General features: G+C 72.9%; 106 protein-coding genes, 1 pseudogene and 1 riboswitch (2 of these 108 running past the window's edge). Of the genes and pseudogenes, 41 read left to right on the top strand and 66 right to left on the bottom strand.

Features of this window, described 5'->3' with window-relative positions:
- Nucleotides 1-329 carry the 5' portion of a SigE family RNA polymerase sigma factor gene (locus RY076_RS08450; protein WP_323097161.1) on the bottom strand. The gene continues 205 nt to the left of window position 1, outside the view, so 329 of the gene's 534 nt are visible here — the first part of the coding sequence; it begins with the start codon at nt 327-329; its stop codon lies beyond the left edge, outside the window.
- Between the two features lie 173 nt (nt 330-502).
- Between RY076_RS08450 and RY076_RS08445 the strand changes: the two genes are divergently transcribed.
- On the top strand, nt 503-634 hold the full coding sequence (locus RY076_RS08445; RefSeq protein WP_278247767.1) for a hypothetical protein: 132 nt from the start codon (nt 503-505) through the stop codon (nt 632-634).
- Between the two features lie 54 nt (nt 635-688).
- Here RY076_RS08445 and RY076_RS08440 read toward each other — a convergent pair whose 3' ends face one another.
- Complete coding sequence (locus tag RY076_RS08440) at nt 689-1,327, bottom strand: YdeI/OmpD-associated family protein (RefSeq protein WP_323097160.1); 639 nt, start codon at nt 1,325-1,327, stop codon at nt 689-691.
- Nucleotides 1,328-1,372: 45 nt separating this feature from the next.
- Between RY076_RS08440 and RY076_RS08435 the strand changes: the two genes are divergently transcribed.
- Nucleotides 1,373-2,098 (top strand): hypothetical protein, encoded by a 726-nt coding sequence (locus tag RY076_RS08435; RefSeq protein ID WP_323097159.1) that lies wholly within the window; start codon nt 1,373-1,375, stop codon nt 2,096-2,098.
- Nucleotides 2,099-2,113: 15 nt separating this feature from the next.
- Here RY076_RS08435 and dusB read toward each other — a convergent pair whose 3' ends face one another.
- The gene (dusB, locus tag RY076_RS08430; RefSeq protein WP_413785744.1) at nt 2,114-3,349 is read right to left on the bottom strand and encodes a tRNA dihydrouridine synthase DusB; all 1,236 of its coding nucleotides are present in this window, start codon (nt 3,347-3,349) and stop codon (nt 2,114-2,116) included.
- A 19-nt stretch (nt 3,350-3,368) separates the two neighbouring features.
- Nucleotides 3,369-4,112, bottom strand: coding sequence for an alpha/beta fold hydrolase (locus RY076_RS08425; RefSeq protein WP_323097158.1), 744 nt, complete (start codon nt 4,110-4,112; stop codon nt 3,369-3,371).
- A gap of 25 nt (nt 4,113-4,137) precedes the next feature.
- Between RY076_RS08425 and RY076_RS08420 the strand changes: the two genes are divergently transcribed.
- A complete protein-coding gene (locus RY076_RS08420) occupies nt 4,138-5,025 on the top strand; it encodes a sulfurtransferase (RefSeq protein WP_323097157.1) in 888 nt (295 codons plus the stop codon).
- Nucleotides 5,026-5,048: 23 nt separating this feature from the next.
- Here RY076_RS08420 and RY076_RS08415 read toward each other — a convergent pair whose 3' ends face one another.
- The 3 genes from RY076_RS08415 to RY076_RS08405 all read right to left on the bottom strand — a co-directional run bounded on the left by RY076_RS08415 (nt 5,049) and on the right by RY076_RS08405 (nt 8,772).
- Nucleotides 5,049-5,612: a HEAT repeat domain-containing protein gene (locus RY076_RS08415; protein WP_323097156.1), complete on the bottom strand. Its 564-nt coding sequence runs from the start codon at nt 5,610-5,612 to the stop codon at nt 5,049-5,051.
- Nucleotides 5,613-5,764: 152 nt separating this feature from the next.
- Nucleotides 5,765-6,964, bottom strand: coding sequence for a S1 family peptidase (locus RY076_RS08410; protein ID WP_323097155.1), 1,200 nt, complete (start codon nt 6,962-6,964; stop codon nt 5,765-5,767).
- A 413-nt stretch (nt 6,965-7,377) separates the two neighbouring features.
- Nucleotides 7,378-8,772, bottom strand: a complete 1,395-nt coding sequence (locus RY076_RS08405; protein WP_323097154.1) for a glycine--tRNA ligase — start codon at nt 8,770-8,772, stop codon at nt 7,378-7,380.
- 91 nt (nt 8,773-8,863) lie between these two features.
- Between RY076_RS08405 and RY076_RS08400 the strand changes: the two genes are divergently transcribed.
- The 6 genes from RY076_RS08400 to RY076_RS08375 all read left to right on the top strand — a co-directional run bounded on the left by RY076_RS08400 (nt 8,864) and on the right by RY076_RS08375 (nt 13,651).
- Nucleotides 8,864-9,151, top strand: a complete 288-nt coding sequence (locus RY076_RS08400) for a DUF6703 family protein (protein ID WP_323097153.1) — start codon at nt 8,864-8,866, stop codon at nt 9,149-9,151.
- Between the two features lie 46 nt (nt 9,152-9,197).
- Nucleotides 9,198-10,187: a metal ABC transporter substrate-binding protein gene (locus tag RY076_RS08395; RefSeq protein ID WP_323097152.1), complete on the top strand. Its 990-nt coding sequence runs from the start codon at nt 9,198-9,200 to the stop codon at nt 10,185-10,187.
- Nucleotides 10,184-11,050, top strand: a complete 867-nt coding sequence (locus RY076_RS08390) for a metal ABC transporter ATP-binding protein (RefSeq protein ID WP_323097151.1) — start codon at nt 10,184-10,186, stop codon at nt 11,048-11,050. The genes RY076_RS08395 and RY076_RS08390 overlap by 4 nt, the downstream gene beginning before the upstream one ends.
- Complete coding sequence (locus tag RY076_RS08385; protein ID WP_323097211.1) at nt 11,050-12,108, top strand: metal ABC transporter permease; 1,059 nt, start codon at nt 11,050-11,052, stop codon at nt 12,106-12,108. Before RY076_RS08390 ends, RY076_RS08385 begins: the two co-directional genes overlap by 1 nt.
- Complete coding sequence (locus RY076_RS08380) at nt 12,105-12,527, top strand: Fur family transcriptional regulator (RefSeq protein ID WP_323097150.1); 423 nt, start codon at nt 12,105-12,107, stop codon at nt 12,525-12,527. The genes RY076_RS08385 and RY076_RS08380 overlap by 4 nt, the downstream gene beginning before the upstream one ends.
- Nucleotides 12,528-12,697: 170 nt before the next feature.
- Complete coding sequence (locus RY076_RS08375; protein WP_323097149.1) at nt 12,698-13,651, top strand: hypothetical protein; 954 nt, start codon at nt 12,698-12,700, stop codon at nt 13,649-13,651.
- Nucleotides 13,652-13,676: 25 nt separating this feature from the next.
- Here RY076_RS08375 and RY076_RS08370 read toward each other — a convergent pair whose 3' ends face one another.
- Together RY076_RS08370 and recO are read right to left on the bottom strand one after the other, a co-directional pair.
- Nucleotides 13,677-14,468: an isoprenyl transferase gene (locus RY076_RS08370; protein ID WP_323097146.1), complete on the bottom strand. Its 792-nt coding sequence runs from the start codon at nt 14,466-14,468 to the stop codon at nt 13,677-13,679.
- 35 nt (nt 14,469-14,503) lie between these two features.
- Nucleotides 14,504-15,232 (bottom strand): DNA repair protein RecO, encoded by a 729-nt coding sequence (gene recO / locus RY076_RS08365; RefSeq protein WP_076260986.1) that lies wholly within the window; start codon nt 15,230-15,232, stop codon nt 14,504-14,506.
- A 156-nt stretch (nt 15,233-15,388) separates the two neighbouring features.
- On the opposite strand from recO, the gene RY076_RS08360 reads away from it, so the two are divergent.
- Nucleotides 15,389-16,039, top strand: a complete 651-nt coding sequence (locus tag RY076_RS08360) for an alpha-ketoglutarate-dependent dioxygenase AlkB (RefSeq protein ID WP_323097145.1) — start codon at nt 15,389-15,391, stop codon at nt 16,037-16,039.
- Between the two features lie 26 nt (nt 16,040-16,065).
- A complete protein-coding gene (locus RY076_RS08355) occupies nt 16,066-16,938 on the top strand; it encodes a maleylpyruvate isomerase family mycothiol-dependent enzyme (RefSeq protein ID WP_323097144.1) in 873 nt (290 codons plus the stop codon).
- A gap of 46 nt (nt 16,939-16,984) precedes the next feature.
- On the opposite strand, the gene RY076_RS08350 is transcribed toward RY076_RS08355, so the two are convergent.
- The 5 genes and pseudogenes from RY076_RS08350 to RY076_RS08330 all read right to left on the bottom strand — a co-directional run bounded on the left by RY076_RS08350 (nt 16,985) and on the right by RY076_RS08330 (nt 23,135).
- Nucleotides 16,985-18,574 (bottom strand): hypothetical protein, encoded by a 1,590-nt coding sequence (locus tag RY076_RS08350; RefSeq protein WP_323097143.1) that lies wholly within the window; start codon nt 18,572-18,574, stop codon nt 16,985-16,987.
- A gap of 48 nt (nt 18,575-18,622) precedes the next feature.
- Nucleotides 18,623-20,463, bottom strand: a pseudogene (gene leuA / locus RY076_RS08345) (2-isopropylmalate synthase).
- Nucleotides 20,464-20,677: 214 nt separating this feature from the next.
- The gene (locus tag RY076_RS08340; protein WP_323097142.1) at nt 20,678-21,484 is read right to left on the bottom strand and encodes a hypothetical protein; all 807 of its coding nucleotides are present in this window, start codon (nt 21,482-21,484) and stop codon (nt 20,678-20,680) included.
- 47 nt (nt 21,485-21,531) lie between these two features.
- A complete protein-coding gene (locus RY076_RS08335) occupies nt 21,532-22,992 on the bottom strand; it encodes a hypothetical protein (protein ID WP_323097141.1) in 1,461 nt (486 codons plus the stop codon).
- On the bottom strand, nt 22,989-23,135 hold the full coding sequence (locus tag RY076_RS08330) for a hypothetical protein (RefSeq protein WP_323097140.1): 147 nt from the start codon (nt 23,133-23,135) through the stop codon (nt 22,989-22,991). Before RY076_RS08330 ends, RY076_RS08335 begins: the two co-directional genes overlap by 4 nt.
- Before the next feature lie 229 nt (nt 23,136-23,364).
- Between RY076_RS08330 and RY076_RS08325 the strand changes: the two genes are divergently transcribed.
- Nucleotides 23,365-24,357 carry a ScyD/ScyE family protein gene (locus RY076_RS08325; RefSeq protein WP_323097139.1) on the top strand — a complete coding sequence of 331 codons (993 nt, stop codon included), beginning with the start codon at nt 23,365-23,367 and terminating at the stop codon, nt 24,355-24,357.
- A gap of 90 nt (nt 24,358-24,447) precedes the next feature.
- On the opposite strand, the gene era is transcribed toward RY076_RS08325, so the two are convergent.
- Genes era through RY076_RS08295 form a run of 6 tightly spaced genes read right to left on the bottom strand, consistent with a single transcriptional unit; the run spans nt 24,448 to nt 30,385 of the window.
- Entirely contained in the window at nt 24,448-25,368 is a 921-nt protein-coding gene (gene era, locus RY076_RS08320) for a GTPase Era (protein WP_323097210.1), read from the bottom strand.
- A gap of 28 nt (nt 25,369-25,396) precedes the next feature.
- Nucleotides 25,397-26,713 (bottom strand): hemolysin family protein, encoded by a 1,317-nt coding sequence (locus RY076_RS08315; protein WP_323097138.1) that lies wholly within the window; start codon nt 26,711-26,713, stop codon nt 25,397-25,399.
- Between the two features lie 7 nt (nt 26,714-26,720).
- Nucleotides 26,721-27,188 carry an rRNA maturation RNase YbeY gene (ybeY, locus tag RY076_RS08310; protein ID WP_323097137.1) on the bottom strand — a complete coding sequence of 156 codons (468 nt, stop codon included), beginning with the start codon at nt 27,186-27,188 and terminating at the stop codon, nt 26,721-26,723.
- Complete coding sequence (locus tag RY076_RS08305; protein WP_413785743.1) at nt 27,185-28,417, bottom strand: PhoH family protein; 1,233 nt, start codon at nt 28,415-28,417, stop codon at nt 27,185-27,187. The genes ybeY and RY076_RS08305 overlap by 4 nt, the downstream gene beginning before the upstream one ends.
- Nucleotides 28,418-28,430: 13 nt before the next feature.
- The gene (locus tag RY076_RS08300) at nt 28,431-30,029 is read right to left on the bottom strand and encodes a S10 family peptidase (protein WP_323097136.1); all 1,599 of its coding nucleotides are present in this window, start codon (nt 30,027-30,029) and stop codon (nt 28,431-28,433) included.
- Nucleotides 30,026-30,385, bottom strand: coding sequence for an HIT domain-containing protein (locus RY076_RS08295; RefSeq protein WP_323097135.1), 360 nt, complete (start codon nt 30,383-30,385; stop codon nt 30,026-30,028). Before RY076_RS08295 ends, RY076_RS08300 begins: the two co-directional genes overlap by 4 nt.
- 67 nt (nt 30,386-30,452) lie before the next feature.
- Between RY076_RS08295 and RY076_RS08290 the strand changes: the two genes are divergently transcribed.
- Nucleotides 30,453-31,112 carry a SigE family RNA polymerase sigma factor gene (locus RY076_RS08290; protein ID WP_323097134.1) on the top strand — a complete coding sequence of 220 codons (660 nt, stop codon included), beginning with the start codon at nt 30,453-30,455 and terminating at the stop codon, nt 31,110-31,112.
- Nucleotides 31,109-32,323 (top strand): Gmad2 immunoglobulin-like domain-containing protein, encoded by a 1,215-nt coding sequence (locus RY076_RS08285; RefSeq protein ID WP_323097133.1) that lies wholly within the window; start codon nt 31,109-31,111, stop codon nt 32,321-32,323. Before RY076_RS08290 ends, RY076_RS08285 begins: the two co-directional genes overlap by 4 nt.
- Before the next feature lie 130 nt (nt 32,324-32,453).
- Here the strand turns inward: RY076_RS08285 and RY076_RS08280 are convergent, their stop codons facing one another.
- The 3 genes from RY076_RS08280 to hrcA all read right to left on the bottom strand — a co-directional run bounded on the left by RY076_RS08280 (nt 32,454) and on the right by hrcA (nt 35,500).
- Nucleotides 32,454-33,197 carry a 16S rRNA (uracil(1498)-N(3))-methyltransferase gene (locus tag RY076_RS08280; RefSeq protein WP_323097132.1) on the bottom strand — a complete coding sequence of 248 codons (744 nt, stop codon included), beginning with the start codon at nt 33,195-33,197 and terminating at the stop codon, nt 32,454-32,456.
- A gap of 40 nt (nt 33,198-33,237) precedes the next feature.
- Entirely contained in the window at nt 33,238-34,368 is a 1,131-nt protein-coding gene (gene dnaJ, locus RY076_RS08275; RefSeq protein WP_323097130.1) for a molecular chaperone DnaJ, read from the bottom strand.
- An 88-nt stretch (nt 34,369-34,456) separates the two neighbouring features.
- Nucleotides 34,457-35,500 carry a heat-inducible transcriptional repressor HrcA gene (gene hrcA / locus RY076_RS08270; RefSeq protein ID WP_323097129.1) on the bottom strand — a complete coding sequence of 348 codons (1,044 nt, stop codon included), beginning with the start codon at nt 35,498-35,500 and terminating at the stop codon, nt 34,457-34,459.
- 204 nt (nt 35,501-35,704) lie between these two features.
- Between hrcA and RY076_RS08265 the strand changes: the two genes are divergently transcribed.
- Nucleotides 35,705-36,598, top strand: a complete 894-nt coding sequence (locus RY076_RS08265; RefSeq protein ID WP_323097128.1) for a DUF3097 domain-containing protein — start codon at nt 35,705-35,707, stop codon at nt 36,596-36,598.
- 6 nt (nt 36,599-36,604) lie between these two features.
- Here the strand turns inward: RY076_RS08265 and RY076_RS08260 are convergent, their stop codons facing one another.
- From RY076_RS08260 to hemW, 3 genes are all read right to left on the bottom strand, one after another.
- Nucleotides 36,605-38,266, bottom strand: a complete 1,662-nt coding sequence (locus RY076_RS08260; RefSeq protein ID WP_323097126.1) for a CHAP domain-containing protein — start codon at nt 38,264-38,266, stop codon at nt 36,605-36,607.
- A 140-nt stretch (nt 38,267-38,406) separates the two neighbouring features.
- Nucleotides 38,407-39,897, bottom strand: a complete 1,491-nt coding sequence (locus RY076_RS08255; protein ID WP_323097125.1) for an aldehyde dehydrogenase family protein — start codon at nt 39,895-39,897, stop codon at nt 38,407-38,409.
- 64 nt (nt 39,898-39,961) lie between these two features.
- Complete coding sequence (gene hemW / locus RY076_RS08250; protein WP_323097124.1) at nt 39,962-41,197, bottom strand: radical SAM family heme chaperone HemW; 1,236 nt, start codon at nt 41,195-41,197, stop codon at nt 39,962-39,964.
- A gap of 60 nt (nt 41,198-41,257) precedes the next feature.
- Between hemW and RY076_RS08245 the strand changes: the two genes are divergently transcribed.
- A complete protein-coding gene (locus RY076_RS08245; RefSeq protein ID WP_323097123.1) occupies nt 41,258-41,965 on the top strand; it encodes a peptidylprolyl isomerase in 708 nt (235 codons plus the stop codon).
- A gap of 27 nt (nt 41,966-41,992) precedes the next feature.
- Here RY076_RS08245 and RY076_RS08240 read toward each other — a convergent pair whose 3' ends face one another.
- A complete protein-coding gene (locus tag RY076_RS08240; RefSeq protein WP_323097122.1) occupies nt 41,993-44,023 on the bottom strand; it encodes a glycosyltransferase family 61 protein in 2,031 nt (676 codons plus the stop codon).
- A 44-nt stretch (nt 44,024-44,067) separates the two neighbouring features.
- Entirely contained in the window at nt 44,068-45,294 is a 1,227-nt protein-coding gene (locus RY076_RS08235; RefSeq protein ID WP_323097121.1) for an MFS transporter, read from the bottom strand.
- Nucleotides 45,295-45,434: 140 nt separating this feature from the next.
- Here RY076_RS08235 and RY076_RS08230 point away from each other — a divergent pair, with 140 nt between their 5' ends.
- Nucleotides 45,435-46,316 carry a tyrosine-protein phosphatase gene (locus tag RY076_RS08230; protein ID WP_323097120.1) on the top strand — a complete coding sequence of 294 codons (882 nt, stop codon included), beginning with the start codon at nt 45,435-45,437 and terminating at the stop codon, nt 46,314-46,316.
- A 22-nt stretch (nt 46,317-46,338) separates the two neighbouring features.
- On the opposite strand, the gene RY076_RS08225 is transcribed toward RY076_RS08230, so the two are convergent.
- The 3 genes from RY076_RS08225 to RY076_RS08215 all read right to left on the bottom strand — a co-directional run bounded on the left by RY076_RS08225 (nt 46,339) and on the right by RY076_RS08215 (nt 50,191).
- Nucleotides 46,339-46,797 (bottom strand): hotdog fold domain-containing protein, encoded by a 459-nt coding sequence (locus tag RY076_RS08225; RefSeq protein WP_323097119.1) that lies wholly within the window; start codon nt 46,795-46,797, stop codon nt 46,339-46,341.
- Between the two features lie 78 nt (nt 46,798-46,875).
- A complete protein-coding gene (gene lepA, locus RY076_RS08220) occupies nt 46,876-48,735 on the bottom strand; it encodes a translation elongation factor 4 (RefSeq protein WP_323097118.1) in 1,860 nt (619 codons plus the stop codon).
- Nucleotides 48,736-48,961: 226 nt separating this feature from the next.
- On the bottom strand, nt 48,962-50,191 hold the full coding sequence (locus tag RY076_RS08215) for an MFS transporter (protein ID WP_323097117.1): 1,230 nt from the start codon (nt 50,189-50,191) through the stop codon (nt 48,962-48,964).
- A 111-nt stretch (nt 50,192-50,302) separates the two neighbouring features.
- Here RY076_RS08215 and RY076_RS08210 point away from each other — a divergent pair, with 111 nt between their 5' ends.
- A complete protein-coding gene (locus RY076_RS08210; protein WP_323097116.1) occupies nt 50,303-50,842 on the top strand; it encodes a type II toxin-antitoxin system PemK/MazF family toxin in 540 nt (179 codons plus the stop codon).
- Between the two features lie 118 nt (nt 50,843-50,960).
- Here the strand turns inward: RY076_RS08210 and rpsT are convergent, their stop codons facing one another.
- Both rpsT and holA read right to left on the bottom strand, forming a co-directional pair.
- A complete protein-coding gene (gene rpsT / locus RY076_RS08205; RefSeq protein ID WP_323097115.1) occupies nt 50,961-51,221 on the bottom strand; it encodes a 30S ribosomal protein S20 in 261 nt (86 codons plus the stop codon).
- A gap of 231 nt (nt 51,222-51,452) precedes the next feature.
- Nucleotides 51,453-52,412: a DNA polymerase III subunit delta gene (gene holA, locus RY076_RS08200; RefSeq protein WP_323097114.1), complete on the bottom strand. Its 960-nt coding sequence runs from the start codon at nt 52,410-52,412 to the stop codon at nt 51,453-51,455.
- A gap of 60 nt (nt 52,413-52,472) precedes the next feature.
- Between holA and RY076_RS08195 the strand changes: the two genes are divergently transcribed.
- Nucleotides 52,473-53,456 (top strand): prohibitin family protein, encoded by a 984-nt coding sequence (locus RY076_RS08195; RefSeq protein WP_323097208.1) that lies wholly within the window; start codon nt 52,473-52,475, stop codon nt 53,454-53,456.
- 18 nt (nt 53,457-53,474) lie between these two features.
- Here the strand turns inward: RY076_RS08195 and RY076_RS08190 are convergent, their stop codons facing one another.
- Both RY076_RS08190 and RY076_RS08185 read right to left on the bottom strand, forming a co-directional pair.
- Complete coding sequence (locus RY076_RS08190) at nt 53,475-55,721, bottom strand: ATP-dependent DNA helicase (protein WP_323097113.1); 2,247 nt, start codon at nt 55,719-55,721, stop codon at nt 53,475-53,477.
- Nucleotides 55,722-55,792: 71 nt separating this feature from the next.
- Nucleotides 55,793-56,482, bottom strand: a complete 690-nt coding sequence (locus RY076_RS08185) for a TetR/AcrR family transcriptional regulator (protein WP_323097112.1) — start codon at nt 56,480-56,482, stop codon at nt 55,793-55,795.
- 82 nt (nt 56,483-56,564) lie between these two features.
- On the opposite strand from RY076_RS08185, the gene RY076_RS08180 reads away from it, so the two are divergent.
- Together RY076_RS08180 and RY076_RS08175 are read left to right on the top strand one after the other, a co-directional pair.
- A complete protein-coding gene (locus RY076_RS08180; protein ID WP_323097111.1) occupies nt 56,565-57,188 on the top strand; it encodes a TIGR03086 family metal-binding protein in 624 nt (207 codons plus the stop codon).
- Nucleotides 57,189-57,293: 105 nt separating this feature from the next.
- Nucleotides 57,294-58,997, top strand: a complete 1,704-nt coding sequence (locus tag RY076_RS08175; protein WP_323097110.1) for a formate--tetrahydrofolate ligase — start codon at nt 57,294-57,296, stop codon at nt 58,995-58,997.
- A gap of 36 nt (nt 58,998-59,033) precedes the next feature.
- Here RY076_RS08175 and RY076_RS08170 read toward each other — a convergent pair whose 3' ends face one another.
- Entirely contained in the window at nt 59,034-60,149 is a 1,116-nt protein-coding gene (locus tag RY076_RS08170) for a GNAT family N-acetyltransferase (RefSeq protein WP_323097109.1), read from the bottom strand.
- The gene (locus RY076_RS08165; protein WP_323097108.1) at nt 60,146-60,307 is read right to left on the bottom strand and encodes a hypothetical protein; all 162 of its coding nucleotides are present in this window, start codon (nt 60,305-60,307) and stop codon (nt 60,146-60,148) included. Before RY076_RS08165 ends, RY076_RS08170 begins: the two co-directional genes overlap by 4 nt.
- A 194-nt stretch (nt 60,308-60,501) precedes the next feature.
- Here RY076_RS08165 and RY076_RS08160 point away from each other — a divergent pair, with 194 nt between their 5' ends.
- Both RY076_RS08160 and RY076_RS08155 read left to right on the top strand, forming a co-directional pair.
- Nucleotides 60,502-62,226 carry an FG-GAP repeat domain-containing protein gene (locus tag RY076_RS08160; RefSeq protein WP_323097107.1) on the top strand — a complete coding sequence of 575 codons (1,725 nt, stop codon included), beginning with the start codon at nt 60,502-60,504 and terminating at the stop codon, nt 62,224-62,226.
- Nucleotides 62,226-63,923 carry an FG-GAP repeat domain-containing protein gene (locus tag RY076_RS08155; RefSeq protein ID WP_323097106.1) on the top strand — a complete coding sequence of 566 codons (1,698 nt, stop codon included), beginning with the start codon at nt 62,226-62,228 and terminating at the stop codon, nt 63,921-63,923. Before RY076_RS08160 ends, RY076_RS08155 begins: the two co-directional genes overlap by 1 nt.
- Before the next feature lie 93 nt (nt 63,924-64,016).
- On the opposite strand, the gene hflX is transcribed toward RY076_RS08155, so the two are convergent.
- A complete protein-coding gene (gene hflX / locus RY076_RS08150) occupies nt 64,017-65,501 on the bottom strand; it encodes a GTPase HflX (RefSeq protein ID WP_323097105.1) in 1,485 nt (494 codons plus the stop codon).
- Nucleotides 65,502-65,597: 96 nt separating this feature from the next.
- On the opposite strand from hflX, the gene RY076_RS08145 reads away from it, so the two are divergent.
- Together RY076_RS08145 and RY076_RS08140 are read left to right on the top strand one after the other, a co-directional pair.
- Nucleotides 65,598-66,395: a hypothetical protein gene (locus tag RY076_RS08145; protein WP_323097104.1), complete on the top strand. Its 798-nt coding sequence runs from the start codon at nt 65,598-65,600 to the stop codon at nt 66,393-66,395.
- 23 nt (nt 66,396-66,418) lie between these two features.
- On the top strand, nt 66,419-67,042 hold the full coding sequence (locus tag RY076_RS08140) for a class I SAM-dependent methyltransferase (protein ID WP_323097103.1): 624 nt from the start codon (nt 66,419-66,421) through the stop codon (nt 67,040-67,042).
- 167 nt (nt 67,043-67,209) lie between these two features.
- Here RY076_RS08140 and dapF read toward each other — a convergent pair whose 3' ends face one another.
- Genes dapF through miaB form a run of 4 tightly spaced genes read right to left on the bottom strand, consistent with a single transcriptional unit; the run spans nt 67,210 to nt 71,257 of the window.
- Entirely contained in the window at nt 67,210-68,061 is an 852-nt protein-coding gene (gene dapF, locus RY076_RS08135) for a diaminopimelate epimerase (protein ID WP_323097102.1), read from the bottom strand.
- A 1-nt stretch (nt 68,062) separates the two neighbouring features.
- The gene (gene miaA / locus RY076_RS08130; protein ID WP_323097101.1) at nt 68,063-69,058 is read right to left on the bottom strand and encodes a tRNA (adenosine(37)-N6)-dimethylallyltransferase MiaA; all 996 of its coding nucleotides are present in this window, start codon (nt 69,056-69,058) and stop codon (nt 68,063-68,065) included.
- The gene (gene def / locus RY076_RS08125; RefSeq protein ID WP_323097100.1) at nt 69,055-69,690 is read right to left on the bottom strand and encodes a peptide deformylase; all 636 of its coding nucleotides are present in this window, start codon (nt 69,688-69,690) and stop codon (nt 69,055-69,057) included. The genes miaA and def overlap by 4 nt, the downstream gene beginning before the upstream one ends.
- A 49-nt stretch (nt 69,691-69,739) precedes the next feature.
- Nucleotides 69,740-71,257, bottom strand: coding sequence for a tRNA (N6-isopentenyl adenosine(37)-C2)-methylthiotransferase MiaB (gene miaB / locus RY076_RS08120; RefSeq protein ID WP_323097099.1), 1,518 nt, complete (start codon nt 71,255-71,257; stop codon nt 69,740-69,742).
- 247 nt (nt 71,258-71,504) lie between these two features.
- On the opposite strand from miaB, the gene RY076_RS08115 reads away from it, so the two are divergent.
- Nucleotides 71,505-72,116, top strand: coding sequence for a YceI family protein (locus RY076_RS08115; protein WP_323097098.1), 612 nt, complete (start codon nt 71,505-71,507; stop codon nt 72,114-72,116).
- Between the two features lie 200 nt (nt 72,117-72,316).
- Here the strand turns inward: RY076_RS08115 and RY076_RS08110 are convergent, their stop codons facing one another.
- From RY076_RS08110 to RY076_RS08100, 3 genes are all read right to left on the bottom strand, one after another.
- Nucleotides 72,317-73,192, bottom strand: a complete 876-nt coding sequence (locus RY076_RS08110; protein ID WP_323097097.1) for a regulatory protein RecX — start codon at nt 73,190-73,192, stop codon at nt 72,317-72,319.
- A 2-nt stretch (nt 73,193-73,194) separates the two neighbouring features.
- Nucleotides 73,195-74,238, bottom strand: coding sequence for a recombinase RecA (gene recA, locus RY076_RS08105; protein WP_323097096.1), 1,044 nt, complete (start codon nt 74,236-74,238; stop codon nt 73,195-73,197).
- A gap of 270 nt (nt 74,239-74,508) precedes the next feature.
- The gene (locus tag RY076_RS08100; RefSeq protein WP_323097095.1) at nt 74,509-74,760 is read right to left on the bottom strand and encodes a DUF3046 domain-containing protein; all 252 of its coding nucleotides are present in this window, start codon (nt 74,758-74,760) and stop codon (nt 74,509-74,511) included.
- 154 nt (nt 74,761-74,914) lie between these two features.
- Between RY076_RS08100 and RY076_RS08095 the strand changes: the two genes are divergently transcribed.
- Nucleotides 74,915-76,519: a DUF3352 domain-containing protein gene (locus RY076_RS08095; RefSeq protein ID WP_323097094.1), complete on the top strand. Its 1,605-nt coding sequence runs from the start codon at nt 74,915-74,917 to the stop codon at nt 76,517-76,519.
- Nucleotides 76,520-76,606: 87 nt separating this feature from the next.
- Here RY076_RS08095 and RY076_RS08090 read toward each other — a convergent pair whose 3' ends face one another.
- From RY076_RS08090 to rimO, 6 genes are all read right to left on the bottom strand, one after another.
- Nucleotides 76,607-77,713 (bottom strand): mandelate racemase/muconate lactonizing enzyme family protein, encoded by a 1,107-nt coding sequence (locus RY076_RS08090; protein ID WP_323097093.1) that lies wholly within the window; start codon nt 77,711-77,713, stop codon nt 76,607-76,609.
- Entirely contained in the window at nt 77,710-78,612 is a 903-nt protein-coding gene (locus tag RY076_RS08085; protein WP_323097092.1) for a serine hydrolase, read from the bottom strand. The genes RY076_RS08090 and RY076_RS08085 overlap by 4 nt, the downstream gene beginning before the upstream one ends.
- Before the next feature lie 17 nt (nt 78,613-78,629).
- Nucleotides 78,630-78,932 carry a helix-turn-helix domain-containing protein gene (locus tag RY076_RS08080; RefSeq protein ID WP_076261062.1) on the bottom strand — a complete coding sequence of 101 codons (303 nt, stop codon included), beginning with the start codon at nt 78,930-78,932 and terminating at the stop codon, nt 78,630-78,632.
- Between the two features lie 85 nt (nt 78,933-79,017).
- Nucleotides 79,018-79,593 (bottom strand): CinA family protein, encoded by a 576-nt coding sequence (locus tag RY076_RS08075; RefSeq protein WP_323097091.1) that lies wholly within the window; start codon nt 79,591-79,593, stop codon nt 79,018-79,020.
- A 1-nt stretch (nt 79,594) separates the two neighbouring features.
- Nucleotides 79,595-80,395, bottom strand: coding sequence for a CDP-diacylglycerol--glycerol-3-phosphate 3-phosphatidyltransferase (gene pgsA, locus RY076_RS08070; protein ID WP_323097090.1), 801 nt, complete (start codon nt 80,393-80,395; stop codon nt 79,595-79,597).
- The gene (rimO, locus tag RY076_RS08065) at nt 80,392-81,882 is read right to left on the bottom strand and encodes a 30S ribosomal protein S12 methylthiotransferase RimO (RefSeq protein ID WP_323097089.1); all 1,491 of its coding nucleotides are present in this window, start codon (nt 81,880-81,882) and stop codon (nt 80,392-80,394) included. The genes pgsA and rimO overlap by 4 nt, the downstream gene beginning before the upstream one ends.
- A gap of 37 nt (nt 81,883-81,919) precedes the next feature.
- Between rimO and RY076_RS08060 the strand changes: the two genes are divergently transcribed.
- Nucleotides 81,920-83,209, top strand: coding sequence for a dipeptidase (locus tag RY076_RS08060; RefSeq protein ID WP_323097087.1), 1,290 nt, complete (start codon nt 81,920-81,922; stop codon nt 83,207-83,209).
- Nucleotides 83,210-83,218: 9 nt separating this feature from the next.
- Here RY076_RS08060 and RY076_RS08055 read toward each other — a convergent pair whose 3' ends face one another.
- Entirely contained in the window at nt 83,219-83,965 is a 747-nt protein-coding gene (locus RY076_RS08055) for an ion channel (protein WP_323097086.1), read from the bottom strand.
- Nucleotides 83,966-84,066: 101 nt separating this feature from the next.
- Here RY076_RS08055 and kdpF point away from each other — a divergent pair, with 101 nt between their 5' ends.
- The 6 genes from kdpF to RY076_RS08030 are packed head-to-tail and all read left to right on the top strand — an operon-like array spanning nt 84,067 to nt 92,137.
- Nucleotides 84,067-84,153: a K(+)-transporting ATPase subunit F gene (kdpF, locus tag RY076_RS23640; RefSeq protein WP_413785753.1), complete on the top strand. Its 87-nt coding sequence runs from the start codon at nt 84,067-84,069 to the stop codon at nt 84,151-84,153.
- Entirely contained in the window at nt 84,153-85,799 is a 1,647-nt protein-coding gene (gene kdpA, locus RY076_RS08050; protein WP_323097085.1) for a potassium-transporting ATPase subunit KdpA, read from the top strand. The genes kdpF and kdpA overlap by 1 nt, the downstream gene beginning before the upstream one ends.
- Nucleotides 85,796-87,958: a potassium-transporting ATPase subunit KdpB gene (gene kdpB, locus RY076_RS08045; protein ID WP_323097084.1), complete on the top strand. Its 2,163-nt coding sequence runs from the start codon at nt 85,796-85,798 to the stop codon at nt 87,956-87,958. The genes kdpA and kdpB overlap by 4 nt, the downstream gene beginning before the upstream one ends.
- 17 nt (nt 87,959-87,975) lie before the next feature.
- Nucleotides 87,976-88,545, top strand: a complete 570-nt coding sequence (gene kdpC / locus RY076_RS08040; protein ID WP_323097207.1) for a potassium-transporting ATPase subunit KdpC — start codon at nt 87,976-87,978, stop codon at nt 88,543-88,545.
- 17 nt (nt 88,546-88,562) lie between these two features.
- On the top strand, nt 88,563-91,463 hold the full coding sequence (locus RY076_RS08035) for a sensor histidine kinase KdpD (protein ID WP_323097083.1): 2,901 nt from the start codon (nt 88,563-88,565) through the stop codon (nt 91,461-91,463).
- Complete coding sequence (locus RY076_RS08030; protein WP_323097082.1) at nt 91,460-92,137, top strand: response regulator transcription factor; 678 nt, start codon at nt 91,460-91,462, stop codon at nt 92,135-92,137. The genes RY076_RS08035 and RY076_RS08030 overlap by 4 nt, the downstream gene beginning before the upstream one ends.
- A 28-nt stretch (nt 92,138-92,165) precedes the next feature.
- On the opposite strand, the gene RY076_RS08025 is transcribed toward RY076_RS08030, so the two are convergent.
- Nucleotides 92,166-95,078 (bottom strand): FtsK/SpoIIIE family DNA translocase, encoded by a 2,913-nt coding sequence (locus RY076_RS08025; protein ID WP_323097081.1) that lies wholly within the window; start codon nt 95,076-95,078, stop codon nt 92,166-92,168.
- 124 nt (nt 95,079-95,202) lie between these two features.
- On the opposite strand from RY076_RS08025, the gene RY076_RS08020 reads away from it, so the two are divergent.
- On the top strand, nt 95,203-96,630 hold the full coding sequence (locus tag RY076_RS08020) for an MFS transporter (protein WP_323097080.1): 1,428 nt from the start codon (nt 95,203-95,205) through the stop codon (nt 96,628-96,630).
- A 91-nt stretch (nt 96,631-96,721) separates the two neighbouring features.
- Nucleotides 96,722-96,843, top strand: a riboswitch (SAM riboswitch).
- A 38-nt stretch (nt 96,844-96,881) separates the two neighbouring features.
- Nucleotides 96,882-98,270 carry an aminotransferase class V-fold PLP-dependent enzyme gene (locus tag RY076_RS08015; protein ID WP_323097079.1) on the top strand — a complete coding sequence of 463 codons (1,389 nt, stop codon included), beginning with the start codon at nt 96,882-96,884 and terminating at the stop codon, nt 98,268-98,270.
- A 16-nt stretch (nt 98,271-98,286) separates the two neighbouring features.
- On the opposite strand, the gene RY076_RS08010 is transcribed toward RY076_RS08015, so the two are convergent.
- The 11 genes from RY076_RS08010 to paaA all read right to left on the bottom strand — a co-directional run bounded on the left by RY076_RS08010 (nt 98,287) and on the right by paaA (nt 108,799).
- Entirely contained in the window at nt 98,287-99,276 is a 990-nt protein-coding gene (locus RY076_RS08010) for an endonuclease/exonuclease/phosphatase family protein (RefSeq protein ID WP_323097078.1), read from the bottom strand.
- 7 nt (nt 99,277-99,283) lie between these two features.
- Nucleotides 99,284-100,969, bottom strand: coding sequence for a ribonuclease J (locus tag RY076_RS08005; protein ID WP_323097077.1), 1,686 nt, complete (start codon nt 100,967-100,969; stop codon nt 99,284-99,286).
- A gap of 65 nt (nt 100,970-101,034) precedes the next feature.
- Nucleotides 101,035-101,922 carry a 4-hydroxy-tetrahydrodipicolinate synthase gene (gene dapA / locus RY076_RS08000; RefSeq protein ID WP_323097076.1) on the bottom strand — a complete coding sequence of 296 codons (888 nt, stop codon included), beginning with the start codon at nt 101,920-101,922 and terminating at the stop codon, nt 101,035-101,037.
- A gap of 217 nt (nt 101,923-102,139) precedes the next feature.
- Entirely contained in the window at nt 102,140-102,619 is a 480-nt protein-coding gene (locus RY076_RS07995) for a dihydrofolate reductase (RefSeq protein ID WP_323097075.1), read from the bottom strand.
- Between the two features lie 32 nt (nt 102,620-102,651).
- Nucleotides 102,652-103,467 carry a thymidylate synthase gene (locus RY076_RS07990; RefSeq protein ID WP_323097074.1) on the bottom strand — a complete coding sequence of 272 codons (816 nt, stop codon included), beginning with the start codon at nt 103,465-103,467 and terminating at the stop codon, nt 102,652-102,654.
- Nucleotides 103,468-103,667: 200 nt separating this feature from the next.
- Entirely contained in the window at nt 103,668-104,768 is a 1,101-nt protein-coding gene (locus RY076_RS07985) for an NAD(P)-binding domain-containing protein (protein ID WP_323097206.1), read from the bottom strand.
- A gap of 92 nt (nt 104,769-104,860) precedes the next feature.
- Nucleotides 104,861-106,084, bottom strand: coding sequence for a 1,2-phenylacetyl-CoA epoxidase subunit PaaE (gene paaE, locus RY076_RS07980; protein WP_323097073.1), 1,224 nt, complete (start codon nt 106,082-106,084; stop codon nt 104,861-104,863).
- Nucleotides 106,085-106,618, bottom strand: a complete 534-nt coding sequence (gene paaD, locus RY076_RS07975; RefSeq protein ID WP_323097072.1) for a 1,2-phenylacetyl-CoA epoxidase subunit PaaD — start codon at nt 106,616-106,618, stop codon at nt 106,085-106,087.
- A 5-nt stretch (nt 106,619-106,623) separates the two neighbouring features.
- Nucleotides 106,624-107,427, bottom strand: a complete 804-nt coding sequence (paaC, locus tag RY076_RS07970; RefSeq protein ID WP_323097071.1) for a 1,2-phenylacetyl-CoA epoxidase subunit PaaC — start codon at nt 107,425-107,427, stop codon at nt 106,624-106,626.
- 5 nt (nt 107,428-107,432) lie between these two features.
- A complete protein-coding gene (gene paaB / locus RY076_RS07965) occupies nt 107,433-107,750 on the bottom strand; it encodes a 1,2-phenylacetyl-CoA epoxidase subunit PaaB (protein ID WP_323097070.1) in 318 nt (105 codons plus the stop codon).
- Nucleotides 107,747-108,799 (bottom strand): 1,2-phenylacetyl-CoA epoxidase subunit PaaA, encoded by a 1,053-nt coding sequence (gene paaA, locus RY076_RS07960; protein WP_323097069.1) that lies wholly within the window; start codon nt 108,797-108,799, stop codon nt 107,747-107,749. The genes paaB and paaA overlap by 4 nt, the downstream gene beginning before the upstream one ends.
- 80 nt (nt 108,800-108,879) lie before the next feature.
- Between paaA and RY076_RS07955 the strand changes: the two genes are divergently transcribed.
- From RY076_RS07955 to RY076_RS07940, 4 genes are read left to right on the top strand one after another with little or no spacing between them, the layout of a single operon-like run.
- Nucleotides 108,880-109,512 carry a GNAT family N-acetyltransferase gene (locus tag RY076_RS07955; RefSeq protein WP_323097068.1) on the top strand — a complete coding sequence of 211 codons (633 nt, stop codon included), beginning with the start codon at nt 108,880-108,882 and terminating at the stop codon, nt 109,510-109,512.
- The gene (locus RY076_RS07950; RefSeq protein ID WP_323097067.1) at nt 109,509-110,303 is read left to right on the top strand and encodes an AzlC family ABC transporter permease; all 795 of its coding nucleotides are present in this window, start codon (nt 109,509-109,511) and stop codon (nt 110,301-110,303) included. The genes RY076_RS07955 and RY076_RS07950 overlap by 4 nt, the downstream gene beginning before the upstream one ends.
- Nucleotides 110,300-110,614 (top strand): AzlD domain-containing protein, encoded by a 315-nt coding sequence (locus tag RY076_RS07945; protein WP_323097066.1) that lies wholly within the window; start codon nt 110,300-110,302, stop codon nt 110,612-110,614. Before RY076_RS07950 ends, RY076_RS07945 begins: the two co-directional genes overlap by 4 nt.
- 2 nt (nt 110,615-110,616) lie before the next feature.
- The gene (locus tag RY076_RS07940) at nt 110,617-110,973 is read left to right on the top strand and encodes an MmcQ/YjbR family DNA-binding protein (protein WP_323097065.1); all 357 of its coding nucleotides are present in this window, start codon (nt 110,617-110,619) and stop codon (nt 110,971-110,973) included.
- 269 nt (nt 110,974-111,242) lie between these two features.
- Here the strand turns inward: RY076_RS07940 and RY076_RS07935 are convergent, their stop codons facing one another.
- Complete coding sequence (locus RY076_RS07935; RefSeq protein ID WP_323097064.1) at nt 111,243-111,449, bottom strand: hypothetical protein; 207 nt, start codon at nt 111,447-111,449, stop codon at nt 111,243-111,245.
- A 169-nt stretch (nt 111,450-111,618) separates the two neighbouring features.
- The gene (dapB, locus tag RY076_RS07930) at nt 111,619-112,386 is read right to left on the bottom strand and encodes a 4-hydroxy-tetrahydrodipicolinate reductase (RefSeq protein WP_323097204.1); all 768 of its coding nucleotides are present in this window, start codon (nt 112,384-112,386) and stop codon (nt 111,619-111,621) included.
- Nucleotides 112,387-112,583: 197 nt separating this feature from the next.
- Between dapB and RY076_RS07925 the strand changes: the two genes are divergently transcribed.
- Nucleotides 112,584-113,193, top strand: the 5' portion of a protein-coding gene (locus RY076_RS07925) for an FG-GAP-like repeat-containing protein (protein ID WP_323097203.1). 1,049 nt of this gene lie beyond the right edge of the window; 610 of the gene's 1,659 nt are visible here — the first part of the coding sequence; its start codon is at nt 112,584-112,586; its stop codon lies off the right edge, out of view.

Below are 113,193 nucleotides of genomic sequence, written 5' to 3'. Positions count from 1 at the left end.
GCGTCGCGCTCCTCGGGAGCGGAGATGAAGCCCTCGTCGTCACGCCTCAGCGACCGGTCGGCGGCGGTGCGCTCCTCCGTGGCCCGGCGGCGGGTGAGCCGGCGCCATCGCGAGATGTGGTTCCGCGCCAGGGCTCGGCGCGTATAGGCGAGCGGCATCCCCACGAGCACGACCCGCTCCCACGAGAGGTACACGCGCTCGAGCGTGTCCTGGAGCAGCTCCTCGGCGTCGGAGCGACAGCCGGTGAGCAGGTGGGCGTAGCGCAGCAGGCCCGCCGAGTGGCCGGCGACGAAGGAGCTGAACTCCGCATCGACCTCCGAGTGGTGCATCGAGATCCTTCCCCTGTCCGATGACGGTGCATCGTGTCACCCGTAGCACGCCGCCGCGGTGAGGAAGGTTGCACGGGTTGCGGGTCGGAAACGCCGTGGCGTCGGGGCGACCGGCCGGAGCACACTGGCGAGGTGGGGCCGGTACACGGCCCCGGAGCGGGCAGGAGCTCGTCATGGCCGACAAGTCACCCCGATCGCACATGTCGCAGAAGGGCAAGTCGATCAAGGAGAAGCGCGCCGAGAAGCACGCGAAGGAGCAGAAGGCCGCTCACACGGAGATCATCCCGCCACGCGGCCGCCGCTGAGTCGGGCCGCCCGGCCGCGACGACGATCCGTGCCTGCGCCGGTGACGCTGCGCGTCAGCCGAGCTCGTCGCGGACGCGCCGCACCCAGACCGGTTCGGTGCCGTAGCGCTGGGTCTTGATGAGGCGGCCGTGGGCGCAGTCGTCGACGAGCTCGGCCATGCGCTTGTCGCGGGTGGCCTCCTGCTTGGCGGTGACGACCCAGTTCGTCGCGAGCTTGCGGTAGGAGGGGGTGGCGGCGTCCCAGAACCGAGAGGCCCGCGCGTCGGCGCGGAGCTGCGCCTCGTACGCGTCGGGCCACGTGCGCTCGCGGTTCTCGTACGCGTAGACGCCGGAGCGGTCCTCTCGACGCCTCTCGAACGCCGCGACGCCGGCCGGGTGCATGAGGCCCGCGGCGGTGAGCTCGGCGACGGCGGTGATGTTGATGGTGCTCCAGTTGCTGCCGGGCTTTCGCGGGGTCCACCGCTGGCGCACGGCGTCGGCGTCGATGCGCTGGGCCATCGAGTCGATCCAGCCGAAGCACAGCGCCACGCGGACCGCCTCGGCCCACTGGAGGCCACGCGGCTCGACGTGCTTCTTGTTGAGGCCCATCCACAGCTCGGTGGCCGAGGCGTGGTTGCTCTCGAGCCAGCCCCGGAAGTCGGCGGCGTCGTCGAAGAACGTCGCCGGCCGTTCGGCCGATCCACCCTGTCGCATGACCCGATCCTGCCAGCCGGCACCGACGCTGGGAGGATCGTGCGCGTGACTGCCGTGACCGACCGCATCGCCCTCGCCGCGCTCAACAACGCCCTGTGGTGCGACGCCGTGGCCCGCTCGCACGGCGTCGCCACGACGACGGACGCCGAGGCGTGGACGGCGGCGACGCGCACCCCGCCGTACTACCCGGACGCCGTGACCCTGTCCCCCACCGTCGGCGAGTACGACGTGCTCGCCCGCGTCGACGACTCGGACGGCTGCTCGGTCAAGGACTCGTGGGCCGCCCTCGACCTCTCGCTCGAGGACTTCGCCCGCATCGTCGTCGGCCAGTGGGTGTGGCTCGACCCGGTGACCCCGGTGACCGCACCCGACGGCCCGACCTGGCGACGCGTCGAGACCCCGGCGGGCATGGCGTCGTGGGTACGGGCGTGGGCCACCGACCCGGAGGCCGAGGCGATCCTGCGCCCGACACTGCTCGACGAGCCCGGCGTGCACGTCCTCGCGGCTCACGCCTCCACTGACCCGGACGCGCCGGTCGTGGCCGGCGCCGTCGTCAACGTCACCGGTGAGGGACCCGACGCCGTCGCCGGCCTCGGCAACGTCTTCGCCCGCACGGGCCACCCGACCGACGCCTGGGCTGCGGCCGCGGTGTCCGCACGTGAGCTCGTGGGCGCACTCCCCCTCGTCGGCTGGGAGGCCGGCCCGGGCCTCGACGCCGCGCTCGCCGCAGGGTGCGAGGTGCTCGGCCCGCTCAGCGTCTGGCTGAAGTGACCGGCGGCCCGGCGCTCAGCCGCCGCTGACCGACAGCTCGGCCTCGGCGATGGTGCGCTCGTGTTCCTCGGACAGGTCGCGCGAGTCGAGCCAGCCGTCCGGCAGGGCGACGCGGCGCGGCGAGCCGGCCCGGCCACGCTGACCCTCGGCTGCATCGCCCGGCCACGGGGCGTCCGGGTCGAGCGAGGCCAGCAGCGTGTCGAGGGCTGCGAGCGAGTCGACGAGGGCGAGGGAGTTGCGCACCGTCGAGCCGGCCGGGAAACCCTTGAGGTACCAGGCGATGTGCTTGCGGATGTCGCGGCAGGCCCGGTCCTCCTCGCCGTAGAAGTCGGTGAGGTACTCGGCGTGGGTGCGCAGCGTGCGCGCCACCTCGCCGAGCGTCGGCGTGACCCTGACGTCCGTCCCGGCGAAGGCGGCCGCGAGGTCGGTGAACAGCCACGGCCTGCCGAGGCAGCCACGCCCGACGACGACGCCGTCGCAGCCGGTCTCCTCGACCATCCGCAGCGCGTCCTCGGCCGACCAGATGTCGCCGTTGCCGAGCACCGGGACGGTCGTGACCGTCTCCTTGAGCGCCTTGATCGCCGCCCAGTCGGCGGTGCCCGAGTAGGCCTGCGAGGCGGTGCGGCCGTGCAGCGCGACGGCGGCGACGCCCTCCTGCTCGGCCGCGAGGCCGGCGTCGAGGAAGGTCGTGTGCTCGTCGTCGATGCCCTTGCGCATCTTGACCGTCACGGGGATGTCGCCTCGCGCGCCCTCCTCGACGACGGCGCCGACGATGCGGCGGAAGAGGTCCTTCTTCCACGGCAGCGCCGAGCCGCCGCCCTTGCGGGTCACCTTGGGCACGGGGCAGCCGAAGTTGAGGTCGATGTGGTCGGTGCGGTCCTCCTGCACGAGGATCCGGGCGGCGGCGCGCGCCGTGGCCGGGTCGACGCTGTAGAGCTGGATCGAGCGCGGGTGCTCCTCGGGGTCGTGCTCGATGAGGCGCATCGTCTCGACGTTGCGCTCGACGAGGGCGCGCGAGGTGATCATCTCGCTGACGTAGAGGCTCGTCGCACCGGACGCCCCACGCGCCGATGCCAGCGCCGTGCCCTCGTTGCCGTACTCGCGGCACAGGCGCCGGAACGCGCGGTTGGTGATGCCGGCCATCGGCGCGAGCACGACCGGCGACTCGATGACGTGGCGACCGATGCGCAGCGGCGGCAGCACCGGCGCGGGTCCGGTGGGTGCGGCGGGCGGGGTCATCAGGTCGGTCACGGGCACCGATTGTCCCGCATCAGCCGCCGTGGGCCGAATCGGTGACCTCCCGGGTGAAGCGCAGCACCGCCTCGGCGAACGCCTCGGGCTGGTCGAGGTTGGCCAGGTGCCCGGCGCCGGCGATCGTCTCGACGCGGACCGCGGGGACGTCGTGGCGGAAGCCGGGGACGCCGAGGCGGAACTGGTCCCATCGGCCGTTGAGCAGGAGCACCGGGCACGCGAGGGCGGCCAGCGACGCGGGTCGGCACGCCTGCATGACCTCGTGCCAGGCGGCCGTCGTGGGGCCGAACCAGTAGCCGCCGGCGATCACCGGGTCGATGCGCTCGGCCGGGTAGAGGCGGTGCAGCACGCGGTTGTTGACCCGCGTCATCCGTGCGGGGCCGAGCCGGTCGGTCAGCGCGCCGACGACCCGGTAGACGGCGGCCCCGGCGCCCTGCGGGCGGGCGCTCGCACCGGCGAGGACGAGCCCCGCCAGTGCCGCGCCGCGCCGCGCCGCGTACTCCATGGCGACGAAGCCGCCCAGCGAGTGCCCGACGAGCACCACGGGGCCCCGGCCGGCGCTCAGGCGCACCGCGTCGTCGACGACCTCGACGCACCGGTCGAGGGTGAACGCCTCGGCGGCGCGGGCCCCGTGCCCCGGCAGGTCGACGAGCCGGACGTCGACGTGCGGCTCGAGCAGCGGCAGCTGGGGCAGCCACTGCGCGCTCGACAGGCGCGAGCCGTGGACGAGCACCAGCTGCGGTCGGGGCGGGTCGGCGGGCACACCGCGAGGATGCCACGATGGCGCCGTGAGCCACCTCATCTCCGCCGCCGAGCTCGCCCACGAGATCGAGGACGTCGTCGTCCTCGACGTCAGGTGGGCGCTCACCGCCGGGCGCGCCGCGACCCAGGGGCCGGTCGGGCGTCCCGGCTACGACGCCGGCCACGTGCCCGGCGCGTTCTTCGTCGACCTCGACTCCGAGCTCGCGGCGCAGCCCGGTGAGGGCGGCCGGCACCCGCTGCCCGACGCCGCGACCCTCGAGCGGCTCGTCCGGCGCTCCGGGATCGAGCCGGGCACGCGCGTCGTCGTGTACGACGGCCGCGACTCGATGGCGGCCGCGCGCGCCTGGTGGGTGCTGCGCTGGGCCGGCGTGCAGGACGTCCGGGTCCTCGATGGCGGTTTCGCGGCGTGGACGGCGGCCGGCCTGCCGGTGAGCACGCAGGAGCCGGGCGACCGGCACGGCGAGGGCACCGTGCACCTCGGCAGCCTGCCGACGCTCGACGCCGACGGCGCCGCCAGACTCGCCCGCGAGGGTCTGCTCGTCGACGCCCGCGCCACCGAGCGCTACGCGGGCGAGGTCGAGCCGATCGACCCCGTCGCCGGCCACGTCCCGGGCGCGGTCACGTCTCCCACCGCCGCGCTGGTCGGCCCCGACGGCCGGTTCCGCGAAGACCTCGCCGACCACTGGGCCCGGGTCGTCGCCGCCGAGGCCCCGGCCGGCGGAACCGACTCCGGCGCCGACGCCACCCACGAAGGCCGCGCCGTCGGCGTCTACTGCGGCTCCGGCGTCACGGCCGCGCACCACGTGCTCGCCCTCGCCGAGATCGGCGTCGACGCCACGCTCTACCCCGGGTCGTGGAGCGAGTGGATCCGCGACGCGTCGCGCCCCGTGGCCACCTGCCGCGCCCCCGGCTGACCCCACGCCCGAGACGACGGCGGTCAGACGTTTCGGTCGAGGCGGACGCGCATCGCTCGCAGCGCGCGCTCGGCGGCGTCCCTGACCGACTCCTCGGCATCCGCCAGCGCCTCGTGGAGCGCGGGCGCGTGCTCTGACTCCCCCACCGCCCCGAGAACCCGCGCGGCGGCTGCCCGGACGCGCGTCGTGTCGTCGTCGGTGACGAGGCGGGCACACGCGTCGCCCGCCTCGCCGACGTCCCAGCGCGCGGCGACCTTGGCGCACATCTCGCGCACCCGCCACGCCGGATCGTCAAGTGCCGCAACGACATCGGCGATGGCGTCGTCGCTCCACACGTAGAGCATCGTGCGGGCCGCCCACACCCGCGCCCAGTAGTCGCGCTCGCCGACGAGCCGGTCCGGGGCACCCCACGTCCGTGACGCGCGGCCCCCGACCCAGCCGAGGTCCGGCGACCCCGGCTCCCCCCACGCACGGCGACCGGCGAGGAGGTCGGCGCACCACGCGACGAGCACGTCGTCGCCGAGCGCGTCGGCCGCGGCCCGGGCCCGGTCGGCCGGCGACGCGTCGAGGACCTCGTCGGGGGTCATGGGCGAAGTCTGCCGCTCGACGCCGACGGTGAGGGGCGATCGGCCCCGAGCACGGCAACGGCCCGCACCGCGCCGAGGCGATGCGGGCCGTTCCCTCGCTGCCGCCACCCGCCAGGGGGTACGGGCACGGCGCGGGTCGTGACCTCAGCGGGTCACGACGTCTTCAGGGTCAGGCCGTAGGCCGAGATGATCTCGTCGACCGGCTGGAAGTAGGCGATGTTCGGCTGGCCGACCTTCTCGCCGCAGACCGCGTTGGCGCCGTAGCCCGCGCCGCCGCTCGTCACGCCCTGGGCGGTCGTGCTGGCCATCCACGAGCCGCCGGAGTCGCCGCCCTCGGTGCAGGTGTTGCTCTTGGTCAGGCCGCTGACCGTGCTGTACGTGCCGTCGCCGTTGCTGTAGTTGACCGTGACGCTCTTGGCCTGGACCGACCCGCACGTCCAGCCCGTCGTGCGACCGGACTTGCAGATCGCGGTGCCGACCGGCGCGTTCGAGTAGCCGGTGACGCGTCGGGCGTTGACACCGTCGTAGAGGTCGACGGCACCGACGCCGGTCCAGCTCGAGGTGAGCGTCGAGTACGCGTAGTCGTTGCCCGGGAAGGAGTAGGCCTGCGTCGTGCCGAGCGTGACGCCGTTCTTGCGGAAGGTCTGGTAGCCCTCACCACAGTGGCCGGCCGTGATGAAGACGGGCGAGCCGGCGCGGGTGGCGTTGAACCCCAGCGAGCACACGTAGCCGGAGAACTCGATCTGCTGGCCGCCGTAGACGTTGGCCTGCGTCGTCGTCCGGGCGCTCGTGCCCTCCACGGTCACGCCGTGAAGGCCGGCGACGTCGTCACGGACGTCTGCGACGCGCGCTGCCGGCACGGTGACGACCACCGAGTTCGTCACCGGGTCGGTGTAGGAGGCGACGACGTCGGATCCGGCCCGCTGGCGGGCGGCGCGCTCGACGGCAGCGAGCGCGGCCGACGAGCGGTCGACGAGCCGAGGTGTCGCACCGGCCTGGCGGACCGACGCGGCCGACCGGGCGTCGACGACGTTGACGACGAGCCGGCCCGTGGCGGCGTCGATGTACGAGCCGGCGGCGCGCGCGCCGAGCGAACGCTCGAGGGCGGCCGAGGTGCGGGCCTGGCCGTCCTGCACGGCGACCCGGTCGCGGGCGGCGGCGAGGGTGATGCCCCGGTCCTTCGCCAGCCAGCGTGCCGACATCTCGGCGACGGACAGGCCGGAGTCGGTCGAGGCGGCCGGCGTCGGCGACGGCACGTCGGCCGCGAGCGTCGACGCGGCAGCGGGAAGGGCGGTCAGGGCGGTCGCGACCGCCGCGGTGGCGGCGAACGCGGAGAGACGGGTCCGGATCATGTGAGCTTCTCCTGTGTCGGTCTCCCGGCCGTGGTTACCGGCCGGCGTGGAGAAACCTAGGAAGCGGGCCTTCCGACCGGGCCAAGGAGCGTCCCCGTCTTGGTCGATGGTTCGGTCAAGAGGAGGTCTGGAAACCACTTTCATCGTCAGGACGGCCGTCCCAGGATGCGGCCTCCCTTGGAGCGAGGCAGGATTCGCGCGCCCGCGCGCGGAGGGCCCGTCGGGGGCTGCGGAGGGTCACCGGTGCGGCGGCGGCCACCCTGACCGGGACCGCCGCGCACCGTGACCACCCCCCGTCCGACGCGGCCCACCCGACCGGGTGCGGACCGCGCGGAGGCCCGTCCCGTCGCACGCCACCGCCGCCCGCGAGGGTCGCGGGCGGCGGTGGGGCGACGGGAGCTGTTTCGGCTGCCTCAGCAGCCGACGAGACGCTGGGCGAGCCAGCCCTCGACCTTGTCGAGCGCGACGCGCTCCTGCGCCATGGAGTCCCGCTCGCGGATCGTCACGGCGTGGTCCTCGAGCGTGTCGAAGTCGACCGTGATGCAGAACGGCGTGCCGATCTCGTCGTTGCGGCGGTAGCGCTTGCCGATCGCACCGGCGTCGTCGAAGTCGATGTTCCAGTGACGGCGCAGCGTGGCCGCGAGGTCGCGGGCCTTCGGCGAGAGATCGGCGTTGCGCGACAGCGGGAGCACCGCGGCCTTGACCGGCGCGAGACGCGGGTCGAGGCGCAGCACGACGCGCTTGTCGACCCCACCCTTGGTGTTGGGGGCCTCGTCCTCGGTGTAGGCGTCGACGAGGAAGGTCATGAGCGAGCGCGACAGGCCGGCCGCCGGCTCGATGACGTACGGCGTGTACCGCTCACCGGTCTGCTGGTCGAAGTAGACGAGGTCGGTGCCCGAGTGCTTGCTGTGCGTGCCGAGGTCGAAGTCGGTGCGGTTCGCGATGCCCTCGAGCTCGCCCCACTCCGAGCCGGCGAAGTTGAACCGGTACTCGATGTCGACGGTGCGCTTGGAGTAGTGCGACAGCTTGTCGGCCGGGTGCTCGAAGTGGCGCAGGTTGTCGGGGTTGATGCCGAGGTCGGTGTACCAGCGGGTGCGCTCGTCGAGCCAGTACTGCAGCCACTCCTCGTCCTCGCCCGGCTTGACGAAGAACTCCATCTCCATCTGCTCGAACTCGCGGGTGCGGAAGATGAAGTTGCCCGGCGTGATCTCGTTGCGGAAGCTCTTGCCCGTCTGGGCGATGCCGAACGGCGGCTTCTTGCGCGAGGCCTGCATGACGTTGAGGAAGTTGACGAAGATGCCCTGGGCGGTCTCGGGGCGCAGGTAGTGCAGGCCCGACTCGTCCTCGATGACACCGAGGTAGGTCTTGAGCATCATCTGGAAGTCGCGCGGCTCGGTCCAGCGACCCTTGGTGCCGCAGTCCGGGCACACGATCTCGCTCATCGGCACCGAGTCGGGGTCGGCGATGCCCTTCTTCTCCGCGTACGCCTCCTGCAGGTGGTCCTGGCGGCGGCGCTTGTGGCAGTTGAGGCACTCGACGAGCGGGTCGGTGAACGTGCCGACGTGACCCGAGGCCACCCACGTCTCGCGCGGCAGGATGATCGAGGAGTCGAGGCCGACGACGTCGTCGCGGCTCGTCACCATCGCCTTCCACCACTGGCGGCGGATGTTCTCCTTGAGCTCGACACCGAGGGGGCCGTAGTCCCACGCAGACCGGGTGCCTCCGTAGATCTCACCGCTGGGGAAGACGAAGCCCCTGCGCTTGCAGAGGCTGACGACGGTGTCCACGGTGGATGTCTGCTTGGCCATGCGGGACAGGTTATCGGGCGCACGCCACCCGTTTCTCCACCCGCCCTCCCGACGGTCGGGGGCACGCCTGCCGGTCCCCTAGGCTCGACGCGTGGCCCTGAGTTTCCGCTCCCGCGTCGAGCACGCGTCCTACCCGCTCCTCGAGCGCCTCGCGCGCGTACCGCGCGCCGTGTCGCTCGGCCTGCTCGCCGTCGTCCTCGTGGCCGGCGTGCTCGCGCCTCGGCCCTGGGGAGGCATCGCGTTCCTGCTCGTCGCCGTCGTGCTCGGATGGTTCCTCTTCCTGACGTGGGAGCGCCTGACCCTGCCGGAGCGGCTCATGCGCGGCGCCGTCCTGCTGCTGGCCGTCGCCGTCGCCGTCGTCCGCATCGTGCCCGCCTGACGGACGCAGTTTTGACAATGATTCTCACATTGAGAATCATTGTCATGTGATCCCGCGCCGACTCCGTCCAGCCCTGTCCGCACTGCCCGTCGTCGCCCTCGTGGGCCTGACCGCGGGCGCGTGCAGCACCGCGTCCCCGTCGGCAGGCGTCGTCACGTCCTTCTACCCCCTCCAGTTCGCGACCCAGCAGATCGTCGGGGGCGGCCAGCAGGTCGGAGTCCTCACCAAGCCGGGGGCCGAGCCGCACGACCTCGAGCTCGCCCCGCAGGACCTCGCGAGGATGACCAAGGCCCGCCTCGTCGTCTACGCCGACGGGTTCCAGCCCGCCGTCGACGACGCCATGGGCCAGGTCGACGCCTCCCACGTCCTCGACGTCGCGGGCGCCGCCCGCCTCACCCTGCCGGCGAGCGAGGACGGGCACGACCACGCCGGCGAGGGCTCCGACGCCTCGGCGGGCTCGGGAGACGCGTCGGCCGACGACGCCCACGCGTCGGGCGACGGCCACGACCACGGGGCCGACGACCCGCACTTCTGGCTCGACCCCGCGCGCTACGCCGACGTCGCCAAGGCCATCGGCGCCCGCCTGGCCCACGACGACCCCGCGAACGCCCCGACCTACGAGAAGAACACCGCCGCGTTCGTCGCCAAGCTGACGGCCCTCGACACCGAGTACCGCACCGGTCTCGCGTCGTGCCGCTCGCCGATCCTCGTCACGAGCCACGCCGCCTTCGGCTACCTCGCCCAGCGCTACGGCCTCGACCAGCACGGCATCGCCGGCATCTCCCCCGAGGCCGAGCCGAGCGCCGCCGGACTCAAGCAGGTCAGCGACCTCGTACGCTCCGAGGGCGTCACGACGATCTTCCAGGAGACCCTCGTCGAGCCGCAGCTGGCCGACACCGTCGCCCGCACGACGGGAGCCGCCGTCACCACGCTCGACCCCGTTGAGGGGATCACCGGGGCGTCGGCCGGCAAGGACTACTTTGAGGTCATGCGCAGCAACCTCACCGCCCTACGGAAGGGACTGGGGTGCCAGTGAGCGCCACCGACACACCGGCCACCACACCGGGCGCCCCCGCCGGCGGCTCCAACACGGCTGCGGGTGACGTCGTCATCGACGTCCGCGGTGCCGGCTTCGGCTACGGCGAGCGCACCGTCCTGCAGGGCGCCGACCTCACGGTGCGCCGGGGCGAGATCGTCGCCGTCGTCGGGCCGAACGGCTCGGGCAAGTCGACCCTCATGAAGGGCATCCTCGGCCTCAACGAGCGCACCGAGGGGGCCGTCACCCTCTTCGGCGTCCCCGCCGACGACTTCCACGACCGGGCCCGGCTCGGCTACGTGCCGCAGCGCCACACGCTGTCGGCGTCGGTGAGCGCGACCGCGGAGGAGATCGTCGAGACCGGCCGGCTGCCGCGCCTCGGCTGGTTCGGGCGCCTGCGCGCGACCGACCGGCAGGTCGTCGCCCGCTCGCTCGAGGTCGTCGGGCTCGGCGACCGCGCGGCCACCGAGGTCAGCACGCTCTCGGGCGGGCAGCAGCGCCGCGTCCTCATCGCCCGCGCCCTGGCCGGGCAGCCCGACGTGCTCGTCATGGACGAACCGACGGCCGGCGTCGACGCCGCGAGCCAGCACGTGCTCGCCGACGTCCTCGAGCGGCTCATCGAGCGCGGCGTCACCATGGTCGTCGTCACCCACGAGCTCGGCCCGCTGGAACGTCTGCTGACCCGCATCGTCGTCGTCGACGCCGGGCGGATCGTCTTCGACGGCACGCCCGACGCGTACGCCGCCTCCCGCGAGGCCGTTCACCACGAGCACGACAGCCACCACCACGACCTCGAGCTCGAGACGGGCCGGCCGGTCATCGGCCGAGGCCCCTTCGACTCCGCCAGAGGAGGCGACGCGTGATCAGCGACATCCTCACCGTCGACTTCATGCAGCGGGCGCTCGTCGCCGCGCTGCTCGTGGGCACGGTCGCCCCGATGGTCGGCATCTTCCTCGTGCAGCGCCGGCTCTCGCTCATCGGCGACGGCATGGGCCACGTCGCCCTCGCCGGCGTCGCGATCGGCCTCGTCAGCGGCACGGCCCCGGTGCTCACGGCGCTCGTCGCGGCCGTCATCGCCGCGGTCGTCATCGAGCTGCTGCGGGCCCGGGGGCGCACCAACGGCGACGTCGCCCTGGCCGTCATCTTCTACGGCGGCATCGCCGGCGGCGTCGTCATCATCAGCCGTTCGCCGGAGGGCACCCCGGCCAACCTCATGAAGTACCTGTTCGGCTCGATCCTCACGACGACGAACGGCGACATCTGGGTCTTCGCCGGGCTCGCCGTCGTCGTCGCCGTGACCACGTGGGTGCTGCGACCGCGCCTCTTCGCCGTCGCCAACGACGAGGAGTACGCCCGAGCCGTCGGCATCCCCGTGCTGCCGATCAACATCGTGCTCGCGGTCCTGACAGCAACGACGGTCGTCGTCGCGATGCGCGTCGTGGGCCTGCTGCTCATCAGCGCGCTGATGATCGTGCCGAACGCCGCCGCCCAGCTCGTCGCCCGCTCGTTCGGCAGCGGCGTCCGGTGGGCGGTCGGCTTCGGGCTCGTCGCGAGCGTCGGCGGCGTCGTCGTCTCCTACCCGCTCAACACCCCCTCCGGCGGCTCGATCGTGCTGCTCTCGGTCGCGATCTTCGTCGCCGTCGCTGCCGTCACCAGCCTGCAGTCCCGGGTGCGCGGCCGTCGGCACTCCGTCGCCGAGGTGCACCCCCACGAGCACGGGGTCGAGTGCGGCCACCCCGCGATCCCGCACGGCGACCACGTCGACTACGTCCACGACGGCCACCGGCACGCGGCCCACGAGGGGCACTACGACGAGCACGGCGCCGGTGGCGCGCCACCCCGGCCCGGCGTCCCCCACCAGCACGACCACCGGCACGACGACCGGCACGACGACGACGCGATGACGAGGACCACCCCATGACCAGGACGACGAGCGCGGGCCAGGGCGCGAGCGGCACCCGTCGCCCGACGCGCCAGCAGGCTGCCGTCGCCGAGATGCTCGGCCGCTCGGAGGAGTTCACCTCCGCCCAGACCGTCCACGCGCGGCTGCGCGACGCCGGTGAGGGCGTCGGCCTCGCGACGGTGTACCGGGCGCTGCAGTCGATGGTCGAGGCGGGCACCGTCGACGTCCTGCGCACCGACGACGGCGAGGCCGTCTACCGCGCCTGCTCGACGCACCATCACCACCACCTCGTGTGCCGGCGGTGCGGCCGCACCGTCGAGGTCGAGGGTCCGGCCGTCGAGAGGTGGGCCGACGCCGTGGCCGCCGAGAACGACTTCTCCGACGTCACGCACACCCTCGAGATCTTCGGCACCTGCGCCGACTGTCGCCCGGCCTGACGACGCCGCGGCCACCGCGGGGCCGCAACCGGCCCGCTATGCGCCGGTTCGACATCTTGTCCAGACGGCACGTGACGGCGGACGCTGGAGAACTGTGGCGGTCCACCGCCGCGGTCTCGGGTTCGTTCCAGCGGCGCCCTGCTGCGACGCCGCGCGAGAGGGGTGTCGGGATGAGGGGACTCACCAAGCGGTTCGTGGCTTCCGTGGTGGCAGCCGTCGGGCTCATCGGCCTGACGGCACTCGGCGGCGCGGCCGCGCCGCCGCGGACGGCGCACCGGGAGAAGCAGATCGTCCTGCCCGGCGCGCACTCGGCCGAAGGCATCGCGCGCGGCGCCGGGTCGACGTTCTACGCCGGCGAGATCTTCACCGGCAACATCTACCGCGGCGACGTGCGGACCGGCAGGGCTTCCCTGTTCATCCACGCGCCGGCCGGGCGGATGGCGCTCGGCCTGCGGGTCGACCTCGCCCACTCGCTCCTCTTCGTCGCAGGCGGCTTCACCGGGCAGGCCTACGTCTACGACCTCCGGACCGGCAGGCCCCTGGCCGCCTACCAGCTGACGCCGCAGAGCCCGGTCACCAACCCGGTGATCAACGACGTCGCGGTGACGAGCGCCGGAGCGTGGTTCACCGACTCCTCGCAGGCCCAGCTGTACCTCGTCCCGCTGAGTCGCAGCGGGGTCCTCGGCAAGGCAGCACGGACGCTGCGCCTGCACGGACCGGCAGCAGTGCTGAAGACCGGCTTCAACAACAACGGCATCCAGGCAACCGCGGACGGCCGCACCCTCGTCGTCGCGCACACGAACTCGGCCGTGCTCAACACCGTCGACCCCACGACGGGCGCCAGCGCGACGATCGCCGGGGTGTCCGTGCCGAGCGTCGACGGGATCCTTCTCGAGGGGCGCACGGTCTACGCCGTGCAGAACTTCTCCAACCAGGTGACGGAGTACCGACTGGCGGGCGACCTGTCGTCCGGCCGCCTGCTCAAGACTGTGACGAGCACGCTCTTCGAGACCCCGACGACGGTCGCGCGGTTCGGTGACCGGCTCGCGGTCGTCAACGCGAAGTTCGACACCGGGTTCCCGCCCACCGCAAGCCAGTACGAGGTCAACGTCGTCGACCGCTGAGCGCCGGTGCGGGCTGCTGTCTCGGTCAGGACCGGGTCGGGGTGTCGACGGCGCCGCCGTAACGGCGGTCGCGGGCGACGTACTCCTCGATCGCGGCCCAGAGGTCGCGTCGGTCGTAGTCGGGCCACAGGCGGTTCTGGAACACCATCTCGGCGTAGGCCGACTGCCAGAGCAGGAAGTTGGAGGTGCGCTGCTCGCCGGAGGAGCGGACGAAGAGGTCGACGTCGGGCATCGTCGGCTCGTCGAGGTACTTCTTGATCGTCTTCTCGTCGACCGAGCCGGGCCGGAGGCGACCGTCCTTGACGTCGTGGGCGATTCGTTGAACGGCGTCGGCGATCTCGGCACGACCGCCGTAGTTGACGCAGAAGTAGAGGGTCAGCCCCGTGTTGTGCTGGGTCAGCTCCTGGGCGATCTCGAGCTCCTTGATGACCGAGCGCCACAGCCGCGGCGTGCGACCGACCCACCGCATCCGCACGCCCCACTCGTGCAGCTGGTCGCGGCGGCGGCGGATGACGTCACGGTTGAAGCCCATGAGGAAGCGCACCTCCTCGGGCGAACGCCGCCAGTTCTCCGTCGAGAAGGCGTACGCCGACAGGTGCGTCACACCGACGTCGACCGCCCCGGCGACGACGTCGAGCAACGACGCCTCGCCCGCCTCGTGCCCCTTGGTGCGCGGCAGCCCGCGCTGGTTGGCCCACCGGCCGTTGCCGTCCATGACGATCGCCACGTGCTTCGGGAGCAGGTCGGCCGGGATGACCGGTGCCGTGGCACCCGACGGGTGCGCGAAGGGGCGGGCGTACGGGGTGGCGGGGGTCATGGCTCTCCGGGTCGGTGGACGGATCGGGTTGCGGCTCAGGCGCGTTCGACGAGCCGCAGGGAGCGTAGCCCGCGCTCGACGTGCCACTGGAGGAACGCCGAGACGAGACCGTTGCCCTGACGCCGGTGGCGCGGGTCGCTGTCGTCGGCGAGCTCCCAGTCGCCCGAGAGCAGCGCCGCGAGCAGCTCGAACGTCTCGGGTGCGGGCGCCGTCGAGCCGGGCGGGCGGCACGAGGAGCAGACCGCCCCACCGGCCTGGACGTTGAAGGCCCGGTGCGGGCCGTCGGCGCCGCAGCGGGCGCAGTCGACGAAGCTCGGCGCCCAGCCCGCGACCGCGAGCGAGCGCAGCAGGTACGCGTCGAGGACGAGCCCGGGGTCGTGGCTGCGCTCGGCGAGAGAACGCAGCGCCCCCGAGAGCAGCAGGTACTGCTGGGTCTGCGGCTCGTGCTCCTCGGTCAGCTGCAGTGCCGTCTCGAGCATCGAGGTGGCGCACGTGTAGGCCGCGTAATCACGGGCGATGGCATCGCCGTACGGGGCCAGCGTCTCGACCTGTGTGACGGTGTCGAGGTTGCGCCCCTCGTAGCACTGCACGTCGACGACCATGCCGGGCTCGAGCCGGGAGCCGAAGCGCGACTTGGTGCGCCGCACGCCCTTGGCCACGGCCCGCACGCGCCCGCGGGTGCGGGTCAGCATCGTGATGATGCGGTCGGCCTCGCCCAGCTTGTGGGTGCGCAGGACGATCGCCTCGTCGCGGTACAGGGGCATGGGCCCATTCTCCCCCGCCGCCGACGCCACGTGGCACCGCACGCGCCGGTGGGGCGGACGCGTCGGTGGGGCGGAGCCGTCAGGACGGGGCGCCCGGGCTCGAACGACACGACGAAGGTCGAACACGTGTTCGACGTTCTGGGTTACGCTGGCGGCATGGACCTCACCCTGCAGGGGTCGTTGCTCGACCTCACCGACGAGATGACGCTGCGCGACGTCGGCACCGGGATGCGTCGCCACCCGCTCGCCCACGGCGCGTGGGTCGACGTGCGCCCCGGCTGGCTCGCCGCCGGCGACGAGCTCTTCTCGGCCCTGCTGCACGACGTGCCGTGGCACGCCGAGCGGCGGCAGATGTACGACAACGTCGTCGACGTGCCCCGCCTCACGAAGTTCTACGCGGCGGGCGAGCGCCTCCCCCACCCCCTCCTCGACCGGGCCCGCGACGCGCTGAGCGCGCACTACGCGTCGGAGCTCGGCGAGCCGTTCCTCACGGCGGGTCTCTGCCTCTACCGCGACGGCCGCGACAGCGTCGCCTGGCACGGCGACCGCATCGGCCGTTCGCGCGACAGTGACACGATGATCGCGATCCTCTCGCTCGGCTCGCCGCGCGTCCTGGCCCTGCGCCCGCGTGACGGCGGCGGCATCCCCGGCACCACGCAAAAGAGCTTGCGCTACCCGCTCGGGCATGGTGACCTCGTCGTGATGGGCGGCTCCTGCCAGCGCACGTGGGACCATGCGGTCCCCAAGACGTCCGAGCCGATGGGGCCGCGCATCTCCGTGCAGTTCCGCGTCGCCGGAGTCCGCTGACCCCCACATCCCACCAGGAGCACCGCATGCCCTCTGCCCCGTCGGGTGCAGACCTTCCTTTCCTCGACCACCTCGCCGCCGACTCGGCGCGCTTCCGCCAGGTGCTGGCCGACGCACCGGCCGGGGCCACCGTGCCGACGTGCCCCGACTGGGACACCGACGACCTGCTGTGGCACCTCGCCGACGTCCAGTGGTTCTGGGGCGGCATCGCCCAGGGCCGGCTGACCACGTCCGAGCAGGTCGAGGCGCACAGCGACACCCGACCGGAGCGACCCGCGGACCGCGCCGGCCTGCTCGCGGCCTTCGACGCCTCGAGCGCCCGCCTGCACGAGCAGCTGTCGCAGCTGCCGGCCGACACCGAGCTGTGGATGTGGGCCGACGAGCACACCGCCGGGTACATCCGCCGCCGGCAGGCGCACGAGGCACTCATCCACCGCCTCGACGCCGAGGCCACCGCCGGCATCGCCCCGGCCGACCGCACCCCCATCGATGCCCGCCTGGCCGCCGACGGCGTCGACGAGGCCCTGCGGATCATGCGCGGCTACGAGCCCGAGCCCGGGCTGTCGCACGAGCAGCTCGGCGCGCCGGTCACCGTCGCGACCGTCGACACCATGCACGCGTGGACCGTCACCCCCGTGCGCGTCACCGGCACCTACGACGGTCGCGACATCGACCTGCTGCGCTTCCTCGTCGCCGACGGCCCTGCCGGCGGCGCCTTGCCCGACGCGACGGACGGCACGGGCACCTCGGACGACGCGTCGGCTCCCGAGGTGTGCGGCACGGCCGCCGACCTCGACTGCTGGCTGTGGAACCGACCGCTGGCGGGCGAGCTGAGCCGCAGCGGCGACGCGGCCGCCCGCGCTGCCGTCGACGCGGTGCTGCGCGGCTCCATCGACTGACCGACGCCTCGACGCGTGCGGCTGGGCCGGTCCTCGGAGGGCCGGCTCAGCCGGCGTCGGACGTGTTGGCGGTCGCGGCGGTGACGGCGCCCGCCCGTCGCCCTCGCGTCCCGGCACGCAGCCGCACCATGGCGGCCAGCGCGACGACGAGGGGTGCGAAGGTGAACACGTAGCGCGACCGGCCCTGGAACAGCAGGGTGAACGTCGCGATGCCGAGCACCGTGAGCGCCACGAGCAGCACGTCACGCCGGTAGGGCGCGCGCAGCAGCCCGGCCCCCGCGACGAGGAGAACGGCGAGCCAGAGCGCCTGCGTCACGTCGGCGCGCCAGGGATACGCCGACCCGTGGAACCCGTTGAGCGAGTGCACGACCCCGACGGTGCCATCGGCGTCGGCGAGCCTGCCGGGCAGGGAGTCGGGACCCTCGCCCCAGGCCCAGAACATGCCGTCGCCCCAGTTCCACGCCACCTTGTCCGCGTAGAACGCCAGCGTCCCCCCGGGCCCGCGTTTGGCCCACCGGTCGGAGATGTAGGTGCGGGCGTAGTCGGTCATCTGATCGGGGGTGCGCCCCGCGATCGCCTCGACCATGTCGCGCGAGTAGGTGCCGTAGCTGACGACGCCGTCGGGCCCCACCTGCTCGTTCATCCCGTTGGCGAGCCACCACAGGACCGGGGGCGTCACGTCGGCACGCAGGCGGCTCGAGTCGACGCCGGCCGCCTGGGCCGACACGACGGGCGTCGCCACGGCGATCCCGAGGAACACGACCACCGCCACGACGGAGCCGGCGAGGGCGGTCACCCGTCCCCGGGGGGCGTGGTTGCCGTCGAACACGGCGACGACGACGGTGAGCACCGTCGCGATGACGACGACGGCCGGCGTCGTCTTGATCGCGTAGGCGACGCCGTAGCAGACCACGGCCGCCACCCATGTCAGGACGCGTGCCGTGCGGGCGCGCGCCGACACCTCGCCGGCGCTCGCGGCGCCGGGCAGCAGCGCCCGTCCGGCCAAGGCCACGCCGGCGGCGAGGAACGGCATGGCGAAGTAGTCGGTGTACGGGACGGTCAGCCACGGGCTCGTGCCGACGAGGACGAGCGTCACCAGCTGGGCGCCGATGGCGGCTCCCGGTCCCCTCACGCGGCGCACGAGCGCGTCGACGGCGAGCAGCGTCACGGTGACGCAGACGCCGGTGACGACGATGAGCACGGCGTCGGGCGACCAGCCCACCCACGAGCCCACCTCGACGCCGGCCCGGTCGATCGCGAGGAGCGGCAGGTTGTTGGGGTAGAGCGACAGGTAGTCGTAGCCGCCGTCACCGACCGGGCGGCCGGCGTGCAGCGCCCGCGCGAGGTCCATGACGACGCGGGCGTCCCACCCGTACTCGTAACGCCCGGCGAGGCCGACGAGCGTCGCGACCACCCCGCCGACCACGGCCAGCACCGGCCGGACCCAGCGCGCGCGCACCCACCGCGGTGAGCGGGCGAACGCTGCCACGGCCACCAGAGCGAGGCAGGCCGGCACCACGACGTACCAGCGGTACGGGGTGTTGACGGCTCGCGGCGCGACGAGTCCGACGACCGCCACGGCGAGCAGACAGGCGCCGACGAGCCGGAGCAGCGTCCGGCCGAGGGCGGAGTCCATGGACGGTGACGCTATCTCACGCCCGCGGCATCGTGCCCCCGCGGCATCTCACCCCGCGGCGTCGCCGGCAGCCGCCTCCTCGGCGATGCGGTCGCGGTAGGCGCGGTTGCACGCGGACACGACGGCCTTGAGCGAAGCCGTCACGATCGACGAGTCGACGCCGACACCCCACAGCACCCGCGGGCCGATGGCGCACTCGACGTACGCCGCGGCCCGGGCGTCGCCGCCGGCCGACAGGGCGTGCTCGGCGTAGTCGAGCACGCGCATGTCCGGGGCGCCCTCGATCGTCATGAAGGCGTCGAGGAAGGCTGCGATCGGGCCGTTGCCGCGCCCGGTGACGGTCAGGGGCTCACCGCCGTCGGTGACCGTCGCCTCGATGCTGCTCTCGCCGTCGACCGTCGAGTCGGTGACGACGTTGACGAGCTCGAACCGACCCCACGGCTGGGCCGGGTTGGGCAGGTACTCGTCCTGGAACCGGCCCCACAGCTCGGCCGGGGCGACCTCGCCGCCGTCCTGGTCGACGCCGCGCTGCACGACGCCGGAGAACTCGATCTGGAGCCGCCGCGGCAGGTCCATCTGGTGCTCGGACTTCATGATGTACGACACGCCACCCTTGCCGGACTGGCTGTTGACGCGGACGACCGCCTCGTAGGAGCGTCCGAGGTCGTGCGGGTCGACGGGCAAGTAGGGGACGCCCCAGACGAGGTCGTCGACGCTCGTGCCCTTCTCCTTGGCCTCGACCTCCATCGCCTCGAAGCCCTTCTTGATGGCGTCCTGGTGCGAGCCGCTGAACGCCGTGAACACGAGGTCGCCGCCGTAGGGGTGCCGCTCGCCGACGGGCAGCTGGTTGCAGTACTCGACGGTGCGGCGGATCTCGTCGATGTCGCCGAAGTCGATCTGCGGGTCGACGCCCTGGCTGAAGAGGTTCATGCCGAGGGTGACGAGGTCGACGTTGCCGGTGCGCTCGCCGTTGCCGAACAGGCACCCCTCGATGCGGTCGGCGCCGGCCAGGTAGCCGAGCTCGGCGGCGGCGACGCCCGTGCCGCGGTCGTTGTGCGGGTGCAGGCTCACGACGAGCGACTCGCGCCGGTCGAGGTGGCGCACCATCCACTCGATCGAGTCGGCGTAGACGTTCGGGGTGATCATCTCGACGGTGGCGGGCAGGTTGACGATCATCTTGTGGTCCGGCGTCGGGTCGATGACGTCGATGACCGCGTTGCAGATGCGCATCGCGAAGTCGAGCTCGGTGCCGGTGTAGGACTCGGGCGAGTACTCGTAGTAGATCGTCGTGTCGGGGATGGTCTCCTCGAGCTTCTTGATGAGGCGTGCGCCCTGGACCGCGATGTCGATGATGCCGTCCTGTTCGAGGCCGANTCCTCGAGCTTCTTGATGAGGCGTGCGCCCTGGACCGCGATGTCGATGATGCCGTCCTGTTCGAGGCCGAAGACGACGCGGCGCTGCAGGATCGAGGTCGAGTTGTAGAAGTGGACGATCGCCTCCTTCGCGCCGCGGATCGCGTCGAAGGTCCGCTCGATGAGGTGGTCGCGGCACTGCGTCAGCACCTGGATCGTCACGTCGTCGGGGATGTGCCCACCCTCGATGAGCTCGCGGCAGAAGTCGAAGTCGGTCTGGCTCGCCGACGGGAAGCCGATCTCGATCTCCTTGTAGCCCATCTTCACGAGCAGCTGGAACATGCGCAGCTTGCGCTCGGAGTTCATCGGGTCGATGAGGGCCTGGTTGCCGTCGCGCAGGTCGACGGCGCACCAGCGCGGTGCCTGCTCGATGCGCTTGGTCGGCCAGGTGCGGTCGGGCAGGTCGAACGGGATCTGCTCGTGGAACGGCACGTACTTGCCGAACGGCATTCCCGACGTCTGCTGGGGGTGGATCATCGCGTCACTCTCTTCGTCTGCGTTTCGCTCGGTGTCCGGCCGGACACGGGAAACTCCGCGACGAGGAGGGCCGGGGATCAGGCCTCGTCGCGGCAGCGAAGAAGGAGGCTCACCGCACGCACGGCTTCACCGTATGCCGGTCGACGCGCCGGCGTCCACCCCTCGGGACCGCTGCCCGCATCCTGAGACCCGCGTCCCGCCCGCGAGTCCCGGCCTACCGGTAGGCGGGCCGGATCCAGCGCACGTACGACAGCACCCGCACGAGCCGACCGTGGACCAGGGCCCAGACGAGGAAGACGAGGCTGCTGATGACCAAGGTCGCGGGCGGCCAGGCCCGGATCGAGGGAACCTGCCCGAGGACCTGCCCGACCATGACGAGGGTGAGGAACACGAGGACGCCTTCCGCCACCGCCGTTCTGCGTCGCACCCGGAGGTCATGGGCGAATGCCTGGCGTCGCAGGGCGATCGCGTCGTCGACGCTGGCCAGGAGAACCGGCGTCGAGCCGAGCGCGGCGACGTGGGCGCGGTGCGCGTCGACGAAGGTGGCGACCGCCGGCGGGTTCGCCGGGTCCTCGCACACCACGCCGCGGACCGAGCGGCCGCGGGTCGGCACGCTGGACCTCTCGACCTCCTGCCGCACGTCCATGCCCGCCCAGCCCGACCGGAGGGCCCGGGGCCAGGGAGGCTTGCACGTCCACAGCCGGGACGTCTCCACGAGGGTGCCGTCTACCAGGACGCTGGTGAGACGGACCGCGGGCTGGCCCCAGAACCACGAGACGAAGGCAGCCGTCTCGCCGTCCGGCGAGAGCAGCACCGTGGCGACGTCGGGCAGATGGGCCGCGAACTCCGACCGTGCCGGCTCGGCGTAGTCGCGCATGAGCCGCTCGCTCGCCTCCTGCGACAGCTCGAGCGCGTACCGCCCGAGCCGTCGCCACGCGACCGCCTCGAAGGCGGCCACCACCTCCGGATAGGGCGTCGGCAGGTCGGTGCGGTGCGTGACGTCCGTGTACGTGTGGTGCATGCGCCCTCCCCTGTCGCGCTGACCGTCCGTGGGCCGGCGGGACGAGGCTAGGGGTCGAGCCCGACGTCGGGGGCGAGATCGCCGAAGTCCGGAGGCACGACACCCGGCATTCCGACCCAGTCCACCATCGGCTGCTCTGCGGCCAGGCTCCCCCGCGTCCCGGGCGGGTCGGTGACCCCGAAGCCCATGTCGTCACGGTCGGGTCCGAACGTCGCCCACCCGCTCTCGAACCCGAGGGGCAGGTGTCCGCGTGCTCCCGCCGCCTGCTGCGACCGGGCGTCGTCCGGCCCCTTTCCTTGTGACCGCCAGACCCGCGCCTCCGACGAGACCACGTCGAGGTCGGTCCACTCCCGCGCCTCGGCGGCCGAGAACCCGGCCGCCACCCAACGCACCCGGCGCGACGGCTCGATGCCGGCCGCGTCGAAGGCCCGGGCCTCCTCGGGAGTCACGGTCGGGTCGGCGAGCACGAGCTCGTGCGCCTCCCGTGCGCCGAACCCGGCCTGCCGCCAGCGCTCCGCCCGGGCCAGGTCGACGGCCTCCCACGCAGCGACGTCCTCCGCGGTGAAGCCGGCCACCAGCCAACGAGCGACGTCGTCGGGCTGACGTTCCCAGATCACGGTCGCCAGCCGGCCGACCGGGGCATCTGGCGGCAACCCGGCCCGACGCCACTCGATCGTGTGGCGCACGACGTCCGCGCCCGCCCTGTCCCCCATGGAGGTCACCGCGCACCACGTGAAGGCCTGCCCGGACGTCAGACCCGCGCCATCCTGGTCCAGGGGTGTCGTGAGGCGTTCGACGTCGTCCGGGCCCAGCCGCAGCGCCACCCACCGGTCCACCTCCGGACCCGGGGCGTCGCGACCGCGCCACGCGCGTGCGGCCGCAGCCTCCGGCCGGGTCCATCGGGCCCAGGCCTGCTCCTCGCTGCCCGACAGGACCCGGCGGGCGGCCTCCATCATCCCGCTCGGCTCCCAGCCGAGCTCGTCGTCGTCGCGCACCTGGCGCAGGAGAAGGAACAGGCTCGCGACGCTCAGGCCGGGCCACGGTGACCGCAGCAGCCACAACCGGCCGCGCGGCGGCACCGGCAGGCCGAGCGACCGCGCGGAGCGGGCCAGCTGCCAGTGTTCGTGCTCGGCACTCTCCCGGGCCGGTTCGAGATAGAAGTCGTCACCGCCGTAGGAGACGAACGCGAAGCGCGGGAGCCGGTCCAGCACCGAGGTCCGGTGCTCGGCCGGCCAGACCGCCGGCAGCAGGGCCACCTCCTCTCCCTCGAGACCGGTCGGAAGGGGGTGCCATCCGGCTGCCACGAGGGGTGCCACCTCCGGCAGCTCCGCGGCTCCCGGAACGCCCGACCGGTCGCCCCCGACGACGACGAGCTCCTCACCCGTGTCGAAGCCCGCCACGATGCGGGCGAAGGACTCCGGCAGTGGTGGCAGGTCGGCCTCGGCGACGGCGGGTGGGTCGTCGCGACCCCAGGGGTCCCCTGACGCGTCGGGCGCCTCCTCGCTCATGCCGAGTTCGGCGCGGCGTCGTCGGTCGAATCGCCTGGTGCGGCAGGCGCATCGCGGACGTCGGCGATCTGCTCCTCGGGGCGCGGCGGGACGTTCTGGTCGTCCTCGAGCACCTCGAGCTCGTGGTCGGGCTGCACGCTCATGGCTGCCTCCTCGTCGCCTCCAGCCTAGGCCCGGAGTGGCCGTTCCACATGCTGGTCGACGCTTCTGAATGATGAGACCGCCGTCCCCTACGGCCCGCTCTGTCCCCGACCCGGGGCGCCGTTTGTCGTGCTCGTCCCCGGTCTTGCTCCGTTCGTCCGCCCGCTCCGTGGCCTGGCGGGACGCTGGACAGATGCCCTGGAGACGCCGGGGCACTGAGGAGCAAGGGCCATGAAGAAACTCATCTCATGGATCGCCGCCCTGGTGGTGGCGTTGACGGTGGCGGTCGCGCCACCGACGTCGTGGGCGTCGCAGCGCACGAGGCACCCCACGAACCACCCCACGACCCCGCACCTGCTGGTCTCCGGTCTGCGCGGGGCCTTCGGGAGCGCCATCGGGCCCGACGGTGCTCTCTACGTCGCGGAAGGCTCGGCCGGACGGATCAGCCGCATCGACCGCCACACCGGGGCCCGCACGACGTTCGCGAGCGGCCTCCCGAAGCAGAAGAACCCTCCGGGGATCGGTGGCGTCATGGACGTCGCCTTCCTCGACGGGAAGGCGTACGCCCTCGTCGCGCTCGTCGGACCCGAGACCGGCGGAACGGCGGTCGACGGGATCTACCGCATCGACGGCCGGCACCACTCCACCGTCGTCGCCGACATCGGCGCGTGGTCCCGGAGCCACCCGCCGAAGACCGACTTCTTCATCCCGTCCGGAGTGCAGTTCGCGATGCTGCCCTACCGGGGCGCGTTCCTCGTCACCGACGGACACCACAACCGGGTGCTGCAGGTGACGCTGTGCGGTGCCATCAGGGAGGTCGAGACCCTGCCCGACGTCGTGCCGACCGGCCTGACGTCACGGGACGGACGCGTCTACCTGGCGCTCGCCGGGCCGACGCCGCACCTGCCTGCCGAGGGCCGCGTCGTGACCTTCGGCAAGCACTTCGGACCGCCCACCCAGGTGGCGGCGGGGGCGCGCCTGGCCGTGGACGTGAAGTTCGGGCCCGGTTCACGGCTGTACGTGCTGAGCCAGGGCTACTTCGTGCCCGGGCACCCGGCCGGCTCACCCGCCGAGCCGAACACCGGCGCGCTGATGCGCGTCACCCACGACGGGTCGATGACGGCCGTCGCCACCGGCCTGAACCGGCCGGTGTCCTTCCAGATCGTCGGGCACACGGCCTACGTCGTGACGCTCGGCAATGAGGTCTGGACGATCCGCCTCTGAGCCACACCCGCCGGTGCGGTCGGTTCGCCGACGACCGCACCGGTCACCGCCCCGACGGGAGTCGGGTCGCACAGGACGCGGCTGAACGCCTCAGAACCCGAGGCGCTGGAGCTGCTTCGGGTCGCGCTGCCAGTCCTTGGCGACCTTGACGTGCAGGTCGAGGAAGACCTTCTGCCCGAGCAGCGCCTCGATCCCCTTGCGGGCGTTGGTGCCCACCTCGCGCAGCCGCGAGCCGCCCCGGCCGATGACGATCGCCTTCTGGCTCGGCCGCTCGACGAAGACGTTGACCCGGACGTCGAGCAGGGGCTTGTCCGCGGGGCGGTCCTCGCGCGGCACCATCTCCTCGACGACGACGGCCAGCGAGTGTGGCAGCTCGTCGCGCACGCCCTCGAGCGCGGCCTCGCGGACGAGCTCGGCGATCATGACCGCCTCCGGCTCGTCGGTCAGGACGCCGTCCGGGTAGAGCTGCGGCGACACCGGCAGGTAGGAGGCGAGGAGGTCGCGCACCTGCTCGACCTGCTCGCCCGACACCGCCGAGCACGGGATGATCGCGTCCCACTCCCCCAGCCGGTCGATGGCGATGAGGTGCTCGGCGAGGCGGTCGCGGTCGACGGCGTCGGCCTTGGTGGCGATGGCCACCACCGGTCGCCGGCGCACCGAGCGCAGCTCGGTGAGCTCGTTCGCGATGAACGCGTCGCCCGGCCCCGGACGCTGGTCGGCCGGGAGGCAGAAGCCGATGACGTCGACCTCGAGGAGGGTCTCGCGGACGAGGTCGTTGAGCCGCTCGCCGAGCAGCGTGCGCGGCTTGTGCAGGCCCGGGGTGTCGACGAGGATCAGCTGCGCCGTGGGCGTCGTGGCGACGCCGCGGATCGTGTGCCGGGTGGTCTGCGGCTTCGAGCTCGTGATGGCGACCTTCTGCCCGACGAGGGCGTTGGTCAGCGTCGACTTGCCGGCGTTGGGCCGGCCCACGAGACAGGCGAACCCGGCCCGGTAGGGCTTCTCGGCGCGCATGCCATCCGTGCCGCTGCTGCTGCCGTCGTCAGTGCCCGCTCGCGTGGCCATGGGCCTCCTCCGTCTCGCTCGTCTCGGCGCCAGTGTCCTCCACCTGCGCCCGGTGCACGATGACCGACGCGACGCGGTGGCGGCGTCCGGCCATCCGCTCTGCCGTCAGCTCGAGGCCCGCGATGCGGCCCGTGGAGCCGACGATCGGGACGCGCCCGATGACCTTCGTCAGCAGTCCGCCGACGGTGTCGACGTCGTCCTCGTCGATCGTGACGTCGAACAGCTCGGCGAGGTCGTCGATGTCCATCGACGCCGGAACGCGCAGCGTGCCGTCCTCGAGCTGCTCGACGCCGGGCGCCTCGCGGTCGTGCTCGTCGGCGATCTCGCCGACGATCTCCTCGATGATGTCCTCGATCGTCACGAGGCCGGCGGTGCCGCCGTACTCGTCGACGACGATCGCGAAGTGGTTCTGCTCCTGCTGCATCTCGCGCAGCAGGTCGTCGACGGGCTTGCTCTCCGGCACGAAGTGCATCGGGCGCATCACCTCGGCCGCGAGGTGCTTGGCGTCCTCCGGGGCGGCCGTGAGGCGCCTCGCGACGTCCTTGAAGTAGAGCAGGCCGCGCACGTCGTCGCTGTCCTCGCCGACGACGGGGATGCGGGAGAAGCCCGAGCGCAGGAACAGCGACATCGCGCTGCGGAGCGTCTTGTCGGCGTCGAGGGTCACCATGTCGGTGCGCGGCACCATGACCTCGCGGGCCACGGTGTCGCCGAGCTCGAAGACCGAGTGGATCATCTCCCGCTCGTCCTGCTCGATGACGTCGGACTCACCGGCGATGTCGACGAGGTCGCGCAGCTCGGACTCGGTCTGGAACGGGCCGTCGGAGTAGCCCTTGCCCGGGGTCACGGCGTTGCCGAGCACGACGAGCAGCTTGGCCACCGGGCCGAGCACCCGGCGCAGGCCGACGGCGAACGGGGCGCTCCAGAGCGCGACGGTGTCGTAGTTCTGCCGGCCCAGGGTGCGCGGCGACACCCCGACGACGACGAACGAGACGACGGCCATGACCGCGATGCTGATGAGGGCCCGGCCCCACGTCGAGGCGACCGCACCGGCGACGGCCAGCGTGACGAGCACGGCGGTCGTGGCCTCGGCGACGACACGGAGGAAGGCGATGACGGCGAGGTAGGCCGGCGAGTCGGCCACGACCGTGAGCAGCGACTTGGCACCGGACCGGCCCTCGTCCCAGAGCTCCTGGGCGCGCACCCGCGACATGCGGAAGATGGCGGCCTCGGAGGCGGACAGGACGAAGGCGACGACGATGCTGATGAGCGCCGGGAGGACGAGCTGCGGTAGCACGCTGGCCTCAGGCGCCGGGGCGGTTGCGCGTCGCGAGGAACGTCAGCAGCAGCTGGCGCTGCAGCTCGAACATCTCGCGCTCCTCGTCCGGCTCGGCGTGGTCGTAGCCGAGCAGGTGCAGGATGCCGTGCGTCGTCAGCAGGAGCATCTCCTCGATCGGGGCGTGCCCCGCCTCGACCGCCTGCTTCGTTGCCACGGACGGGCACAGGACGATGTCGCCGAGCGTGCCCTCCTCGGGCTCCTGGCCCTCGCGGCCGGGGCGCAGCTCGTCCATCGGGAAGCTCATGACGTCGGTGGGCCCGGGCAGGTCCATCCACTGCACGTGGAGGACCTCCATGGCCGGCTCGTCGACGAGCTTGATGCAGAGGTCGGCCTGCGGGTGCACGCGCATCTGCTCCATGACGTACTTGGCGCAGGCCAGCAGCTCGAGCTCGTCGACGTCGGCGTCGGTCTCGTTGAGGACGTCGATGCTCACGCGCCGGCCTCCCGGGCGTCGCCGGCCTGGTCCGGTGCGACGCTGCGCTCGGTCTCCCGGGGCCGCTCGCGCCCGCGATCCCGCCCGCGCGGCTCGCGTCGGTCGTCCCGACGCGCGTCGCGACGCTGGGCGCCTCGGCGCTCCTGCCGCGAGGAGCTGCGGTCGTAGGCGTCGACGATGGCGCTGACGAGGCGGTGGCGCACGACGTCGTGGGACGTCAGCTCGGCGAAGTGGATGTCCTCGACGCCGTCGAGGATGTCGCGCACGACCACGAGCCCCGAGTGGGTGCCCCCGGGCAGGTCGACCTGGGTGATGTCGCCGGTGACGACCATCTTGCTGCCGAACCCGAGACGCGTCAGGAACATCTTCATCTGCTCGCTCGAGGTGTTCTGGGCCTCGTCGAGGATGATGAACGCGTCGTTGAGCGACCGTCCGCGCATGTACGCCAGCGGCGCGACCTCGATGGTGCCCGACGCCATGAGCTTGGGGATCGTCTCGGGCGAGACCATGTCGTGCAGCGCGTCGTAGAGCGGGCGCAGGTACGGGTCGATCTTGTCGTTGAGGGTGCCGGGCAGGAAGCCGAGCCGCTCGCCCGCCTCGACGGCCGGACGGGTCAGGATGATGCGGTTGACCTGCTTGGCCTGCAGCGCCGCGACGGCCTTGGCCATCGCCAGGTAGGTCTTGCCGGTGCCTGCGGGGCCGATGCCGAAGACGATGGTGTGCTCGTCGATGGCGTCGACGTAGCGCTTCTGGTTGAGGGTCTTCGGTCGGATCGTGCGGCCGCGGTTGCTGACGATGTTCATCGTCAGGACGTCCGCTGGCCGCTCCTTGGTCTGGCTGCGCAGCATCCCGATCGAGCGCTCGACGGCGTCACGGTTGAGCGGCTGCCCGGTGGCCACGATGGTGAGCAGCTCGTCGAGGAGCCCGTCGATGATGTCGAGCTCGCCGGCCGGGCCGGAGAACGTCATCGCGTTGCCGCGCACGTGGGTGTCGACGAGCGGGAACTGGCGCTCCATGGTGCGCAGCAGCTCGTCGCGCGGGCCGAGGAGGGTGACCATCTCGACCGGCGGTGGGATCTCCCGCGTCAGGACGGGTCCGCTGGTGGCCCTCGGAGCGCTGGTGGCACTCGCACCGGCCGGGCCGGTGGGCTCGACGCCGTGGGAGGCGTCGGGGCTGTCGGGAGTGTCGGGACTGTCGGGCTCGTGGCCGCGTGGCGATGGGTCGTTCATCTCGCCCACGAGTCTACGTGGGCGAGCCGGAGGACCTCACCACGAATTCCGCGAGGTCCTTGCTCTGCTGCACACGCGAGGGCTCGTGGACGTACATCATGTGCCCGGCCTCGTAGTACGCGTGCTCGACGTCAGCGGCGACGCGCTCCGGCGGCAGCTGCAGGTGCGCGATGACGTCCTCGGCCGCGAAGTGGGGCGTCGCGCCGTCGTAGTAGCCGTAGGCGACGTGCACCCGCAGGTGCGGGTTCTGGCGCATCGCCCGCTCGAGCAGCGGCGAGACGTCGACCGGCCGGCCCTCGAACTCCTTGTACGACCACGGGTTGACGAGCCGGCTGATCTGTTCGTAGTGCAGGTCGCTCTCGTAGCCGAGCTCGTCGCGCACGTAGTGGTTCCAGACGGCCGCGTACGGGCCGGCGATGGCGTCGTGGGACGGGTCGGCGTCCATGTTCTCGGCGAACGCCGCGGCCGCCGGGCCGGTGAACCGGGCGTCGAGGCGACCCACCGAGAGCCGCTGGTCGCGCAGCAGCTCGGTGAAGTAGCGCCAGTGCTCGATGCGCAGGTCGGCGCGGTCGACGTAGTCCTCGCTCAGGCCGGAGAGCCGCGCCAGGGTGGCGACCGCGTCCGCCCGCTCGCGGCGCGTCAGGCGTGAGCCGCGGGCCAGCACCCACGGGTAGTCGCGCGACGCGTACGCCTCGGCCTCCTCGACGACGGCGCGCAGCGACCGGCGTCCGTGCTTGCCGTGGTAGTGCGCGACGGCGGCGTACGTCGGCAGGTAGAGCGCGTGGGCGCGGTCGTTGCGCTGGTTCTCGAAGTCGATGGAGCCGAGGTCGAGGACGCTGGAGATGAGGATGAGGCCGTTGAGGTACATGCCGTACCGGCCCTGGAGGTGCTCGGCCAGGGCCGCGCCGCGCAAGGTGCCGTAGGACTCCCCCGCCACGAACTTCGGCGACATCCACCGCTTGTTCCGCGAGGTCCAGAGCCGGATCAGCTCGCCGACGGACTCGATGTCCTTGCGGTAGCCGTGGTACTCACCCGCCTTGCCGCCCTCGACGGCCCGGGAGTAGCCGGTCGACATCGGGTCGATGAAGACGAGGTCGCTGACGGCCAGGAGCGACTCGGGGTTCTCGACGAGGTCGTAGGGCGGCGGGGTCAGCTCGCCGACGTCGCCCATGACGACCCGCCGCGGGCCGAGCAGGCCGAGGTGCAGCCAGACGCTCGAGCTGCCCGGCCCGCCGTTGAAGGCGAAGGTGACCGGGCGCGTCCGGGGGTCGGCGTCGTCGAGGGTGTACGTCGTCATCGACAGCTCAGCACGCGGCGTGTGCCCGCCGAACGTGCCGTCCTTGTGGTCCTCCTCGCGCAGGACGACGCGGCCCGTGGTCGCCGTGTAGCGCAGCCGGCGCCGGCCGACGCGCAGGGTGTGGTGGGTCGTGACGAGGTCGTCGGTCGGTGGCGCCGGCCGGTGGCCCTCGCCCGACGCGTCGGCGCCCGAGGCGCCCGACGAGCCCGACGTGCGCGAGGTGCCGGACGCGTCCCCTGCACCGGTGGTGGCCGAAGGGAGGCCCGCGTCGGCCTCGCCCTCGTCGCTGGCCGGGTTCTGCCGCTGGTCGCTCACACCATGCCCTTCTCGGTGAAGGCCGCGCCGCCGAGCACGTGGACGTGCGCGTGGAAGATCGTCTGGCCCGCGCTGCTGCCGGTGTTGACGATGAGCCGGTGGGCATCGCCGACGCCCTCGGCGTCCGCGACCTGCTGGGCGAGCCGGAAGACGTCGGTGAGGTCCTCGCCGGCGGCGGCGGCGAGCGCCCCGACAGTGGGCTCGTGGCGGCGCGGCACGACGAGCACGTGCACCGGCGCGGCCGGGCTGATGTCGCGGAAGGCGATGGAGCGCTCGGTCTCGGCCACCCGGTCGGAGGGGATGTCGCCGGCGACGATCTTGCAGAACAGGCAGTCACCCGGGGTGTGCGAGGTCATGGATGCACCCTAGGTGTGTCAACCCGGACGTGCACCTGTGCGTCTCCTGTCCGTGAGAACGTTGCGTATGCCGTCGGACCGGGTGGACCGCCCGGCCGGGCGTCTCGGCACCGGAGGCCCCAGCGGCACCGGAGGCCCGGGCGACCCCGCCGGACCCGCGCCGCTGCCCCCGTCCCCGGGTCACGCCGCCCACCGTGAGCTGCCCGTCGACCCCGACGTCGCCGTCACCGAGCTCTACCACGCGCACTGGGACCGCCTCGTGCGCCTCGGCTGGCTGCTCCTGCGCGACCAGGCTGCCGCCGAGGACGTCGTGCAGGACGCGTTCGTGGCCACGCACCGGCAGTGGTCCTCCATCCGCGACTCGGGCCGTGTCGTCGCCTACCTGCAGACCGCGGTCGTCAACGGCTGCCGCTCGGTGCAGCGGCACGCGGTCGTCGTCGACCGGCACACGGCCCGTGAGGCAGCGGCCGCCGATGCGCCGGGACGCGACGCCGTCGGCAGCGCCGAGACGCACGCGATGCACGCCGTGGGCCGCGACGCCATGGCCGACGCACTGCGTGACCTGCCCGAACGTCAGCGCGAGGTCCTCGTGCTCCGCTACTACGCCGACCTCTCCGAGGCGCAGATCGCCCGGACCCTCGACATCTCTGCCGGCGCCGTCAAGACGCACGCCCACCGCGGGCTGAGCGCGCTGCGCCGCACCATCGACCCCAGGGAGCCCTCATGAACACCGACCCGACCCGACCCCCTGAGGGCGCCGACGACCTCGTCGCCATCGGAGCCGCCCTGCGACCCGTCGAGGAGCGCCTGCGACGCGGCCTGGCCGACGACGCCGCCGCCATCGTCCCGAGCGACCGCCTCGGGGTCATCCTCACCGAGGCCCGCACCTCGCCGGCCCGCGCCGGCGGCACCGGCCCCGGCGGCTCCACCGGCCCCGGCGGGCGGCCGCACCGGTGGCTCGTGCCCGTGGCCGCGGCTGCCGCGGCCGTCCTCGTCGCGGGTGGCGTGTGGGCCGCGACCCGGGGTGGTAGCCCGACGCCGCCGGTCGCCGGTCAGCCGACGACTGCGGTCGCGTCGACGAGCGCCCCGTCGGCGAGCAGCTCGCCGTCGGCGACCCAGCCCTCGACCGTCCCGACCCAGACCGCGCAGGGGCCCTCGTCGCAGCCCGTGCCGCCGGCCACCACGAGCGCCAGCGTGCCCGTGTACTACGTCGGCCCCCTCGTCACGGGCGGCTCGTCGGGCGCGTCCGACCTGCGCCTGTTCCGCGAGTTCGTCCGCACCTCGGTCACGACCCCCGCTCGGCCCGAGGGGCGCGCGCTCGCCGCCCTGAAGCTCGCCATGGGAAACGTGCCCTCGTCGTCGGCGTACGTGTCGCCATGGGTTGGCGTGAGCCCGGTGTCGGTGACGCTCGACGGCTCGGGACGCATCGTCGTGACGCTCTCCGACGGCCTGCCGAGTGGAGCGGCGGCGTCGGCCGACCTCGCCGTGCAGCAGCTCGTGTGGACGGCCCAGGCGGGCATGGGCCAGGGCACGAAGCCGGTCGTGCTCGTCGTGAAGGGCGGCGGTGACGTCGCGCCGGGCATGCCCTCGGGCCAGGCGCACCAGCGTCCGGGGGACGCCATGGGTGTGTACGACGTCCTGTCCCCACTGTGGGTCGACGAGCCCGCGCGCGGCGCCACGGTGCCGGCCGGGCAGCGGCTCACCGTCAAGGGCGTCGCGAGCACCTTCGAGGCCAACGTCGAGTGGCAGCTGCTGCGCGGCGGGTCGGTCGTCGCGTCGGGCAACACCACCGCGTCGGTGGGCGCCCCCGAGCGCGGCGCGTACACGTTCCGTACCAAGGCCCTCCCGGCCGGCGACTACGTCGTGCGGGTCCTCGAGTCGAGTCCCAAGGACGGGTCACCGGACGCCGAGCAGCTCATTCCCTTCACCGTCCGCTGACCCCCACCGCCCCGGCTCGCTCCCCCACCCGTCGAGTGGCCACGTTCGGCTGCACCCCACCCGTCGAGAGGCCACGTTCGGCTGCTCCCCGCCCGTCGAGAGGTCAGGAGTGGCTCGGTGGCTCGGTGGCTCAGCGCCAGCGGGAGCGGGCCAGCAGGACGGCGAGCGCCGCGGGGCCGGCCGAGGAGGACCGCAGGATCGTCGAGCCGAGGCGCACGGGCCGGGCGCCGGCCTCGACGAGCGCGTCGAGCTCACGGCCGCTGATGCCGCCCTCGGGCCCGACGACGACGAGCACGTCGCCCTCGGTCGGCAGGTCGACGGTGGCGAGCGGTTCGGTGGCGTCCTCGTGGAGCACGAGCGTCAGGGCACTGTCACGGGCGCGGGCGGCGAGCGCCGCGAGGCCGACGTGCTCGGCCGTCACAGGGGTGCGCGCCCGGCGCGACTGCTTCGACGCGCGGGTGACGACGGCGGCCCACTTGGCGAGCGACTTGGCCGCCCGCTCTCCGCGCCACACGACGACCGACCGCTCGGCCTGCCAGGGCACGACCTCGTCGACGCCGAGCTCGGTGGCCGCCTCGATCGCCTGCTCGTCGCGGTCGCCCTTGGCGAGGGCCTGGACGAGGACGAGTCGCGGCGCCGGCTCCGGCTCCTCGCTCACCTCGACGACCGTGCCGGCCACCTCGGAGCGCTCGACGTGGGTCGCCTCGAGCAGGACGCGTCGGCCCTGCCCGTCGGCGACGTAGCAGCGCTCGCCGACGCGCAGCCGCACCACGGTGGCGGCGTGCCGGCCCTCGTCGCCGCCGAGGACGAGCGTCGAGCCGACGACGGCGCGGGCGACGACGTCGGGGTCGCCGAGGAAGAGCTGGTGGGTCACGGCGCCATCCTGCCGCAGCGGGACGGCGCCGCGCCGCCGGTCACTTCTCCTTGAACGCGTCGCGCAGCTTGCCGAAGATGCCCTTGTTCGCCGGGGCGAGCCGCCCCTCGGGTCGCTCCTCGCCGCGCAGCGCGGCGAACTGGCGCAGCAGCTCCTGCTGCTCGTCGGTCAGCTTCGTCGGGGTCTGCACGGTGGCGTGCACGAGCAGGTCGCCACGTCCGCCGTGGCGCAGGTGGGTGACGCCGAGCCCGCGCAGCGTCAGCACGTCGCCGCTCTGCGTGCCCGCCTTGATCTCGAGGTCCTGCATGCCGTCGAAGGTCGACAGCTTGATCGTCGTGCCGAGCGCGGCCGCGGCCATCGGCAGCTCGACGCTCGCGTGGAGGTCGTCGCCGCGTCGCGTGTACACGTCGTGGTTGACGACGCGGATCTCGACGTAGAGGTCGGCGCGCGGGCCGTTGCCGGGGCCCACCTCGCCCTCGCCGGTCAGCTGGATGCGCGTGCCGGTGTCGACGCCGGCCGGCACCCTGAGCGTCAGGCTGCGACGGGTGCGCACGCGGCCGTCGCCCGAGCAGTCGTGGCAGGGGTCGGTGAGCGTCGCGCCGAAGCCCTGGCAGTTGACGCAGGGGCGCGAGGTCATCACCTGGCCCAGGAAGCTGCGCTGGATCTGCTGGATCTCGCCGGCACCGTTGCAGATCGGGCAGGTCTGGCGACCGGTGCCCGGCTCGGCACCGTCGCCGCCGCAGCGGCCACAGCCGACGGCGGTGTCGAGGGTCAGCTCCTCCTCGGAGCCGAAGACGGCCTTGGACAGGTCGATGTCGAGACGCACGAGGGCGTCCTGACCGCGCTGGACGCGGGGTCGCGGGCCGCGCGCGCCGGTCGCGCCGGCGCCGAAGAAGGCGTCCATGACGTCGCTGAACGAGAACCCGGCGCCGGCACCGAAGCCGGCCCCGCCGCCGCTCGCGAACGGGTCGGACCCGGTGTCGAACTGGCGCCGCTTCTGCGGGTCGGAGAGGACGTCGTAGGCCTGCGAGACCCGCTTGAACTCCTCCTCGGCCTCCGGCCCGGGGTTGACGTCGGGGTGCAGCCGGCGCGCGAGCTTGCGGTACGCCTTCTTGATCTCCTCCTGGCTCGCGTCGCGGGAGACTCCGAGGACGGCGTAGTAGTCGTTCAAGCGGGTGTTCCTTCGGTTCCGTGGGTGCGGTCGTCGGGTCGTCGTGCGGTGGTCGGCGCCGGGCGGGGCCCCGCGTGCCGGGGGTGGGTCAGGTGGCGCGGTTGTCGTCGAGGATCTCGGACACGTAGCGCGCCACGGCCCGCACCGACGCCATGGTCGTCGGGTAGTCCATGCGGGTGGGGCCGAGGACGCCGAGGCTCGCGATGCGCTCGGTGCCAGACCCGTACCCCATCGACACGAGCGAGGTGGTCTTGAGGCCCGACACGGGGTTCTCCGAGCCGATGCGCACCGAGACGAGCTCGGGGTCGTCGCCCAGCTGGCCGAGCAGGCGCAGCAGCGTGACGTGCTCCTCGAGCGCCTCGAGGATCGGGCCGATGGCGCGGCCGAAGTCGGTGCCGGCCCGGGCGAGGTTGGCCTGGCCGGCGAGGACGACGCGCTCCTCGCGCTCCTCGACGAGGAGGTCGGTGAGCGCCGAGACGATGGCCTCGGTGGCGGCGCGGTCGGCGTTGGGGGTGTCCTCGACGAGGCGACGCAGCCGGGTGGCCGCGACGGTGAAGGGCACTCCCGCCGACACCTCGTTGATCCGTGCGCGCAGGCCCGACACGAACGCCTCGCCGTCGGTGTCGGCGAGGACGCGCCCGGTGTCGACGACGCGCTGCTCGACGCGTCCGGTGTTGACGATGAGGACGGCCATCGCGTGCGTGGCGCCGACCGGCACGAGCTCGACGTGGCGGATCGTCGAGCGGGTCAGCGAGGGGTACTGGACGACCGCCACCTGGCGCGTCAGACCCGCGAGGAGCCGCACGGTGCGGTCGACGACGTCGTCGAGGTCGACGGCGCCCTCGAGGAACTGGGTGATGGCGCGCCGCTCCCCCGCGCCGAGGGGCTTGACGCCGCCCAGGCGGTCGACGAAGAGGCGGTAGCCGGCGTCGGTGGGCACGCGTCCGGCCGAGGTGTGGGGGGCGTGGATCAGGCCCTCCTCCTCGAGCTGGGCCATGTCGTTGCGCACGGTCGCGGCGCTGACGCCGAGGTGGTGGCGCTCGACGAGCGCCTTGCTGCCGACCGGCTCGGACGTCTGCACGTAGTCCTGGACGATCGCCTGCAGCACCATGAGCCGTCGTTCCTCGCTCATGCGAACCTCCTTGCGTCTCGTCCCGTGCCGTCCCGGGAGCCGTCGTCGAGCGGTGCGCCGACCCCAGGACCTTGGCACTCTCGGCGTACGAGTGCCAATTCTACGTCGGGTAGGTGTCGTCGCCGAAACCCGATCCCACGGTATGCCGCCCGACGCGGCGCGCCGAACCGCGTCCCGGCCCGGGAGCGCCTAGCCTCGGACGCCGTGAGCCCCCTCCCCCCGATCGACCGTTACGGCTCCGACGTCCTCGGTGGCGACTGGCGCGCCCCGCGAAACGGACGCTCCACCCCGTTGGCCGCCGAGCGCGACCTCGTCGTCGAGGAGGTGGAGACCGGCTGGGTCGGTGCCGTCGTGCGTGTCGAGAAGGCCGGCGGCATGCACGTCGTGCACCTCGAGGACCGACACGGCCGCACCAAGGGCTTCCCGCTCGGGCCCGGCTTCCTCGTCGACGGCCGCCCCGTCACCCTGACGCCGCCGACCGCCTCGGCGGGCGCCGCCCTGGCCGACGCACGCCAGGCCGCCTCGCGCACGGCGAGCGGCTCGGTGGCCGTGCAGGGCGCCCGGGCCCGGGTCGCGAGCGGCTCGCGGATCTACGTCGAGGGCCGGCACGACGCCGAGCTCGTCGAGAAGGTGTGGGGCGACGACCTCCGCGTCGAGGGCGTCGTCGTGGAGATGATGGACGGCGTCGACGACCTCGCTGCGATCATCGCGGACTTCCGGCCCGGCGCTGGCCGCCGGCTCGGCGTGCTCGTCGACCACCTCGTGCCCGGCACGAAGGAGGCCCGCATCGTCGAGCAGGCCCGGTCGCTGCCCGGGATCGCCCGGCACGTCAAGGTCCTCGGCCACCCGTACGTCGACGTGTGGCAGTCGGTGCGCCCGGAGCGCCTCGGCTGGCAGCAGTGGCCGGTCATCCCGCGCGGCACGTCGTGGAAGCACGGCATCTGCGCCGAGCTCGGCTGGGCGCACGCGACCCAGGCCGACATCGCCAATGCCTGGAAGCGCATCCTCGGCACGGTGCGCACCTACGCCGACCTCGAGCCGACCCTCCTGGCCAGCGTCGAGGAGCTCATCGACTTCGTCACGGAGCCGGACGCCTGAGGCGCGTCACCAACGGATGTAGCCCTGGACGTCGACCTTGAGGTAGGCGGCCGCGGAGGTCTTGAGCCGGACCGAGCCGTCGAGCCCGACCGGGACGAGGACGGTGTTCGTGACCGTGCGCCCGGACGCGTACTTGACCGTGGCGTAAGGGGTTTCGCTCGAGCCGCTCGGGTAGGCGGTGACGTATCCGGCTGCGGTCGGCGACACGACGGTCACCGTCAGGACGGCGGCTCGGACTCCGCTCGTGGGCACGCCGGCCTTGCCGACGACGGGCACGAGGGGCGCCTGACCCGCGGCGACGCGCCCCGTCGGGTAGCCGAGGCCGGTCTGGCTGTCGAGGACGCGCGTCGGACCCAGCGCCACCTGGTCGGCGCCGGTGGGCAGCCAGCCGACGACGTCGACGAGCACGTCGGTCTGCGCCGTGGAGTGGATCGTCACGGCACCGCCGGTCCCGAGGCGGGCTTCGACGAGACCCGTGGCCGGACTGGCCGTCTCGTAGCGCACCTGTGGCGCGGCCGGCCGCGCGGCGCCCGCCGGCCAGGTGGTGAGGAAGCCGGCGGCCGACGGCGTCGACGCCGAGACGTCGAGGAGCACGGCGCCGACCCCGGAGGCCGGGATGCCGGCCTTGCCGGCGAGGGGCAGCGTCAGCGTGCCACCGGCGGCGAGGCGCGCCTTGGGCGTACCGACGCCCGTGCGGGTGTCGAGGACCCGGGCCGGGGCAGCCCCGGAGACGTAGCCTCCGGTGGGTGACCAGCCGACGAGGTCCGCGGACAGGTCGGTGGTCGCGGACGAGTAGAGCCGCACCTTGCCGTCGGTCCCGAGGCGGCTGAGCACCAGCGTCGTGGTGACGCCTCCTGCGGCGAACGACAGGGCGCGCGAGCCGGGCTGGGCGGTGCCGTTGGCGTGCGCGGTCACATAGCCGGCGGCGGCCGGCGCGGTGGCGTTGACGTTGAGCAGGACGGTGTCGACGCCGGTGGCAGGCACGCCCGCGCGCCCGGTGACCTGCACCGTGACGGCCTTGCCGGCCCCGACCTTGGCCACCGGAGCACCGAGGCCGGTCTTCGTGTCGAGGAGCCGGGCCGGTGCGGCAACCTGCCAGGCCCGGGTGTCGGTGGCCACGGTCGGGCCCTGGTCCTTGAGGTGGATGAACCCCTTGGGCCAGCGCCCACCGGTGAGCGTCACACGGCGCCAACGGAAGTCACCGCCCCAGTTGTCCTCGGAGATAATGATGTCGGAGGCCGAGAGCACCTGCTCCACGTAGGCCACGTGCCCGGTCGAGGAGTACGACGTGTCCCACCAGGCGATCGACCCGACGGCCGGGCTCGTGTTCGTCTGGGCCGGGAACGACGGGCCCCAGTTCGAGGCGTTGCCGCTCAGGCTCGTCGGCTTGGTGTTCGGCAGACCGTTCTGCACGAGCCGGTAGGCGACGTAGGCCGTGCAGTTGTGCCCCGTCGACTGCCGCCACCAGCTGGCCGCCGCGTTGGCCTTGTAGCCGGCGTCGGGGTACCCAGCGGCGTTGCAGGCGTCGTAGCCGGTGCAAAGCACGATCCACTCGGCCGCGCGCGCGGGCGCCGCGACGCCGAGGCTCGTCAGCGTCGTCGCGAGAGCCGCGACGAGGACGACGAGGCGTCGACGCCAGGGGTGCAGGGGTCGCGTCGTCGCCGCCACTGGGTCTCCCGTCCTCGCAGTCTGCTGGACGCAATCTAGGACGTAGTGCTCATCCCGTCCCAGGAATCCCAGAAATCCCACGCGACACGCGTCGTCACCTGCGCGCGTTTCACGGCAACGCGTGCTAGCAACGGGCCTGCTCAGCCGCTGCGGTGACGGCGCCCGCGGGCCACGACGCGGTCGATGACGCGCTCCTTGAAGGGCGTGAAGGGCGGCCGGACGACGGCGGTCGTGTCGGGCGTCGTCGGCGTCTCGAGCACGGCCTTGGCGTGCGAGAACAGCTCGACCGAGCGCTCGCCGTGGTAGGCGCCGGACCCGCTGGGCCCGACGCCGCCGAAGGGCAGCCCGTGCACCGCCATGTGCGCGAGCGGCAGGTTGACGCCGAGGGCACCCGACGACGTGTCGCGCACGAAGCGTCGGCGCACGTCGGCATCGCCGGTGAACACGTAGAGGGCGAGCGGCTTGTCGCGGCCGGTGATGACCTCGATCGCCTCGTCGATACCGGACACCTCGACGAGGGGCAGCACGGGCCCGAAGATCTCGTCCCGCATGACGGGGTCCTCGAGCGACACGCGATCGAGGACGGTCGGGGCCAGGTAGCGCGACGCCGCGTCGGCCCGCCCGCCGACGACGACCTTGTCGGGGTCGACGAGCGCGGCCAGCCGCTCGAAGTGACGGTCGTTGACGATGCGGCCGTACTCCCCCGATGCCTCGGGGTCGGCCCCGTAGGCCTCCCGCACGGCCTCGGCGAGGTGGGGCACGAGCGCGTCGAGCGTGGCCCGGGTGGCGAGCACGTAGTCGGGCGCCACGCACGTCTGCCCGGCGTTGGTGAACTTGCCCCAGACGATGCGGCGGGCGGCGACGGCGAGGTCGGCGTCGTCGTGCACGTACGTCGGCGACTTGCCACCGAGCTCGAGCGTCACGGGCGTCAGGTGCTTGGCCGCCGCCTCGAGGACGACACGTCCGACGACCCCGTTGCCGGTGTAGAAGACGTGGTCGAAGCGCTCGGCGAGCAGGGCCGTCGTCTCCGGTACGCCGCCCTCGACGACGCGCACGGCCGACGCGTCGAGGTGCAGCGCGACGAGCCGGGCCACGACGCGCGACGTGGCCGGAGCCACCTCGCTCGGCTTGAGAACGGCCGCGTTGCCCGCGGCGAGGACGCCGACGAGGGGCGCGAGGAGCAGCTGCACCGGGTAGTTCCAGGGCGCGATGACGAGGACGACGCCGAGCGGCTCGCGCACGACGCGGGCGCGCCCGGGCACGAGCGACAGCGGCACCGGCACGCGGCGGGGGCGCAGCCACGAGCGCAGGTGGCGCAGCGTGTGGTCGATCTCCTCGACGACGAAACCCAGCTCGGTGACCCACGCCTCGGTGGCGTTCTTGCCGAGGTCCTCGTGCAGGGCGGCGGCCAGCTCGTCCTCGTTGTCGACGATGAGCGATCGCAGGGCCTTGAGCTGCTCGACGCGCCACACGTACGGCTTGGTCCGCCCGCTGCGGAAGGTCGCCCGCGCCGCGTCGACGAGCGCGGGGACGTCCACGGACGCCGACGCACCGGGTCCGCCTGACGCGTCGGAGGTCGGAGCGGGCCCGGCCTGGGGCGTGGCGCGGTTCGTGGGCGCGGTCTGCGTCATGGGTCCATCCTCGTCGGTCGTCGGCGACCTGTCGCGGTGCCCGGCGCAGGGACGGCCGGGCGGGTCAGGCGGCGAGCAGCCGGTGCACGACGGTGTCGGCGAGCAGTCGCCCGCGGCGGGTCAGCACGACCCGCCCCCGGGAGACGGCCGCGACGCCGTCGACAAGCCCGTCGGCGACGAGCCCGGCCACGGCGGCACGTCCCGATCCTCGCAGGTCCCCGACCGGCAGCCCCTCGACGAGACGTGTGCCGAGGAGCACACGCTCGTCGTAGCGCTGCTCGTCGTCGAGCAGCTCGCGCGCCGCGGCGGGCGACTGCCCTGCGGCCAGGCGCTGGGCGTAGGCGCTCGGGTGCTTGACGTTCCACCACCGCACGCCGCCGACGTGGCTGTGCGCCCCCGGGCCGATGCCCCACCAGCTCGTGCCGGCCCAGTAGGCGATGTTGTGGCGGCACCGGTACCGCTCGTCGCGGGCCCAGTTGCTCACCTCGTACCAGCCGAACCCGGCCGCGGTGAGCAGCTCGTCGGCCAGCTCGTACTTGTCGGCCTCGTCGTCGTCCTCGGGCGCGGGCACGAGGCCACGGCGCACCTGGGCGGCGAGCCGGGTGCCCTCCTCGACGACGAGGGCGTAGGCCGACACGTGGTCGGGCTCGAGGGCGATCGCCGTCTCGAGGCTGGTGCGCCAGTCGGCGAGCGACTCCCCCGGCGTGCCGTAGATGAGGTCGACGCTCACCTGCAGGCCGGCGCCGCGGGCCCCGGCGACCGCACGGGCGACGTTCTCGGGGTCGTGGGTGCGGTCGAGGGTGTGGAGCACGTGCGGGACCGCCGACTGCATGCCGACCGACACCCGCGTGAACCCGCCGTCGGCGAGCTCGACGAGCGACTCGGGGGTCACGGAGTCGGGGTTGGCCTCGGTGGTCACCTCGGCGGCGTCGGCGAGGCCGAACCGGTCCCGGATGCCGCCGAGCACGCGGACGAGGTCGCCGCTGCGCAGCATCGTCGGGGTGCCGCCGCCGACGAACACCGTCGACACCGGTGGCGCGTCGGGCCCGAGCACGCCTGCGGCGAGGTCGAGCTCGCGCAGGGCGGCGTCGGCGTAGGTGTCGATGCCGATGGTGGCACCGGGCCCGCCGAGCTCGGTCAGCGTGTAGGTGTTGAAGTCGCAGTAGCCGCAGCGCACTGAGCAGAACGGCACGTGGACGTACATGCCGAGGTCGGTCGAGGCGAGGTCGGTCAGGGCGGACGCCGGCAGCTCGCCGGTCGGCGGCGCGGGGTCGCCGTCAGGCAGGGCGGAGGGCGGCACGCGGCAATTCTCGCACCGCCGACGGTTCCCGCCGAACCGGCACGGTCCTACGCTCGCATCATGGAGCGACGCGTCGTCGCATCCCTCGCCGTCGCGCTGGCCCTGGGTGCGGGAGCGTGCACCTCCGGCCCGGCCGCGTCGCCCGTCGACGCCCGAACGTCTGTGGCGGTCAGCCGACCGGCCGCCGCCGACCCCTGCGTTCCGCCGCCTCCCGCGCCGACCACGTGGGCGACGTTCGACGCGCCCCCCGACCCCGCGTCGGTGCGCGGCCGGTCGCTTGACGCGACCATCCGCACGACGTGCGGCAGCCTCGAGGTACGGCTCGACGGCGCAGCGGCGCCCCGCGGCGTCGCATCCTTCGTCCAGCTCGCCCGGTCGGGCTGGTGGCGCGACAGCGTGTGCCACCGGCTCACCTCCTACCTCTCCCCGCTGCGGTTCCTCCAGTGCGGCGACCCGACCGGTCACGACGTCGGCCACCCGGGCTACGACGTGCCACTCGAGAACGTGCCGGCCGACGGGCACTACGTCCGCGGCATGCTGGCCGGGGCCCGGGGCGGGCTGCTGCGCGGCGGGGCCGGGCAGTTCCTCGTCGTGTACGCCGACTTCACCGTGCCCACCGGCGGCCCGCGCTACCCGGTGATCGGCCGCGTCACACGGGGGCTCGAGGCCGTCGACGCCGTGGCCGCGCGCGGCGGCGAGGACACCCGGCCGGACGGCCCGCCGTTCCGCTCGGTGAGCATCCTCGACGTCGTCGTGCGCCCGTCGTGAAATGCTCCGGGCGCAGCCTGCCTCGGCTCAGCCCCGGCGGGCCTCGATCCGGTCGAGCTGCTCGGCGAGGAAGCGGCCCTCGTCGTCGACGTCGAAGGTGAACCCCGACGCGAACGCCTGCTGGGTCCACCAGCCCTCGGGGTGTTCGACGTCGGAGCGACTGCGCACCGCGGTGACGCGGTGACCCCGGACGGCCGCGATGAGGTTCTCGTTGCGTGCGGTGTACGCGTCGGGACCGAGGACGACGACGTCCTTCGGCTCACGGCAGAACATGAGGGAGAACAGGCCGCTGCCCGCGAAGCCCGCGACCGTGTGGGCGGCGCGAAAGCGCGACACCTGCTCGGCCAGCGAGTGGTCCTCCGGGTGCAGGATCTCGAATCCCCTTGCGGTGAAGATCTCCTCGACCGCGGCCACGTTGTGGCACGACCGTTTCAGCGAAGGCTTGCGCGACACGAAGAGACGCTCGGCCCGGGGCCGCTCCTCTGCATCCCGCACGAGGTGGTCCCCGACGCGGTCCCAGAGAGCGGCGACGTCCGGGTGCACGAAGCGCGGCAGCGAGAACATCCCGGTCGCGGTGTAGAGCCGCTCGGGTCGACACGGGTTCGCGAAGACGTGGACGTCCTCGGGGGTGATGCCGAAGGCACCGAGGACGTCGGACTCGAACGGCTGCAGCGCCATCGGGTCGCGGTCGTGCTGGAGCGTCAGGAGCACCTTGACGTCCGGCTCGCGTTCGCGCACCTGCTCGAAGGCCCAGAGCCGACTCACCTGTTCGGTGAGGAGGTGGCCGAAGTGCCCCGGCCACTCGGAGTCGAGGTGGAACCACGCACCGGCCAGCGCATCGGGGTCGCGCAGGTCGCGGCGCACCACCCCGAACCTGGGGTACTTCTCGACGACGTAGATGTTGGCCATCCGCGTCATCCAGTTCTGGCGGAAGGTCTCGGGGTAGAGCAGGTGGTCGCGGGTGACGACCTGCCCGCGCGAGCAGACGGCGTCGTCGTAGCGCCGCAGCACCATCTCCGGCACCCGGAACTCGGCCTGCACGTACGGGTCGACGGCGCGGTTGACGACGTACTCGTTCGCGGCGCTCCACGTCACCGGTGGCAGCGATGCAAGCCGCTCCCCCAGCTCGGGCCGTACCGCGAGGACGGCGTCGACCTCCTCCTCGCGCAGCTTCGCCGAGACGCGGGTGCCGTTGACGAGCCGTAGCGCCTTGCTGTGCACGTGCACCTCGGCGAGGCACCCTGCGAGGCCGAAGACGTCGCGGCGCTCCCAGCCCCTCGACAGGTCGTCGACGAGGTCACGGGTGCGGGCTGCCTGGGCCTCGGCGACGAGCGACCAGAGGTCGCCCTCGTACGGCGGCTCCTCGGGGATGTTCTCGTTCGGCAGCGCGTCGACGGCCGGCGCGGCGGCAGGGACGCCGGCCGCAGTGGTCCCCGTGGATGCGTCGGACGAGCAGGGCGTCCCAGGCGTCGGCACGAGCCGGCGGGCGATGTACGAGCCACCCTGGTCCAGGTGCATGAAGGTGCGCTGGAAGAGCCGGGCCTGCTCGGTGCCCGAGAGGTCCGAGGCGTCGATGACGACGTCGAACGGGCCGGCGACGGTGAGGCGCACGTGCACCTCGGAGGGATCGTCGTCGAATCGCACGCGCTGGACCGTCAGCTCGGGCCAGGCCTGCTCGAGGACCGACGCCCAGGCGTCGACGTCCGTCGCGCCGGTGACGAGGACGCGTCCGTCGGGTCTGCGCGAGACGGCCTCCTCCACGACCCGCAGTGCCTCGAAGTGAGGGCGCGACTCCGACCAGGTGGCCTCTCCCGCAAGCCTCGCCAGGTCCTGCACGGTCGGCGGCTCCCAGGGTGCCGGCTCGTCGACGAACTCCGACGAGATGGCGTAGCCCACGTCGTCGGGATCGTCCGGCGGCCCGGCGGCCTCGTCCGGGTGCTCGGTCTCCGCCCCGGCGCGGGGCCGGTCCGTCGCTGCCGATGGGGTGTCCACGACGTCGGACGCCGGGCTTCCGGGGGCTTCTGGCCGCCGTCGGCCGAGCACGCGCTTCCACTGCACGCGCACATCAAAGCACGCGTCCATGCACGTCGCCCGTGAGGCCGTCAGCCAGAGTGCGTCCTGACGCCGTAGCGCTCGCGGCTCGCGAGGGCCCACCGCGAGACGGGCATCGAGACCGCGCCGAGGAGGAGCATGACCGCGGCGAGCAGCAGCCACCCGGTCTCCCCGAGCCCGACGCAGAAGAATGTGACGAGGGGCGGTGCCACGACGGACATGACGCTGAACCCGAGGCCGGCGAAGCCCTGGTACTGCCCCTGCCGCTCGTGCGGCGCCAGCCCCATCTGCAGGCCCCACTGGCCGCCCGAGCCGACCATCTCCCCGACGACGTGCACGAGCGCCCCGACGACGAGGGCCCCGACCGCCAGCCAGGCCGGGCCGCGGTCGGCGAGGGCGACGACGGCGAATCCCGCTGCGATCCAGCACGCCCCGCGCAGCAGTGCACGCGCCCCCGCCTCGACCGAGTCGGCACGCCGCGACAGGCGTACCTGGAAGAGGGCGACAGCGGCCGTGTTGACGACGAGGATGACGGCGACCATGACCGGTGGGGCCGCCGTGCGCTGCGACACGTAGAGGGCCAGGCCGAGCTCCATGACGAAGAAGTGCAGGGAGAACAGCCCGGTCAGGACGGTGACGACCACGTACGGCCAGTCGCGCAGCACTGCCAGGCGGGGCTCGCCGGTCCCGCGGGCGTACGGCGGCAGGTCGGGAAGGCGCGTCGTGTTCCACGCGGCGAAGGCGGTGAAGACGGCGTTGAGGAAGAAGACCGACACGTACGCCCAGGGCCGGTCGATGACGAGGGCGGCGCCACCGAGGACCGAACCGAGGCCGAGCGCGGTGTTCGTCACGGCGCGCAGGTAGGCCTTGAACAGGACGCCGCGCCCGCCGGTGGCCATCTGCGCGATGACGCCCTGGTTGACGGCCCCCGCGCCCCGCTCGAACAGCGTGAGCAACCCGAGGAGCACGGCGAGCGCCCACGGGGTGCGGGCGAACGCCGGCGGGGCGCTGAAGAGAGCGGCGCCGACCATGCAGACGGTGAGCACCCGACGCGGGCCGCGGACGTCGCCCAGGTGTCCGGCGGGCACCTGCACGACGATGCCGACGACGGCGGCCACCGACATCGCGAGCGCCACCTCCGTGGCGGAGAAGCCCACCTGGCGCGTGAAGTACAGGGCGCTCGTCGTCAGGACGGCGCCGGCCCCGAACCGGTTGGCGAATGAGCCCAGCGCGAGGATGCGCAGGTCGCGGTCGACCGGAATCCCTTTGCGCGTCAAGGGTTCTACGACCAGCTCAGGCGTCGTCACGGTGATGGGCTCCCCACGTCGGTTTATCTTGACATCAAGATATACGACGTCGCACGGCTCGGCACAACCGGTTTGTCGTGCGACCACAGGCGTCGCGTAGGGTCGAAGACGTGTACCGGCCGAACTGGATCGAGATCGACGGCGTCGTCAACATGCGCGACCTCGGTGGACTGCCGACGTCCGACGGCGGCACGGTCCGCCCGCACCGGCTGATCCGCTCCGACAACCTCCAGGACCTTCCCGCGACGTCGGTCCGCCACCTCGTCGACGTCGTCGGCGTGCGCGACGTCGTCGACCTGCGCACCCACGTCGAGGTCGCCAAGGAGGGCGACGGCCCCCTTCTCGCCGAGCCCGCCGTCCGCTACCACCACCTGACGATGTACCGCGAGGACACCTCGGAGTCGGGCATCCCCGCCGCCGAGCGCGCCCTGCCCTGGGAGACCGACGAGCGCCGAGCCCGCGACGCGGCCGAGCGCGCCCGCGCGAGGTCGGCTGCGGGGTCCGCCGGGACCGATGCGGGCCAGGATGCGGAGGCCGAGGAGGAGCGCCGCCGAAGCCATGACGCGTTCTGGTCCGAGCACTACCTGTCCTACCTCGCCCAGCGTCCCGACTCCGTCGTCGCGGCGCTGCGGGCGGTCGCCGACAGCGACGGCGCCTCGATCGTCCACTGCGCGGCGGGCAAGGACCGCACCGGCACCGTCGTGGGTCTGGCGCTCACGGTCGTCGGGGTGCCGGCCGACCTCGTCGTCGCCGACTTCGCAGCGTCGGCCGAGCGGGTGGCCGCCATCATGGACCGGCTGCGCGCCAAGCCGGCCTACGCCGACAACCTGCGCGACAAGACCGTGGCGCAGCAGTCGCCGACGACCGACACCATGCGCCTGCTGCTCGGCTCGCTCGAGGCCCGCTACGGCGGCGCGCTCGGCTGGCTCGACACCCAGGGGTGGACCGACGCCGACACCGACCGACTGCGCGCCAAGCTCCTCGCCGACTGAGCCTCTCCCCCGCCGCGCGCGCTCAGCGCGGCGTGACGTGGAGGTGGATGACGCCCTCGACGGTGACGGTGCCGTCGGTCCGCGTCGCGGTGACGCGCACGGGCACGTCGGTGCGGCCGTCCCGCCACGCCGCGGCGTCGGTCTCGGCCGTGCACGTCAGGTCGGTCGTCGACTTCGCGACGTAGCGCACCTCCATCCCCTTGGGGATCCACCGGTGCGTGGTCGGGATGCTGGCCTCGGCGAGCAGGCCCATCGCGGCCTCGAGGCCGTTGCACGCCGCGATGGCGTGCACCGTGCCGATGTGGTTGTGCACGCGCCGGCGCTTGGGCACGACGACGACGGCACGGTTGGGCGCCACGGACTCGACGCGCAGGCGGACGCTGCGGAAGTACGGCGCGGCCGTCGTGAAGGCGCGGGCGAAGACCCAGCGCCCGAACGGGCGGGGCTCGAGGCGTCGGTACAGGGCGTAGACGTCGGGCATGCCGGCGATGCTACCGACCGGTAACCATCCGGGCCAGACCTGCCGGTGGTGCCCCACCTCACGGCGGGGCACCACGCGTCACTTCTTCTTCTCGCCCTTGTCGCCGTCGCTCGAGAGGGCAGCCACGAAGGCCTCCTGCGGCACTTCGACCCGGCCGACCATCTTCATGCGCTTCTTGCCCTCCTTCTGCTTCTCGAGCAGCTTGCGCTTGCGGCTGATGTCGCCGCCGTAGCACTTGGCGAGCACGTCCTTGCGGATCGCGCGGATGTTCTCGCGGGCGATGATGCGCGAGCCGATGGCCGCCTGGATCGGCACCTCGAACTGCTGGCGCGGGATGAGGTCCTTGAGCTTGCCGGCCATCATGACGCCGTACGCGTACGCCTTGTCCTTGTGCACGATGGCGCTGAACGCGTCGACCGACTCGCCCTGCAGCAGGATCTGCACCTTGACGAGGTCGGCGACCTGGTCGCCGTCGGGCTCGTAGTCGAGCGAGGCGTAGCCGCGGGTGCGTGACTTCAGCTGGTCGAAGAAGTCGAAGACGATCTCGGCGAGCGGCAGCGTGTAGCGCATCTCGACGCGGTCCTCGGACAGGTAGTCCATGCCGCGCAGGTTGCCGCGCTTCTGCTGGCACAGCTCCATGATGGCGCCGACGAACTCGCTCGGGGCGAGCACCGTGGCCCGCACGACCGGCTCGCTCACCTCGGAGATCTTGCCCTCGGGGAACTCGCTCGGGTTCGTGACGTGGATCTGCTTGCCGTCGTCCATCGTCACGTCGTAGACGACGTTCGGCTGGGTCGAGATGAGGTCGAGGTTGAACTCGCGCTCGAGTCGCTCCCGGACGATCTCGAGGTGGAGCAGGCCGAGGAAGCCGACGCGGAAGCCGAAGCCGAGCGCGGCCGACGTCTCCGGCTCGTAGACGAGAGCGGCGTCGTTGAGCTTGAGCTTGTCGAGGGCCTCGCGCAGGTCGGGGTAGTCGGAGCCGTCGATGGGATAGAGGCCCGAGAAGACCATCGGCTTGGGGTCGCGATAGCCACCGAGGTCCTTGCTGGCCGGCTTGCTCGCGTTGGTGACCGTGTCGCCCACGCGCGACTGGCGCACGTCCTTGACGCCGGTGATGAGGTAGCCGACCTCGCCGACGCCGAGACCCTTCGAGGGCACCGGCTCGGGGCTGATGACGCCGATCTCGAGCAGCTCGTGGGTGGCCTTCGTCGACATCATGACGATGCGCTCGCGCGGGTTGAGGTTGCCGTCGACGACGCGCACGTAGGTGACGACGCCGCGGTAGGTGTCGTAGACCGAGTCGAAGATCATGGCGCGGGCCGGGGCGTTCGCGTCGCCCTGCGGCGCGGGCAGCTGCGCGACGATCTGGTCGAGGAGCGGCTCGACGCCCTCGCCGGTCTTGCCGGACACCCTGAGGCAGTCCTCGGGCTCGCCGCCGATGAGCTTGGCCAGCTCCTCGGCGTACTTCTCCGGCTGGGCGGCCGGCAGGTCGATCTTGTTGAGCACCGGGATGATCGTGAGGTCGTTCTCCATCGCGAGGTAGAGGTTCGCGAGGGTCTGGGCCTCGATGCCCTGGGCGGCGTCGACGAGGAGCACGGCACCCTCGCACGCGGCGAGCGAGCGCGACACCTCGTAGGTGAAGTCGACGTGGCCCGGGGTGTCGATCATGTTGAGGGCATACGTCGTCGAGGTGCCGGCGGCGTCCTCCACCGCCCACGGCATGCGCACGGCCTGGCTCTTGATCGTGATGCCGCGCTCGCGCTCGATGTCCATGCGGTCGAGGTACTGCGCGCGCATCGCGCGGGCGTCGACGACCCCGGTCAGCTGCAGCATCCGGTCGGCGAGGGTGGACTTGCCGTGGTCGATGTGCGCGATGATGCAGAAGTTGCGGATCAGGTCCGGCGGCGTTGCGTTGGGGGCCAACGCGGAGCGGGCCATGGGCGACACGGTGGGGCGAACCTCGCGATGTGGGCGGCAGGTGGACGGTCGAGCGCGGCCGGAGCCGGCATCGTCCCATCCTCCCACGTCCGAGGCCCCCTCCGTGCACCGCCCGAGCGCACCACCCCGGCCGAGTCCCCGCGGTCGCCGCGATCCGCGTCGACGCGTCAGCCCCTGCGCGCGTCGGTGCGCAGGTGCGCCGGCGCCGTGAGTGCCCTCCTTGCCGTCAGCGCGTCGACGCGGCGGCCGGCTCGGGAGCGCCGGCCGCGCTCACCGCCGTGCTGCCCGACGCGCGTCGCTCGAGCACGAGCGACGTGACGGCGACGCCGACACCGAGGACGGCCAGACCGGCACCGACCAGGCTCGGTGCCCCGTAGCCGAAGCCGGCCGCGAGGACGACCGAGCCGAGCCAGGCGCCGAGCGCGTTGGCGGTGTTGAGCGTCGAGTGGTTGAGCGCGGCGGCGAGCGACTGACCCTCGTGGGCGACGTCCATGAGGCGCGTCTGCAGCAGCGGCACGAGCACCGAGGGCAGCAGTCCGAGGACGAACACCATCGTCACCGCGAGCCACAGCACGTGCGCCGCCTGGCCGAAGACGGCGAGGAGCACCGCGATGAGCGACAGGGCCACGACGATCCCGCGCAGGATGCCGAACCGGCGTCCGACCCGGCCCGCCAGCGCCATGCCGACGACCATGCCCGTGCCGTAGGCCGCGAGGACCCACGGGATGTAGCGCTCGTCGAGACCGGCCAGCGAGGTCATCGTCGGGGTGATGAACGAGTACATGGCGAACATGCCGCCGAAGCCGACGACGCCGACGAGCAGGGCGAGCCACACCTGCAGCCGGGTCAGCGCCTTCATCTCGCGGCGCATCGACTCCTCGCCGCTCGGGGGCTGGTGCGGCAGGAACAGGGCGACGGCCACCACGGTGACCGCCGCGATGGCACCGACCGCGACGTACGGGGCGTGCCACGAGATCCGCTGGCCCAGGACGGTCGCGAGCGGGACCCCGACGATGTTGGCGACGCCGAGACCGCCGAGGATCGTCGCGACCGCGGCGGTGCGCCGCTGGTGCGAGACGAGCGAGGCGGCGACGACCGAGCCGATGCCGAAGAAGGCTCCGTGGGGGATGCCGGCGAGGAACCGGGCCGCCATGACGGTCGGGTAGGTGTTGGCGAAGAGGACCGCCAGGTGGGCCACGGCGAAGAACCCCATGAGGCCCATGAGCAGCCCCTTGCGCGGGACCTTCGCGGCCATGACGGCGATGAGGGGCGCGCCGACGACGACGCCGAGCGCGTAGGCCGACACGTAGTGCCCCGCCGTGGCGATGTCGACGCCGGTGCCCTCGGCGATCTGCGGAAGCAGGCCCATCGTGACGAACTCGGTGGTACCGATGGCGAACCCGCCCACGGACAGGGCGAGGATGGCGAGGGCGGTACGGCGGCGGGCGGGGCTCAAGGACGACTCCGGGGTGTGGATGCGGTCGGCTGGTGCGTGTGGCGTGTGCGGATCGCCGTCGACCCGGGCTCTGGCCCACACGGTAACGACGGCGTGGTTACGGTGATTCCCATGTCCACCTCCTCCGGCGGCGTCCTGCGCCGCCTCCTCGACCTGTTGCGCGGCTCGTCCCGCGCCTCGGCGCCCTCGTCACCCGCTCCGAGCCGTCCCCGGGGCCGCGTCACGGGTGCGCCGTCGACGCCCGGCCGGTATCCCGGCGACGCCACCCGGCTGCCCGACACGACGTACGCGCCCCGCCCGGACGGCCGGCCCGACCCTGGCGAGATCGTGTGGACGTGGGTGCCGTTCGAGGAGGACCACGGCCAGGGCAAGGACCGCCCGGTCCTGCTCATCGGGCACGATGGCCCGTGGCTCGTCGGGCTGCAGCTGACGAGCAAGGACCACGACCGCGACGAGCGGCAGGAGCGCCGGGCCGGGCGGGAGTGGGTCGACATCGGCACCGGTGCCTGGGACCGGCAGGGCCGCCCGAGCGAGGTGCGCGTCAACCGGCTCATCCGCGTCGCCCCGGACGCCGTGCGCCGCGAGGGCGCGGTCCTGGCGCGCGAGCGCTACGACGAGGTCGTCGCCGCCGCACGGGCCCGCCTGCGCTGACAGGTCGGAACACGTCAGGACGCGTCGTGCCGCGTCAGGGCGCGTCGGGCACGACGCCGGACGCGGAGCGGGCCCGTCACCGAGGGTGACGGGCCCGCTCAGGCAAGAGTGCGGAGCGTCAGATCGACGCGGCCTTCTTCGCCATGGCCGACTTGCGGTTGGCGGCCTGGTTCTGGTGGATGACGCCCTTGCTCACGGCCTTGTCCAGCTTGCGGCTGGCAGCCTTGAGGGCGGCGTCAGCGGCGTCCTTGTCGCCGGAGGCAGCAGCCTCGCGGAACTTGCGGACCCAGGTGCGAAGCTCGGACTTGACGGCCTTGTTGCGCTCGGTGCGCTTCTCGTTCGTCTTGATCCGCTTGAGCTGCGACTTGATGTTTGCCACGTGATGTTCTTTCGTTCGGTCGGATTCTGCCGTTAGAGGGCGGCAAAGCCGTTCGGGACCGGGCGTGGGGCACCCTGCGTGAACGGCTCTGGGTAAAGCCTGCATGCGCGCACGACCTGAGCGCGCACGCAAGGGTCAACGGTACCAGCGCCGGACGACCCCTCCAAACGGGCGCCGACGGCCCGAAACCGCAGGCCAGCGCGGGTGGACGGTCGGCGCCCGAACGCCCGCTCAGCGTCCGCCGCGCGCGCCGGCGATCGTCAGGATGGCCCGTTCGACGGCGTAGACGGGGTCGCGGCCGCCGCCCTTGACCTCGAAGTCGGCGGCGGCGACGGCCTGGATGGCCACGGCGAGCCCGTCGGCGCTCCAGTGGTTCACGGCCCGTCGCGCCTTGTCGACCTGCCACGGCGCCATGCCGAGGCTCTTGGCCAGCTGCGCCGAGCTGCCGCGCCCGGCCGCGCCGACCTTGACGAGCTGGCGCAGCTGGGAGGCGATGACGGCGACGATCGGCACGGGGTCGACGCCGCTCGCGATGGCGTGGCGCAGCAGCCGCAGGGCCTCCCCTGCGTGCCCCGACACCGTGGCGTCGGCGACCCGGAAGCCGGTGGCCTCGACCTTGCCGCCGTAGTAGGTGTCGACGACGGCGTCGTCGACGGTGCCCTCGGTGTCGGAGACGAGCTGCGCGCAGGCGGCGGCGAGCTCGCGGACGTCCTTGCCGACGGCCTCGACGAGGGCCCGCACGCCGTCGCTCGTGATGCGCCGGCGGGCCGCCGCGAACTCCTTGGTGACGAAGTCGGACTTGTCGCGGTCGGACTTGATCGCCGGGCACTCGACGACGCGCGCCCCGGACTTCTTCATCGTGTCGAGGACCTTCTTGCCGCGCGGGCCTCCGCCGTGCGCGACGACGAGGCTGACCTCGGGCTCGGGGGCGGCGATGAGGTCGAGCAGGTCGAGCTGCAGCTCGTCGGGCGCCTCGTGGACGTCGCGCACGACGATGCACGTGGCCCCGCCGAAGAGCGACGGGCTGGCGTGCACGCGCAGCTGCCCGCCCTCGTAGGTGGCGGCGTCGAGACGCACGACCTCGGCGTCGACCGAGCGCGCCGCGGCGACGAAGGTGGCCACCGCCCGCTCGACGAGAACTTCCTCGGGACCACTGACGAGCACGAGGGGCGGAACGCCGGTGTCGCTCATGGCGTCAAGGGTGCCATGCGGGCCCGACAGCGCCCCTCGCACCCACCGGAAGTGAAGGTCATGTTCGCTCTCGTCCTCGCGGTCCTCCTCGTCGCCGTCGGGCTGGTCCTGCTCCGCCTCAAGGACCACCCGAAGAAGCTGTCGCGCTGGGCCTTCCTGCCCTTCGTCGTCGCCGCCGTCGTCCTCGGCGGCTCGTCGGTCTACCGCCTCGACGCCGGCGAGGCGGCCGTGACCAAGACCTTCGGCACCGTCGGCGACCAGGCGATCAGCGCCACCGGCATCCACCTCAAGGCGCCGTGGCAGGACCTCATCCGCTTCGACATCCGCAACCAGACGATCTCCTTCGACGAGGACGGCGGGCGGGTCTCGACCGTGACGAGCGACAACGCGACCGTCGCGTACGACGTGACGATCCGCTACTCCCTCAACCCGGGCAAGCTGCCGGAGATCATCCGCCAGTACCCCGACCAGGAGTCGTTCATCAGCCGCGCCGTCCTGCCCGGCGTCTCGTCCGTGACCCGAGACGCCCCGACGACCTTCACCGCCGCGGCCGTCCGGCAGTCCCGCGCCGACCTCGCGCTCCGCATCACCGAGGGCCTCGAGAAGCGCCTCGGCGAGGTCGGCGTCACCGTCGAGCAGGTCGACCCGCGCGCCATCACCCTCGACCAGAACGTGCAGGCCAACTACGACAAGGTGCAGAGCTCGCTCGCCAACGCCGAGGCCGCCAAGGCCGACCTGCAGACCGCGCTCGCCAAGGCCGAGATCACCAAGACCGAGGCGCAGGCGACGTCCGACGCCGACCAGATCATCCGCTGCGGGGCCACCTCGACCCAGGTCAAGGAGGTCATCAACGGCAAGGAGGTGACGGCCGTCAAGGTCGTGCCCGTGCCCTCCGACAAGTGCCAGAACCGCCTCAACGAGCAGGTGCTCATGAGCAAGTACATCGACATGCTCAAGGAGCACGGCGACTCGCTCATCGTCGTGCCGCAGGGCACCCAGAACCTCCTCCAGCTGCCGACCGTGCCGGGCGCGGCCAAGCAGTGACGGGCCCCTCGCGTCCGGTCAGTCGAAGAGCTGGCCGGTCGCGAGGGTGAGGCCGAGCTGCTCGGCGCGGGCCGCGATGGTCTCGCCGGGCAGCTCGAAGTGCTCGACGAGCTCGTCGAGGAGCATCCCCGACTCGGCGGCGTCGCGCAGCTCGGCGTCCTGCTCGTCGGTCCACGCGTGCCCGGAGGTCACGGCGCTGCGCGTCGCGGGCGCCGGGGCCGTGGGCGGCGGTGGCGCGACCGGACGCGGGTGCTCGGTGCCGTCGTCCTCCGACCGGGCACCGTTGAGCGAGCGCAGCGCCGGCTCCTCGACCGGCAGCGGCTCGGGCGCGGTCTGGTCGAGGCGGCCGAGGGCGGCCAGGACCATCTGCTTGTCGGTGGTCGGGTAGAACGGCGGGAGCGAGCGCTGGAGGAAGCCGGCGTACCGGGCCGTCATCATCCGCGAGTCGAGGAACGCGACGACGCCACGGTCGTCGGAACGGCGCACGAGGCGCCCAGCCCCCTGGGACAGACGGAGCGCGGCGTGGGTGGCCGACACCGCCATGAAGCCGTTGCCGCCCATCCGGGCGATGGCCTGCGAGCGGGCCGAGGCGAGCGGGTCGTCGGGGCGCGGGAACGGGATGCGGTCGATGATGACGAGCTGGCACGACGAGCCGGGCACGTCGACGCCCTGCCACAGCGTCAACGTGCCGAAGAGGCACGTGCGCGGGCTGCGGGCGAACTGCCGCACGAGCGTCGTGATCTGGTCCTCACCCTGGCACAGCACCGGGAAGTCGTCGCCGAGCCGGGCCCGCATCACCTCGGCCGCGTTCTGCGCGGCGCGCGTCGAGGAGAAGAGGCCGAGGGTGCGCCCGCCCGCGGCCCGGATCAGCTCCTCGATCTCGTCGAGGGCGGCGTCGCTCGTGCCGTCGCGCCCCGGCGCGGGCAGGTGCGTGGCGACGTAGGCGATGGCCTGCTTCGGGTAGTCGAACGGGCTGCCGACGTCGAGGCCCTGCCAGGCGGGGGCGCCGTCGCCACGCAGGCCGATGGTGCCGGCCACGGCGTCGAAGGTGCCGCCGAGCTCGAGGGTGGCGGAGGTGAGCACGACCGTGCGCGCCTCGAAGACCTTGTCGCGCACGAGCATCGCGACGCTCATCGGCGCGACCCGCAGCACGGGGCCCCGACGCGGGTCGTGGGAGAGCCACACGACGTCGAGCTCGCGCTCCTCGAGGATGCGCTCGGCGTTCTCGTGCACCTCGTCGACCGCGGCGCGCGCCACCTGACGGGCGCCGTCGACCTCGGTGCCGGGCGGAGGCTTGAGGTCGCTCTGCACCTGGCGGGCGGTGTCGCGGACCCGGGCGAGTGCGAGCCCGACGGCGTCGGGCACCCCGAGCATCCGGCCCTCCTCGACCCGCTCGAGCGAGGCCGCGAGCAGCTCGCCGGCCTCGGTGAGCGCGTCGGTGTTGTCGGACATCCGGCCGGCGCGCTTGGCGGCGGTGCCGACCATCGCGCCGGTCAGCTCGTCGGTGACCGTGGCCGTGACGCGGTCGACGAGCTCGTGGGCCTCGTCGACGACGAGGACGTCGTGCTCGGGCAGCATCTGGCGGCCCTCGAAGGAGTCGATGGCCATGAACGAGTGGTTGGTGACGATGACGTCGACGTCCTTGGCGGCCTCGCGGGCGCGCTCGACGAAGCATTCGGCGACGAACGGGCACTTCCCGCCGAGGCACTCGTGCGCCGAGACCGACACCTGGCGCCAGGCCCGCTCGGAGACGCCGGGGACGAGCTCGTCACGGTCGCCGGACCCGGTGTGGCCGGCCCACTCGCGCAGCCGGACGACCTCGGCACCGAGACGCCCGACGTTGGCGTCGACCTGCGACACCGACAGCAGGCCGTCCTCGTCGTCGGGGAAACCGCCCTCGAGCTTGTTGAGGCACACGTAGTTGCGCCTGCCCTTGACGAGCGCGTACGTCGGCCGCCGGCCGAGCACCGGGGCGAGCGCCTCGGCCACGCGGGGCATGTCGCGGTCGACGATCTGGGCCTGGAGCGCGAGGGTGGCGGTGGCGACGACGGCCGGCTTGCCGCTGTCGAAGGCGTGGGCCACGGCGGGCACGAGGTAGGCGAGCGACTTGCCGGTGCCGGTGCCCGCCTGGACGAGCAGGTGCTCACCCTTGTCGACGGCGTCGGTGACGGCCCGCGCCATGGCCAGCTGGCCGGGACGCTCGGTACCACCGACCTTCGACACCGCGGCGTGGAGGAGGTCGTCGATCGCAGGTCGAGGGGCCACCGACCCACCCTATGGGGCACCGCCGACGCTGCGATCCCCCCGTCCCCAACCGCGGGCACGCGCATCGACGGTCAGTGGCTGCGGTCCCAGCGCTCGCGGAGCTCCGACGCCGTCGGCGGACCCCCGGGCAGCGTCGCCGACCCGTGCCGGGCCCGGAGCGCATCGAGGTGCAGGGCGAGGTAGCGACGCCGCAGCTGGGCCGTGCGCTCGACGTCTTCGACGCGGACGGCGGTCAGCTGCTCGAAGACCATCGGCAGGTCGGCGTCGGTGACGTCGGGGCGCAGGACACCCGCCTCCCGCGCCCGGGCCACGAGGCCGGCGACGAGTGGCCCGCTGCGCACGGCCAGGGCACGCAGCTCGGGGGTCGAGCGGAAGGTGCCGGCGAGCCGGACGGTCAGGGCATGGACGTCGGACTCGACGACGCCGCGGACGAAGCCCTCGAAGGCCGCCCACGCGTCTCCCCCGTCGTCGAGACGCGCCACGGTCTCCTCGGCGAGCGCGACGAAGCGGCGCAGGCCGTCGCCGCACAGAGTCTGGAGCAGCTCGTCCTTGCCGGCGTAGCGGCGGTAGAGGCCCCCGACGCCGACGCCGGCCTCGTGCGCAACGGCGGACATCGGGGCCGCGGGGTCGCGGAGGAAGACGGTGCGGGCGGCCTCGAGGATCGCGGCGTCGTTGCGGGCGGCCTCGGCCTGGCGGCCGCGCCGGGCAGGTGCGGCAGGCGCAGCGGGTGCGGCGGGCGTCCGGTCGGTGGGGGTTGACATGGTCCGACGCTACCACTTGATCGGAATGCTTCATTCCGTTAACGTCAATATCGGAACAGCTCATTCCGATCAAGGAGCCACCATGACCAGAACGCCCGGCACGACTCCCGAGACCCACGACTGGCCCCTCCTCTCGGCCGCGCACGACGCCCTTCGTCGGACCGTCGACGCCGTGCCCGCCGACGCGTGGGGCGACCCCACCCCGTGCGAGGCCTGGTCGGTGGCGCAGGTCCTCCAGCACGCCGCGGGCGACCAGCTCGGCTACGCCGGCGTGCTCACGGGCCGTGGCTTCCCCTCGTTCGACCCCTTCGCGCCCTCCGGGGTGCTCGACGGCGACCCGCGCGCCTTCCTGGCGCCCACCCTCGACGCGTCGGCCGCCGCCTTCTCGACCATTGCCCCCGACGATGCGGCCGTCGCCGTGCCCCTGCCGCAGGGCCCGTTGGCCGCACCGGTCGCCGTCGGCGCCTGCGCCCTCGACGCCGCGATCCACGCGTGGGACATCGCCGTGGCCACCGGCCAGCCCTCCCCCGTCGACGACGACCTCGCGGCGCAGCTGCAGCCCGTGGCCCTCGCGATCGTCGAGCCGCTGCGCGGCTTCGCCTACGCGCCGGCGCTGCCCGACCCTGCCGACGGTCGGTCCCCCCTCGCCGACCTGCTGCGCTACCTCGGGCGCGACCCGGGCTGGTCGCGCGGCAGAGCCGACTGACCCGGCCGAGGCGGCTGCGGGCCGGCCGCAGCAGCGTCGCTGTGAGCGTGGTGACGTTGGCGGCAAATCCTCGCCGGACGCGGTGCGGCGGAGTTTGATCGAGGTATGACCACGAGCCAGCCCACCGACCTCGACATCGCGCGCGCAGCGACCCTGCGCCCGATGGTCGAGGTGGCCGCCGACCTCGGCATCGCCGAGGACCACCTCGTGCCGTACGGCCGCGACGTCGCCAAGGTCGACCTCGCCGCCCTCGACACCCCCGGACCGGAGCGTCGGGCGACGTACGTCGTCGTCACGGCGATGACCCCGACGCCCCTCGGCGAGGGAAAGACGACGACGTCCGTCGGCCTCGCGCAGGCACTCCAGCGCCTCGGCACCCGGGCCGTCGTCACGCTCCGCCAGCCCTCGATGGGGCCGACCTTCGGGATCAAGGGCGGCGCCGCCGGCGGCGGGTACAGCCAGGTGGTGCCGATGGACCGGCTCAACCTGCACCTCACCGGCGACTTCCACGCCGTCACCGCCGCGCACAACCTCCTCGCCGCCATGGTCGACAACCACCTGCACCACGGCAACGCGCTCGGGATCGACCCGCGCAGCATCACCTGGCGACGGGTGCTCGACGTCAACGACCGAGCCCTGCGCAACGTCGTCGTCGGCCTCGGAGCCCGCGAGGACGGCGTGCCGCGCGAGACCGGGTTCGACATCACGGCCGCGAGCGAGGTCATGGTGCTGCTCACCCTCGCGACGTCGCTGCAGGACCTGCGCGAGCGCCTCGGCCGCATCGTCGTCGGCTACACCCTCGAGGGCAAGGGCGTCACGGCCGAGGACCTCGGCGCCGCCGGGGCGATGGCGGTCATCCTGCGGGATGCCTTGCAGCCCAACCTGCTCCAGACCCTCGAGGGCGGTCCGGCGCTCGTGCACTGCGGCCCGTTCGGCAACATCGCGACCGGCACGTCGTCGGTGGTCGCCGACCTCGTGGCGCTGCGCGGCGCCGACGTCGTCGTCACCGAGGCCGGGTTCGGCGCGGACATGGGCGCCGAGCGCTTCTTCGACGTGAAGTGCCGGGTGGCGGGGCTCGTGCCCGACGCCGCTGTCGTCGTGGCGACGGTGCGGGCGCTCAAGGCGCACTCGGGGCGGTGGCGCATCCGGGCGGGACGGCCCCTGCCCGAGGACCTGCTCGACGAGGACCCGTCGGCGGTCGAGGCGGGCCTGGCCAACCTGCGCGCCCACGTCGAGATCGTCCGACGCTTCGGCGTGACGCCGGTGGTGGCCGTGAACGCCTTCCCCACGGACCACGACTCCGAGCATGACGTCGTGCGCCGGTTCTGCGACGAGCTCGGGGTCCGCTGCGCCGTGACGCGTCACGTGGCCCAGGGCGGCGCGGGAGCGGAGGACCTCGCCCGACTCGTGCTCGACGCGGCCGCCGAGCCGAGCGAGTTCCGCGTCCTCTACCCGCCGGAGATGCCGCTGGCGGACAAGATCGAGACGGTGTCGCGCGAGGTGTACGGCGCCGACGGCATCGACCTCTCCCCCGGCGCCGCCCGGGCCCTGCGCGACTACGAGCGTCTGGGCTTCGGCGAGCTGCCCGTCGTCATCGCCAAGACGCACCTGTCCCTGTCCTCCGACCCGACGCTGCTCGGTGCCCCGACCGGGTGGCGGATGCCGGTGCGCGAGGTGCGGGCCGCCGTCGGCGCCGGCTACGTCTACGCGATCTGCGGCGACATGCGCACCATGCCGGGGCTCCCCAGCTCGCCCAACGCCGAACGCATCGACCTCACCGAGGACGGCAGCATCGTCGGCCTGATGTGACGCGATCCGACTCCACCGCAGTGCTGCTCGGCCGCGTCAGGTCAGCGGGGCGCCGTCGAGGCGGCGGACCATCGTGACGTCGTCGCGGTAGTCGGTGTCGGACAGCTTGAGCCCACCCGGCACCCGGCCCACCTCGGTCCATCCCGCCGACGCGTAGAACTCACCGAGGCCGAGCCCGTCGCGGTACTCGAGCCTCAGCAGCTCGACGGCCGGCAGCGACCGCCGGGCGATGCCGACCATCCCGCCGAGGAGCACACGTCCGAGGTTGCGGCCCTGCGCCACGGGGTCGATCATGAGCCGCTTGAGGCCGGCGAGGTGCTCGTACGGGAACCCGCGCGAGTGCTCCCAGAAACCGAGGCCGCGCAGTGCGCCGTCGGGGTCACGCAGCGTGCAGAGCACCGAGATGCCGGCGCCGACGTCGGCGAGGTGGCGGTCGAGGGCAGCGGCGACGGCAGCACGAGGGGCTCCGGGCAGGAAGCCGACCGAGCCGCCGGCGTCGTTGACCCGACCCCAGAGGTCGACGACGGCGTCCGTGAGGTCGGCATCGACGTCGGCCGGGTCGACGGCCGCCACGACCGGGGCTTCGAAGTACAGCATCGGCTCCGAGTCCGGCGGGTCGTCCCGGTTGAGCCGCGTGCCGGTCTGCACGAGGCCGGCCGCCGTCGCCGTCGCGACGGAGGCGCCGTTGACCCGGTCGACCATCGCGGTGACGCGTTCGGAACGGTGCTCGACGCCCCAGGCGACGATGCCGCGCGTGATCTCACGACCCAGGCCCTGGCCGAGCCGGGAGTGCGCCAGGCGGTAGTAGAGGTTGAGCTCGGTGTCGTCGGAGTCCTTGACCCGCAGGCCGGCCCAGCCGATGACCTCGCCCGAGGACCGCTCGACGACAGCCGCGTAGCCGACGCCGTCGGCCTCCCAGGAGTCGAGGTCGCCCTGGAGCCGCTCGCGGCAGCGCTCGGGGCTGGGCATCGTGTGCGGCGCGTGGGCGTAGGTGCGCGGATCGCCGTGCAGGCGCAGGTAGTCCTCGAGGTCGGTGTCGGACGGTCGGCGCAGGACGAGCCGACGCGTCACGAGCCACGCGTCGCCCGGACCGCCCGGCGCGGGCGGCTGCAGCAGCGTCAGCGCGTCGGCGGCCGCGGCGCCTGCCGTCACCGCGACGCAGCCGGCCGCTCGGGTGCCCGGGTCTCGCAGACCGCCTGGGGCGCACCGTCGCAGCACGGCTCGATGTAGAGGCACTTCGGGCAGCGGTTGTGCGCCTGCTCGGCGTACATCTGGGTTCCGCAGTACGGGCACGGGATCTCGAGGGCCATGCCCACCATCCTCACCGACGCCACCGACGCCCGTGGGGTGGCACGCCGCGGCGGCCCCGACCGGAGCGGCACCGACCCGGCAGCCCTGCAGGAACACGCAGCGGGCGTCCGTCTTCGGCTCCAGGCAGCGGTCCGGGGCACTACAGTCCCCCTGCCGGTGCCGAACCCGGCTCATGACTCACACAGGGGAACACGTGAACCTCCGTCCATCCGGTGCTGCTCGCGGGCGCCACCTCGTCACCGGCGTCCTCGCGCTCGGCCTCCTGCTCCCGGTCGGCGCCGCCACCGCGAGCGCGGCCGACGCCGACCTCATCGCCTCGGTGTCACTGAGCACGCCGGTCATCACCGGGAGCGCCACCGGCACCGTGGTGCCGGCGGCCGGTGCGCCGGCGAACGTCCAGTACACGTACAGATGGATGCTCGACGGACACCTCGTCGACTCGTTCACGCGCTACGGCACCAGCACCGGCCACCTCGTGCCCTGGGACCACTTCGGCGGCCACCTCGCCCTCGAGGTCACGGCGAAGGCCCCCGACGGGTCGACCGAGACGGTCACCTCACCGACCGTCACCCCGACCGCGTTCGCCCTCGGTGCCCTCGCCTACGACGAGCAGGCCCGTCGCTTCACCGTCGACGCACCGCACCTGCAGCCGATCGAAGGGGCGTTCGCGGGAGGCTTCACCGCGACGTACACGTGGCTGCGCGACGGCGTCCCGGTGGCGTCCGACCCGGGCCTGCCGTGGGCGCACACCAGGGTCGCCGCCGACGAGGGCCACGCCCTGAGTCTTCGGCTGGACCTCGCCCAGCCCGCCACGGGCGCCTCCCGCAGCGTCACCTCCGCGGCCACGCCTGCGCTGGGCCGGTTCCAGGCCACCCTCGACCTGACCGGGTCGGCCGCCGCCGGTCAGTACCTGTCCGTGCACCCGCAGGTCACCGGTGGCTACCCGGAGCCTCCGTCCCAGACGTACGGCCCCTCGGACTGCGACTACCAGTGGTACCGCAACGGCACGGCCCTGCCCGGCAACACCGGCTCGGACCACTACGTGCACACCATGGAGCGCGGCACGACCCTGCAGGCGAGGTCTGTGTGCGGGCTGCCCGGCTACCTGCCCACGACCTCCTGGTCGCGGAAGGTCGCGATCGGCGGCACGCCTTCCCTCCTCTCGTTCGACGACACCGACGGGCTGCGCGACCTGGTGTACTTCGCCCCCGGCTGGGACCCGCAGCAGCTGTGGGTCCTCCGCGCCTCCTCCACCGGCCGCTACCCCGACGGGAACCTCACCGGCTTCAACAACCTCGACATGTCCGGCCTGACAGCGCTCGGGCTCGGTGGCGACCTCGACGACGACGGGCGCGAGGACCTCGTCGGGCGTGACCGCTCGGGCAACCTCGTGCTCTACTCCCACGCCTGGGGCTCGACGAGGCGCATCGGGACCGGCTGGAACGGCATGAACCGCATCGTCACCGGAGGCGACTTCAGCCAGGACCGGGTCGCCGACGTCATGGCACGCCGCAGCAGCGACGGCGCGCTCGTCTTCTACGCCGGGCGCCTCGGCGGGCCCCTGGCGAGCGGCAAGGTCGTCACGACCGCCCTGCGCAACGCCGTGCAGATCGTGACGCTCGGCGACGCGAACGGCGACGGCATCGCCGACGTCCACGCCACCTTCCCCGACGGCAGCCTCTGGTTCTACGCCGGACGGGCGGGCGGCACGCTCGCAGCAGGCGTCCGGGTCGGCACCGGCTGGGGCGGCATGAACCGCCTGCTCGCGGCCCGCGACCTCAACCGCGACGGCAAGGCCGACCTGCTCGCCCGCGACGCCAAGGGCAACGTCTGGCTCTACCCGGGCACCGGGCGCGGCGGCTTCACCGCGCGCAGCCTCACCACGTCCGGCTACACCCTCCCCGCGAAGGTCTTCTGATGCAGCGTCCTACCCGACTCCTCACCGGCTCCGTGGCCGTCTGCGGCCTGGCGATCGCCGCCCTCGTCGGCGCCCCGATCACGAGCTCCGCCGACGCGCCGACGCTCATGGCGTCCGTCACGCTGCCGGCCGACCCGACGCTCGAGTCGACGCTCGGCGCTCTCGTCACCCCGGCCACCGGCGCCCCGGCCGGTGTCACGTACACCACGACGTGGTCCGCTGACGGCACGACGGTGCTCGAGAGTCCCGGCCTGCCGCTCGGCCTGCGCTACTTCGGGTCCTCCGTCAGCGCCACGGTGGTGGCCACCGCACCGGACGGGGCGACGCAGAGCCTGACGAGCGCACCGATCGGACCGCTCACCCGCTTCGCCGACGACTCGCTGCTCCGCTCGACGAGCTCGGCCGTGAGCCTCGACTCCACGTGGTCGACGCGCTCCGGCACGTACGGCGCACTCGCGGGCCAGGTCAGCGTGACGCAGTCGTGGCTGCGCGACGGAGCCGCGATCGACGACTCGGCCGCGTCGTCGCACACCTTCGTGGCGGCCGACCGCGGGCACCGCCTCACCCACCGGATCCGCGTCGTCCAGGCTGGCACGGGGCTCGACGTGCACCGCGACACGGGCCCGACCCCCGTGGTCGGCTCCGTCACCGGACGCATCGTCATCAAGGCGTCGCCGTACGTCCGCGTCGGCGCCGGTCTCGACCAGTTCGTGACGTCGCTGTCGCCCTACCCTCCGGCCAGCGAGGCCTCTCCGCTCACGACCACGACGTCGTGGACCCGCGACGGACGCGTCGTGCCGTGGCCCACCAACTACGGCAAGAACATCGGTCCGCACGAGGCCGGCTCCGTCGTCGGCGTGCGGCTGACGGTGTCGGGACGCCTCATGACGACGACCTCCCTGGACGCGACTCTTCCCCGGGTCCCCGGCCGCCCGTACCTCAACGGCCCCTCGATGAACCCGTTCCGCGCCGTCTATCGCGTCCTGTCGAACGGGTGGGTCCAGGAGATGCGGGTCGACCAGTCGGCGACGGGCCCCTACCTCTGGAACCGCACGTTCGCCTCGGGCTGGGGCGGCATGACCCTGGTGGCATCCGGTGGAGACCTCACGAACGACGGGGCCATGGACCTGGTCGCCCGTGACTCGACGGGCACGCTGTGGTCCTACAGCGCGGGCTGGGTCCAGACGGGCGCCCGCTTCAAGATGGGCACCGGCTGGAACGGCATGAACCTGCTCGTCCTCGGCGGCGACTACGACGGGGACCGGTTCGGCGACCTGCTGGCCCGGCGCAGCAGCGACGGCGCGCTCCTGCTCTACCGCGGTACGGGCACCGGCACCCTGCGTGCGGGAACCGTCCTGACGACCGGCTTCCGCAACGCCAGGACGATCGTGTCCGTCGGCGACGCCAACGGCGACGGTCGGTCCGACCTGCACGCTGTCTGGGCCAACGGTGACCTCTACTTCTACGCCGGGCGTGGCAACGGCACCTTCGCGCCGGGTGTCCGCGTCGGCACCGGCTGGCAGGGCATGACGCGCGTCCTCAACGGTGGCGACATCAACGCCGACGGCAAGCCCGACCTCTACGCGCTCGACGCGTCGAACCGGCTGTGGGTGTACCGCGGCACCGGGACCGGCTCGTTCGGCGCCCGCTTCGAGCTGAAGTCGTCCGGAGGCGCCATGAGCCGGTCGATCTTCTGACGCGACCCTCGACACGAGCGTTCGGCGACCTGACGAGGACGGCGCCCCACCGCATCGGTGGGGCGCCGTCCTCGTCCGTGCGGTCGACGCCGCTCAGCTGGCGACGACGACGTACTCGGACAGCTCGGCCTCGAGGTCGGGCGTCACCTTGGCGCGCACCCGCGTGCCCTCGGCGACGTGCTCGCTCGCGAGGATCTCGGCCCGCTCGTGGATTCGGGACACGAGGTCACCCCGGTCGTAGGGCACGAGCACCTCGAGCTCGATGTCGGGCTTGGGCAGCTCACGGGCGATGAGGTCGCGCAGCTCGGCCAGGCCGGCGCCCGTGCGGGCCGACACGGTGATGCAGTGCTTCTCGTGGCGCATCAGCCGGTCGAGCACCTCGGGGTCGGCGATGTCGGCCTTGTTGACGACGATGACCTCCTTGACCTGGTCACCGCCGACGTCGGCGAGCACGCCACGCACGGCGCTGATCTGGCCCTCGGGGTCGGGGTGCGAGCCGTCCACGACGTGCAGCAGCAGGTCGGCGTCGGCCACCTCCTCGAGCGTGGACCGGAAGGCCTCGACGAGCTGGTGCGGAAGGCTGCGCACGAACCCGACGGTGTCGGCGAGGGTGTAGAGGCGGCCGTCCTCGGTCTCGGCGCGACGGACGGTCGGGTCGAGGGTGGCGAACAGCTGGTTCTCGACGAGCACGCCGGCGCCGGTGAGCCGGTTGAGCAGCGAGCTCTTGCCGGCGTTGGTGTAGCCGGCGATGGCCACCGACGGGACTCCGCCGACGCGTCGGGAGTGACGGCGCGTGTCGCGGCTCGTCTTCATGCCCTTGATGTCGCGGCGCAGCTTGGCGATCTTGGTGTTGATGCGGCGGCGATCGAGCTCGATCTTCGTCTCACCGGGGCCACGCGATCCGATGCCCTCACCGCCGGCGACACGGCCACCGGCCTGTCGGGACATCGACTCACCCCAGCCACGCAGGCGGGGCAGCAGGTACTGCAGCTGGGCCAGCTCGACCTGCGCGCGGCCCTCGCGGCTCTTCGCGTGCTGGGCGAAGATGTCGAGGATGAGGGCGGTGCGGTCGATGACCTTGACCTTGACGACGTCCTCGAGCGCGCGGCGCTGGCCCGGGGCCAGCTCGCCGTCGCAGATGACGGTGTCGGCACCCTCCGCCACGACGATGTCGCGCAGCTCGAGGGCCTTGCCCTTGCCGAGGTAGGTCGCGGGGTCGGGGCGCTGGCGGCGCTGCAGCACGCCCTCGAGCACCGTGGAGCCGGCGGTCTCGGCGAGGGCGGCGAGCTCGCGGATGGAGTTCTCGGCGTCCTCGCTCGTGCCCTCGGTCCACACTCCGGCGAGCACGACGCGCTCGAGGCGCAGCTGCCGGTACTCGACCTCGGTGATGTCCTCGAGCTCGGTGGACAGCCCCTGCACCCGGCGGAGCGCGGCACGCTCCTCGCGGTCGAGCTGGTCGCCGTCGTAGAGCGGCAGGTCCGCCTCGGTGTGCTCGTCGAGGTCGGCGGCCAGGGCCTCGGCGCGGGTCTTGAACAGGTCGGTGTCGCGACCGTGCTGGTTCGTGTGGTTCGTCGTCATGTTCTCCCTAGGTTCCCATCCCTTGAACGCCACGAGCCACTCGTTTGTGCCCGCGCGTACCCCCACGGGGGCTCGGCGCCTCGCTAGCGTGTGCCGGTGGCCCGCCGCCGACACCACGCCGAACCCGGCTCCCAGTGGAGCTCGGGCCCCGTCGTCGACCATGTGGTCGGACGCGTGGACGCGCACCCGGGGCGTCGCCGAGGGCGCCCCCGCCGACGCCCGCTCGTCGTGGCCGGCTGCGTCCTGCTCCTCGTCATCGGGGTGGCGTCGCTCGCCTACACGCCGTTCGCGTGGAGCCGCGGGTCGGCCATGGCCGCGGCCGGCGTGTGCCCGGAGTGGCGTGCACCGGCCGTCGACCCCGGCGGGTGCCTCGTCGAGGTCCCCGGTCGCATCGACGCCCGGTTCAGCCGGGGCGAGTGGCGCTTCGTGCCCAGCGTCACCGGCGTGCGGAACGCCTACGTCCGCTTCGCCGACGACCGGCCTGACACCTCGACCTGGCCGCCCGCGCTGGCGCGCCTGTTGTCCGGGGCGCCGGCCACGGCCCAGTACTGGGGCCGCGAGCCGGTCGCCTTCGTGGTGGACGGCACGCGCGTCCTGACCACGTCGTTCGGCACGACGTACGTCCCGGTCGGGACGTGGTTCGGCGTCATGGGCCTGTCCTTCGCGCTGGCGGGCCTTCCCGGGCTGCTCGGGCGGCGACCCGGCCGGGTCACGCTCGGGCTCATCGGCTCCGGGATCGGCGCGCTCGTGAACCTCGTCGTCGAGTCCACGTCACCGCACAGTTGGACCCACGAGGGCGTGATCTGGGTCGCCGCCGTGGTCGCCGCGGCCGCCCTCCCGGCCCGACTGGTCTCGCACTGGGCCGACCTCGTGGAGGCTCAGGGCTGGGACTGACCGCGGCCGATACGGTGGCCCTGATGAACGAGCGGACCGACCACTACTTCACCGCCGAGCCCGCCTCCCCGGAGGATCTGCGGACGATCGACGTCACGCTGGAGGGCACCCCCTACCGGCTGACGACGGCGCGCGGCGTCTACTCCCCCGAGCGGCTCGACCCAGGCACCGCGGTCCTGCTCTCCGACGTGCCCGACCCCAGCCCCACGGGTGCGCTCCTCGACATCGGCTGCGGCTGGGGCCCGATCAGCCTCACGATGGCGCTCCGCTCCCCCGACGCCCGCGTATGGGGCGTCGACGTCAACCGCCGCTCGCTCGACCTCTCACGTCGCAACGCGGTGACCGTCGGCGTCGGCAACGTGACGTTCTGCGAGCCCGACGACGTGCCGGAAGACCTCCGGTTCGACACCATCTGGTCCAACCCGCCGATCCACGTCGGCAAGCCCGCCCTCCACGCGCTGCTCGAGCGGTGGCTGCCGCGGCTCACCGACGGCGGGGTCGCCCACCTCGTCGTGCAGAAGCACCTCGGCTCGGACTCGCTCCAGAAGTGGCTCAACGCGCAGGACTGGGGTCTGACCTGCACCCGCCGGTCGTCGGCCAAGGCGTTCCGGGTGCTCGAGGTGCGCCGGACCGAGCCGGACGCCTGACGCGCGTCGCTCCCCCCATCCTCGCGCTCGGTTCGAGGTAATCCGTCGCGGAACCGCGCGAGAGATCACCTCCACCCCGCGGCCTCTCGCTTAGTTAGAGGTCTTCCCTCGCGCTCGAGCGCGAGCAGATACCTCGAAAGAGGAACGGCGCGTGCGGGACGCTGGGGTCAGAGCGGGAAGTCGCCGTCCGCGACGAGTGCCGCCGGGCCGGCGAGCTCGACGCGGTGGCCCGGCAGCGGCGTCACCGTGAGTCGGCCACCGGGCACGTCGACCGTCCAGGGCGAGTCGTCCTCCACTCCGGACCAGAAGCGCGTCGCGAGGGCCGCCGCGGCCGCGCCGGTGCCGCACGAACGGGTCTCGCCGACGCCGCGTTCGTGCACCCGCATCGCGATGTGGCCCGGGCCGACGGCCTTGACGAACTCGACGTTGACCCCGTCAGGCTGCTCGGGGTGCACCTCGGGCGCGGCCGTGAGGTCGAGCTGGTCGAGCTCGATGCCCTCGGGCAGCATGACGACCGCGTGCGGGTTGCCGAGGTCGAGCGACAGCGCCGGCACCGGCTTGCCGTGGCGGGGACGCACCATGACGTCGAAGCCGTCGCGGCGGGCACCGTCCTCGTCTGCCAGTCGCCACGGCCCGAGGTCGACGGCGTAGCCGGTGTCGGTGACCCGGATCGTCTTGGTGCCGGCGCGCGTCGCGATGCTCAGCTGTCGGCCGAACGCCAGACCTTCGCGTCGCAGGTACTCCGCGAAGACGCGGGTGCCGTTGCCGCACATCTCGGCGAGCGAGCCGTCGGAGTTGCGGTAGTCCATGAACCACTCGGCGTCCTCCGCCTGGGCCCGCACGGCGTCGTCGGTGGCGTAGCGGGTGCGCACGACGCGGATGACCCCGTCGGCGCCGAGGCCGGCGTGCCGGTCGGTGATGCGCTGCACCTGTGCCGGCGTCAGCTCGAGGGTGCCGTCGAGGTCGGGGACGAGGACGAAGTCGTTCTCGGTGCCGTGGCCCTTCGTGAAGCGCGTCATGTCAGCCATTCTCCGGTACGTCGGGGGCGCAGGCGTCGACCGCCCGCACTGCGGCGAGGGCGCGGTCGAGCAGGTCGGGTGCGTCGGCCTCGAGCCAGACGATCCGGGGGTCGGGGCGGAACCAGGCCTCCTGGCGACGGGCATATCGACGTGTGGCCTGCGCGGTGTCGAGCCGGGCCTGCTCCTCGGACAGGTCGCCGTCGAGGACGGCGATGGCCTGGCTGTAGCCGATGGCACGGCTCGCCGTGACCCCGTCGCGAAGACCGGCGTGGAGCAGCCGCTCGGTCTCCTCGCGCAGCCCCTGCTCCCACATCCGGTCGACGCGTCGGTCGATCCGGTCGCCGAGGACGGTGCGGTCCACACGCAGCCCGAGCACGACTGCAGGCGTGAGGTGCTCGCGCACCGGCATCGAGGCGCTGAAAGGCCGGCCGGTCAGCTCGACGACCTCGAGGGCCCGGACGACGCGGCGCACGTTCCCGGGCAGGATGCGCGCTGCGGCGTCGGCGTCGACGGCACGCAGCCTGGCGTGCATCGTGTCGGCGCCGTCGCGCTCCGCCTCGGCCTCGAGCCGCGCCCGGACGTCGGGGTCGGTCGGCGGGATCTCGAGGCGGTCGAGGGCCGCGCGCACGTAGAGGCCGGACCCGCCGACGAGCACCGGGCGGTGACGGCGGGCCCGGATCGCGGCCATGTCGGCGCGCGAGTCCTCTTGGTAGGCAGCGACGCTCGCCTCATCGGTCACGTCGAGGACGTCCAGCTGGTGGTGCGGGATGCCACGCCGTTCGGCGGGGGCCAGCTTGGCGGTACCGATGTCCATGCCGCGGTAGAACTGCATGGCGTCGGCGTTGACGACCTCTCCCCCGAGCCGCTCCGCGATGTCGAGCGCGAGGTCGGACTTGCCCGTGGCGGTCGCCCCGACGACGGCGACGAGGGGCGTTGCTGCCGCCGCGCACTCATCGCTCGTTCCGGCCGAGGGGGCCGTTGCGGCCGGGTCGGTCACCCGGCGAGCTCGTCGTGCTCGCCGTGGTGGGCGTGCGCGTCGTCGGCGTCCTCGACCTCGTCGTGGCCGAACGGGTCGGCGTCGACCCCGGGCATCCACGAGTGGCCGGGTGTACCCCAGCCGTTGCGTCGCACGGCCTTCTTGGCCTTCTTCGACTGACGCTCGTCGAGGCGGTCGACGTAGAGCGTGCCGTTGAGGTGGTCGTACTCGTGCTGCATGCACCGCGCGAACCAGCCGGTGGCGTCGAACTCGACGCGGTTGCCGTCGACGTCGAGGCCGACGACGTGGGAGCGCTCGGCCCGGCGCAGCGGGAACGACTCCCCCGGGACGGAGAGGCAGCCCTCGGTCTCCTCGTCGGGATCCGGTCGGCCCTGCGGCACCTTCGAGGTGGTCACGGTGGGGTTGATGATGTGGCCCGACTCGGGCACGCCGTCGTCGTTCGGCATCTTCCAGACGAAGACCCGCAGCCCGACGCCGACCTGCGGGGCGGCAAGGCCGACGCCGTTGGCCGCGATGTTCGTCTCGTGCATGTCGTCGACGAGCGTCCTGAGGTCCTCGTCGAACGCGGTGACGAGGGCGGCGGAGCGGTGGAGCACGGGCTCACCACTGATGACGATCGGGCGCACGGTCATGGGCCCAAGTCAAGCATGACGAGGGCCCAGCGCCCGAACCGACCGCAGGTCAGGGGGCGGCGCAGGCCGGCGCGCTCGGCGCCGTCGTGGCGGGACGCCCGATGCTCGGCATGCCGAGGCTGACTGACGGCTTGCGCGACCCCGCCGGGGCCTCCTGCAACGCGGCCCACGCGTCACCGCCGGCCGTGCGGCGGACGCGGTAGGTGCCACCCTCGACCGCCGAGTCGGCGACGAGGTGGTGCGGCGCGCCGTAGGTGACACCGACGGTCACCATGTCGCCGGGCCGCGGCGTCTCGCCGCCCTCGGGGACGGCGAAGTGCACCAGGCGGTTGTCGCGGGCCCGGCCCGACAGGCGCTTGGTCTCGGCGTCCTTGCGGCCCTCGGACGGCGCGACGAGCACCTCGACCTCACGGCCCTCGAGGCGTCGGTTCTCCGACCACGACACCTCTTCCTGCAGGGCGATGAGCCGGTCGAAGCGCTCCTGCACGACCTCCTTGGGCACCTGGTCCTCCATCGTCGCGGCCGGGGTGCCCGGGCGGATCGAGTACTGGAAGGTGAAGGCGCTGGAGAACCGGGCGGCCCGGACGACGTCGAGCGTGCCCTGGAAGTCGGCCTCGGTCTCGCCGGGGAAGCCGACGATGATGTCGGTGGTGATCGCGGCGTCGGGGATGTGCTCGCGGACCGTGTCGAGGATGCCGAGGAACTTCGTGCTCCGGTACGAGCGACGCATCCGGCGCAGCACGTCGTCGGAGCCGGACTGCAACGGCATGTGCAGGCTCGGCATGACGTTCGGCGTCTCGGCCATGGCCAGGATGACGTCGTCGGTGAAGGCCGCGGGGTGCGGGCTGGTGAACCGGACGCGCTCGAGGCCCTCGATGTCGCCGCACGCGCGCAGCAGCTTGCCGAAGGCCAGACGGTCGCCGAACTCGACGCCATAGGTGTTGACGTTCTGGCCGAGCAGCGTCACCTCGACGACGCCCTGGTCCACGAGCGCCTCGATCTCGGCGAGGATCTCGCCCGGGCGGCGGTCCTGCTCCTTGCCGCGCAGGCTCGGCACGATGCAGAAGGTGCACGTGTTGTTGCAGCCGACCGAGATGGAGACCCAGCCGCTGTAGGCCGAGTCGCGCCGGGTGGGCAGGGTCGAGGGGAACACCTCGAGGCTCTCGAGGATCTCGACCTGCGCCTTGCGGTTGTGGGCCGCACGGTCGAGCAGGGCCGGCAGCGAGCCGATGTTGTGGGTGCCGAAGACGACGTCGACCCAGGGGGCGCGCTCGACGATGGCGCCGCGGTCCTTCTGCGCCATGCAGCCACCGACGGCGATCTGCAGGTCCGGGTTCTTCTGCTTGGCCGGACGCAGCTGGCCGAGGTTGCCGTAGAGCTTGTTGTCGGCGTTCTCGCGCACGGCGCACGTGTTGAAGACGACGACGTCGGCGACCTCCGGACGTTGCCCTGCGGGCAGGCTCGCGAGGTCGATGTAGCCGGCGGTCTCGAGGAGCCCGGCGAGGCGCTCGCTGTCGTGGACGTTCATCTGGCACCCGTGGGTGCGCACGTCATAGGTCTTCGGCATCGTCCTTCTCCGTCGCGTCGGCCGGTGGCGCGCGAACGGCGCGCGGGCCGCGTCTAGGGTACGGCGTCCGCGCGGCAAGCCGGTCCCCTCCGCCGAGGCCGACACCGCTCAGCAGGACGTCGACCGCCGTTCACCGTACGGTGGAATAACCGGACTATGGTCCGGGTTGAAGCAACTGCTTGACAGTTCAACGAAGTGAATGCCATACTTCGTTGAAAGTTCAATCAACTACTTCGAAGGACTGATCATGGGACTGTTCAACCGCTCCGCCGCCACGCAGGCCGCCCCGGCCGAGGCCAACTCCGTCGCCGTCGACGACATCACCGGCGAGTACACGATCGACCCGAGCCACACGCGCATCGGCTTCTCGGCCCGCCACGCGATGGTGACGAAGGTTCGCGGCCAGTTCGACGAGTTCGAGGGCTCGGCCCGCGTCGACACCGCCAACCCGGCCAACTCCTCGGTGACGGTCACCATCCAGGCCGCCAGCGTCACGACCGGCAACGAGCAGCGCGACGGGCACCTCAAGACCCCCGACTTCTTCGACATCGCGAACTACCCGCAGGTCACGTTCGTCTCCACCCAGGTCGAGCGTGACGGCGACGAGTGGGACATCACCGGCGACCTGACGATCAACGGCGTCACCAAGTCCGTGACGATCCCCTTCGAGGAGACCGGCTCGGCCAAGGACCCGTTCGGCAACACCCGCGTGGGCTTCGAGGGTGCTGTCACCATCGACCGCACCGACTGGAACCTCTCCTTCAACGCGGCCCTCGAGACCGGCGGCGTCCTCGTCAGCGAGAAGGTCAAGCTCGAGTTCGACGTCTCGGCGATCGCCGTCGTGCCGGCCCAGGCCTGAACCTCCACCTGAAGGTGAACCCCGCCCGAGCCTGAACGGACGCCGGAGCAGGCGTCCTGGACAGGTCACGGCGGGCCACCACGACGAAGGGCGAGGACCACCATGGTCCTCGCCCTTCGTCATGCCCGACCCCGCCCTCACAGACGGCCGGCTGCTGTCGATCATGTCGCCTCGCCCGGCCAATCCGGCCGGCCGGTCGGTCAGTCGCGCTGGTGCTCCTGCGCGAGGTTGACAGCGTCACGGACGACGGGCCAGGCAAGCTCGCCGGCGTAGCCCTTGCGGGCGAGCATCCCGGCCAGCCGGCGTGCCTGCACGTCGGGCGTGAGGCCGTGCATGGTCCGCAGCTTCCTGGCGACGAGCTCCTCGGCCTTGGCACGTTCGTCGTCGCCGTCGACCTGCTCCAGCGCCCCCTCAGCGACGTCCTGGTCGATGCCCTGCTTGCGGAGCTCGTGCGCGAGTGCCTTGCGCGCCAGCCCCTTTCCGGACTGCTTCGACCGGACGAGCATCTCCGCGTAGGCCTCGTCGTCGACGAGACCCACCTCCGCCATCCGGTCGAGGACGCGAGACGCGACATCGTCATCGCACCCGCGGTCGCGCAGCTTGCGGGCGAGCTGGGCGCGACTGCGCGGTGCCATGCTCAGCTGGCGCAGGACGATGGCGCGGGCCACCGACTCCGGGTCGGCATCGGGCGCCTGCTGCGTGGCGTCGGGCGGCGGCGCGCCGTCACCACCACGCGCTCGTCGGGCACCCCGACGGCGGCCGCGCTTGCCCCCCGGGTCCTCGTCGACGCCGGAGGACGGGGCGTCGGCCACACCGGGGCCGGAGCGCTGCGAGGACCGTGCACGGCGCGACGGCCGTGCGCTCTCGAACCCGGCGGAGCCGGACGCGGGTCGGGTGCCCCACGGGGCGCTACCGCTCCAGCCGGTCTGCTCGCCCCAGGATGCGCTACCTCCCGGTCCGTGCACCCCCGCGAAGCCCTCGGCCTCGGCGAGGATCGCCGCGGCCCGCGCCAACCGCTCCTCGACCACGGGGTCGACGGCGGCCGGCCGGGCCGGGCGTCCTGCTGCTGAGCCCACGATCAGAAGTCGACAGGAACGTCCGCACCCTCGGCGGGCTTGTCGACGCGCGGCCCGACGCCGAGCTTCTCCTTGACCTTCTTCTCGATCTCGTCGGCGAGGTCGGGGTTGTCCTTGAGGAAGTTGCGGGCGTTCTCCTTGCCCTGGCCCAGCTGGTCGCCCTCGTAGGTGTACCAGGCGCCGGCCTTGCGGACGAAGCCGTGCTCGACACCCATGTCGATGAGGCCGCCCTCGCGCGAGATGCCCTGGCCGTAGAGGATGTCGAACTCCGCCTGCTTGAACGGCGGCGACACCTTGTTCTTGACGACCTTGACGCGGGTGCGGTTGCCGACCGGCTCGGTGCCGTCCTTGAGCGTCTCGATGCGACGCACGTCGAGGCGGACCGAGGCGTAGAACTTCAGCGCCTTGCCACCCGTCGTCGTCTCGGGCGAGCCGAACATGACGCCGATCTTCTCGCGGAGCTGGTTGATGAAGATCGCGGTGGTGCCGGTGTTGTTGAGCGCACCGGTCAGCTTGCGCAGCGCCTGGCTCATGAGGCGGGCCTGCAGACCGACGTGGCTGTCGCCCATCTCGCCCTCGATCTCGGCGCGCGGCACGAGGGCGGCGACGGAGTCGATGACGATGATGTCGATGGCGCCGGAGCGGATGAGCATGTCGGCGATCTCGAGGGCCTGCTCACCGGTGTCGGGCTGCGACACCAGCAGCGCATCGGTGTCGACACCGAGCTTCTTGGCGTAGTCGGGGTCGAGCGCGTGCTCCGCGTCGATGAAGGCGGCGATGCCGCCCGCCTTCTGGGCGTTGGCGACCGCGTGGAGCGCGACGGTCGTCTTTCCGGAGGACTCCGGGCCGTAGACCTCGACGACACGGCCACGCGGCAGTCCGCCGATGCCGAGCGCGACGTCGAGTGCGATCGACCCCGTGGGGATGACCTCGATCGGCGGGCGGACGTCGTCGCCGAGGCGCATCACCGCGCCCTTGCCGTAGCTCTTCTCGATCTGGCCCATCACCGAGGCGAGGGCCTTGTCCTTGTCCATCACCGATGCCATTGTCTGGCCACCTATCTGCCGTCTGCGCTGCGGTCGTCTGCCTTCGACCCTGTACGACGGCGCTCGTGAGATCCGTTGTCGGGTCAGACGTTAGGGGCCGGCGCCGACATCGGGGTTCACCACGAGACGGCCTGTGGACGATGCCTGGGGCGACACCGGACCTGTGGAGAACAGTACCGAACACGTGTTCGAAGTCGTGCATCGACACGCCGTCGCCGCGCCGGGCCCGCCAGGACGCCCATCAGGACGCCGATCGCGACGGAGCCGGCGTCACGGCCCGGCCACCTGGCCGCCCTGGGCGCCGCGCGCGACCCGTTCGTCACGGCCCAGGCGCCGCGCCTCCGGCACGTCCATGTCCTCGCAGATCGCCTCCCAGACGCGGCGGGGCGGCTCGCCGTCGGCGAGGGCCTGGTCGACGGTCCGGCCGCCGAGCGAGCCGAGGACGTGGTCACGGGCGAGAGAGCGGGCGTACCCCGCCCCGAACTCGTCGTCCATCAGGGTCCAGAAATGACTCATGCGCACCCGCGCCAGTCTGCCACCCACCCCTGCGGGAACCGCCCGGGTCACGAGGTCGTCGCAGGTTCGCCGAACCCGCCCGTGGCCGTCGCCTGCAGGCGATATCGTCTCTCCGCCGCGCCACTGCCGGCACACCGACCTCCAGGGGAGCACCAGTCACATGTCCGATCCATCCCACGGCCCCGGCGGGCCCGCGGGCGGCCCGCAGTCCGTGCCGCAGTCCTACTCCTACCCCGACGCCGCTGACGCCTCCGGGGTCACCGACCCGGCCCAGGGCGTCGGCCTCGCCGACGAGCCGTCGACGCCGGGTGCGGGCAAGAGCCGACGCACCGGTCTGATCGCCGGCGGCGTCGCGGCCGTCGTGCTGCTCGGCGGGGCCGGCGTCTTCGCCGCGCAGCAGCTGAGCGGCGGTGGCTCGCAGCCGGCCGACGTCCTGCCGGGCGACGCCTACGCCTACGTGCGGCTCGACATCGACCCCTCGGCCGGGCAGAAGATCGCAGCGGTGCGCTTCCTCGGCAAGGTGCCGCAGATCCAGAACACGCTCGGCAGTGGCGACCCCCGCAAGAAGCTGTGGGACCTCGCCGCCAAGGACTCGAACGAGGCCTGCATGAAGGCCTTCAACTACGACAACGACATCGCCCCGTGGCTCGGTGACCGCATCGGCCTCGCCCTGCGTCCCGGCGGCACCAAGGACGCCCCGAACATCGCCATGGCCGTGCAGGTCAAGGACGAGGACGCGGCTCGCACGATGCTGACCAAGCTGCAGAAGTGCGGCGACAGCGGGTCGGACAGCGACCTGCGGATGAAGGACGGCTACGCCATCATCACGCCCAAGGGCGTCGGCGACGCGACGCTCGCGGCGACGGCCAAGGGCAGCCTCGCCCAGAACACGACCTTCACCGGCGACATGTCCGCCCTCGGCGAGCAGGGCGTCATGTCGGCGTGGATGGACATGGGCCGAGGCCTTTCCGAGCTGCAGAAGCTCGGCGCCACCAGCGGCATGGGGGCCGTGCCCACCGCGAACGCGAAGGGCCGCTTCACCGCCGCGCTGCGCTTCGACGCCGACTACGTCGAGCTCGCCGGCCTCGTCCGCGGCGCCGACGCCACGAAGACCGTCAAGGGCGACGGGTCCGAGTTGGCCAGCCTGCCGGCCAACACCATGGCGGCCCTGCAGCTCTCCGGGGGTGACCAGGCCGTCGACACCGCCTGGCCCGCGCTCAAGAAGCAGCTCGACACCCTCACGACCGGCGGCCAGGGCGGCCTCGAGGACATGGTCCAGCAGCAGCTCGGGCTCAAGCTGCCCGACGACCTCAAGGCGCTCCTCGGCCGCTCGTTCACGCTCTCGCTGCCCGACCAGGACTTCCAGTCCGCAGCTCCGGCCATCGGCGCGAAGATCGTCTCGAGCGACGCCAAGCGCGCCGACGCCGTCATCACCAAGCTGCTGCAGGCGGGCGGCGGCGGGGTCGACCTCACGCACCGCGTCGAGGGCGACAAGGTCTACGTCGCGACGACGTCGGACTACGCGGACGACCTCAAGGCCGGTGGCCGGCTCGGCGACTCCGACGCCTTCAAGCAGGCGGTCGGCGACGTCAGCGGCTCCAACGCGGCCCTGTTCCTCGACCTCGACAAGCTCGAGAAGCTCTACCTCCCCGGCGTCCACGGCCAGGAGAAGACCTTCCTCGAGTCGCTCAAGGCCGTCGGCCTCAACGCGACCCAGACGGGCGCCGGTGAGGCCACGTTCACGCTCCGCGTCCTCGGCAACTGACGCCGCATCGGCAGTAGCACGACCCACCCGGCCCCGGGTGACGCGAAGGGCCCCGCCTCGGCGGGGCCCTTCGTCGTGCTCCGGACGTCAGACGCCCGCAGCAACCCCCGCGACCCCGAAACCAGCTCCCGCGGGCAGGCGGATCTCGTTGCCCGAGTAGTCGATCCCACCGTCGACGGGTGAGGCGACCGACCACCAGGCGGCGTCGAGGTCGCTGACCTCCGTCGTCGGCTCGGCCGCCACGAGGGCCGCGGCGGCACCGACACCGACGTGCGACTCCATCATCGAGCCGACGATGGTGCGCAGGCCCGCGTCGTGCGCGCGGCGCAGCAGGTCGCGACCCACTGCGAGCGAGCCGCACTTGGCGAGCTTGACGTTGACGAGGTCGGCGGCGCCGAGCCGGATGATCCGTTCGAGGTCGTAGGGCCCGAAGCACGACTCGTCGGCCATGACCGGCAGCCCGACGCGCTCGCGCACCCACGCCAGGCCCTCGACGTCGTCGGCGACGACGGGCTGCTCGACGAACTCGACGCCGAGGTCGGCCACCTCCAGCGCCCGGATGACGCGGACGGCCTCCTCGCGCGTCCACCCCTGGTTGGCGTCGAGGCGGATGGCGACGTCCGGGCCGACGGCGTCGCGGACCGACGCGACGCGCTGGACGTCCGTGTCGGCGTCGGTGCCGACCTTCATCTTCAGGGTGGTGAAGCCGTCCGAGACCCGCGAGCAGGCCGTGTCGGCGAGGTCCGCGGCGGCCCCCGCCGACAGCGTGACGTCGGTGACGAGCACCGGCTCCGGGACGCGTCGGCCCTCGGCGAGCAGCGTGGCGACCGAGACGCCTTCCGCCTGGGCCAGCAGGTCGTGCAGCGCCGCGTCGAGCGCCGCCTTGGCGCCGAAGTTACGGGCCACGGTGCGGGCGACGACGCGTCCGAGGGCGGCGAGGTCGTCGCGGTCCTCGAGCCGGTGGCCCCGGACCGCGGGGGCGAGCATCTGCTCGAGGCAGGCCGTCGCGCTCGCCAGCGACTCGCCGGTGACCTGCCAGACCTGTGGTGCCTCGCCCCACCCGACCCGGCCGTCGCTGTCGGTGACGCGGACGAGGACCGTGTCGACGGTCTCGGTGCGCCGCAGCGCAGTGACGAAGGGGGTGTGCAGGGGGACGGACGACGCCGTCGTCTCGACGCGCACGACCGTGGTCACGCGGTCACCCCCGTCGCGTCCGTCGTCGTCTGCGACGCGGGGTCGGCAGCGGCGCGGAGTCCGGGATGGGTGGCGGCCCAGACGTCACGGGCGACGCCGGCGACGAGCGCGGCCGCGTCCTGCTCGTCGAGGTCGACGGTCGTGCAGACGGCGAGGACGAACGGCTCCTCCCCCACGGGCCGCACGAGGGCGACGTCGTGCGACACCCCGGGGATCCAGCCGGACTTGCTCGCGGTGGGCGTACCGGCCGGCAGCCCGGCGGGCACCTGGTCGAGGTGCTGCTGCCGGGCCAGGATCGCCTCGACCGGCCCGAGCACGGGCTCTCCACCCAGCGCCGGGTCGCGGCGCCCGACCGCAGCCATGAGGCACCCCAGGTCCGCGGCGGTCACCGTGTTGGTGATGCCGGCCGCGCGGGCTGCGGCGTCCTCGATGCCGCGGCCGACGACGGTGGCGCCCGAGCAGCCGGCGAGGCGCAGCACCTCGGCGACCTCAGCGAGGCCGACGACGTCGATGAGCAGGTTGGTCGCGAGGTTGCCCGAGTGGGTGATGGCGTGCTCGGCGAGCTCGCGCAGGGTGCGCGCGCCGCCGACGGCCGCCCACGTGTCCGGGTCCTGGTCGTCGCCCTCGTCCATCGCGAACGGCGAGCCGTCGAGGACGGAGGCGAAGGCGTTGTGCACGGGGTAGGAGGCGTCGAGGTCGAGCTCGCCGCGCACGACACGTCGCATCGCCGCGACGACGAGCGGCAGCTTCATCGTCGAGGCCGCGTAGTGCGGCGCGTCGGCGTCGCGGGCCCACGTGGGGCGGCCGTCGAGATCACCGAGCCACACGGACAGCGTCGCGCCGTCGGTGTGCCCGAGGTGGGTCAGGCGTGAGTCGAGGTCCGTGAAGGGCGAGGGCACCCTCGCACGGTAGACGATCAGGCCGCGGAGGCCGACACGACCTCGCCCGTGGCGACGGGCAGCCGGACGGCGGGCGCCAGGCCCTCGCTCTCGGCCATCCGCGCGGACACGTCGATGAGCACCTGGGACAGCGGGGTGTCGAGGGCGCCGCAGATCGAGGCGAGCAGCTCGGAGGACGCTTCCTTCTCGCCGCGCTCGACCTCGGAGAGGTAGCCGAGCGAGACCGACGCCGTGGCCGAGACCTCGCGCAGCGTGCGGCCCTGGGCGCGGCGGCGCTCACGCAGGACGTCACCGAGCTCGCGTCGCAACAGTGTCGTCATGCCGCCCTCCTCCAGGTCGTCGGTGTCGAGTGACGGATGGTGCCCGTCGCTGGGTCGTGCTCGTGGTCGTGCTCAGTGGTCGTGCTCACTGTTCGGTGGCCGAGGCTCCCGGTGCCGACAGGCCTACCGTACCCCGAGGGTCGGTCACCGGCGCAGCGGTTCCGCGCGTGGCGCGTGTCTCCTCGAGGGCCAGGGCGAGCACGGCGGCGACGGTGCCGGCACGGACCTGCGCCCTGGTCCCGTTCAACCGCAGCAGGCGCCTCGCTGTTCCCGTCGGGCCGGCCACGGCGACGTGCACGGTGCCGGCGGGCTTGCCCTCGGCCGGGCCGGGCCCCGCGACACCGGTGGTGGCCAGGCCCCACGTGGCGTCGAGACGCTCGCGGACACCCTCGGCCATCGCGGCGGCCACACCGCCGTCGACGGTGCCGACGCGGCCCAGCAGGTCGGCGGGCACCCCGAGCAGCGCGCTCTTGAGGTCGGCCGCGTAGGCGACGACGCCGCCGCGCAGGACGTTCGAGGCGCCCGGGGTGTCGGCGACCGTGGCCGCCACGAGCCCGGCGGTGAGCGACTCTGCGCAGGCGAGGGTCTCCCCCGCCTCGGTCAGCTCGGCGACGAGCGCCGCGCCCGACGCGACCGCGACCGAATCACTCGCACCGGACACGTCAGTCACGGTGCGGCGTCCGCTCCTCGGGGCGGGTCGACGTCGGGGGGTTCTGTTGACGCGTCGGGGTCTTCGGGGACTTCGGGGTCTTGGGGGTCTTGGGGCCGGGCGGTGTCGACGGGCTCGACGGGCCTTCGGACGCGCTCGTCGGCGACGTGCGCCGCAGCGCGCGCGCCTCTCGGCGCAGCCTCGTGCGCTCGCTGGTCTCGCGCAGCCGGGCCGCCTTGAAGACGTAGTCGATGCCCGACAGGACGGTCATGACCGTGGCGGCACCGAGCACGACGTAGGCCACGGTGGTCCACACCTCGCCGAGTGGCAGCACCCAGAGCGGGAACGTCAGCGCACCGAGCGACAGCGTCTGCAGCATCGTCTTGAGCTTGCCCCCGCGACCGGCCGGCATGACGCCGTGGCGGATGACGACGAACCGCAGGACGGTGATGCCGATCTCGCGCACGAGGATGACGACGGTGACCCACCACCAGACGACTCCGAGCAGCGAGAGCCCGATGAAGGCCGTGCCGGTCAGCGCCTTGTCGGCGATGGGGTCGGCCACCTTGCCGAAGTTCGTGATCTCGCCGCGGCGCCGGGCCAGCTTGCCGTCGACGCCGTCGGTGACGGCCGCGACCGCGAAGACGACCCACGCCCAGAACCGCCACCACGGCTCGTGGCCGCCGTCCTGGAACAGGGCGAGGGCGTAGACCGGCACGAGGAGGAACCGGAGCACCGTCAGGGCGTTCGGCAGGTTCCAGTCGGTCGGTCGGGGGTTCGGGCCCTCACCCCGGTGGAAGGTGGTCGGCGTCATCGCGGCTCCGCGACGAGGTCGATCCCCTCGGTGTCGACGACGACGGCCGGCACGAGGTCGCCGACGGCGGGCACGGGCGCCCCGTCGGGCAGGCGGAGGACGGTGACGCCGTCGACGTCCGGCCCCTGGAAGGCCGCGCGGCCGACGGGCGAGCCGTCGTCGTCGATCTCCTCGACGAGGACGGTGAGGGTCTCGCCGATGCGCTCCTCGGCCCGCTGGGCGTTGAGCTCCTCGACGAGCCGGGTGAAGCGGTCGAGGCGCTCGGCGACGACGGCGGGGTCGAGCTTGCCGTCGTAGGACTCGGCCTCGGTGCCGTCCTCGTCGGAGTAGCCGAAGACGCCGACGACGTCGAGGCGCGCCTCGGTGAGGAACGCCTCGAGCTCGTCGAGGTCGGCGTCGGTCTCGCCCGGGAATCCGACGATGACGTTGCAGCGCACGCCGGCCTCGGGCGCGTCGGCACGGACGCGGGCGAGGAGGTCGAGGAACGCCTCGCGCGAGCCGAAGCGCCGCATCCGGCGCAGGAGCGGCTCGGACGCGTGCTGGAAGGAGATGTCGTAGTACGGCACGACGCCGGGCGTGGCCGCCATGGCCTCGAGCAGGCCGGGGCGGATCTCGGCCGGCTGGAGGTAGGACACGCGCACCCGCTCGATGCCCTCGATCGCGGTGAGCTCGGGCAGGAGCTTCTCGAGGAGCCCGAGGTCGCCGAGGTCCTTGCCGTAGGACGTCGAGTTCTCGGAGACGAGGAACAGCTCCTTGACGCCGCGGGCCGCGAGCCAGCGCGCCTCGGCGACGACGTCGGTCGGGCGCCGCGACACGAAGGCACCGCGGAACATCGGGATGGCGCAGAAGGAGCAGCGTCGGTCGCAGCCGGAGGCGATCTTCAGGGGCGCCCAGGGGCGCCCGTCGAGGCGCGCACGGACGACCCGCGGCCCGCTGGCGGGCACGGGGACCCCGTCGTCGACGACCGGAGCCGGGGCGAGGACCTCGGGCTCCGACGCGTCGCCGTGGCCGGGCAGCGCCACCGCGGCGGCACCGGCCTGGCGCGCGACGGGCGACAGCGGCAGCAGCGTGCGACGGTCACCGGGCGTGTGGCTCTCGACGTGGCCGCCGTCGAGGATCGTGCGCAGGTGCGAGCTCATGTCGCGGTAGGAGTCGAAACCCAGCACGGCGTCGGCCTCGGGCAGCTGGTCGGCCAGCTGCTTGCCGTAGCGCTCGGCGAGGCAGCCGACGGCGACGACCTTCTGGGTGCGCCCGTGCTCCTTGAGGTCGTTCGCCTCGAGGAGGGCGTCGATGGAGTCCTTCTTGGCCTGCTCGACGAACCCGCACGTGTTGACGACGGCGACGTCGGCCTCGGACGCGTCGTCGACGAGCCGCCACCCCTCGGCCAGCAGGCGCCCCGCGAGCTCCTCGCTGTCGACCTCGTTACGGGTGCAGCCGAGGGTGACGAGGGCGACGCTGCGCTCAGTGGTCGGGAGGGGAGGGGCCATGCGTCCACTCTAGATGGCGGGGTGTTCAATGTCGGACATGCTCGGAGCGGACGGCCAGCGCCCCACCACGGACGACCCGGACACCTCGGACCGGACCGTCGGCGCCGACGCCGCCGAGGTCGCCGAGGCGTCCTCCTCCCCACTGCTCGACCGGGCCCGGCGGCTGCTCGCCGAGCACCCGCTCGTCGACGGCCACAACGACCTGCCGTGGGCGGCCCGCGAGCTGACGCGCTACGACTTCGAGGCCCTCGACGTGTCGAGCCGGCTCAGCACGACGCAGACCGACCTGCCGCGACTGCGCGAGGGCGGCGTCGGGGCACAGTTCTGGTCGGTGTTCGTGCCGAGCACGCTGCCCGAGGGCGAGGCCGTCGTCGCGACGCTCGAGCAGGTCGACGCCGTGCACCGGATGGTCGCGACGTGGCCGGGCGAGCTCGCCCTGGCCCTCACCGCCGACGATGTCGAGGCCGCCCGCGCGGGCGGGCGCATCGCCTCGCTCCTCGGCGCCGAGGGCGGCCACTCGATCGGCTCCTCCCTGGCGGCTCTCCGTGCGATGCACGCGCTCGGCGTCCGGTACATGACGCTGACCCACAACGACAACACGCCGTGGGCCGACTCGGCCACGGACGTCCCGGCCGTCGGCGGCCTCACCGCCTTCGGCCGCGAGGTCGTGCGCGAGATGAACCGGCTCGGCGTGCTCGTCGACCTCAGCCACGTCGCCGCCACGACGATGCGCACGGCGCTCGCGACGACCGGGGCGCCCGTGATCTTCAGCCACTCCTCGGCCCTGGCCCTGTGCGACACGCCCCGCAACGTCCCCGACGACGTCCTGGCCGCCCTGCCCGCCAACGGCGGGGTCTGCATGGTGACGTTCGTGCCCGAGTTCGTCTCCCCCGACACCGCCGCGTGGCGCGTCGAGGCCGCCGGGGCCGCGGCGCAGGTCGGCGTCGACGCCAAGGACTGGGAGGCGTTCGGACGCTTCACGGCCACGTGGGGCCGCGAGCACCCCAAGCCCGACGCGACGATCACCCAGGTGGCCGACCACGTCGAGCACGTCCGCGAGGTCGCCGGCCTCGACCACGTCGGCATCGGCGGCGACTACGACGGCACCGACACCTTCCCCGTGGGGCTCGAGGACGTCAGCGGCTACCCGCGGCTCGTCGCCGAGCTGCTCGAGCGGCGCTGGTCCGACGACGAGGTGGCCGCGCTCGTGCGCGGCAACGCCCTTCGGGTGCTGCGCGACGCCGAGGCCGTCGCGCGCGACCTGCAGGCCACCCGCTCCCCCGGCATCGCCACCATCGAGCAGCTCGACGCTGGCACGGCCACCTGAGAAGACGCGTCAGCGCCGGAAGCGGGCGATGGTGAGACCGACGAGACGGGCGACGACGAGCGCGACGTAGAGCATGCCGGTGATCTGCTGGAGGAGCACGAACGAGCGGGCGTGCGGCTCGACGGCGTAGATGTCGGACAGGCCGGTCGAGGTCATCGTCGTGATCGACAGGTAGAGCAGCTCGAACCACGTGCGGGTGCCGGGCAGCCCCGTCTCGCCGTAGACCGTGAACGAGTGCGGCCACACGTGCTGGACCGCGAGGTAGACGTAGGCGAAACCCCACGCCACGACGGTGAAGGTGGCGCCGGTGGCGTAGAGCTCGTCACGGGTGACCCAGTTGTCGGCGAACATGTACCTCAGCAGGGCGTAGCCGGTGTAGAGGTAGAAGACGGCGTGGAGCACCGCGCTCCAGAACGCCAGGGCGGTGTTGTCGGGCCAGACCGCCTCGGCCACGGTGAGGACGACGACCGGTCCTCCCAGGAGCAGCGCCACCCAGGTCAGGGCCGGCGTGGCGCGCACGGCGCGCACGGCGAGGAAGAGTACAAGCAGGCCGATGAGCCCGAAGATCGCCCGGCCGGTCTCCCGGACGTCGCCCTGACGCGTCTCGATGAACGGGTAGGCCAGCAGGGCCGCGAGCTGGGCGAAGAGCAGGAGGGCGCACGGCAGCTCGGCGACCTTGCGCCGCAGGCGGTCCCACCGGTTCGGAGGGCCCGGGCGACGGGGGGTCGACGGCCAGAGCTCGAGCGAGGCACTCACCTCCCGGAGCCTAGCCGCGGCGGCGTCAAGAACGCGTCAAGAAGCGTCAGCGCCGGGTCAAGCGCCGTGGCCCGGCGCCGGCAGCGGCATAGGAACGAGGCATGGTCACCAACATCTTCCTGGGCATCGTGGCGTTGGCCCTTCTCGGCTACCTCGTCCACGTCCTCCTCCACGCGGATCGCTTCTGATGGGCGACACCGTCAGCGGGCTGCTGACCATCGCCGTCCTGGTGGCAGCCCTCGCGATCGTCCATGTGCCGCTCGGCAACTGGATGGCGAAGGTCTTCACCGACGAGAGGCACTGGCGCGTCGAGCGCCTCGTCTACCGTCTCTGCCGCATCGACCCCACCTCGGAGCAGCGGTGGACGACGTACGCCGTCGCCGTCCTGGGCTTCTCCGTCGTCGGGGTCGTGCTCCTGTTCCTGATGATCGTGCTGCAGGGTGCGCTCCCCCTCGCCCGCGGCGCCGCGATGAACGTGGACACGGCGGTCAACACGGCCGTCTCGTTCGTGACGAACACCAACTGGCAGTCGTATGCCGGTGAGGCCGGGACGTCGCCGTTCGTGCAGACCGCGGGCCTCACCGTGCAGAACTTCGTCTCCCCCGCGGTCGGCCTCGCCGTCGCGGTCGCCCTCGTGCGCGGCCTCGTCCGCTCGAGCGGCTCGGAGCTCGGCAACTTCTGGGTGGACCTCGTCCGCGGCCTCTTCCGCGTCATCGTCCCGATCGCCGTGGTCGGTGCCGTCGTGCTGCTCCTCGGCGGGGTGATCCAGAACCTGGCCGAGCCGTCGACGGTTCCGACGCTCTCCGGGGGACACCAGGTGCTGCAGGGCGGTCTCGTCGCCTCGCAGGAGGCGATCAAGGAGCTCGGCACGAACGGCGGCGGGTACTTCAACGCCAACTCGGCCCACCCGTTCGAGAACCCGACTGCCCTCACCAACCTCGTCGAGATCTTCCTGCTGCTCGTCATCCCCTTCTCGCTGCCCCGGACCTACGGCGTCCTGGTCGGCGACCGTCGACAGGGCTGGACCGTCCTCGGCTTCATGGCGACCCTGTGGGCGCTCATGGTCACGGCGATCACGTGGGCCGAGGTGCACGCCGCGGCCGGCCCGCTCGGGGGCATGGAGGGCAAGGAGCTCCGCTTCGGCGTCTGGCCCTCGGCCCTCTTCGCCGCGAGCACGACCGGTACCTCCACCGGCGCCGTCAACTCGATGCACGAGAGCTTCTCGGCGCTCGGAGGAGGCGGCGCGCTCTTCAGCATGATGCTCGGGGAGCTGTCGCCCGGTGGCGTGGGCACGGGCCTCTACAGCGCGTTGCTCGTCGCGGTGCTCACGGTGTTCATCGCCGGGCTCATGGTCGGGCGCACGCCCGAGCTGCTCGGCAAGCAGATCGGCCGGCGGGAGATCACCCTGACCGCCCTGGCCGTCCTCGTCATGCCGACCCTGGTCCTCGCCTTCACGGGCATCGGGATGGTCGCACCCCTCGTGGCCTCCCAGATGCTCGCCAGCGGGCCGCACGGGCTCACCGAGGTCATGTACGCCTACACCTCTGCCGCGAACAACAACGGGAGCGCCTTCGCCGGGTTCTCGGCAGACACGCCGTACACCAACCTCACCCTGGCGCTGTGCATGTTCCTGGGCCGCTTCCTCCCCATCGTCCTCGTGCTCGCCCTCGCCGGCTCGCTGGTGGCACAGCGCCGCCGGCCCGTCACCGCCGGCACGCTACCCACCCACACCCCCACCTTCGTCGGCCTGTTCGTCGGGGTGGCCGTCGTCGTCGGCGGTCTCACCTTCTTCCCAGCCCTGGCCCTCGGACCCCTCGCGGAGGCACTCTCATGACCCGGTCGTCCACGACCACCACATCGCGCGTCCCCGCGGCGTCGGAGCGGGCGGCCACCGCGCTCGCCCCGCACCGCCACCACCACGGCGAGGAGCTGATCCGGCCCGGCCGGGCGAGCACCTCGTACGCGCAGCTCGGACGCCAGCTGGTCACCACCTTCCCCCAGGCCGTCGTCAAGCTGGACCCGCGCCACGTGTGGCGCAGCCCGGTGATGTTCGTCGTGTGGGTCGGCTCGGTCGTCACGACCGTCCAGGCGATCGCCGACCCGTCGTGGTTCGCCTGGGCCGTCGGCCTTTGGCTCTGGGCCACGGTGCTGTTCGCCAACATGGCCGAAGCCGTCGCCGAGGGCCGCGGCAAGGCCCAGGCCGCCACCCTGCGCGCCACCCGAAAGACCACGACCGCCGTGCGTCGCCTCCCCGACGGGTCCGTCGAGACCGTCGCGGCCTCGGACCTGACGATCGGCGACGTCGTCGTCGTCCGACCGAACGAGGTGATCCCCGGGGACGGCGACGTCATCGAGGGCATGGCCACCGTCGACGAGTCGGCCATCACCGGCGAGTCGGCGCCCGTGATCCGGGAGTCCGGCGGCGACCGGAGCGCCGTGACCGGCGGCACGACCGTGCTGTCGGACGGGATCACCGTACGCATCACGACCCGGCCCGGCGAGACCTTCATCGACCGGATGATCGCCCTCGTCGAAGGCGCCTCGCGCCAGAAGACCCCGAACGAGATCGCCCTGACGATCCTGCTCACGGTCCTGACGATCATCTTCCTGCTGGCCGTCATGGCCATGCAGCCGATGGCGATCTACTCCGGGCAGGCGCAGTCCCCCGTCGTGCTCGTCGCGCTGCTCGTGTGCCTGATCCCGACGACGATCGGGGCCCTCCTGTCGGCGATCGGCATCGCCGGCATGGACCGGCTCGTCCAGCACAACGTGCTCGCCATGTCCGGCCGCGCCGTCGAGGCCGCCGGTGACGTGTCGACGCTCCTGCTCGACAAGACCGGCACCATCACCTACGGAAACCGTCGCGCGACGCAGCTGCTCGCCGCCCCGGGGCTCGGCAACGAGGAGATCACCCGAGCGGCCTACGTGTCCTCGCTCGCCGACGAGACGCCCGAGGGGCGCTCGATCGTCGAGCTGGCGGCCGCGACGCTCGACGCGCCCTCCCGTGAGGCGCTGGACCGGCTGCCGCGCGCGGGCGCGACCTTCGTCGAGTTCACCGCCGCGACGCGGATGTCGGGCGCCGACCTGCCCGACGGCACGCTCTACCGCAAGGGCGCGGCGGACTCCGTCGCGCGCTGGGTGGCCGGCCACGGCGGCGCGATGCCGAGCGGCGTGCTCACCGAGGTCGACGGCATCGCCACCTCGGGAGGCACTCCCCTCGCCGTCGCGGTCCAGGAAGCCGGCCAGGCGCCCCGGGTGCTCGGCGTCATCCACCTCAAGGACGTGGTCAAGCCCGGCATGAAGGAGCGCTTCGCCCAGCTGCGCGCCATGGGCATCCGGACCGTCATGATCACGGGCGACAACCCGCTCACGGCCAGGTCGATCGCCGCCGAGGCCGGCGTCGACGACTACCTCGCCGAGGCGACGCCCGAGGACAAGATGGCCCTGATCAAGCAGGAGCAGGAGGGCGGCCGGCTCGTCGCCATGACCGGCGACGGCACCAACGACGCTCCGGCGCTGGCGCAGTCCGACGTCGGCGTCGCGATGAACACCGGCACGATGGCGGCCAAGGAGGCGGCCAACATGGTCGACCTCGACTCCGACCCGACCAAGCTCATCGACGTCGTGTCGATCGGCAAGCAGCTGCTCATCACCCGCGGCGCGCTGACGACGTTCTCGATCGCCAACGACATCGCCAAGTACTTCGCGATCATCCCGGCCATGTTCGTCGTCCTGTTCCCCGGCCTCGACGCGCTGAACGTCATGGGGCTCGCGTCACCGGAGTCGGCGATCACCTCGGCCGTCATCTTCAACGCACTCATCATCATCGCGTTGATCCCTCTGTCGCTCAAGGGAGTTCGCTACCGCGCCGCCGGTAGCACCGCCCTGCTCCGACGCAACATCTGGATCTACGGCCTGGGCGGCATCGTGGCCCCGTTCATCGGGATCAAGCTGATCGACCTCGTCGTGAGCCACCTCCCAGGAATGATGTGAGACCGTTGACCAGCACCATGAGCTCCTTCGTCAAGCAGTCGTGGGCGGGCCTGCGGGTCATGCTCGTGTTCACCGTCCTGCTCGGACTCCTCTACCCCGCCCTCGTGTGGGGCGTCGGGCAGCTCGTCGCCCGGGACCAGGCCGCAGGCTCCCTCGTCAGCGTCGACGGCCGGGTGGTGGGGTCCTCCCTCATCGGGCAGCAGTGGTCCGGCGACGAGTGGTTCCACGGTCGCCCGTCGGCCAGCGACTACTCCGGCGACACCAGCGGCGGCTCGAACCTCTCGGGGTCCGCGCTCGCCGACGAGGTCACCAAGCGGGCGTCGGCCGCCGGGCTCGACCCGGCCACGGCCCCTGCGGACGCCCTGACGGCGTCGGGCAGCGGACTCGACCCGCACATCTCGACGGCGTACGCCGACGCCCAGGTCGCGCGCGTGGCCGCGGCCCGCGGGCTCGACCCGGCCCGCGTCCGCGCCCTAGTGGCCGAGAACACCACCGGTCGCCAGCTCGGGTTCCTCGGCCAGCCGCACGTCGACCTGCTCGCCCTGAACCTCGCCCTCGCGCGTCCGTCCGGACCGAGCGCCGGCTGACCTGCGAGGATCGGGACATGGCAGGAGGATCCGAGCAGCGGCCGATCCTCGGCGCCGCCGGCACCCCGCCCGGCGCCGCGGCCGGCGAGGGGGCCGGCCCCGTGCCCGGTGGCAGGCCCGCCGGGCGGGGTCGCGGCCGCGGCTCGCTGCGGATCTACCTCGGTGCGGCCCCCGGCGTCGGTAAGACGGTCGCGATGCTCGACGAGGCGCACCGCCGCCTCGAACGCGGCACCGACGTCGTCGTCGGCATCGTCGAGACCCACGGGCGGCCCCACACCGCAGCGCTCCTCGAGGGGCTGGAGGTGCTCCCCCGGCGCACCGTGACCTACCGCGGCAGCGTCCTGGCCGAGCTCGACGTCGAGGCCGTCCTCGCCCGGCGCCCGCACGTCGTGCTCGTCGACGAGCTGGCACACACCAACGTCGGGCCGGACGTCCCTGACGCCGGCGACAGCGTCGGCGACGGCCCGGACGCCCGCGCGGGCGTCGAGCACGAGAAGCGGTGGCAGGACATCGAGACGATCCTCGAGGCCGGCATCGACGTGCTCTCGACGCTCAACATCCAGCACCTCGAGTCGCTCAACGACACCGTCGAGTCGATCACCGGGGTGCGCCAGCGCGAGACCGTCCCCGACGAGGTCGTCCGCCGCGCCGAGCAGGTCGAGCTCGTCGACATGACGCCGGAGGCGTTGCGGCGCAGGCTCGCCCACGGGAACGTCTACGCGCCCGAGAAGGTCGACGCCGCGCTCGCCAACTACTTCCGCGTCGGCAACCTGTCGGCGCTGCGCGAGATCGCCCTGCTGTGGCTCGCCGACCGCGTCGACGAGGCGCTCGAGCGCTACCGGGCCGACGAGGGCATCGAGTCGCCGTGGCCGGCGCGCGAGCGCGTCGTCGTCGCGCTGACGGGCGGCCCCGAGAGCGAGACGCTGCTGCGCCGCGGCGCCCGCATCGCGACCCGCGTGGCCGGTGGCGAGCTCATCGCCTGCCACGTCCGGTCCTCCGAGGGTCTCGCGACGACCGATCCCGGTGAGCTGGCCCGGCTGCGCCGCATCGCCCGCGACGTCGGCGCCGAGTTCCACGAGGTGTCGGGCACCGACGTGCCGGAGGCGATCCTCGACCACGCCCGTGGCGTCAACGCCACCCAGATCGTCGTCGGCGTCAGCCGGCGCAGCCGGTGGCAGCAGGTGCTGCGCCCGAGCATCGCCTCGGAGGTCGCCGACGCCTCGGGCGACATCGACGTGCACCTCGTGCCACACGAGCGGTCCAAGGTGGCCCGGCGGGCCGGACGCGTCGGGCGCGCGTGGCGGCTGCCGTGGCGGCGCGTCGTCGCCGGCTTCGTGCTCGCGGCCGTGTGTCTCGTCGCCCTCACCGCCGTGCTCGTCGCGACCCGCGAGGGCCACACGCTCTCGCTCGACCTGCTCCTCTACCTGGCGCTCACCGTCGCCTGCGCCCTCGTCGGCGGCATCTGGCCCGCGTTGTTCTGTGCCGTCGTCGGTTCGCTCGTCGTCAACTGGTTCTTCACCGAGCCGCGCGGCACGCTGACGATCAGCGACCCGCCCAACGCTCTTGCCCTCGCCGTGTTCGTGCTCGTCGCCATGGCCGTGTCGTCGGTCGTCAACCTCGTGGCCAGGCGCACCGAACAGGCTCTGTCGGCCGAGCGTGAGTCGGCAGCCCTCGCCGCGCTGAGCCGCGACCTGCTCGCCGAGCCACGGCCACTGCCCGCCGTGCTCGAGCGTGCCCGCGACGCTCTCGGCATGCGCTCGGCGCTCCTGGCCCGCCTCGACGGTGGTGACGCCGACATGCGGGGCGCCACCGGACGCGTCCTCGCCTCGACCGACCCTGCGCTGCCGGTCGGTGCCGCCCTGCCGACCGGACGCGTCTGGGCCCTCGACGTGCATGTCGACGACGGAGTCCACCTCCTCCTCGACGGCGAGCCCGTCGCGGCCGAGGACCAGCGCGTCCTCAACGCCTACGCGGCGCACGCGGCGATCCTCTACGGGCGGGAGCAGCTCGTCGAGGAGGCCCGTCGCGCAACGGGACTCGCGCGGGACAACGCCGCCCGCACGACGCTCCTCGCCGCCGTGTCGCACGACCTGCGCACGCCACTGGCGGGGATCAAGGCGGCCGTTTCGACCCTGCGACAGACCGGTCTCGAGCTACCCCCCGACGACGAGGCCGAGCTGCTCGAGTCGATCGAGGGCTCGGCCGACCAGCTGGACGCCCTCATCGGCAACCTCCTCGACCTGTCGAGGCTCCAGACCGGCACCGTCCGCCCGCACACCGACGCCGTCGACCTCGTCGACGCCGTCGTCGCCGCGCTGCGCACGACCTCCGAGCCCGGACGCGTCGAGCTGGCCCTCGACCCCGACGTGCCCGCCGTCGTCGCCGACCCGGGACTGCTCGACCGTGTCCTCGCCAACATCCTGGAGAACGCCTTGCGGCACAGCGGATCCGCGCCGGTCCGGGTGACCGCGGGGCGGATCCACCACACCGTGCAGCTGCGGGTCGTCGACCGCGGTCCGGGCGTCGCCGACGAGGACAAGGACCGCATCTTCGAGGCGTTCCAGCGGGTCGGCGACGCGCCGCGCGGCGAGGGCCTCGGGCTCGGCCTCGCGGTGGCGCGTGGTCTCATGAGCGTCATGCACGGTTCCCTCGTGCCCGAAGACACCCCGGGCGGTGGCCTGACCATGGTCGTCGAGCTGCCGGTCGAGCAGGCGGTCGAGCAGGCGGTCGAGCCGGTGGTCGAGCAGGTGGTCGACGAACTGGACGCCTCGTCGACCGCTCCGAGCCCCACACCGGGCCCCACACCGGGCCCCACACCGAGCCCCACACCGAGCACCCCGTCGTCGGCCGGGACCGCGGCGTCGCCCGACGGGCCGGCCGCGCCCGCTGCTCCGCCCGCCCACCAGGAGGCCCCGTGAGCCGCGTCCTCGTCGTCGACGACGACCCACGCCTGCGCCGCACCCTGTCCATAGCCCTGCGCGCGCACGGGCACGACGTGCTCACGGCCGCCGACGGGCGCAGCGCCGTGCAGACGGCGCTGGAGGACGCCCCCGACGTCGTCATCCTCGACCTCGGGCTGCCCGACCTCGACGGGGTCGACGTCCTCCAGCAGGTGCGTCGGGCCTCCGGGGTACCCGTCATCGTCCTGTCGGCCCGGCACGAGTCCGACGACAAGATCGAGGCCCTCGACCTCGGCGCCGACGACTACGTGACCAAGCCCTTCGGCGTCGAGGAGCTGCTCGCCCGCGTCCGGGCCGCGGTCCGCCGCTCCGGCGAGGGCGGCCGCGCCATCGGCACCGTCGCCAGCGACCGGTTCACCCTCGACTTCGCCGAGCGCAGGGCCACGGTCGAGGGCGACGAGGTGCGCCTCACCCCCACCGAGTGGCGGCTGCTCGAGGCGCTGTGCCGCACGCCGGGCCACCTCGTGTCGCAGCAGGACCTGCTGCGCCAGGTGTGGGGCCCGTCGTACGGCCGCGAGTCGAACTACCTGCGGGTGTACGCCAACCAGCTGCGCCGCAAGCTCGAGCCCGACCCGGCCCGGCCGGTTCACCTCGTCACCGAGCCGGGCCTCGGCTACCGCTTCCTCACCTGAGGATGCGCCTGCGGTTGCGGTCGCAGCCTCAGTAGCGCTCGCGGCCGCCGCGGTCGGTCAGCTGCCAGGCGTCCTCGGACTCCTCGTCGTCCTCGTCGACGGTGGGCGTCATGTCGCCGGGCGACCATGCGGCCGTCGGCACGGCCGTCGTGTCCTCCTCGGCGTGACGCCGCTCGCCGCGCTCGGCCACGATCGACGCGGTCCGCTGCGGTGCGAGCGGCTCCTCGTCGCCGCCGATGCCCGACGCGTCGAGCTCGACGGGCGGCGGGGCGTACGGCTCGTCGCCGTCGGGCACGAGGTCGTCGGCATCGAGGCCGTCGGCACCGAGGTCCTCGGCCGCGGCCGGCGTCGGCACGTCCTCGCCGCGCAGCAGGGCCAGCGTCGTCGGCAGGTCGTCGGGGCGCACGAGCACGTCGCGGGCCTTGGACCCCTCGCTCGGGCCCACGATGCCCCGCGACTCGAGCAGGTCCATGAGCCGACCGGCCTTGGCGAAGCCGACGCGCAGCTTGCGCTGGAGCATCGAGGTGGACCCGAACTGCGTCGTGACGACGAGCTCGGCCGCCTGGAGCAGCACGTCGAGGTCGTCGCCGATGTCGTCGTCGATCTGCTTCTTCGGCGCCACGACCGTGACGTCCTCGACGTAGTTCGGCTTGAGCTGGTCGGTGACGAACTTGACGACCTCGTGGATCTCCGACTCGTTGACCCACGCGCCCTGCACGCGCATCGGCTTGCTCGCGCCCATCGGGAGGAAGAGCGCGTCACCCTGGCCGATGAGCTTCTCGGCGCCGGGCTGGTCGAGGACGACGCGGCTGTCGGCGAGCGAGCTCGTCGCGAACGCCATGCGCGAGGGCACGTTGGCCTTGATGAGGCCCGTGACGACGTCGACCGACGGACGCTGCGTGGCGAGCACGAGGTGGATGCCGGCGGCGCGCGCGAGCTGGGTGATGCGCACGACCGACTCCTCGACGTCGCGCGGGGCGACCATCATGAGGTCGGCGAGCTCGTCGACGACGACGAGCAGGTACGGGTAGGTCGTGATCTGCCGCTCGGAACCCGGCAGCGGCTTGACCTTGCCGGCGCGCACCGCCTTGTTGAAGTCGTCGACGTGCTTGAACCCGAACGCCGCCAGGTCGTCGTAGCGCTGGTCCATCTCCTTGACGACCCAGGCGAGGGCCTCGGCGGCCTTCTTCGGGTTGGTGATGATCGGCGTGATGAGGTGCGGGATCCCCTCGTAGGCCGTCAGCTCGACGCGCTTGGGGTCGACGAGGATGAGGCGCACCTCCTCCGGCGTCGAGCGCATGAGGATCGAGGTGATCATCGAGTTGACGAAGCTCGACTTGCCCGAGCCGGTGGCGCCGGCGACGAGCAGGTGCGGCATCTTCGCGAGGTTGGCGATGACGTAGGCGCCCTCGACGTCCTTGCCGACGCCCATGACCATCGGGTGCTCGTTGCTGCGGGCCGTCTGGCTGCGCAGGACGTCACCGAGCGCCACGTTCTCGCGGTCGGCGTTCGGGATCTCGATGCCGATGGCCGACTTGCCGGGGATCGGCGACAGGATGCGCACGTCGGCGGAGGCCACGGCGTAGGCGATGTTCTTGCTCAGTGCCGTGACGCGCTCGACCTTGGTGCCCGAACCGAGCTCGACCTCGTAGCGCGTGACGGTCGGGCCGCGGGTGAAGCCGGTGACGGCGGCGTCGATGTCGAACTGCTCGAAGACGCCGGTGAGCGAGTCGACGACGGCGTCGTTGGTCTCGCTGCGGGTCTTGTGCGGCGAGCCCGGCTTGAGCATCGCGGCGTCGGGCAGGCGGTAGGTGATGTCGCCGCCGAGGCTGAGCTGCTCGACACGAGAAGGCATCTCGGACATCGGCGGAGGCACGAGCTCGGCCTTGGGGCCGATCTTGCTCGTGTCGGGCGCGCCGTGGGTCTTGGGGTCGGTGGCGTCGACCACCTTCTCGCCGCTGGGCCGTGGGGCGAGGACTCCGGGCGCGGTGGGACGCTTCTCCCCCGGTCGCAGCCGCTTGGTGGGGGCGTCGTCGGCCTCCTTCTGCGCGGCCTGGCGGAACGCCTCGTCGCCGTCGCGCTCGGAGAGGTCGACCGTCTTGCGGCGCGCACGCTTGAGCGCGGCGGCCGGCGCGTCGGTGTCCGCGTCGACGTCGGCCGGGTGGGCGCCGCGGTCGATGACGAGCGCCTTGAGCTGGCGCAGGCGCGTCGGGATCATGTTGACGGGGGTCGCGGTGATGACGAGGAGCCCGAAGACGCCCAGGAGCACGAGCAGGGCCGTGGCGCCGTAGGGCGAGACGGCAGCGGCCACCGGGCTCGAGGCGAGGAAGCCGATGATGCCGCCCGCCGCGCGCATGCCGTCGGCGCCGTCGGGCGGGTTGGGGATGCCGTCGGCCAGGTGCGACAGGCCGCAGGCGGCGAAGGTCAGGGCGATGGTGCCGACGATGATCCGGTTGGTCGCGGCCTCGTCCTGGGGCGCGCGGAGCATCCGCAGCCCGAGCGCCAGCAGGACGAGCGGGACGGCGTAGGCGACGCGTCCGAACGTGCCGGCGAAGACGGCGTGGACCACCTCGCCGAACGAGCCGGTGACGCCCCACCACTCGCGGGCCGCGACGATGACGGCCAGGGCGATGAGGGCGAACCCGATGCCGTCGCGCTTGTGCTCGGGCTCGAGGTCTGCGGCGCTGTGGCCGACGCGGCGCACGGCACCTCCGGCGAGGTGCGAGACGCCCATCCACGTGTTGCGCACGGCGTTGAAGGGGAACGGCAGCCCGCCACCCCTGGCCTTGCTCTGGCCCTTGGTCTGGCCCTTCCGCGGGGCGGCCGGCTTGCGCTGCGCGGGGCGCGTGGACCGGGCGGCCGCCGGGCGCGACGACGTGCCCTTGGCGCGCGTGGCGGCCGCGGAGCTCGTGCGCTGGGTGGTGGACGGACGTGTCGCCATGCTGGCACCGTACGTCAACGCACCGCTGAACTCACGCGTCACACGCGCACCAGAGCCAATCCGCACCGGACGGCAGTGCCGTGAACCTGAAAGGCCTCCCGCGGACGACTCCTACTCTGGGGACGTGGGCACGGGGTCACCCCCGACCGAGGGAGACGAGTCCGGCGGCGGGCTCACGCCGCCCGGCCGTGCTGCGCTCCGCCAGCTGCTGCGCATCCGGCCCTTCCGCGACCTCTTCGCGGCCGGCACCATCTCGAGCTTCGGCGACTGGCTCGCCCTGCTCGCCACGGCGGCCCTCGCCGCCGAGCTGGCGACCGGCGGCGTGGGCGAGTACCTCGCCGTCTCGGGCGTCTTCGTCCTGCGCATCGCGCCCGCCGTCGTCCTCGGCCCGCTCGCGGGAGTCGTGGCCGACCGGCTGGACCGACGCCTCACGATGGTCGTGGGCGACCTGCTCCGCTTCGGCCTCTTCGTCTCCATCCCCGTCGCCGGCTCGCTGTGGTGGATGTACGTCGCGATCGTGCTCATCGAGTGCGTCTCCCTCTTCTGGAACCCGGCCAAGGACGCCACCGTGCCCAACCTCGTGCCGCGGGAGCGGCTGGAGCTGGCGAACCAGCTGGGTCTCGTGGGCAGCTACGGAACGGCGCCCCTGGCCGCCCTCGCCTTCTCGGGCCTGTCCCTGCTCGGCGCCCCGCTGCACGCCGTCCTGCCCGGGCTCGACCCCGAGGGCATCTTCCTGGCGCTGTACGCCAACAGCGCGACCTTCCTGCTCAGCGCCGGGATCATCTGGCGGATCTCCTTCCCCGCGCGCCGGGCGAGCGAGAGACTCGCGGGCCAGTCGCTCGTCCGGACCGTCGCCGACGGCCTGCTCGTGATCAGGCAACGACCCTTCGTGCGAGGCCTCGTCGGCGGGATGCTCGGTGCCTTCGGCGCCGGCGGGCTCGTGGTCGGCCTCGCGACGCGCTTCGTCCAGGACATGGGGGCGGGCGCACCGGGCTACGGCATGCTCTTCCTCGCCGTCTTCACCGGCATGGCGGCCGGGATCGTCGCCGGCCCGCGGGTGCTCGGCGGGCTCTCGAGACCGCGCATCTTCGGCGCCGCCCTCGTCGGTGCCGGAGTGCTCCTGCTCGTCCTCGCCCTGGTCCCGGTGCTGCTCGTCGCGCTGCCGGTCGCCACCCTTCTCGGCGCCGTCATCGGCGTGGCCTGGGTCGTCGGCTACACGCTCCTCGGGCTCACCGTCGAGGACGAGGTCCGAGGCCGCACCTTCGCGCTGGTCCAGTCGCTGAACCGCGTCGTGCTCGTCCTGGTGCTCGCCGTCGCTCCGCTGCTGGCCGCCGGGGCGGAGGCGCTGCTCCCGCTGCCGCGCACCGTGGACCTCGGGCCGGTGTCGCTGACCTACGCCGGGGCCACGGCCGCCTATCTCGTCGCCGGGCTCGCGATGGGGACGGCCGGCGTCAGCGCCTGGCGATCGATGAACGACAAGCCGGGGCTGACGCTCCTCGCGGAGATCCACCAGGTCCGGCGCGGCCGCCACGGCCGGCACGGTGGGCGCTGACGCAGGCCCGGAGCCCAGGTCGTCTCGGATGGCGACACGCGTCGACCGCGAGGTGGACATCCTCGCGACCGCGCCCCTATCGTCGAGGCCAGGTCAAGAGTGTCAGCGACAAGCCCCGGCTCGCTGGCCAGCAACCCTCCTCCGCGGTGGGGTGCTCCGGGTGACGACCAGGCCGCCCTCGGCTGGTTTCGACGAGGTCGGCAAGCGCGGACCTGCACCGGTGGGTCCCAGGACTCACGAGGAGCACTGCCATGTCGGCCCTTCCCAGCACCACGACCCTCTGTGGCGGCGGGCCCGCCCCCGTCGTGCGCACTCGCGCCCTGCACGTCGTCGCCGACGCCGAGGCCCTCCCGCGCGTCTTCGGCGCAGGTCTGCGCGTGCCGACCACCGCCGGCGAGGTGGCCTACGCCAACCTCGATCACGCCGCGTCGACGCCGGCGCTGCAGACCGTCAAGGACGCCGTCGACCGCGCCCTCGAGACGTACTCGTCGGTGCACCGCGGCGCCGGGTACGCCTCGCGGCTGACGAGCGCCTGGTACGAGCAGGCCCGCGAGGAGGTCGCCCGGTTCGTCGGGGCCCGCGAGGACGACGAGGTCGTCTTCACCCGCACGACGACCGACTCGTGGTCGGCCCTGGCCCACGCCCTGCCGAGCCGCGCGGTCGTCTTCGTCTTCGGCAGCGAGCACCACTCGACGCTGCTGCCGTGGGGCCGTTCGCGCACCGTGCGCCTTCCGATCCCCCAGGGCACCGACGACGCCCTCGACCTGCTCGACGAGGCCCTCGCCGACCACCCCGGCAAGCACCGGCTCGTCGTGCTCACCGCGGCCTCGAACGTGACCGGCGAGGTGTGGCCGGTCGAGCGGTTCGCGCGCCTGGCCCACGAGCACGGCGCCCGGATCGCCGTCGACGCCGCACAGCTGTCGGCCCACCGCCGCATCGACCTCGCGGCCTGGGACGCCGACTGGGTCGCCTTCTCCGGGCACAAGACCTATGCGCCGTTCGGCACCGGCGTGCTCGCCGGGCGTCGCGACTGGCTCGACGCCGGCGCCCCGTACCTGCCCGGTGGCGGGGCGACGGCGTCGGTCACCCAGTCCGGCACGGTCTGGGCCACCGGCCCGGCCCGGCACGAGGGCGGCAGCCCGAACGTCGTCGGCGCCATCGCCCTGGCCGCCGCCTGCGCGACGATCGAGCGTCACCGCGACGCGATCGAGGCCCACGAGGAGGCCCTCCTCGAGCGCCTGCGCAGCGGTCTCGAGGCCGTCCCCGGCGTCGACGTGCTCTCGCTCTTCGGCGACGACCACGACCGCGTCGGCGTCGTCGCCTTCACCGTGGCCGGCTTCGAGCCGTCGCTCGTGTCGCAGGTGCTCTCGGTCGAGCACGGCATCGGCGTGCGCGACGGCAAGTTCTGCGCCCACCTGCTCGTCGACGAGCTGCTCGAGGACCCGTGGGGCGAGCGTCCGGAGACCGCCGTGCGCGCCAGCGTCGGCCTCGGCAGCACCGCCGAGGGCGTGCAGCGCCTCGTCGACGCGGTGGCCGGCCTCGTCGCCGAGGGCCCGTCTCGGACGTGGACCCGCACCGCCGCCGGCTGGACCGTCGAGGGCACCGACCCCCGCGACGTCGAGGTCGAGCGCCCCTGGTGAGTCCCGCCCCGGGCGATCAGCGCTTGGCGGGAAGGCCGTAGGACGCCCAGACCGCGGCGTGGTCGGTGCGGTTGAACGCGACCTGGCCGGCGTCGACGAGGACGAGGCCCCGGCTCAGCTGGTGGTCGAGCGCGACGTAGGGCGGGATGCGGTGCCCTTCGAACGGCCAGGTGCGCACCCAGCCGTTGCCGGCCGCCACCTGGGCGTCGACGAGCCCCTCGGCGAGCCGGCGGAACACCGGGTGACCGGACGAGGCGTTGAAGTCACCGGCGAGCACGAGCGGCTCGGTCGTCGGCTGCTCGCGCACCCACGTGGTCAGCGAGGTCAGGCCCGCGTGCCAGCGGTCCGTCTGGTACCGCAGCGGGGGCGGTGGGTGGACGGCCCGGAGCCGCACCCTCCCGACGGGCGTCGTGACCTCGACGACCGGCTGGAGGCTGTAGCTGACCGTTCCCACGCCCTTGTCGAGCTCGGTCAGCGGGAACCGCGACAGCACGAGCGTGCCGATGACGCCCTCTCGTGCTGCACCGGCTCGCTGGGTGAAGAACGTCCGCGCGCCGACGTCGTCGAGGTCGGTGACGGCCTCAGGCGTCGCCTCGAGGAGCACGAGCACGTCGACCCCGTGGTAGCGGACGGCATCCATGAGCTGCTGCGGGTTCGCATGCCCGTCATTGAGGTTCACGGACATGACCGTGAGATCGGCCTCCGCCTTGGGGCGGGTGCTCGACGACCACGCGGGCGCCACGACGACGAGCGCCACGACCATGGCGACGACGATGGGGACGGCCACGACCCACCGCCGCAGGAGCAGCGCCGCGACCGCCAGCAGCACGAGGCCGATCACGACGAGCGGGGTGGTCGTCTGGAGCACGACCAGGGGGTACACGGTGGTGTCGAGCCAGCGCAACGCCACCACGACGAGGAGCCCCACGAGCGCGACGAGGAGTGCGACGTCGGCAACCCGCCGCCAGCGGCGACGCACCACCGCGTCCCCGGTGTGTTCGGTCACGGGCGGCTCAGGCCTGCAGGACGACGGGGATGATCATCGGCCGGCGGCGGATCTTGCCACCGACCCACGACCCGACGGCCCGCCGCACGATCTGCTGCAGCTGCTGGTCGTCGCGGACCCCGTTGGCCACGGCCTCCTCGATGGCGCGCTCGACCTTCGGGATGACCTGCTGGAAGATCTCGTCGTCCTCGACGAAGCCGCGCGCCGTGATCTGTGGCCCGCTCGCGATCTTGCCGGTGGCCGAGTCGATGACGACGATGCACGAGATGAAGCCCTCGTCGCGCAGGATGCGGCGGTCCTTGAGCAGTGCCTCGTCGGCACCTCCGACGCTGCTGCCGTCGACGTACACGTAGCCGCAGTCGACGACGCCGACGACCGACGCCTTGCCGTCGACGAGGTCGACCACGACGCCGTCCTCGGCGAGCACGACGTGGTCCTCGGGGACGCCGGTCTGCATCGCGAGCCGGGCGTTGGCCCACATGTGGCGCCACTCGCCGTGCACCGGCATGACGTTGCGCGGCTTGACGATGTTGTAGCAATAGAGCAGCTCGCCGGCGCTCGCGTGGCCCGAGACGTGCACCTTGGCGTTGCCCTTGTGCACGACGTTGGCGCCGAGGCGCATCAGGCCGTTGATGACGCGGTAGACGGCATTCTCGTTGCCGGGGATGAGGCTGCTCGCGAGGAGCACGGTGTCGCCGGGGCCCACGTCGATGCGGTGCTCGCGGTTGGCCATCCGGGACAGTGCCGCCATCGGCTCGCCCTGGGAGCCGGTGCAGATGAGCACGACCTCCTCATCGGGCATGTCGTTGACGCGCTTGATGTCGACGAGGATTCCCTCGGGCACGTGGAGGTAGCCGAGGTCGGCGGCGATGCCCATGTTGCGCACCATCGAGCGGCCCACCATCGCCACCTTGCGCCCGGCCTTGGCCGCCGCGTCGAGCACCTGCTGCACGCGGTGCACGTGGCTGCTGAAGCAGGCCACGATGATCCGTCGCTCGGCGTGCCGGAACACCTTGTCGATGGCGGGGGCGATCTCGAGCTCGGGCGTGGTGAAGCCGGGGACGTCGGCGTTCGTCGAGTCGGTGAGGAACAGGTCGACGCCCTCCTCCCCCAGCCGCGCGAAGGCACGCAGGTCGGTGAGGCGGCCGTCGAGCGGCAGCTGGTCCATCTTGAAGTCGCCGGTGTGCAGCAGCGAGCCGGCCTCGGTGCGCACGAACACGGCGAGCGCGTCCGGGATGGAGTGGTTGACCGCGACGAACTCGAGGTCGAAGACGCCGAGCTTCTCGCGCTGGCCCTCCTTGACCGCCATGGTGAACGGCTTGATGCGGTGCTCCTTGAGCTTGGCCTCGACGAGGGCGAGGGTCAGCGTGGAGCCGATGAGCGGGATGTCGCCCTTGAGGCGCAGCAGGTAGGGCACGGCGCCGATGTGGTCCTCGTGGCCGTGCGTCAGGACGATGGCCTCGATGTCGTCGAGACGGTCCTCGATGTAGGTGAAGTCGGGGAGGATGAGGTCGACGCCGGGGTGGTGGTCCTCGGGGAAGAGCACGCCGCAGTCGATGACGAGCAGGCGGCCCTTCGTCTCGACGACGGCCATGTTGCGGCCGACCTCGCCGAGCCCGCCGAGTGCGACGACCCTCAGGCCGTTGTCGGGGAGGGCGGGTGGTGCGGTCAGCTCGGGGTGAGGGTGGCTCACAGGTGTCCTGTCGTGTCGGGGGTGCTGCACGGCGCGCGGGCGCCGGCAGGTGGTTCAGGTCGTGGTCATCCGGCGACCGCCGCGAGCGCGTCGCGCAGCAGCGCGGTCTGGTCGTCGTCGGCGGCGACGAGCGGGAGCCGGACGGTGGGCGTCTCGATGACGCCCTGGAGGGCGAGGGCGGCCTTGGCCATGATGGCGCCCTGCGTGACGTTCATGACCGCGTCGACGACCGGGGCCAGGTGCCGGTGGACGCCGCGCGCGTCGTCCCAGCGTCCGTCGACGACCGCGTCGGCCATCTCGCGGTAGGCGGCGGGTGCGACCTGCGAGGTGACGCCGACGAAACCGACAGCGCCGTTGACGAAGTGGAAGAGGTTCATCGCGTCGTCGCCGGAGTACCAGGCCAGACCGGTGCGCTCGATGAGGTCGCCGGCGAGCCAGAGGTCGGCCCGGGCGTCCTTGACCGCGACGATGCGCTCGTGCTCGGCGATGCGCAGGTAGGTGTCGCGGGCGATGGGGATGCCCGAGCGGCCCGGGATGTCGTAGACCATGACGGGCAGCTCGCTCGCGTCGGCCAGCGCGGTGAAGTGGGCGACGAGACCGGCCTGCGGCGGCTTGTTGTAGTACGGCGTGGCGGCGAGGACCGCGTCGGCGCCGGCCTTGGCCGCGGCCTGCACCGACTCGATGCTCTTGGCGGTGTCGTTGCTGCCGGCCCCCGCGATGACGACCGCGCGCTCGCCCACGGCCTCGATGACGGCCCGCAGGAGCTCGTCCTTCTCGGTGGCCGACGTCGTCGGCGACTCGCCCGTCGTTCCCGACACGACGAGGCCGTCATGACCGGCGTCGACGAGGTGGGTGGCGAGGCGCTGCGCGGCGTCGAGGTCGACGGAGCCGTCGGCCCGCATGGGCGTGACCATCGCCGAGAGAACACGTCCGAGCGCGGGTGCGGCAGCCATGGGCCCAAGGTTAGCGCCCACGCCTGCGGGCCATCGAGGACGCCCACGCCGGGCCTCGCGTCGCCCGCGGCCGGGCGCACGGCCGGCTCAGGGCCGGCTCAGCGCCGCGCCGTCCCGGGCATGAAGCGAGGCACTACTCGCTCGGGGGTCCGAGTAGTGCCTCGCACGGGGTACATCGCGGCGGCGGCCCCGGCGTTACAGCCGAGGCCCGTCGCGGTCACCGACGCGCGACGCGGGTGCGCTCGTACGTGACCCACGAGAACCCGTCGTGCGGTTCGCGGGCGGTCTCAACCCAGTCTGCGGCGTCGATGTCGGGGAAGGTGACCGCGCCCTCGGGCGCCTGGTCGACCTCGGTGACGAGCAGCCGCGACGCGAACGGCATCGCCAGGCGGTACACCTCTCCCCCGCCGACCACGAACACCTCGTCGGCCGGCCCCGCCAGCGCGAGCGCCTCGTCGAGCGAGTGCGCCGTCTCGACGCCGGGATGGCTCCACTCCTGCTGGCGCGTCACGACGATGCTGCGCCGGCCGGGCAGCACCCCCATGGAGTCGAAGGTGCGCCGCCCCATGACCATCGGGTGGCCCATCGTCGTGCGCTTGAAGTACTTGAGGTCCTCGCTCAGGTGCCACGGCATCGTGCGGCCGTCGCCGATGACGCCGTTGCGACCGACGGCGACGATCATCGTCACGTTCGTCATGGCCTCAGCCTGCCAGACCGGCGCCGCCGTGCTCAGACGGCGATGGGCGCCTTGATGCCGGGCTCGGCGACGTAGTCGAGCAGCTCGAAGTCGTCGAGGTCGAACTCGTCGATGGAGGTCTTGCCCGGGGTGATGCGCATCGTCGGCAGCGGGTGCGGCGAGCGGGTCAGCTGGAGCCGGGCCTGCTCGAGGTGGTTGAGGTAGAGGTGGGCATCGCCCAGGGTGTGCACGAACTCGCCCGGTTCGAGGCCGGTGAGCTGGGCGACCATCTGGGTCAGCAGGGCGTAGCTGGCGATGTTGAACGGGACGCCGAGGAAGATGTCGGCGCTGCGCTGGTAGAGCTGGCACGACAGCCGCCGCTTGCCGTCCGGGCCGGGCGGCGAGACGTAGAACTGGAACATCGTGTGGCAGGGCGGCAGCGCCATGTCGTCGACGTCGGCGACGTTCCACGCCGACACGATGAGGCGGCGGCTGTCGGGGTTGGTGCGGATCTGCTCGATGACCTTGGCGATCTGGTCGACGCGCCGGCCGTCGGGCGTCGGCCAGGACCGCCACTGGTAGCCGTAGATCGGGCCGAGGTCGCCGGTGGCGGGGTCGGCCCACTCGTCCCAGATGCTGATGCCGCGCTCCTGGAGCCAGCGCACGTTGGTGTCGCCCCGGAGGAACCACAGCAGCTCGCCGATGATCGAGCGCAGGTGGAGCCTCTTGGTCGTCATGGCCGGGAAGCCGTCGGCGAGGTCGAAGCGCATCTGGTACCCGAAGGTGCTGAGCGTGCCGGTGCCGGTCCGGTCGGACTTCTCCTGCCCGTGGGTCAGGACGTGGTCGAGGAGGTCGAGGTACTGCCGCACGCTCCGCAGCGTAACCCCCGGCGCCGACGCCACCGCCCCGCGCCGCGCGGACGTCCCGCCCTCCGGACGACCATTGCCCGACGCGTCGGTGATCCGTCCGGCGCGTCGCGCTCGACACGCCGCGATGGCGCCCGGGGCGGTGAACCAACGGTCGTCCGGCGGACGCGTCGGGCGGCGTAGAGCGTCAGCGGGCAGACGCGTCAGGCGGTGCGCGCTTCGGGTGCGGCGTCGTTCGCGCGGAGCTGGTCGACGACGGCGCGGGCGGCGGCGCGACCGGCCCGGTTGGCGCCGATCGTCGACGCGGAGGGCCCGTAGCCCACGAAGTGGACGCGCGCGTCGGCGGTCGCGGTCGTGAAGGTGTGCCGGTCGTACGGCGCCCGCAGCCGGATGCCGCCGTGCTCGCTGCGCAGGTGGAGCGGGGCGAGGTGCCCGACGGTCGGGCGGAAGCCGGTGGCCCAGAGGATGACGTCGGCCGGCTCGAACGTGCCGTCGGCCCACCGGACCCCGTCGGGCTCGATGCGCTCGAACATCGGCCGACGCCGGTAGGCGCCGAGCTCGGCGGCGCGCGCCTCCTGCGGTCGCAGCGCCAGGCCGGTGACGCCGACGACGCTCTGCGGCGCCAGCCCCAGCGCGACCCGTTCCTCCACGAGTGCGACGGCCTGGCGCCCGGCGTCCTCGGTGAACGGGCCTGTGCGCCAGACCGGTTCGCGGCGGGTGACCCACGTCGTGCGCGCCACCGGCGCGATCTCGCCGAGGATCTGCACGGCCGACGCACCGCCGCCCACGACGACCACGCGCTGGCCGGCGAGGTCGTCCGGGCCGGTGTAGTCGACGGTGTGCAGCTGCCGTCCACGGAAGCTCGCGGCGCCCGGGTAGACCGGCAGGAAGGGCGAGCGCCACGTGCCGGTCGCATTGACCACCGAGCTCGTCAGCCAGCTGCCGGCCGTGGTGTCGACGCGGAGCAGCCCGTCGGGATCGCCGTCGACCGCCTCGACGCGCGTCACGCGCACCGGCCGCACGACGGGCAGGTCGAAGTGCCGCTCGTAGGTGGCGAAGTACGCGGGCACGGCCACGTTGGCGCGGCCGTCGGGGTCGGCGCCGTCGAAGGCGAGCCCGGGAAGGTCGGCGACGCCGTGGACGTCGCGCATCGTCAGGCTGTCCCAGCGGTGCTGCCAGGCGCCGCCGGGTGCGTCGTCGGCGTCGAGGACGACGAAGGGGTCGACGCCGAGGCGCTTCAGGTGGTGGGCCGCCGACAGGCCAGCCTGACCGGCACCGATGACGACGACCTCCACGCGTTCCACGTCGGTTGAACGCGCAACCACCGTGGGCTCTTCCCGACGCCGAGGACCCGGGGCCGAGCCGCGGCGACCCCGTCGGCCCCCGCGAGCACGCGTCAGGCGTCGTAGTCGAGCGAGACCTCGTCGGTGACCGGGTGGCTCTGGCAGGCGAGCACGATGCCGGCCTCGACCTCCTCCGGCTCGAGCGCGTAGTTGCGGTCCATCCGCACCTCGCCCGACACGAGCCGGGCCCGGCACGTGCCGCACACGCCTCCGGTGCACGAGTACGGCGCGTCGGGGCGCGCCCGCAGTGTCGCGTCGAGGATCGTCTCGTCCTTGCTCGGCATCGGGATGACCGTGGTGCGCCCGTCGAGGTTGACGGTGACCGTGGCCTCGGGCGGCGCGCCCTCGTCGACGACGACCTTGCGCTTGGGCTCGGTGCCGTCGTCGACGTGGAAGATCTCGTGGTGCACGTGGTGCAGGTCGACGCCCCGATCGCGCAGCAGCGCCTCGGCCCCGGTGACCATGCCGAACGGTCCGCAGAGGTACCACTCGTCGACGGACCCGACGGGCAGGAGCCGGTCGAAGATCGCGGTGAGGCGCTCGGCGTCGAGGCGGCCGTGGAAGAGCTCGACGTCCTGGGCCTCGCGGGACAGGACGTTGACGAGGTGGAAGCGCCCGGGAAACCGGTTCTTGAGGTCCTCGAGCTCCTCGAGGAACATCACCGAGCTGGTGCGCCGGTTGCCGAACAGGAGCGTCGCGCGCGAGAGCGGCTCTTCCTCAAGGGCCGTCGTGAGCAGCGACAGCACCGGCGTGATGCCCGAGCCGGCCGCGATCGCCACGTGGTGGCGCGCGAGGTCGGGGCGCGTCGGGCAGGTGAACGACCCGAGCGGCGTCATGACCTCGACGACGTCACCGGCGGCGACGACGTCGTTCATCCACGTCGACATCCGCCCCTCCGGCACGCGGGCGACGGCGACGCGGCGCAGGTGCTGCATGCCGGCAGCGCCCCGCGACTGGCAGATCGAGTACGACTGGCGCACGTCCTCGCCGTTGATGGTGGCGCGGACGGTCAGGTGCTGGCCCGGCTGGAAGGCGAACTCGTCGGCAAGCTCGTCGGGGACCTCGAAGGCCACCGCGACGGCGTCGTCGGTGAGCCGCTCGACCGAGGCGATGCGCAGCGCGTGGAAGCGGGCGCGGTGGCGGGCCGGCGCGTCGCCGTTGTCGGACGCGGGTGCCGCGGCGGCGGTGGCCGCGGCCGTCGATGCGGCGGGGTCGACGGCGGGCTCGGCGGGCAGCCCCTGGGCGTCGTTCGTCGCGTCGGTGGTGAGGTCGGTCATTCAGAGGGCCTTGAACTCGTCGAAGGGCTCGAGACACACGTTGCAGCGGCGCAGGGCCTTGCACGCGGTCGAGCCGAAGTGGGCGATCTCGGTGGTGTCGTCGGAGCCGCAGCGCGGGCAGGCCACGACGTGGCGGGCCAGACGCACGAGCACCGGGCCCGACGTGTCAGCCGCCGACACGGGGCCGGGCGGGGCGATGCCGAACCGGTGCAGGGCCGCGCGGCCCTCGTCGGTCATCCAGTCGGTGGTCCACGGCGGGGACAGGAGGGTGCGCACCGTGGCGTCGTAGCCGTGCTCGCGGGCGGCGAAGACGATGCGGTCGGCGATGGCCTCCATGGCCGGGCACCCGCTGTAGGTGGGCGTCACGGTGGCGACGAGCGTCTGCGAGGCGTCGTCGACCTCGACGGAGCGCAGGATACCGAGGTCGGCGATGCTGATGACCGGGACCTCGGGATCGGGGATGCGCGAGATCGCCTGCGCGACAGCCGAGTCCGAGAACTCGACGTCTGAGCGCGTGGGCTGTTCGGTGGCCACGGCCGTCACCAGGTCGCCCCGGGGTGGGAACGCGCGATGTGCTGGAGCTCGGCGAGCAGGTAGCCCATGGGGCGGGAGTGGACGCCCTCGCGCCCGCCGCGTGAACGCCACGACGGGGCGTCGGGCACCGTCAGCGTCGCCTCGGCGAGCACGCCGTGGACGCGTCGCGTCACCGGCTCCTCGAGCGCCGACGGGAGCACGCCGAAGCCACTGGAGGCGGCAAGCACGGACGCGTCGTCGTCGGCGAACAGCTCTGCGACATAAGGCGCGACGCGCTCGAGCGCGGCCTGCATGCGCCCGTGCGACTCGTCGGTGCCATCGCCGAGGCGGCAGACCCACAGCGTCGCGTGGTCGAGGTGGTAGCGCACCTCCTTGATCGCCTTGGCGGCGACGCCGCCGACGACGTCGTCGGACGACCCGGCAAGACGCGTGTGCAGCTCGACCTGGTACGCGGAGAACCAGAGGAGCCGGGCCATCTCGTCGGCGAAGTCGCCGCGCTCCTGCTCGACGAGGTGCACGTTGCGCCACTGCCGCTCGTCGCGGACCATCGCGAAGTCGTCCTCGAGGCGGCCGGTGCCGTCGAGGGAGCCCGCGTACGGGTAGAGGGCACGCGCCTGGCCGAGGAGGTCGAGCGAGATGTTGCCGAGGGCCATGTCCTCCTCGATCTGCGGCGCGTTTGTCATCCACTCGGCGAGGCGCTGGGCGTAGACGAGGGCATCGTCGGCGAGGCCCACGAGGTAGTCGGCAGTGGGGACGGACGAGGCGGTCGCGGCCACCGGCGCGGCCTGCGGCTGGATGGGCTGGTTCACGTCGGTCACAGGTACTCGACGTCCTCGGGCACGTCGTAGAACGTCGGGTGCCGGTAGATCTTGTCGGCAGCCGGGTCGAAGAACGAGTCCTTCTCGTCGGGGCTGCTCGCCGTGATGTCGTCGGCGCGCACCACCCAGATCGACACACCCTCCTGGCGACGCGTGTAGACGTCGCGCGCGTTGCGCAGCGCGAGCGCGGCGTCAGGCGCGTGCAGCGACCCGACGTGCACGTGCGACAGACCCCGCTTGCCGCGTACGAAGACCTCCCACAGCGGCCAGCTCCTCTCGCTCGAGGGGGCGACTGCGTCCGAACCTCCGCTCACGCGGCACTCTCCTTCGTCCTCGTGGCCTGCTTGGCCGCGTACGCGTTGGCGGCCTCACGCACCCATGCGCCGTCGTCGTGGGCACGCTTGCGGTGGTCGATGCGCTCGGCGTTGCACGGCCCGTCGCCGCGCAGGACCTGCCAGAACTCGTCCCAGTCGATCTCGCCGAAGTCGTAGTGGCCGCGCTCCTCGTTCCAGCGCAGCTCGGGGTCGGGCAGCACGATGCCGAGCTTGTCGGCCTGCGGCACCATCATGTCGACGAACTTCTGGCGCAGGTCGTCGTTGCTGAACCGCTTGATGCCCCAGGCCATCGACTGCTCGGTGTGGCCGCCCTTGGCCGCCTCGCCGGTGTCGGGCGGGCCGAACATCGCCAGGGCCGGCCACCACCAGCGGTTCGCGGCGTCCTGGGCCATCGCCTGCTGGCCCTCGGTGCCGCGCATGAGGTTCCAGAGGATCTCGAAGCCCTGCCGCTGGTGGAAGGACTCCTCCTTGCAGACGCGGATCATGGCGCGCGCGTACGGCCCGTAGGAACAGCGGCACAGCGGCACCTGGTTCATGATCGCCGCGCCGTCGACGAGCCAGCCGATGGCCCCGCAGTCGGCCCACGTCAGGGTCGGGTAGTTGAAGATCGAGGAGTACTTCTGCCGGCCGTCGTGGAGCCGCTCGAGCAGCTCCTGCCGGTCGATGCCGAGGGTCTCGGCGGCGCTGTAGAGGTAGAGCCCGTGGCCGGCCTCGTCCTGGACCTTGGCGATGAGGATCGCCTTGCGGCGCAGGCTCGGCGCGCGCGTGATCCAGTTGCCCTCCGGCTGCATGCCGATGATCTCGGAGTGCGCGTGCTGGGCGATCTGGCGGATCAGCGTCTGGCGGTACTTCTCCGGCATGTCATCGCGCGGCTCGATGCGCTGGTCGGCTGCGATGAGGGCCTCGAAGCCCCCGCCGTCACCCGGACGATGCTCGGCCTGCTGGCCGTCCGCGAGCGCCGCGTCGTAGTCGGCGGTCTCGGCCGCGTTGAGCGGCTCGTTCGGGTCGATGACGTCATTGCCATACATGTGTCCAGTATGCGAGAAGGACGCCACCGCCCACAAAGTGGCCCCTCCGGGTGTCGAGGCGCGGCTGAGAGGATGCCGGGGTGAACCTCCCCCACGACGACGCGCAGCACGACCACGGGCACGACCACGGCCACGACCACGGCCAGGGCCACGGCCACGACCGGGGTCCGGTCGCGGACGCCAGCGTCCGCGTCGCCCGCGCCTCGGACGCCCCCGCCGTCGGGCTCGTGCAGGCCGTCGTCTTCCGGGAGGCGTACGCGAGCGTGCTCGCCCCGGACGTGCTGGCGCAGTTCGAGCCGCGGGCCTTCGCGACCGCCTGGCGCGACAGCCTCGAGGGCGAGGCGGCCGGCGACGGCGTGCTCCTCGTGGCCTGCGCCGGCGAGCAGGTCGTCGGCTTCGCCGCGGTCGGCGCCTCGGGCGACCCCGACGCGGGCGAGACCACTGCCGAGCTCCTCGTCCTCGCGGTGCACCCCGACGCGCGGACCCAGGGCCACGGCTCGCGCCTGCTCCACGCCGTCGTCGACACCGCCCGCGCCCGCGGTCGCGACCACCTCACCGCCTGGCTGCTCGCCTCCGACGACGCCGTCCGCGCCTTCCTGACCGCCGCCGGCATGGGGCCCGACGGCGCCCACCGCGAGCGGGTGGTCGACGCCGACGGCCGCAGCGTCAGCGAGCTGCGCCTGTCCGCGACGGTCGCGCCGGAGCCTTCGTGACCGACGCCGCAGCCGCGCCCGGCGCGCTCCCCCGCGGTGAGCGTCGGGTCGTGGTGCGCGAGGCGCTGTCGGTCGGCATCGCCACCGGCGCCTACGGCATCAGCTTCGGGGCTCTCGCCGTGGCTGCCGGGCTCGATGTCTGGCAGGCGATGGCCCTGTCGTTGCTCATGTTCACGGGCGGGTCGCAGTTCGCCTTCGTCGGCATCGTCGCCAACGGCCTGTACGCCGCCCCGGCCGCCATCGCGGCGTCGTCGCTGCTCGGCGTCCGCAACGGCCTCTACGCCCTCGAGCTGACCCAGCTGCTCGGCGCGCGCGGGGCCCGCCGCGTCGCGGCCGCCCACCTGACCATCGACGAGTCGACGGCCGTCGCGGTGTCGCAGGAGGACGTCCGGGCGTCGCGGCTCGGCTTCTGGCTCACCGGCGCCTCGGTCTTCGCGCTGTGGAATCTCTCGACCCTGGCCGGAGCCCTGCTCGGCAACGCGCTCGGCGACCCGCGGCGGTACGGCCTCGACGCCGCCGCCTGCGCCGCGTTCACCGCCCTGCTGTGGCCCCGCCTGCGCGGCCGCGACGCCGTGGCGATCGCGGCCGTGGCCGCGGTCGTCGCCGTCGTCCTGTCACCGCGACTGCCAGCAGGCGTGCCGGTGCTGGTGGCGGCGCTCGCGGCGCTCATCGCGTGGCGCACCCCCAAGGACCGCGAGGCCGACGCGTCGGTCGGCTCGACGGACCACGAGAGAGACGGCGTCGGTGAAGGCGCCGGCGCCCACCTCCCCGACGACGGAGGCCGCCGATGACCCTGTGGGTGGCGATCCTCGTCGCGGCGGCGATTGCCTTCGGGCTCAAGCTCGCCGGCTACCTCGTGCCGGCGAGCCTGCTGGCCGAGCCGCGGGTCAAGCGCGTCACGGCGGCGCTCCCGATCGCCCTGCTCGCAGCGCTCATCGCGACCCAGACCTTCACGGTGCCCGGTGGCGGGCTGACGCTGGATGCGCGCCTCGCTGCGGTCGGTGTCGCGGTGGTGGCGCTGCTGTTCCGGGCGCCGTTCATCGTCGTGGTCGTGCTCGGCGCCGCCACAGCGGCCCTCCTGCGCGCCGTCGGCTGGGGCTGACCGTGGCCGACGCGGACGACGTGCGCCGGCTCGCCCTCGCGCTGCCCGGTGTCGAGGAGATCGCCAGCGCGGGCTTCGACTTCCGCGTGGGCGGGCACGGCTTCGTCTGGTCCTATCCCGAGCGCATCCCGGGGCAGCGGCGCGTCATCCGCACCGACATCGCCGTGCTCTACGTCGGTGACGAGGCGGAGAAGCAGGCCCTCGTGCTCGGCGAGCCGGACCTCTTCTTCACGACCCCTGCCTACGACGGCTCTCCGCTCGTCATGGTCCGGCTCGAGCGAGTGGACGCCGACCGGCTCGACGAGCTCGTCACCGACGCCTGGCAGATGCGGGCGCCGAACGACCTCCGTGACGACTAACGCCCGAGTGCACGTGCCAGGGCGGAATCGCTGGGGGTTCACTCGGGTGGGTGGCATCCGGGCCTCAGCCGCGGGTCGGTGCCATTCATCGATGACCCCGTTTGGTGGGCAGGTCACTTCCTGCGTCGAGGAAGGAGCTTCGCCAGCCTCAACGCTGCGTACACGAGGGTGTTGAGGGCCACGAACGCGGCCAGCCACTGGAACCAAGCAGACTGCAACGTCGAGGTGGGGAGCACGATGCCCGAGTGCATCATCTGAGCGTCGCCGTCTCACGAACCACGGTGTTCCATCCGGACGCTCGGCCCGTGGCGGGGCGAGGGGGCCTCCTGGGCGACGGGGAGCTGGCCGTCGTCGGCGTTGTTCGTCGGCGCCCGGAGGGCCTGCCAGATCGCGATGGCGACGAGCACGATCGTCGCGGCGACGCCCAGGGCGGCGATGAGCGTCAAGCGCACGAGCCGCTTCCGTGGAACAGGCACCGTGGCCTCCGCGAGGGTCGTCCTGCGTCGCACACGCCCCGCCCGCGACCGGAGGGTGCAGTGTCCGGGTTGCGCTACCAACGGCGCCCTTTGGGTGAAGGCCGAAGGCCGCCGCCTCGGTGGCGTGTGGAGGTGCGGGATCCGGCGCGAGGGGACCGCGGGAGGTCCGTCAGTCGATGCCGAGGTAGTGCTCGAGACCGACGGTGACGCCGGGGTGGTCGGCGACGGCGCGAACGGCCGCGACGACCCCCGGCATGAACGACGCGCGGTCGAAGGAGTCGTGGCGGATGGTCAGCTGCTCACCGGCGTTGCCGAGCAGGACCTCCTGGTGGGCGGTGAGGCCACGCAGCCGGACCGAGTGCACGGGGACGCCGTCGACCCGGGCGCCGCGGGCACCGTCGGGGTCGTGGGTGGTGGCGTCGGGCCCGGGCATGACGCCTGCCTCGGCACGGGCGGCGGCGATCATCGACGCGGTGCGCGCCGCGGTACCAGAGGGGGCGTCGACCTTTGCGGGGTGGTGCAGCTCGATGACCTCGACCGACTCGAAGAACGGGGCGGCCTTGGCCGCGAACGCCATCATGAGCAGGGCTCCGATGGCGAAGTTCGGGGCGATGAGGACTCCGACGCCGGCGCCCGTGCTCGACGGGGGCGCCTCGGCCAGCTGTCCGCGGAGGGCATCCAGCCGCGTCTCGTCCCAACCCGTCGTGCCGACGACGACGTGCACGCCGCGCTCGACGCAGTGGGCGACGTTGCCGGGAGACGCGGCCGGCACCGTCAGCTCGACAGCGACATCGGCCCCTCCGAGGTCGCCGAGGTCGTCGCTGCTGCCGTACGCGCCGACGAGCCGGATGCCGTCGGCCGCCTCGAGCGCCCGGACCGCCTCGGATCCCATGCGGCCGCTCGCTCCGATGACGGCGACGCTGATCTCACGCGTCACCCCACCGGCGTCCTCGTGCCCTGTCGCCTGCCCGCTCGTCGTCTGCACGCCTCGAGGGTAGTGGCGCCGGGCGGGCAGGCGCCCGAAGGTCCCAGCAGGTCACGGCCTCACCGACCCCTCCCACCGGCGCTCCGTCTGTCACAAAGCGTGCCGGCGCCCAGCAGCCCGGCGGACACTGGGAGGAGGAAGTGATCGCCATGCCGAACTGCGCCCACCCCGCCGCCTGGTCCCGCTCATCCGCTGTCGCCCACCGGGCCGGAGCTCCCGGTGACGGACGTGCCCGCCGTCGCCTCGCCGCCGTCGTCGCGGCACTGGCGCTCGCACTCTCCTTCGGGGTGTTCACCGCGCCTGCCGTCGGCGCAGCGGTGCTCTTCGGCAACGACATCTCCTGGCCGCAGTGCACGGTCGCCCAGGGCGGTGCCGGCCAGCCGATGCCCCCGACCTCCACCGGGTTCGTCGTCGTCGGCCTCACGCACGGGCTGCCGTTCACCGAGAACCCCTGCGTGGCCTCGCAGCTCCAGTGGGTCCGCGACCACGCCAAGCCGGCACACGCGTACACGATGGCCGGCTTCCCGACGACGGCGCAGCTGTCGACGTACGGCTCGCTCGGGCCGTGGGCCACGGCGACCCGGGCCGGACGGCTGTCGAACGTCGGCTACGCCGAGGCCACCTACGCCACGGCGACCCTGTCGCGCATCGGCTGGCGGCCGCCGGTCGTCTGGGTCGACGTCGAGCCCCGGCCGGCGCAGCCGTGGCCGTCGACCACGTGGGCGCAGCGGGTCGAGAACCGCTACGTCGTCGAGGGGA

Origin of the sequence: Intrasporangium zincisolvens (assembly GCF_034724055.1) — a bacterium.
In the GTDB taxonomy this organism is placed as follows: domain Bacteria; phylum Actinomycetota; class Actinomycetes; order Actinomycetales; family Dermatophilaceae; genus Monashia; species Monashia zincisolvens.
The sequence above is the reverse complement of the archived record's forward strand: the minus strand, read 5'-3'. Positions and strand labels throughout refer to the sequence as shown.

What these genes read in the sequence shown, in the direction of transcription:
- RY076_RS08445 (WP_278247767.1), top strand. Translation starts at nt 503, where the DNA reads ATGGCCGACAAGTCACCCCGATCGCACATGTCGCAGAAGGGCAAGTCG.
- RY076_RS08440 (WP_323097160.1), bottom strand. Translation starts at nt 1,327, where the DNA reads ATGCGACAGGGTGGATCGGCCGAACGGCCGGCGACGTTCTTCGACGAC.
- RY076_RS08415 (WP_323097156.1), bottom strand. Translation starts at nt 5,612, where the DNA reads ATGACCCCCGACGAGGTCCTCGACGCGTCGCCGGCCGACCGGGCCCGG.
- RY076_RS08410 (WP_323097155.1), bottom strand. Translation starts at nt 6,964, where the DNA reads ATGATCCGGACCCGTCTCTCCGCGTTCGCCGCCACCGCGGCGGTCGCG.
- RY076_RS08405 (WP_323097154.1), bottom strand. Translation starts at nt 8,772, where the DNA reads ATGGCCAAGCAGACATCCACCGTGGACACCGTCGTCAGCCTCTGCAAG.
- RY076_RS08380 (WP_323097150.1), top strand. Translation starts at nt 12,105, where the DNA reads ATGACCAGGACGACGAGCGCGGGCCAGGGCGCGAGCGGCACCCGTCGC.
- RY076_RS08375 (WP_323097149.1), top strand. Translation starts at nt 12,698, where the DNA reads ATGAGGGGACTCACCAAGCGGTTCGTGGCTTCCGTGGTGGCAGCCGTC.
- RY076_RS08370 (WP_323097146.1), bottom strand. Translation starts at nt 14,468, where the DNA reads ATGACCCCCGCCACCCCGTACGCCCGCCCCTTCGCGCACCCGTCGGGT.
- recO (WP_076260986.1), bottom strand. Translation starts at nt 15,232, where the DNA reads ATGCCCCTGTACCGCGACGAGGCGATCGTCCTGCGCACCCACAAGCTG.
- RY076_RS08360 (WP_323097145.1), top strand. Translation starts at nt 15,389, where the DNA reads ATGGACCTCACCCTGCAGGGGTCGTTGCTCGACCTCACCGACGAGATG.
- RY076_RS08355 (WP_323097144.1), top strand. Translation starts at nt 16,066, where the DNA reads ATGCCCTCTGCCCCGTCGGGTGCAGACCTTCCTTTCCTCGACCACCTC.
- RY076_RS08350 (WP_323097143.1), bottom strand. Translation starts at nt 18,574, where the DNA reads ATGGACTCCGCCCTCGGCCGGACGCTGCTCCGGCTCGTCGGCGCCTGT.
- RY076_RS08340 (WP_323097142.1), bottom strand. Translation starts at nt 21,484, where the DNA reads ATGCACCACACGTACACGGACGTCACGCACCGCACCGACCTGCCGACG.
- RY076_RS08335 (WP_323097141.1), bottom strand. Translation starts at nt 22,992, where the DNA reads ATGAGCGAGGAGGCGCCCGACGCGTCAGGGGACCCCTGGGGTCGCGAC.
- RY076_RS08330 (WP_323097140.1), bottom strand. Translation starts at nt 23,135, where the DNA reads ATGAGCGTGCAGCCCGACCACGAGCTCGAGGTGCTCGAGGACGACCAG.
- RY076_RS08325 (WP_323097139.1), top strand. Translation starts at nt 23,365, where the DNA reads ATGAAGAAACTCATCTCATGGATCGCCGCCCTGGTGGTGGCGTTGACG.
- era (WP_323097210.1), bottom strand. Translation starts at nt 25,368, where the DNA reads ATGCGCGCCGAGAAGCCCTACCGGGCCGGGTTCGCCTGTCTCGTGGGC.
- RY076_RS08305 (WP_413785743.1), bottom strand. Translation starts at nt 28,417, where the DNA reads ATGAACGACCCATCGCCACGCGGCCACGAGCCCGACAGTCCCGACACT.
- RY076_RS08295 (WP_323097135.1), bottom strand. Translation starts at nt 30,385, where the DNA reads ATGACCTCGCACACCCCGGGTGACTGCCTGTTCTGCAAGATCGTCGCC.
- RY076_RS08290 (WP_323097134.1), top strand. Translation starts at nt 30,453, where the DNA reads ATGCCGTCGGACCGGGTGGACCGCCCGGCCGGGCGTCTCGGCACCGGA.
- RY076_RS08285 (WP_323097133.1), top strand. Translation starts at nt 31,109, where the DNA reads ATGAACACCGACCCGACCCGACCCCCTGAGGGCGCCGACGACCTCGTC.
- hrcA (WP_323097129.1), bottom strand. Translation starts at nt 35,500, where the DNA reads ATGAGCGAGGAACGACGGCTCATGGTGCTGCAGGCGATCGTCCAGGAC.
- RY076_RS08255 (WP_323097125.1), bottom strand. Translation starts at nt 39,897, where the DNA reads ATGACGCAGACCGCGCCCACGAACCGCGCCACGCCCCAGGCCGGGCCC.
- RY076_RS08245 (WP_323097123.1), top strand. Translation starts at nt 41,258, where the DNA reads ATGGAGCGACGCGTCGTCGCATCCCTCGCCGTCGCGCTGGCCCTGGGT.
- RY076_RS08225 (WP_323097119.1), bottom strand. Translation starts at nt 46,797, where the DNA reads ATGCCCGACGTCTACGCCCTGTACCGACGCCTCGAGCCCCGCCCGTTC.
- lepA (WP_323097118.1), bottom strand. Translation starts at nt 48,735, where the DNA reads ATGGCCCGCTCCGCGTTGGCCCCCAACGCAACGCCGCCGGACCTGATC.
- RY076_RS08210 (WP_323097116.1), top strand. Translation starts at nt 50,303, where the DNA reads ATGTCCACCTCCTCCGGCGGCGTCCTGCGCCGCCTCCTCGACCTGTTG.
- holA (WP_323097114.1), bottom strand. Translation starts at nt 52,412, where the DNA reads ATGAGCGACACCGGCGTTCCGCCCCTCGTGCTCGTCAGTGGTCCCGAG.
- RY076_RS08195 (WP_323097208.1), top strand. Translation starts at nt 52,473, where the DNA reads ATGTTCGCTCTCGTCCTCGCGGTCCTCCTCGTCGCCGTCGGGCTGGTC.
- RY076_RS08185 (WP_323097112.1), bottom strand. Translation starts at nt 56,482, where the DNA reads ATGTCAACCCCCACCGACCGGACGCCCGCCGCACCCGCTGCGCCTGCC.
- RY076_RS08180 (WP_323097111.1), top strand. Translation starts at nt 56,565, where the DNA reads ATGACCAGAACGCCCGGCACGACTCCCGAGACCCACGACTGGCCCCTC.
- RY076_RS08175 (WP_323097110.1), top strand. Translation starts at nt 57,294, where the DNA reads ATGACCACGAGCCAGCCCACCGACCTCGACATCGCGCGCGCAGCGACC.
- RY076_RS08165 (WP_323097108.1), bottom strand. Translation starts at nt 60,307, where the DNA reads ATGGCCCTCGAGATCCCGTGCCCGTACTGCGGAACCCAGATGTACGCC.
- RY076_RS08155 (WP_323097106.1), top strand. Translation starts at nt 62,226, where the DNA reads ATGCAGCGTCCTACCCGACTCCTCACCGGCTCCGTGGCCGTCTGCGGC.
- hflX (WP_323097105.1), bottom strand. Translation starts at nt 65,501, where the DNA reads ATGACGACGAACCACACGAACCAGCACGGTCGCGACACCGACCTGTTC.
- RY076_RS08140 (WP_323097103.1), top strand. Translation starts at nt 66,419, where the DNA reads ATGAACGAGCGGACCGACCACTACTTCACCGCCGAGCCCGCCTCCCCG.
- dapF (WP_323097102.1), bottom strand. Translation starts at nt 68,061, where the DNA reads ATGACGCGCTTCACGAAGGGCCACGGCACCGAGAACGACTTCGTCCTC.
- def (WP_323097100.1), bottom strand. Translation starts at nt 69,690, where the DNA reads ATGACCGTGCGCCCGATCGTCATCAGTGGTGAGCCCGTGCTCCACCGC.
- miaB (WP_323097099.1), bottom strand. Translation starts at nt 71,257, where the DNA reads ATGCCGAAGACCTATGACGTGCGCACCCACGGGTGCCAGATGAACGTC.
- RY076_RS08115 (WP_323097098.1), top strand. Translation starts at nt 71,505, where the DNA reads ATGGGACTGTTCAACCGCTCCGCCGCCACGCAGGCCGCCCCGGCCGAG.
- recA (WP_323097096.1), bottom strand. Translation starts at nt 74,238, where the DNA reads ATGGCATCGGTGATGGACAAGGACAAGGCCCTCGCCTCGGTGATGGGC.
- RY076_RS08095 (WP_323097094.1), top strand. Translation starts at nt 74,915, where the DNA reads ATGTCCGATCCATCCCACGGCCCCGGCGGGCCCGCGGGCGGCCCGCAG.
- RY076_RS08080 (WP_076261062.1), bottom strand. Translation starts at nt 78,932, where the DNA reads ATGACGACACTGTTGCGACGCGAGCTCGGTGACGTCCTGCGTGAGCGC.
- pgsA (WP_323097090.1), bottom strand. Translation starts at nt 80,395, where the DNA reads ATGACGCCGACCACCTTCCACCGGGGTGAGGGCCCGAACCCCCGACCG.
- rimO (WP_323097089.1), bottom strand. Translation starts at nt 81,882, where the DNA reads ATGGCCCCTCCCCTCCCGACCACTGAGCGCAGCGTCGCCCTCGTCACC.
- RY076_RS08060 (WP_323097087.1), top strand. Translation starts at nt 81,920, where the DNA reads ATGCTCGGAGCGGACGGCCAGCGCCCCACCACGGACGACCCGGACACC.
- kdpF (WP_413785753.1), top strand. Translation starts at nt 84,067, where the DNA reads ATGGTCACCAACATCTTCCTGGGCATCGTGGCGTTGGCCCTTCTCGGC.
- kdpA (WP_323097085.1), top strand. Translation starts at nt 84,153, where the DNA reads ATGGGCGACACCGTCAGCGGGCTGCTGACCATCGCCGTCCTGGTGGCA.
- kdpB (WP_323097084.1), top strand. Translation starts at nt 85,796, where the DNA reads ATGACCCGGTCGTCCACGACCACCACATCGCGCGTCCCCGCGGCGTCG.
- kdpC (WP_323097207.1), top strand. Translation starts at nt 87,976, where the DNA reads ATGAGCTCCTTCGTCAAGCAGTCGTGGGCGGGCCTGCGGGTCATGCTC.
- RY076_RS08035 (WP_323097083.1), top strand. Translation starts at nt 88,563, where the DNA reads ATGGCAGGAGGATCCGAGCAGCGGCCGATCCTCGGCGCCGCCGGCACC.
- RY076_RS08025 (WP_323097081.1), bottom strand. Translation starts at nt 95,078, where the DNA reads ATGGCGACACGTCCGTCCACCACCCAGCGCACGAGCTCCGCGGCCGCC.
- RY076_RS08015 (WP_323097079.1), top strand. Translation starts at nt 96,882, where the DNA reads ATGTCGGCCCTTCCCAGCACCACGACCCTCTGTGGCGGCGGGCCCGCC.
- dapA (WP_323097076.1), bottom strand. Translation starts at nt 101,922, where the DNA reads ATGGCTGCCGCACCCGCGCTCGGACGTGTTCTCTCGGCGATGGTCACG.
- RY076_RS07995 (WP_323097075.1), bottom strand. Translation starts at nt 102,619, where the DNA reads ATGACGAACGTGACGATGATCGTCGCCGTCGGTCGCAACGGCGTCATC.
- paaE (WP_323097073.1), bottom strand. Translation starts at nt 106,084, where the DNA reads ATGACCGACCTCACCACCGACGCGACGAACGACGCCCAGGGGCTGCCC.
- paaA (WP_323097069.1), bottom strand. Translation starts at nt 108,799, where the DNA reads ATGTATGGCAATGACGTCATCGACCCGAACGAGCCGCTCAACGCGGCC.
- RY076_RS07945 (WP_323097066.1), top strand. Translation starts at nt 110,300, where the DNA reads ATGACCCTGTGGGTGGCGATCCTCGTCGCGGCGGCGATTGCCTTCGGG.